Origin of the sequence: Lentzea sp. NPDC102401, from assembly GCF_044765805.1 — a bacterium.
GTDB lineage: Bacteria > Actinomycetota > Actinomycetes > Mycobacteriales > Pseudonocardiaceae > Lentzea > Lentzea sokolovensis.
The window spans coordinates 1,062,108-1,173,980 of the sequence record NZ_JBIWKS010000001.1; the positions used below are offsets into that span (position 1 = coordinate 1,062,108).

Annotated in this window: 111 protein-coding genes (2 of these 111 running past the window's edge); 54 read left to right on the forward strand and 57 right to left on the reverse strand. The window is 69.2% G+C overall.

Going from position 1 to position 111,873, the window contains the following annotated elements; all coding sequences use genetic code 11:
• The 3 genes from metH to ACIRG5_RS04735 form a co-directional block, all read left to right on the forward strand.
• Positions 1-1,769, forward strand: partial view of a methionine synthase gene (gene metH, locus ACIRG5_RS04725; RefSeq protein ID WP_402900127.1) — the 3' end only. The gene continues 1,804 nt to the left of window position 1, outside the view; the window shows 1,769 of its 3,573 coding nt (coding positions 1,805-3,573); the start codon falls outside the window, past its left edge; its stop codon occupies positions 1,767-1,769.
• A gap of 123 nt (positions 1,770-1,892) precedes the next feature.
• Positions 1,893-2,927, forward strand: a complete 1,035-nt coding sequence (locus ACIRG5_RS04730) for a sugar ABC transporter substrate-binding protein (RefSeq protein ID WP_402900129.1) — start codon at positions 1,893-1,895, stop codon at positions 2,925-2,927.
• On the forward strand, positions 2,924-4,846 hold the full coding sequence (locus tag ACIRG5_RS04735) for a putative bifunctional diguanylate cyclase/phosphodiesterase (protein ID WP_402900132.1): 1,923 nt from the start codon (positions 2,924-2,926) through the stop codon (positions 4,844-4,846). The genes ACIRG5_RS04730 and ACIRG5_RS04735 overlap by 4 nt, the downstream gene beginning before the upstream one ends.
• Here ACIRG5_RS04735 and ACIRG5_RS04740 read toward each other — a convergent pair.
• Positions 4,837-5,763 carry a phosphotransferase gene (locus tag ACIRG5_RS04740; protein WP_402900134.1) on the reverse strand — a complete coding sequence of 309 codons (927 nt, stop codon included), beginning with the start codon at positions 5,761-5,763 and terminating at the stop codon, positions 4,837-4,839. The two genes, ACIRG5_RS04735 and ACIRG5_RS04740, sit on opposite strands and share 10 nt — an antisense overlap.
• Positions 5,764-5,817: 54 nt before the next feature.
• Between ACIRG5_RS04740 and ACIRG5_RS04745 the strand changes: the two genes are divergently transcribed.
• Positions 5,818-6,261, forward strand: a complete 444-nt coding sequence (locus ACIRG5_RS04745) for an NUDIX domain-containing protein (RefSeq protein ID WP_402900137.1) — start codon at positions 5,818-5,820, stop codon at positions 6,259-6,261.
• 9 nt (positions 6,262-6,270) lie between these two features.
• Here ACIRG5_RS04745 and ACIRG5_RS04750 read toward each other — a convergent pair whose 3' ends face one another.
• Positions 6,271-6,834 carry a TetR/AcrR family transcriptional regulator gene (locus tag ACIRG5_RS04750; protein ID WP_402900140.1) on the reverse strand — a complete coding sequence of 188 codons (564 nt, stop codon included), beginning with the start codon at positions 6,832-6,834 and terminating at the stop codon, positions 6,271-6,273.
• Between the two features lie 90 nt (positions 6,835-6,924).
• On the opposite strand from ACIRG5_RS04750, the gene ACIRG5_RS04755 reads away from it, so the two are divergent.
• The 5 genes from ACIRG5_RS04755 (at position 6,925) to ACIRG5_RS04775 (ending at position 12,526) form a co-directional block, all read left to right on the forward strand.
• Positions 6,925-7,866 carry a ketopantoate reductase family protein gene (locus ACIRG5_RS04755; RefSeq protein WP_402900143.1) on the forward strand — a complete coding sequence of 314 codons (942 nt, stop codon included), beginning with the start codon at positions 6,925-6,927 and terminating at the stop codon, positions 7,864-7,866.
• 20 nt (positions 7,867-7,886) lie between these two features.
• Positions 7,887-8,780, forward strand: a complete 894-nt coding sequence (locus ACIRG5_RS04760; RefSeq protein WP_402900146.1) for an AraC family transcriptional regulator — start codon at positions 7,887-7,889, stop codon at positions 8,778-8,780.
• Positions 8,781-8,850: 70 nt separating this feature from the next.
• Positions 8,851-10,650 carry an FAD-dependent oxidoreductase gene (locus ACIRG5_RS04765; RefSeq protein ID WP_402900149.1) on the forward strand — a complete coding sequence of 600 codons (1,800 nt, stop codon included), beginning with the start codon at positions 8,851-8,853 and terminating at the stop codon, positions 10,648-10,650.
• Entirely contained in the window at positions 10,647-11,654 is a 1,008-nt protein-coding gene (locus tag ACIRG5_RS04770) for a maleylacetate reductase (protein ID WP_402900152.1), read from the forward strand. The genes ACIRG5_RS04765 and ACIRG5_RS04770 overlap by 4 nt, the downstream gene beginning before the upstream one ends.
• The gene (locus ACIRG5_RS04775; RefSeq protein ID WP_402900154.1) at positions 11,651-12,526 is read left to right on the forward strand and encodes a dioxygenase; all 876 of its coding nucleotides are present in this window, start codon (positions 11,651-11,653) and stop codon (positions 12,524-12,526) included. Before ACIRG5_RS04770 ends, ACIRG5_RS04775 begins: the two co-directional genes overlap by 4 nt.
• Here ACIRG5_RS04775 and ACIRG5_RS04780 read toward each other — a convergent pair.
• Complete coding sequence (locus tag ACIRG5_RS04780; RefSeq protein WP_402900156.1) at positions 12,520-15,531, reverse strand: amidohydrolase family protein; 3,012 nt, start codon at positions 15,529-15,531, stop codon at positions 12,520-12,522. The genes ACIRG5_RS04775 and ACIRG5_RS04780 overlap by 7 nt on opposite strands.
• Positions 15,532-15,674: 143 nt before the next feature.
• Between ACIRG5_RS04780 and ACIRG5_RS04785 the strand changes: the two genes are divergently transcribed.
• Positions 15,675-15,974: a hypothetical protein gene (locus ACIRG5_RS04785; RefSeq protein WP_402900158.1), complete on the forward strand. Its 300-nt coding sequence runs from the start codon at positions 15,675-15,677 to the stop codon at positions 15,972-15,974.
• Between the two features lie 14 nt (positions 15,975-15,988).
• Here the strand turns inward: ACIRG5_RS04785 and ACIRG5_RS04790 are convergent, their stop codons facing one another.
• Positions 15,989-16,378, reverse strand: coding sequence for a hypothetical protein (locus ACIRG5_RS04790; protein ID WP_319981050.1), 390 nt, complete (start codon positions 16,376-16,378; stop codon positions 15,989-15,991).
• Between the two features lie 189 nt (positions 16,379-16,567).
• Between ACIRG5_RS04790 and ACIRG5_RS04795 the strand changes: the two genes are divergently transcribed.
• Positions 16,568-17,722 carry a metallophosphoesterase gene (locus ACIRG5_RS04795; RefSeq protein WP_402900162.1) on the forward strand — a complete coding sequence of 385 codons (1,155 nt, stop codon included), beginning with the start codon at positions 16,568-16,570 and terminating at the stop codon, positions 17,720-17,722.
• Here the strand turns inward: ACIRG5_RS04795 and ACIRG5_RS04800 are convergent.
• Together ACIRG5_RS04800 and ACIRG5_RS04805 are read right to left on the reverse strand one after the other, a co-directional pair.
• Entirely contained in the window at positions 17,709-18,254 is a 546-nt protein-coding gene (locus ACIRG5_RS04800; RefSeq protein WP_402900165.1) for a histidine phosphatase family protein, read from the reverse strand. The two genes, ACIRG5_RS04795 and ACIRG5_RS04800, sit on opposite strands and share 14 nt — an antisense overlap.
• Entirely contained in the window at positions 18,251-19,165 is a 915-nt protein-coding gene (locus ACIRG5_RS04805) for a hypothetical protein (protein ID WP_402900167.1), read from the reverse strand. Before ACIRG5_RS04805 ends, ACIRG5_RS04800 begins: the two co-directional genes overlap by 4 nt.
• Positions 19,166-19,475: 310 nt before the next feature.
• Between ACIRG5_RS04805 and ACIRG5_RS04810 the strand changes: the two genes are divergently transcribed.
• Both ACIRG5_RS04810 and ACIRG5_RS04815 read left to right on the forward strand, forming a co-directional pair.
• Complete coding sequence (locus tag ACIRG5_RS04810) at positions 19,476-19,835, forward strand: hypothetical protein (protein WP_402900170.1); 360 nt, start codon at positions 19,476-19,478, stop codon at positions 19,833-19,835.
• Positions 19,836-19,845: 10 nt separating this feature from the next.
• Positions 19,846-20,958: a hypothetical protein gene (locus ACIRG5_RS04815; protein ID WP_402900172.1), complete on the forward strand. Its 1,113-nt coding sequence runs from the start codon at positions 19,846-19,848 to the stop codon at positions 20,956-20,958.
• On the opposite strand, the gene ACIRG5_RS04820 is transcribed toward ACIRG5_RS04815, so the two are convergent.
• The 3 genes from ACIRG5_RS04820 to ACIRG5_RS04830 all read right to left on the reverse strand — a co-directional run bounded on the left by ACIRG5_RS04820 (position 20,936) and on the right by ACIRG5_RS04830 (position 24,370).
• A complete protein-coding gene (locus ACIRG5_RS04820; RefSeq protein WP_402900175.1) occupies positions 20,936-22,117 on the reverse strand; it encodes an MFS transporter in 1,182 nt (393 codons plus the stop codon). The genes ACIRG5_RS04815 and ACIRG5_RS04820 overlap by 23 nt on opposite strands.
• 64 nt (positions 22,118-22,181) lie before the next feature.
• Positions 22,182-23,534, reverse strand: a complete 1,353-nt coding sequence (locus tag ACIRG5_RS04825) for a gamma-glutamyltransferase (protein WP_402900178.1) — start codon at positions 23,532-23,534, stop codon at positions 22,182-22,184.
• A 71-nt stretch (positions 23,535-23,605) separates the two neighbouring features.
• Entirely contained in the window at positions 23,606-24,370 is a 765-nt protein-coding gene (locus tag ACIRG5_RS04830; protein WP_402900181.1) for a hypothetical protein, read from the reverse strand.
• 154 nt (positions 24,371-24,524) lie between these two features.
• Between ACIRG5_RS04830 and ACIRG5_RS04835 the strand changes: the two genes are divergently transcribed.
• The gene (locus ACIRG5_RS04835; protein ID WP_402900184.1) at positions 24,525-25,118 is read left to right on the forward strand and encodes a DedA family protein; all 594 of its coding nucleotides are present in this window, start codon (positions 24,525-24,527) and stop codon (positions 25,116-25,118) included.
• On the opposite strand, the gene ACIRG5_RS04840 is transcribed toward ACIRG5_RS04835, so the two are convergent.
• The 3 genes from ACIRG5_RS04840 to ACIRG5_RS04850 form a co-directional block, all read right to left on the reverse strand.
• Positions 25,025-26,233, reverse strand: coding sequence for an MFS transporter (locus ACIRG5_RS04840; RefSeq protein ID WP_402900187.1), 1,209 nt, complete (start codon positions 26,231-26,233; stop codon positions 25,025-25,027). The two genes, ACIRG5_RS04835 and ACIRG5_RS04840, sit on opposite strands and share 94 nt — an antisense overlap.
• Before the next feature lie 47 nt (positions 26,234-26,280).
• The gene (locus ACIRG5_RS04845) at positions 26,281-27,492 is read right to left on the reverse strand and encodes an MFS transporter (protein WP_402900190.1); all 1,212 of its coding nucleotides are present in this window, start codon (positions 27,490-27,492) and stop codon (positions 26,281-26,283) included.
• A gap of 91 nt (positions 27,493-27,583) precedes the next feature.
• A complete protein-coding gene (locus tag ACIRG5_RS04850) occupies positions 27,584-28,582 on the reverse strand; it encodes a zinc-binding dehydrogenase (RefSeq protein WP_402900192.1) in 999 nt (332 codons plus the stop codon).
• Between the two features lie 172 nt (positions 28,583-28,754).
• Between ACIRG5_RS04850 and ACIRG5_RS04855 the strand changes: the two genes are divergently transcribed.
• The gene (locus ACIRG5_RS04855) at positions 28,755-29,654 is read left to right on the forward strand and encodes a LysR family transcriptional regulator (RefSeq protein ID WP_402900194.1); all 900 of its coding nucleotides are present in this window, start codon (positions 28,755-28,757) and stop codon (positions 29,652-29,654) included.
• 49 nt (positions 29,655-29,703) lie between these two features.
• On the opposite strand, the gene ACIRG5_RS04860 is transcribed toward ACIRG5_RS04855, so the two are convergent.
• Positions 29,704-30,438: a carbonic anhydrase family protein gene (locus tag ACIRG5_RS04860; protein ID WP_402900197.1), complete on the reverse strand. Its 735-nt coding sequence runs from the start codon at positions 30,436-30,438 to the stop codon at positions 29,704-29,706.
• A 326-nt stretch (positions 30,439-30,764) separates the two neighbouring features.
• On the opposite strand from ACIRG5_RS04860, the gene ACIRG5_RS04865 reads away from it, so the two are divergent.
• A complete protein-coding gene (locus ACIRG5_RS04865) occupies positions 30,765-31,115 on the forward strand; it encodes an MmcQ/YjbR family DNA-binding protein (RefSeq protein ID WP_402900199.1) in 351 nt (116 codons plus the stop codon).
• Here the strand turns inward: ACIRG5_RS04865 and ACIRG5_RS04870 are convergent.
• Both ACIRG5_RS04870 and ACIRG5_RS04875 read right to left on the reverse strand, forming a co-directional pair.
• Positions 31,112-31,405: a hypothetical protein gene (locus ACIRG5_RS04870; RefSeq protein ID WP_402900202.1), complete on the reverse strand. Its 294-nt coding sequence runs from the start codon at positions 31,403-31,405 to the stop codon at positions 31,112-31,114. The genes ACIRG5_RS04865 and ACIRG5_RS04870 overlap by 4 nt on opposite strands.
• Before the next feature lie 10 nt (positions 31,406-31,415).
• A complete protein-coding gene (locus ACIRG5_RS04875) occupies positions 31,416-32,285 on the reverse strand; it encodes an MBL fold metallo-hydrolase (protein ID WP_402900205.1) in 870 nt (289 codons plus the stop codon).
• Positions 32,286-32,367: 82 nt separating this feature from the next.
• Here ACIRG5_RS04875 and ACIRG5_RS04880 point away from each other — a divergent pair, with 82 nt between their 5' ends.
• The gene (locus ACIRG5_RS04880) at positions 32,368-33,189 is read left to right on the forward strand and encodes a LysR family transcriptional regulator (protein WP_402900208.1); all 822 of its coding nucleotides are present in this window, start codon (positions 32,368-32,370) and stop codon (positions 33,187-33,189) included.
• On the opposite strand, the gene ACIRG5_RS04885 is transcribed toward ACIRG5_RS04880, so the two are convergent.
• Together ACIRG5_RS04885 and ACIRG5_RS04890 are read right to left on the reverse strand one after the other, a co-directional pair.
• Positions 33,174-34,871 (reverse strand): hypothetical protein, encoded by a 1,698-nt coding sequence (locus tag ACIRG5_RS04885; protein WP_402900211.1) that lies wholly within the window; start codon positions 34,869-34,871, stop codon positions 33,174-33,176. The two genes, ACIRG5_RS04880 and ACIRG5_RS04885, sit on opposite strands and share 16 nt — an antisense overlap.
• Positions 34,872-34,941: 70 nt before the next feature.
• Entirely contained in the window at positions 34,942-35,472 is a 531-nt protein-coding gene (locus tag ACIRG5_RS04890) for a class I SAM-dependent methyltransferase (protein ID WP_402900214.1), read from the reverse strand.
• Positions 35,473-35,596: 124 nt separating this feature from the next.
• Between ACIRG5_RS04890 and ACIRG5_RS04895 the strand changes: the two genes are divergently transcribed.
• Together ACIRG5_RS04895 and ACIRG5_RS04900 are read left to right on the forward strand one after the other, a co-directional pair.
• Positions 35,597-36,772: an SGNH/GDSL hydrolase family protein gene (locus ACIRG5_RS04895; protein ID WP_402900217.1), complete on the forward strand. Its 1,176-nt coding sequence runs from the start codon at positions 35,597-35,599 to the stop codon at positions 36,770-36,772.
• 81 nt (positions 36,773-36,853) lie between these two features.
• A complete protein-coding gene (locus ACIRG5_RS04900) occupies positions 36,854-37,411 on the forward strand; it encodes a DUF4232 domain-containing protein (protein WP_402900220.1) in 558 nt (185 codons plus the stop codon).
• On the opposite strand, the gene ACIRG5_RS04905 is transcribed toward ACIRG5_RS04900, so the two are convergent.
• From ACIRG5_RS04905 to ACIRG5_RS04955, 11 genes are all read right to left on the reverse strand, one after another.
• The gene (locus ACIRG5_RS04905) at positions 37,408-38,337 is read right to left on the reverse strand and encodes a hypothetical protein (protein ID WP_402900223.1); all 930 of its coding nucleotides are present in this window, start codon (positions 38,335-38,337) and stop codon (positions 37,408-37,410) included. The genes ACIRG5_RS04900 and ACIRG5_RS04905 overlap by 4 nt on opposite strands.
• Positions 38,334-40,370: a PQQ-dependent sugar dehydrogenase gene (locus ACIRG5_RS04910; protein ID WP_402900226.1), complete on the reverse strand. Its 2,037-nt coding sequence runs from the start codon at positions 40,368-40,370 to the stop codon at positions 38,334-38,336. Before ACIRG5_RS04910 ends, ACIRG5_RS04905 begins: the two co-directional genes overlap by 4 nt.
• 125 nt (positions 40,371-40,495) lie before the next feature.
• Entirely contained in the window at positions 40,496-43,402 is a 2,907-nt protein-coding gene (locus tag ACIRG5_RS04915) for a PQQ-dependent sugar dehydrogenase (RefSeq protein ID WP_402900229.1), read from the reverse strand.
• 68 nt (positions 43,403-43,470) lie between these two features.
• Positions 43,471-44,262 (reverse strand): ABC transporter ATP-binding protein, encoded by a 792-nt coding sequence (locus ACIRG5_RS04920; RefSeq protein ID WP_402900231.1) that lies wholly within the window; start codon positions 44,260-44,262, stop codon positions 43,471-43,473.
• The gene (locus tag ACIRG5_RS04925) at positions 44,259-45,266 is read right to left on the reverse strand and encodes an ABC transporter substrate-binding protein (protein WP_402900234.1); all 1,008 of its coding nucleotides are present in this window, start codon (positions 45,264-45,266) and stop codon (positions 44,259-44,261) included. Before ACIRG5_RS04925 ends, ACIRG5_RS04920 begins: the two co-directional genes overlap by 4 nt.
• Positions 45,263-46,084 carry an ABC transporter permease gene (locus ACIRG5_RS04930; protein ID WP_319981079.1) on the reverse strand — a complete coding sequence of 274 codons (822 nt, stop codon included), beginning with the start codon at positions 46,082-46,084 and terminating at the stop codon, positions 45,263-45,265. The genes ACIRG5_RS04925 and ACIRG5_RS04930 overlap by 4 nt, the downstream gene beginning before the upstream one ends.
• Positions 46,085-46,207: 123 nt before the next feature.
• A complete protein-coding gene (locus ACIRG5_RS04935; RefSeq protein ID WP_402900238.1) occupies positions 46,208-46,885 on the reverse strand; it encodes a phytanoyl-CoA dioxygenase family protein in 678 nt (225 codons plus the stop codon).
• Positions 46,886-46,887: 2 nt separating this feature from the next.
• A complete protein-coding gene (locus ACIRG5_RS04940; protein ID WP_402900241.1) occupies positions 46,888-47,871 on the reverse strand; it encodes an ABC transporter ATP-binding protein in 984 nt (327 codons plus the stop codon).
• On the reverse strand, positions 47,871-48,692 hold the full coding sequence (locus tag ACIRG5_RS04945; protein ID WP_402900243.1) for an ABC transporter permease subunit: 822 nt from the start codon (positions 48,690-48,692) through the stop codon (positions 47,871-47,873). The genes ACIRG5_RS04940 and ACIRG5_RS04945 overlap by 1 nt, the downstream gene beginning before the upstream one ends.
• The gene (locus tag ACIRG5_RS04950; protein ID WP_402900246.1) at positions 48,689-49,555 is read right to left on the reverse strand and encodes a carbohydrate ABC transporter permease; all 867 of its coding nucleotides are present in this window, start codon (positions 49,553-49,555) and stop codon (positions 48,689-48,691) included. The genes ACIRG5_RS04945 and ACIRG5_RS04950 overlap by 4 nt, the downstream gene beginning before the upstream one ends.
• Positions 49,548-50,927: an extracellular solute-binding protein gene (locus tag ACIRG5_RS04955; protein WP_402900248.1), complete on the reverse strand. Its 1,380-nt coding sequence runs from the start codon at positions 50,925-50,927 to the stop codon at positions 49,548-49,550. Before ACIRG5_RS04955 ends, ACIRG5_RS04950 begins: the two co-directional genes overlap by 8 nt.
• A gap of 96 nt (positions 50,928-51,023) precedes the next feature.
• On the opposite strand from ACIRG5_RS04955, the gene ACIRG5_RS04960 reads away from it, so the two are divergent.
• From ACIRG5_RS04960 to bla, 5 genes are read left to right on the forward strand one after another with little or no spacing between them, the layout of a single operon-like run.
• Entirely contained in the window at positions 51,024-52,139 is a 1,116-nt protein-coding gene (locus tag ACIRG5_RS04960; protein WP_402900251.1) for an alpha/beta hydrolase family protein, read from the forward strand.
• Between the two features lie 21 nt (positions 52,140-52,160).
• Positions 52,161-55,637, forward strand: a complete 3,477-nt coding sequence (locus tag ACIRG5_RS04965) for a BTAD domain-containing putative transcriptional regulator (RefSeq protein WP_402900254.1) — start codon at positions 52,161-52,163, stop codon at positions 55,635-55,637.
• A gap of 10 nt (positions 55,638-55,647) precedes the next feature.
• Entirely contained in the window at positions 55,648-56,295 is a 648-nt protein-coding gene (locus tag ACIRG5_RS04970; RefSeq protein ID WP_402900257.1) for a GntR family transcriptional regulator, read from the forward strand.
• A 31-nt stretch (positions 56,296-56,326) separates the two neighbouring features.
• Positions 56,327-60,250, forward strand: coding sequence for an amino acid adenylation domain-containing protein (locus ACIRG5_RS04975; protein WP_402900260.1), 3,924 nt, complete (start codon positions 56,327-56,329; stop codon positions 60,248-60,250).
• 4 nt (positions 60,251-60,254) lie between these two features.
• Positions 60,255-61,151, forward strand: a complete 897-nt coding sequence (gene bla, locus ACIRG5_RS04980; protein WP_402900263.1) for a class A beta-lactamase — start codon at positions 60,255-60,257, stop codon at positions 61,149-61,151.
• On the opposite strand, the gene ACIRG5_RS04985 is transcribed toward bla, so the two are convergent.
• A complete protein-coding gene (locus ACIRG5_RS04985) occupies positions 61,144-61,545 on the reverse strand; it encodes an ATP-binding protein (RefSeq protein WP_402900266.1) in 402 nt (133 codons plus the stop codon). The genes bla and ACIRG5_RS04985 overlap by 8 nt on opposite strands.
• Positions 61,546-61,627: 82 nt before the next feature.
• Positions 61,628-62,023 (reverse strand): ATP-binding protein, encoded by a 396-nt coding sequence (locus ACIRG5_RS04990; RefSeq protein ID WP_319981091.1) that lies wholly within the window; start codon positions 62,021-62,023, stop codon positions 61,628-61,630.
• A 121-nt stretch (positions 62,024-62,144) separates the two neighbouring features.
• On the opposite strand from ACIRG5_RS04990, the gene ACIRG5_RS04995 reads away from it, so the two are divergent.
• Both ACIRG5_RS04995 and ACIRG5_RS05000 read left to right on the forward strand, forming a co-directional pair.
• A complete protein-coding gene (locus tag ACIRG5_RS04995) occupies positions 62,145-63,314 on the forward strand; it encodes an MFS transporter (RefSeq protein WP_402900269.1) in 1,170 nt (389 codons plus the stop codon).
• Between the two features lie 31 nt (positions 63,315-63,345).
• A complete protein-coding gene (locus tag ACIRG5_RS05000; RefSeq protein ID WP_402900272.1) occupies positions 63,346-63,912 on the forward strand; it encodes a copper resistance protein CopC in 567 nt (188 codons plus the stop codon).
• Here ACIRG5_RS05000 and ACIRG5_RS05005 read toward each other — a convergent pair.
• The 5 genes from ACIRG5_RS05005 to ACIRG5_RS05025 all read right to left on the reverse strand — a co-directional run bounded on the left by ACIRG5_RS05005 (position 63,847) and on the right by ACIRG5_RS05025 (position 67,242).
• Positions 63,847-65,034, reverse strand: a complete 1,188-nt coding sequence (locus ACIRG5_RS05005; protein ID WP_402900275.1) for an RNA polymerase sigma factor — start codon at positions 65,032-65,034, stop codon at positions 63,847-63,849. The two genes, ACIRG5_RS05000 and ACIRG5_RS05005, sit on opposite strands and share 66 nt — an antisense overlap.
• The gene (locus tag ACIRG5_RS05010) at positions 65,034-65,381 is read right to left on the reverse strand and encodes a YciI family protein (protein ID WP_402900278.1); all 348 of its coding nucleotides are present in this window, start codon (positions 65,379-65,381) and stop codon (positions 65,034-65,036) included. The genes ACIRG5_RS05005 and ACIRG5_RS05010 overlap by 1 nt, the downstream gene beginning before the upstream one ends.
• A 140-nt stretch (positions 65,382-65,521) precedes the next feature.
• On the reverse strand, positions 65,522-65,812 hold the full coding sequence (locus tag ACIRG5_RS05015) for an HPF/RaiA family ribosome-associated protein (protein ID WP_402900281.1): 291 nt from the start codon (positions 65,810-65,812) through the stop codon (positions 65,522-65,524).
• Positions 65,813-65,968: 156 nt separating this feature from the next.
• Positions 65,969-66,442: a redoxin domain-containing protein gene (locus tag ACIRG5_RS05020; RefSeq protein WP_402900283.1), complete on the reverse strand. Its 474-nt coding sequence runs from the start codon at positions 66,440-66,442 to the stop codon at positions 65,969-65,971.
• 8 nt (positions 66,443-66,450) lie between these two features.
• Positions 66,451-67,242, reverse strand: a complete 792-nt coding sequence (locus ACIRG5_RS05025; protein ID WP_402900286.1) for a cytochrome c biogenesis CcdA family protein — start codon at positions 67,240-67,242, stop codon at positions 66,451-66,453.
• A gap of 23 nt (positions 67,243-67,265) precedes the next feature.
• On the opposite strand from ACIRG5_RS05025, the gene ACIRG5_RS05030 reads away from it, so the two are divergent.
• Positions 67,266-67,895, forward strand: coding sequence for a DedA family protein (locus tag ACIRG5_RS05030; RefSeq protein WP_402900289.1), 630 nt, complete (start codon positions 67,266-67,268; stop codon positions 67,893-67,895).
• Here the strand turns inward: ACIRG5_RS05030 and ACIRG5_RS05035 are convergent.
• The 3 genes from ACIRG5_RS05035 to ACIRG5_RS05045 all read right to left on the reverse strand — a co-directional run bounded on the left by ACIRG5_RS05035 (position 67,882) and on the right by ACIRG5_RS05045 (position 72,589).
• Entirely contained in the window at positions 67,882-69,009 is a 1,128-nt protein-coding gene (locus ACIRG5_RS05035; RefSeq protein WP_402900292.1) for a LuxR C-terminal-related transcriptional regulator, read from the reverse strand. The two genes, ACIRG5_RS05030 and ACIRG5_RS05035, sit on opposite strands and share 14 nt — an antisense overlap.
• 3 nt (positions 69,010-69,012) lie before the next feature.
• On the reverse strand, positions 69,013-71,037 hold the full coding sequence (locus ACIRG5_RS05040; RefSeq protein WP_402900295.1) for an ATP-binding protein: 2,025 nt from the start codon (positions 71,035-71,037) through the stop codon (positions 69,013-69,015).
• 316 nt (positions 71,038-71,353) lie between these two features.
• Entirely contained in the window at positions 71,354-72,589 is a 1,236-nt protein-coding gene (locus ACIRG5_RS05045; RefSeq protein ID WP_402900298.1) for an RNA-guided endonuclease InsQ/TnpB family protein, read from the reverse strand.
• A gap of 25 nt (positions 72,590-72,614) precedes the next feature.
• Between ACIRG5_RS05045 and tnpA the strand changes: the two genes are divergently transcribed.
• The 3 genes from tnpA (at position 72,615) to ACIRG5_RS05060 (ending at position 74,873) form a co-directional block, all read left to right on the forward strand.
• Entirely contained in the window at positions 72,615-73,031 is a 417-nt protein-coding gene (gene tnpA, locus ACIRG5_RS05050) for an IS200/IS605 family transposase (RefSeq protein WP_402900300.1), read from the forward strand.
• A 243-nt stretch (positions 73,032-73,274) separates the two neighbouring features.
• On the forward strand, positions 73,275-74,018 hold the full coding sequence (locus ACIRG5_RS05055) for a class I SAM-dependent methyltransferase (RefSeq protein ID WP_402900303.1): 744 nt from the start codon (positions 73,275-73,277) through the stop codon (positions 74,016-74,018).
• 339 nt (positions 74,019-74,357) lie between these two features.
• Complete coding sequence (locus tag ACIRG5_RS05060; RefSeq protein WP_402900306.1) at positions 74,358-74,873, forward strand: lytic polysaccharide monooxygenase auxiliary activity family 9 protein; 516 nt, start codon at positions 74,358-74,360, stop codon at positions 74,871-74,873.
• Here the strand turns inward: ACIRG5_RS05060 and ACIRG5_RS05065 are convergent, their stop codons facing one another.
• From ACIRG5_RS05065 to ACIRG5_RS05085, 5 genes are read right to left on the reverse strand one after another with little or no spacing between them, the layout of a single operon-like run.
• Positions 74,874-75,281 (reverse strand): DUF1992 domain-containing protein, encoded by a 408-nt coding sequence (locus ACIRG5_RS05065; RefSeq protein ID WP_402900309.1) that lies wholly within the window; start codon positions 75,279-75,281, stop codon positions 74,874-74,876.
• On the reverse strand, positions 75,278-76,195 hold the full coding sequence (pip, locus tag ACIRG5_RS05070) for a prolyl aminopeptidase (RefSeq protein ID WP_402900312.1): 918 nt from the start codon (positions 76,193-76,195) through the stop codon (positions 75,278-75,280). Before pip ends, ACIRG5_RS05065 begins: the two co-directional genes overlap by 4 nt.
• A gap of 18 nt (positions 76,196-76,213) precedes the next feature.
• Entirely contained in the window at positions 76,214-77,221 is a 1,008-nt protein-coding gene (locus ACIRG5_RS05075; RefSeq protein WP_402900315.1) for a hypothetical protein, read from the reverse strand.
• A gap of 12 nt (positions 77,222-77,233) precedes the next feature.
• A complete protein-coding gene (locus tag ACIRG5_RS05080) occupies positions 77,234-78,433 on the reverse strand; it encodes an MFS transporter (RefSeq protein WP_402900318.1) in 1,200 nt (399 codons plus the stop codon).
• A gap of 4 nt (positions 78,434-78,437) precedes the next feature.
• A complete protein-coding gene (locus tag ACIRG5_RS05085; protein WP_402900321.1) occupies positions 78,438-79,430 on the reverse strand; it encodes an ABC transporter substrate-binding protein in 993 nt (330 codons plus the stop codon).
• Positions 79,431-79,506: 76 nt separating this feature from the next.
• Between ACIRG5_RS05085 and ACIRG5_RS05090 the strand changes: the two genes are divergently transcribed.
• The 7 genes from ACIRG5_RS05090 to ACIRG5_RS05120 all read left to right on the forward strand — a co-directional run bounded on the left by ACIRG5_RS05090 (position 79,507) and on the right by ACIRG5_RS05120 (position 85,590).
• Entirely contained in the window at positions 79,507-79,851 is a 345-nt protein-coding gene (locus ACIRG5_RS05090; protein ID WP_402900323.1) for a hypothetical protein, read from the forward strand.
• 56 nt (positions 79,852-79,907) lie between these two features.
• Positions 79,908-80,951, forward strand: coding sequence for a PLP-dependent cysteine synthase family protein (locus ACIRG5_RS05095; RefSeq protein ID WP_402900326.1), 1,044 nt, complete (start codon positions 79,908-79,910; stop codon positions 80,949-80,951).
• The gene (locus ACIRG5_RS05100; protein WP_402900328.1) at positions 80,948-82,129 is read left to right on the forward strand and encodes an MFS transporter; all 1,182 of its coding nucleotides are present in this window, start codon (positions 80,948-80,950) and stop codon (positions 82,127-82,129) included. The genes ACIRG5_RS05095 and ACIRG5_RS05100 overlap by 4 nt, the downstream gene beginning before the upstream one ends.
• A 31-nt stretch (positions 82,130-82,160) precedes the next feature.
• The gene (locus tag ACIRG5_RS05105) at positions 82,161-82,478 is read left to right on the forward strand and encodes a hypothetical protein (protein ID WP_402900331.1); all 318 of its coding nucleotides are present in this window, start codon (positions 82,161-82,163) and stop codon (positions 82,476-82,478) included.
• A 238-nt stretch (positions 82,479-82,716) separates the two neighbouring features.
• Entirely contained in the window at positions 82,717-83,646 is a 930-nt protein-coding gene (locus ACIRG5_RS05110; protein WP_402900907.1) for a C40 family peptidase, read from the forward strand.
• A gap of 264 nt (positions 83,647-83,910) precedes the next feature.
• The gene (locus ACIRG5_RS05115; protein WP_402900333.1) at positions 83,911-84,855 is read left to right on the forward strand and encodes an NlpC/P60 family protein; all 945 of its coding nucleotides are present in this window, start codon (positions 83,911-83,913) and stop codon (positions 84,853-84,855) included.
• Positions 84,856-85,023: 168 nt separating this feature from the next.
• Positions 85,024-85,590, forward strand: a complete 567-nt coding sequence (locus ACIRG5_RS05120; protein ID WP_402900336.1) for a LysM peptidoglycan-binding domain-containing protein — start codon at positions 85,024-85,026, stop codon at positions 85,588-85,590.
• A gap of 114 nt (positions 85,591-85,704) precedes the next feature.
• Here ACIRG5_RS05120 and ACIRG5_RS05125 read toward each other — a convergent pair whose 3' ends face one another.
• Both ACIRG5_RS05125 and ACIRG5_RS05130 read right to left on the reverse strand, forming a co-directional pair.
• Positions 85,705-86,256, reverse strand: a complete 552-nt coding sequence (locus ACIRG5_RS05125; protein ID WP_402900339.1) for a hypothetical protein — start codon at positions 86,254-86,256, stop codon at positions 85,705-85,707.
• A 342-nt stretch (positions 86,257-86,598) separates the two neighbouring features.
• The gene (locus ACIRG5_RS05130; protein ID WP_402900341.1) at positions 86,599-87,243 is read right to left on the reverse strand and encodes a hypothetical protein; all 645 of its coding nucleotides are present in this window, start codon (positions 87,241-87,243) and stop codon (positions 86,599-86,601) included.
• A gap of 179 nt (positions 87,244-87,422) precedes the next feature.
• Here ACIRG5_RS05130 and ACIRG5_RS05135 point away from each other — a divergent pair, with 179 nt between their 5' ends.
• From ACIRG5_RS05135 to ACIRG5_RS05150, 4 genes are read left to right on the forward strand one after another with little or no spacing between them, the layout of a single operon-like run.
• Entirely contained in the window at positions 87,423-88,124 is a 702-nt protein-coding gene (locus ACIRG5_RS05135) for a VIT family protein (RefSeq protein ID WP_402900344.1), read from the forward strand.
• Positions 88,125-88,149: 25 nt separating this feature from the next.
• Positions 88,150-88,368: a hypothetical protein gene (locus ACIRG5_RS05140; protein WP_402900346.1), complete on the forward strand. Its 219-nt coding sequence runs from the start codon at positions 88,150-88,152 to the stop codon at positions 88,366-88,368.
• A gap of 7 nt (positions 88,369-88,375) precedes the next feature.
• Positions 88,376-89,053 carry an HAD family hydrolase gene (locus ACIRG5_RS05145; RefSeq protein ID WP_402900348.1) on the forward strand — a complete coding sequence of 226 codons (678 nt, stop codon included), beginning with the start codon at positions 88,376-88,378 and terminating at the stop codon, positions 89,051-89,053.
• A complete protein-coding gene (locus ACIRG5_RS05150; protein WP_402900351.1) occupies positions 89,050-91,365 on the forward strand; it encodes a glycoside hydrolase family 65 protein in 2,316 nt (771 codons plus the stop codon). The genes ACIRG5_RS05145 and ACIRG5_RS05150 overlap by 4 nt, the downstream gene beginning before the upstream one ends.
• On the opposite strand, the gene ACIRG5_RS05155 is transcribed toward ACIRG5_RS05150, so the two are convergent.
• The 4 genes from ACIRG5_RS05155 to ACIRG5_RS05170 form a co-directional block, all read right to left on the reverse strand.
• Entirely contained in the window at positions 91,362-92,018 is a 657-nt protein-coding gene (locus ACIRG5_RS05155) for a hypothetical protein (protein WP_402900354.1), read from the reverse strand. The genes ACIRG5_RS05150 and ACIRG5_RS05155 overlap by 4 nt on opposite strands.
• 65 nt (positions 92,019-92,083) lie before the next feature.
• A complete protein-coding gene (locus ACIRG5_RS05160) occupies positions 92,084-92,419 on the reverse strand; it encodes a hypothetical protein (protein ID WP_402900357.1) in 336 nt (111 codons plus the stop codon).
• A 1-nt stretch (position 92,420) separates the two neighbouring features.
• A complete protein-coding gene (locus ACIRG5_RS05165; protein WP_402900360.1) occupies positions 92,421-93,122 on the reverse strand; it encodes an SDR family NAD(P)-dependent oxidoreductase in 702 nt (233 codons plus the stop codon).
• A gap of 107 nt (positions 93,123-93,229) precedes the next feature.
• A complete protein-coding gene (locus tag ACIRG5_RS05170) occupies positions 93,230-94,156 on the reverse strand; it encodes a LysR family transcriptional regulator (RefSeq protein ID WP_402900363.1) in 927 nt (308 codons plus the stop codon).
• 75 nt (positions 94,157-94,231) lie between these two features.
• On the opposite strand from ACIRG5_RS05170, the gene ACIRG5_RS05175 reads away from it, so the two are divergent.
• Together ACIRG5_RS05175 and ACIRG5_RS05180 are read left to right on the forward strand one after the other, a co-directional pair.
• Positions 94,232-94,522, forward strand: a complete 291-nt coding sequence (locus ACIRG5_RS05175; RefSeq protein WP_402900366.1) for a muconolactone Delta-isomerase family protein — start codon at positions 94,232-94,234, stop codon at positions 94,520-94,522.
• Positions 94,519-95,667, forward strand: a complete 1,149-nt coding sequence (locus tag ACIRG5_RS05180; RefSeq protein WP_402900369.1) for a YbfB/YjiJ family MFS transporter — start codon at positions 94,519-94,521, stop codon at positions 95,665-95,667. Before ACIRG5_RS05175 ends, ACIRG5_RS05180 begins: the two co-directional genes overlap by 4 nt.
• On the opposite strand, the gene ACIRG5_RS05185 is transcribed toward ACIRG5_RS05180, so the two are convergent.
• Complete coding sequence (locus ACIRG5_RS05185; protein ID WP_402900371.1) at positions 95,585-96,556, reverse strand: alcohol dehydrogenase catalytic domain-containing protein; 972 nt, start codon at positions 96,554-96,556, stop codon at positions 95,585-95,587. The genes ACIRG5_RS05180 and ACIRG5_RS05185 overlap by 83 nt on opposite strands.
• 98 nt (positions 96,557-96,654) lie before the next feature.
• Between ACIRG5_RS05185 and ACIRG5_RS05190 the strand changes: the two genes are divergently transcribed.
• The 4 genes from ACIRG5_RS05190 (at position 96,655) to ACIRG5_RS05205 (ending at position 100,989) form a co-directional block, all read left to right on the forward strand.
• Positions 96,655-97,824 (forward strand): beta-1,3-glucanase family protein, encoded by a 1,170-nt coding sequence (locus ACIRG5_RS05190; protein WP_402900374.1) that lies wholly within the window; start codon positions 96,655-96,657, stop codon positions 97,822-97,824.
• Positions 97,825-97,906: 82 nt separating this feature from the next.
• Positions 97,907-98,578 carry a response regulator transcription factor gene (locus ACIRG5_RS05195; RefSeq protein WP_402900377.1) on the forward strand — a complete coding sequence of 224 codons (672 nt, stop codon included), beginning with the start codon at positions 97,907-97,909 and terminating at the stop codon, positions 98,576-98,578.
• Positions 98,575-99,903, forward strand: coding sequence for an ATP-binding protein (locus tag ACIRG5_RS05200; RefSeq protein WP_402900379.1), 1,329 nt, complete (start codon positions 98,575-98,577; stop codon positions 99,901-99,903). The genes ACIRG5_RS05195 and ACIRG5_RS05200 overlap by 4 nt, the downstream gene beginning before the upstream one ends.
• A 45-nt stretch (positions 99,904-99,948) precedes the next feature.
• Positions 99,949-100,989, forward strand: coding sequence for an NAD-dependent epimerase/dehydratase family protein (locus ACIRG5_RS05205; RefSeq protein WP_402900383.1), 1,041 nt, complete (start codon positions 99,949-99,951; stop codon positions 100,987-100,989).
• Here ACIRG5_RS05205 and ACIRG5_RS05210 read toward each other — a convergent pair.
• Entirely contained in the window at positions 100,976-102,229 is a 1,254-nt protein-coding gene (locus tag ACIRG5_RS05210) for a hypothetical protein (protein ID WP_402900386.1), read from the reverse strand. The two genes, ACIRG5_RS05205 and ACIRG5_RS05210, sit on opposite strands and share 14 nt — an antisense overlap.
• A 46-nt stretch (positions 102,230-102,275) precedes the next feature.
• On the opposite strand from ACIRG5_RS05210, the gene ACIRG5_RS05215 reads away from it, so the two are divergent.
• Genes ACIRG5_RS05215 through ACIRG5_RS05230 form a run of 4 tightly spaced genes read left to right on the forward strand, consistent with a single transcriptional unit; the run spans position 102,276 to position 105,194 of the window.
• A complete protein-coding gene (locus ACIRG5_RS05215) occupies positions 102,276-102,914 on the forward strand; it encodes a glycosyltransferase family 2 protein (protein ID WP_319981134.1) in 639 nt (212 codons plus the stop codon).
• Positions 102,911-103,546, forward strand: coding sequence for a DUF2064 domain-containing protein (locus ACIRG5_RS05220; RefSeq protein ID WP_402900390.1), 636 nt, complete (start codon positions 102,911-102,913; stop codon positions 103,544-103,546). Before ACIRG5_RS05215 ends, ACIRG5_RS05220 begins: the two co-directional genes overlap by 4 nt.
• Positions 103,543-104,142, forward strand: a complete 600-nt coding sequence (locus tag ACIRG5_RS05225) for a class I SAM-dependent methyltransferase (RefSeq protein ID WP_319981136.1) — start codon at positions 103,543-103,545, stop codon at positions 104,140-104,142. Before ACIRG5_RS05220 ends, ACIRG5_RS05225 begins: the two co-directional genes overlap by 4 nt.
• The gene (locus ACIRG5_RS05230) at positions 104,139-105,194 is read left to right on the forward strand and encodes a molybdopterin-dependent oxidoreductase (protein WP_402900391.1); all 1,056 of its coding nucleotides are present in this window, start codon (positions 104,139-104,141) and stop codon (positions 105,192-105,194) included. The genes ACIRG5_RS05225 and ACIRG5_RS05230 overlap by 4 nt, the downstream gene beginning before the upstream one ends.
• Here ACIRG5_RS05230 and ACIRG5_RS05235 read toward each other — a convergent pair.
• The 3 genes from ACIRG5_RS05235 to ACIRG5_RS05245 form a co-directional block, all read right to left on the reverse strand.
• Entirely contained in the window at positions 105,169-105,465 is a 297-nt protein-coding gene (locus ACIRG5_RS05235; protein ID WP_402900394.1) for a hypothetical protein, read from the reverse strand. The genes ACIRG5_RS05230 and ACIRG5_RS05235 overlap by 26 nt on opposite strands.
• 73 nt (positions 105,466-105,538) lie before the next feature.
• Positions 105,539-106,354: a hypothetical protein gene (locus tag ACIRG5_RS05240; protein ID WP_402900396.1), complete on the reverse strand. Its 816-nt coding sequence runs from the start codon at positions 106,352-106,354 to the stop codon at positions 105,539-105,541.
• On the reverse strand, positions 106,354-107,214 hold the full coding sequence (locus ACIRG5_RS05245; RefSeq protein ID WP_402900399.1) for an ABC transporter ATP-binding protein: 861 nt from the start codon (positions 107,212-107,214) through the stop codon (positions 106,354-106,356). The genes ACIRG5_RS05240 and ACIRG5_RS05245 overlap by 1 nt, the downstream gene beginning before the upstream one ends.
• Positions 107,215-107,313: 99 nt before the next feature.
• On the opposite strand from ACIRG5_RS05245, the gene ACIRG5_RS05250 reads away from it, so the two are divergent.
• Both ACIRG5_RS05250 and ACIRG5_RS05255 read left to right on the forward strand, forming a co-directional pair.
• Entirely contained in the window at positions 107,314-108,363 is a 1,050-nt protein-coding gene (locus ACIRG5_RS05250) for a sensor histidine kinase (protein WP_402900401.1), read from the forward strand.
• The gene (locus tag ACIRG5_RS05255) at positions 108,360-109,004 is read left to right on the forward strand and encodes a response regulator (protein WP_402900404.1); all 645 of its coding nucleotides are present in this window, start codon (positions 108,360-108,362) and stop codon (positions 109,002-109,004) included. The genes ACIRG5_RS05250 and ACIRG5_RS05255 overlap by 4 nt, the downstream gene beginning before the upstream one ends.
• On the opposite strand, the gene ACIRG5_RS05260 is transcribed toward ACIRG5_RS05255, so the two are convergent.
• The 3 genes from ACIRG5_RS05260 to ACIRG5_RS05270 form a co-directional block, all read right to left on the reverse strand.
• Positions 108,997-109,734, reverse strand: coding sequence for a hypothetical protein (locus ACIRG5_RS05260; protein ID WP_402900406.1), 738 nt, complete (start codon positions 109,732-109,734; stop codon positions 108,997-108,999). The two genes, ACIRG5_RS05255 and ACIRG5_RS05260, sit on opposite strands and share 8 nt — an antisense overlap.
• A gap of 157 nt (positions 109,735-109,891) precedes the next feature.
• Entirely contained in the window at positions 109,892-110,512 is a 621-nt protein-coding gene (locus ACIRG5_RS05265; RefSeq protein WP_402900407.1) for a DJ-1/PfpI family protein, read from the reverse strand.
• Positions 110,512-111,474, reverse strand: a complete 963-nt coding sequence (locus tag ACIRG5_RS05270) for a GlxA family transcriptional regulator (RefSeq protein WP_402900410.1) — start codon at positions 111,472-111,474, stop codon at positions 110,512-110,514. The genes ACIRG5_RS05265 and ACIRG5_RS05270 overlap by 1 nt, the downstream gene beginning before the upstream one ends.
• A gap of 81 nt (positions 111,475-111,555) precedes the next feature.
• Between ACIRG5_RS05270 and ACIRG5_RS05275 the strand changes: the two genes are divergently transcribed.
• A protein-coding gene (locus tag ACIRG5_RS05275) for a GDSL-type esterase/lipase family protein (RefSeq protein WP_402900411.1) crosses the window boundary here: on the forward strand, positions 111,556-111,873 show its beginning. It continues 687 nt past the right edge of the window; only the first 318 of its 1,005 coding nucleotides appear in the window; it begins with the start codon at positions 111,556-111,558; the stop codon falls past the right edge of the window.

Sequence of the window (111,873 nt, forward strand, 5' to 3'; positions counted from 1 at the left end):
TCGAGGACGTCATCTTCAACCGCCGCGAGGACGCGACGGACCGGCTCGTCACGCACGCCGAGACCGTCAAGGGCCCCGGCCAGAAGCGCGTCGTCGACCTGTCGTGGCGCGAGGCCCCGGTCGGCAAGCGGCTCGAGCACGCGATCCTGCACGGCGTCGTCGACTTCATCGAGGAGGACACCGAAGAAGCCCGCGCGTCCCTCCCGCGTCCGCTGGACGTCATCGAGGGCCCGCTGATGGACGGCATGAAGATCGTCGGCGACCTGTTCGGCGCGGGCAAGATGTTCCTGCCGCAGGTCGTGAAGAGCGCCCGCGTGATGAAGCGCGCGGTCGCGTACCTGGAGCCGTTCATGGACGCCGAGCCCAAGGCCACGGCCGGCGGCAACGGCAAGGTCGTGCTCGCCACGGTCAAGGGCGACGTCCACGACATCGGCAAGAACATCGTCGGCGTCGTGCTGGGCTGCAACAACTACGAGGTGATCGACCTCGGCGTGATGGTGCCGGCCGCGAAGATCCTCGACACGGCGATCAAGGAGCACGCCGACGTCATCGGCCTGTCCGGGCTGATCACGCCGTCACTGGACGAGATGGTCTCGGTCGCCGAGGAGATGCAGCGGCGCGGCATGAAGCTGCCGTTGCTGATCGGCGGGGCGACGACCTCGAAGCAGCACAACGCCGTCAAGATCGCGCCGGTCTACGACGAGCCGGTCATCCACGTCCTCGACGCGTCCCGGGTCGTCGGCGTCGTCTCCGACCTGCTGGACGGCAAGCGCGCACATGAGCTGAACCTCACGAACCGCGCGGAGCAGGCCCGGCTGCGCGAACAGCACGAGAACCGCAAGTCCGTGCCGTTGCTCAAGCTCGACGAGGCGCGGGCGAATCGGGAGGAGGTCGATTTCTCCGATCTGCCGACTCCGCAGTTCACCGGCACTCGCCTGATGACGCCCTCACTCGCCGAACTGCGCGAGTTCATCGACTGGACGTTCCTGTTCCTCGCCTGGGAGCTCAAAGGCAAGTTTCCGGCGATCCTCGAACAGCCGGTGGCGCGCGAACTGTACGACGACGCGACCGAGTTGCTCGACGAAATCGTCGCCGGGGAATTGTTCGAGGCAAAGGGCGTGTACGGGTACTGGCCCGCGCATTCCGAAGGCGACGACATCTTGCTCGACAACGGCGTGCGGATCCCGATGCTGCGCCAGCAGACCAAGAAGCCGCTCTCGCGCCCGAACCGCTGCCTGTCCGACTACGTGGCTCCCGAGGGCGACCACATCGGCGGGTTCGCGGTGACGATCCTCGGCGCGGGCAAGCTGGCCGCGAAGTACGAGGCCCAGAACGACGACTACCGCGCCATCATGGTGAAGGCGCTGGCAGACCGGCTCGCCGAGGCGTTCGCCGAGTGGATCCACCTGCGGGCCCGCCGCGACTGGTTCGAGCCGGACGCCCAGCCGGAACTCGCCGACCTGCACGCGGAGAAGTTCCGCGGCATCCGCCCCGCCCTGGGTTACCCGGCCTGCCCCGACCACACCGTGAAACGGGAGCTGTTCGACCTGCTGGGCGCGGAGGAAATCGGGATCTCGCTCACTGAATCGTTCGCGATGAACCCGGCGGCGAGCGTGAGCGGCCTGATCTTCCAGCACCCCGGCGCGAAGTACTTCACCGTCGGACGGCTGGGCCGCGACCAGGTGCAGGACTACGCGACGCGGTACGGCAAGCCGCTCGCCGAAGTCGAGCAGTGGCTGCGCCCGAACCTCGGGTACGAACCCGCCTGACGGTTGCCCAACGTGAAAGCGCTTCCCGGTAGTGGCAGGCGTTATCCCGGTTGGACCCAAGCGATGTAGCATCGGCCGCTCTGGAGATCAATCACCCTAGGTCGAGCGAGCCCGAGGTCATCCATGCGAGCTGCGGCGCTGGTGCTGGGTCTGGTGCTGCTGGCGAGCTGCGGTGCGGCAGCGGAGTCGGAGGCGTTGCCGCACGTCGGCTTCGTGGTCAAGCGCACGGGTGGCTCCTTCGCCCAGGAGATGACCAGCGGTTTTCACGAGGGCGTAGGCCGCATCGGCGGGGTCAGCGCGACGGTCACGGGCCCTCCCGGACAGGACGGGCACAAGGAAGTCGAGTTGTTCCGGGATTTGACGATGGCGGCACGAGGCGGAATCGCCGTGGCGACGTCCGAACCCGCGCTGATGGGGCCGTCCATCGGTGAGGCACTCACGCAGCACGTGGCCGTGGTCGGTGTGGACATGCGGCTCACCGCGAGTTCCGGCGTGAAATTGCACATCGGTAACGACGACTACGAACTCGGCGAAAAGCTGGCTGACGAGTTGATGCGCCGATTGCCTCCGGACGCGACCGGAACAGTGGTGCTGGGAAACACGGCTCCTGGACTCGCCGGGTTCGACGACCGGGCTGAGGGAATCCGGGGCCGATTCGCCGAAAAGCTACCGGGGGTAGTGGTGCTGGGCCCGTTCGACACGCAACGTGACGACGTCGCGAATCGGGACGCGTGGAAACGTCTCGTGGCGGCGAACCCCGACGCACTCGCGTTCGTTGGTACGGGCGACTGCGATGGAGTGAGCCTCGCGGCACTCAAGACGGAGAAGTCGGCGAGGTGGCTGGTGGGCGGTTTCGGGGTCGACCCGAGAACGTTGCAGGCGGTGCGGGACGGCGCGATGGTCGCGACGGTCTCGCCGGAGCACTATCTCAAGGGCGCCGTCGCCGGCTGGCTGCTCGCCAGGCACGCGAAGGACGGCGCGACACTGCCGGAGGGCTGGATCGAGACGCCAGGGCTGACGGTGACCACCGGGAACCTGGACCAGATCCTGCACCGGCAGGAGTCGGAGAAGGCGCGCAGGGACTACTTCCAGCCTCAGATCGACAGCTTCGTCGAGGATCCGGCGAGTTGGGTGCGACCGTTGGAGCAGGCACGGTGAGCTTTTGGGAAGGCCGCGGCACCGCGAGGGTGGCGACGGCAGGGCTGACGGCAGGGCTGCTCGCCCTGGCCGGCCTGTCGCTGTGGAGCAGCGTCAGCGCGCAGGACACGACCGCGTACGTGCGGGAGCTCAACGAGACCAGCGAGCGGTGGAGCCGCGTGCTGGAACACATCGAGGTCGCCGACAACGCGTTGCGCGACCTGCAGCTCGTGCGGACCGAGCAGACCATCGAGCCGTTGGCGAACTCCCTCGGCTCCGCGCGCGGCGACCTGGAGTGGTTGCGCACCAGCGGCACCCCGTCCGACGCCGCCGTGGCGTCCCGGTTGCTGCCGTTCTACGACCAGACCGCGGACATCCTGCGCAAGGTGATCGCGGGCACCGACCCGTCGCAGGCCGACCAGGCCTTGCTCGCGCACTCGTCGTTGCGGCGCCAGATCTCCTCGACGGTCGGGGCCAAGCGCCTCGACACGACCGAGTTCATGCGTTCCGCGGACGAGAAGAACGCCTGGCTGCGGATCGCCCAGATCGTGGCGTTCGTGCTGGACGCGATCCTGGTGGTGCTGTTCGGCGGGGTGCTGCTGGGCTACCGCCGCAAAATACTGCGCCAGGCAGCCAAGAACGAGCACGAGGCGCACCACGACGCCCTGACCGGGCTGGCCAACCGCACGCTGCTCGCGCGCCGGATGGACCTGGCCGTGGAGAAGGCGCGCAAGAAGGACGAGCCGCTGGCGTTGCTGATCGTGGACCTCGACAGGTTCAAGGAGGTCAACGACTCGCTCGGGCACCACACCGGCGACCTGCTGCTGCGCCAGGTGGCGAACCGCCTGTCGTGGGCGGTGCGCGACACGGACCTGGTGGCACGGCTGGGCGGCGACGAGTTCGCCGTGCTGCTGCCCGGTGTCGGCTCGGCGGAGAACGCGGGCATGGTCGCGGAGAAGATCCTGCAGGCACTGGCGATGCCGGTGACGCTGGAGGGCCTGGAACTGGAGATAGCGGGCAGTGTCGGCGTGGCGCTGTGCCCGTCGGACTCGGGTGACGGCCACGAACTGCTGCGGCACGCGGACATCGCGATGTACGCGGCCAAGCGCGAGAAGTCCGGCGTGGCCGTGTACGACGCACGCCTGCACGAACGCGGCGCCGCGCACCTCACCGCCGTGACGGAACTTCGGCACGCGATCGACCGCGGCGAGCTGTTCCTGCACTACCAGCCCAAGGCGCTGGCCGACACGGGCGCGGTGTGCGGCGTCGAGGCCCTGGCCCGCTGGCAGCATCCGACGCGCGGGCTCGTGCGTCCCGACGAGTTCATCCCGATCGCCGAGGAGAACGGGCTCATCGAGCCGTTGACGCGCTACGTGATCGACGCGGCGTTGCGCCAGTGCCGCACGTGGCAGGACGCGGGCTGGGAGGTGCCGGTCTCGGTGAACGTGGGCGCGGCCTGCCTGCACCACACCGAGTTCCCCGGCGACGTGGCCGACCTGATCAAGCGCCACGGCCTGCCGGCGCGCCTGCTGACGCTGGAGATCACCGAGTCCGCGATCATCTCGGACCCGGACCGCGCGGTGGAGGTGTTGCGCGGCCTGACCGAACTGGGCGTGCGGCTGTCCATCGACGACTTCGGCACCGGCTACTCGTCCATTTCGTACCTGCGCAGCATGCGGGTGCACGAGATGAAGCTCGACCGGTCGTTCGTCACGCACATGTGCACCGACGCAGGCGACAGCGCGATCGTGCACGCCCTGGTGGCGCTGGCCCGCAACTTCGGGCTGCAGGCCGTCGCGGAGGGCGTGGAGGACCAGGACACCTGGACGGCGCTGGCCGCGGCCGGGTGCGACGTGGTGCAGGGGTATTTCCTCAGCGAGCCGCTGCCCGCCGAGGAGATCGTTGCCTGGCTGGGAGATCGGGCCGCCGCTCACGCGTAGGACTCGGTGTCCCGCCACTGGTTGATGAACGGCTGCATGAAGTCGACCATGGCGGGCAACTGGTCCGCGACCGACAGGTAGGCGAGCACCCGGATCGCGCCGACCGCGTTGACGAACCTGAGCACCTCCTTGTCGATCGTGCGCAGGCCGTTCCTGGTGGCGCCCCGGTCGTACGCGGCGTGGTGTTCCGGGCCGAGACCGCCCAGGTCCCATTCGATCGGGCCGTACGTGATCAGCTCGAAGTCGGAGAACAGCGGGCCTTCGGTGCTCGCGAAGATGTTCGCGGGCGGTGAGTCGCCGTGGACGGGCTGCAGGTCGATGCCGGGGAACTTCTGGCGGAACGCCGCTTCGGAGCGGACGAGCGGCTCCAGCACCTCCCACTCGGCGCGTGCCCTTCGCAAATCCTCCGCGGTGACGATGTCCAGGCCCTCAAGCCGTTCCAGGCCTTCCCGCACGAACTGCGGTTCCGCCGACGACAGGAAGTCCAGCTCGCCCGGATAGTCCCTGAGGGCCTTGTGCAGGTCGGCGGTGAGCTCGGAGTTCCTGACGTAGTCCGGTTCCCGGGACTTGTCCTCGGCGGTGAACGGCCAGAACGTGATGGAGAAACCGTCGCGCTGCACGGGCTTGCGCTCGACGAGCGGGCTCGGCGGGATGACCGGCGTGCCCTGGTCGTGCAGCCACTGCGCGACGTCCAGCTCCTGTTGCTGGCGCCTGGCCAGGCTTTCGGGCGTCGTGGTGTGCGGCAGGACCGTCGGGATGCGGGCGACGACCGGTGACGGGGCGAGGTGCACGACGACGGAGAACAGTTCGTAGAGGACCTTGCCCTCGGTGATCTCCAGGCCGAGTTCGCGACCGGCGGCTTCGGTGGCAGCGGCGGTGCGGCCGGCGATGTCCTCGGGGGTCGCGAAGGCTGTCATGGCACGATCGTGCCACGACCTCTGCGCCGAACGCAGATCATTTACGGTGGGCGCATGGCCGACCGGCACCTGATCGACGCCCACGTTCTGCTCGTCCGCGACGGCGAGGTGCTGCTCAGCCGGCGGCGTGACCCCGACCCGCGGTTCGACGGACTCTGGCACCTGCCGTCCGGCAAGCTCGACGCGGGCGAGTCCGTGCTCGCCGCGGCCGTGCGCGAGGCTGCCGAGGAGATCGGGGTGCGGATCGATCCCGGCGACCTGCGGCTCGTGCACACGTCGCACGCCAACGGGTTCGGCGTGGAACCGCGGCTCGGCCTGTACTTCGAGGTGCGGCGCTGGAGTGGCGAACCGGAGAACCGCGAGCCGGAGAAGTGTTCGGAGGTGCGGTGGTTCGGGCTCGACGCGCTGCCCGCCGACTTCATCCCCTACCCCGCCGCCGGGATCGCCGGTTACCTGGCCGGGGAGTCGTTCAGCGTGCTCGGCTGGGACCCGCGGTAGACGTCGTTCTCACCTGCGCAGCCCGTCCAGGACGAGGGTGATGACACCGTCGGCCTCCGCCCTCCAGTCAGGCCGGTCGTGGGCCGCGCCGATGCCGTGCAGCGCCATCATGACGGCGCCGGCGCCCACGTCGCCTCGGACGGTGCCCTCCTCGACAGCGGCGGCCACCAGGTCGGTGACGGCCTGTTCCAGCGCCCTGCCGCCTTCGGCGAGCGCCTCGGAGCCGGTGGTCATGAGAGTGGCCAGCGTCCGGGCCAGGCCGTGGTGCTGCTGCAGGTAGTCCACGAAGTCGCGGAGGAAGGTCGCCAACGCCTCCAGCGCGGGTGACGTGGCCTGCAACCGGCGAGCCCGGTCGCACAGTGCGACGACCTCCTCGTGGTAGACCGCCTCGGCCAGCGCCTCCCTCGTGGGGAAGTGGCGGTACAGCGTGCCGGTGCCCACGCCCGCCAGGCGGGCGAAGTCGTCGAAGCGCAGGTCGAAGAACTCCCCGGCGTCGAAGACCTCCCGTGCCTTGGCCAGCAGGGCCTCCCGGTTGCGCAGGGCGTCGGCGCGTAGCGGCTTGGCGGCGTTCATGCGCTCCCTCGTGGTTGACAAACGGAGACCATCTCCATATTTTCGAAAGTGGAGATAGCCTCCGTTTCATCGTAGCCCACGAGGTGCCGTGTGAAGATCCTGATGTTCGGCCGAGGCGTGATCGCCACCGTGTACGGATGGGCTCTGGAACGAGCCGGGCACGACGTCGAGTTCTACGTCCGGCCCGGCCGCGCGGCGGAGTACGGGCCGACGGTCGACCTCGACCTGCTCGACACGCGGCGGCGGATCCGTGGACAGCCTGTCGTGGAGAAGTGGCCGGTGCGCTACCGCGAGGAGCTGGCGGCGGACCACGACTTCGACCTGATCGTGCTGAGTGTGGGCCACCACCGTCTGACGGAGGCGGCGGCCTTCCTGGCACCGCGCATCGGCAAGGCGACGGTGCTGGTCTCCGGCAACATCTGGGCCGAGCCCGCGGACGCGATCGGCGCCCTCCCGCTCGACCAGGTCGCCTGGGGCTTTCCACTGGCAGGCGGCGGTTTCGGTGAGGACGGCGTGCTGCGCGGAATGCTGATGCCGTTGGCCGTCTTCGGCACGATCGGCACGCTGACGGACCGGGAACGGGCCGTGCGCGAGGTGTTTCGCGAGGCCGGGTTCCGGATCAAGGAGGTGCCCCGCCTCCGCGACTGGCTGCTGATCCACTTCGTGTCGGACGCGGGCATCCACTCGCAGGGCCTGAGGCTGGGCTCGCTGGCCGACCTGGCGGGACGCCGGCACGACCTGCGCGAGGCGATTCTGGCCGGCCGCGAGCTTCTGCCGCTCCTGGAGGCACGCGGCGTCGACCTGCGCCGCGGCACGCTGTTCCTCCGCGCGCCGGCCTGGCTGACGGCGTCCGTGTTCGCCTTGATGACCGCTCATTTCCCACCGGCCCGCTTGAGCTTCAAGGCGCACTCCGATCCCCATGCCGTGGAGCCGCAGGTGATCTGCCGGGACGCCCTGGCGGAGGCACGCCGGCTGGGCATCCCCGCACCCCGGCTGGCCGCGGCGGAACCACACTTCGCGGTCCGGGCCTGAACTCGGGTTACCGTGAACGGATGGCACTCGTGCACCCGCCCGGCCTGACCAGGTTCCGGACGCACGACCTGCCCGGCTCGCGCAGGCTGGCCGGGTGGGAGGAGCACAACGCCCGCGCCCTGGTCGGGCTGCGCGTCACGCCTCAGGCCGACCGGCCGTTCGACGGTACCGAGGTGAACCTGACGCTCCCCCGCCTGCACGTCGCACGCGTGACCGGGTCGCCGCACGCCGTCGAACGGGACGTCCGGCAGATCGCCGAGCACCCGGCCGACGGGCTGGTCGTCTACTTCATGCTGGCCGGGGAAAGCCGCTTCGAGCACCGGGGCGGCCGTGAGCTGGTCGTCCCCGGTCAGGCGCTCGTGCTGGACGGGGACCAGCCGTTCCGGCGCGAGTTCTCGGAGGGCCTCACCGAACTCGTGCTGAAGGCACCGCGGCGTGGGCCTGTGCGGCCTCAGGTGTTCAGCTTCCGGGACAACGCGCACGCACAAGCGTTGGTCAGCGCGCTGTCGGGTGCGCTGCGCGGCCCCGCCGACTGGGACGGGCTGGAGCACACCGCCACAGACCTGCTCGACACGCTGCTCGGCGCCCGCACCCCGACCGCAGATCTGGCCGCCGCGCACGCCTTCATCGCCGCTCATCTGCACGAACAGGAGCTGTGCGCGCTCCGGATCGCCGCCGCCATCGGCTACTCCGAACGTCACCTGTCGCGCCTGTTCGCGAAGTCCGGGCAGAGCGTGCCGCAGGCGATCCTGAACGCGCGGCTCGACGCGGCCCGGCTGTTGCTCGTCCAGCCCATCACGCTCGCCGAGGTCGCGGCACGCACCGGTTTCGTGTCGCAGGCGCACTTCTCCCGCACCTACCGGGCACGGTTCGGGGCGACACCCCGGCAGGACCGGGCGGCGCTGCGGTCCTGAGTTTTTGCCTGTTTCCGCCACGTGCGGGCGCACGGCCCTCGTGGCGACACAGGACTGTCACCGTTCCGTCATGGTGACTTTCCACGACGGTCTCACCGACACGTCCCCGCCGGCGAGCACAGTGGTCGAGACCGATGTGCTGATCGTGGGATCGGGTCCGGCCGGAGCCTCCGCAGCGCTGTTCCTGTCCACTCTGGGCGTTCCGAACATCATGATCACGAAGTACCGGTGGACCGCGAACACCCCTCGCGCGCACATCACCAACCAGCGCACGATGGAGATCTTCCGCGACGTCGGCATCGAGGACCAGGTGCTCGCCGACGCCACGCCGCACCACCTGATCGGCGACACGGTGTTCTGCACCTCGATCACCGGCGAGGAGATCGGCCGCATCCTCACCTGGGGAAACCACCCCGCCCGGCACGCCGACCACGTGCTCGCGTCACCGTCGCTCAACTGCGACATCCCGCAGACCTACCTGGAGCCGATCCTCGTCCGCAACGCCACGGCACGCGGCACGCAGACGCAGTTCAGCACCGAGTACCTGGGGCACACGCAGGACTCCGACGGTGTGACCGTGCGGGTGCTCAACCGGCTGACCGGCACCGAGTACACGATCCGTGCCAAGTACCTGATCGGCGCGGACGGCGCGCGGTCCGCCGTGGCCGCCGACCTGGACCTGCCCTACGAGGGCCAGATGGACGTCGCCGGGTCCATGAACATCACCTTCAAGGCCGACCTCTCCGAACTGTGCCGGCACCGGCCTTCGGTGCTGTACTGGGTGATCCAGCCCGGCGCGAACGTCGGCGGGATCGGCGCCGGGCTCGTGCGGATGGTCCGGCCGTGGAACGAGTGGCTGATCGTCTGGGGCTTCGACCTCGCGCAGGGCGTGCCCGAGGTGAGCGACGACGACGCGTTGCAGATCGTGCGCAACCTCGTCGGCGATCCGGCGCTCGACGCGGAGATCACCGGGATCTCCTTGTGGGGCAACAACGAGCAGTACGCCACGCGGTTGCAGCGCGGCCGGGTGTTCTGCGCGGGGGACGCCGTGCACAAGCATCCGCCGAGCAACGGGCTCGGGTCCAACACCTCGATCCAGGACTCCTACAACCTGGCGTGGAAGCTCGCTCTCGTCCTCAACGGACAGGCCGGCTCCTCGTTGCTGGAGACCTATTCCGACGAACGCGCTCCGGTGGCGCGCCAGATCGTGACGCGGGCCAACAAGTCCGCTCGCGAGTTCGGTGCTCTCTTCGAGGCGCTCGGGCTCGACGCCTCTCAGTCGGCCGGCGAGATGGACGCGCGCATCGAGGAGCGCAAGTCCGCCAGCCTCGCGGGCGCCGCCAAGCGCGCCGCCGTGCGGGAAGCCATGGAGTTGAAGAACTACGAGTTCAACGCGCACGGCGTGGAGATGGGCCAGTCGTACGTCTCCAGCGCGGTTGTCGGCAACGGTGAACGGCCTGAGCCGTCGCGCGATCCCGAGCTGTACTACGAGCCGTCGACCTGGCCCGGAGCGCGGCTGCCGCACGCCTGGGTCGGTGACAGCAGGAGCAAGCTCTCCACCCACGACCTGGTGCCGTACGGACAGTTCACGCTGCTGACGGGGATCACCGGCGAGGCGTGGGCAGACGCAGCGCAGAAGGCCGCCGACCGGCTCGGCGTGCCGCTGCGGACCGTGGTCATCGGGCCAGGACGCGCGGTCACCGATCTCTACTTCGACTGGTCGCGACTGTCCGGTGTGGACGAGGACGGCGCGGTGCTGGTGCGGCCGGACAAGCACGTCGCGTGGCGCGGCACGTCGTTGCCCGCCGACCCGGAGGCGGAGCTGATGTCCGTCCTGACCGCGGTCCTGAGCCGGGAGGAGAGCGCATGACCTGGCAGTTCGAGCACGTCACGCTCGGCCAGCGGGTGCGGTTCGGCACCGGCACGGCGGCGGACGACGTGGCCGCGGAGGTCGCCCGCCTCGGTTCCCGGCGGGTGCTGCTGATCTCCTCCAAGCCCGTTCCCGAGGTGACGGCGAAGATCGACGTGGCCGCGCACTGCACGGACGTGGCGCCGCACGTCCCGGTGGAGAACGCCGAACGCGCCCGCGCGCTGGCCGCCGAGTCCGGCGCGGACCTGCTGGTGAGCGTCGGCGGCGGCTCCACGACCGGGCTGGCCAAGGCGGTCGCGCTGACCACCGGGCTGCCGATCGTCGCCGTGCCCACCACGTACGCGGGCTCGGAGGCGACCACCGTGTGGGGCCTGACCGAGGCGTCCCGCAAAACCACCGGCGTCGACGACCGGGTGCTGCCGGTGACCGTGGTCTACGACGCGGCGCTCACGTCGTCGCTGCCACGGGAGTTGTCGATCGCCTCTGGCTGCAACGCGCTGGCGCACTGCGTGGATTCGATGTGGGCGCCGCGCGCCGACCCGATCAACCAGGCGCTGGCCCTGGAGGGTGTTCGCACGTTGAGCCGTGGCCTTCGACTGATCGGCGACGTCGAGGGTCGCGAGTTGATGCTCTACGGCGCCTACCTGGCCGCCGTGGCGTTCGCGTCGGCGGGTTCCGGCCTGCACCACAAGATCTGCCATGTGCTCGGCGGCGCCTACAACCTCCCGCACGCCCAGACGCACACGGCGATCCTGCCGTACGTGCTGGCTTTCAACGCCCCCGCGGTCCCCGAGGCGGCCGCCAGGATCACGGAGGCACTCGGTGGCGGGCTCATCGACCTGTACGACGAAATCGGTGCCTCACACGAGCTTCGTGGCGTGCCCGATGTCCGCGAGGCCGCGCATCTCGTGCTGCCGTCCGTGCCTGCGTCGAACCCTCGCCCCGTCACCGAGGACGACCTGATCTCCCTGCTCACCGCCGCCCAGAAGGGGCTCGACGCATGACCGCCCAGCACCGCATCGAGGAACAGCTCACCGACGAGGTCGTCGCGTCGTTCGCGCGCACCCCGGACCCGCGGCTCAAGGAACTGATGGAGGCGCTCACCCGGCACCTGCACGCGTTCATCCGAGAGACCCGCCTGACCGAGGCCGAGTGGACGCGGGCCATCGAGTTCCTGACCGCCGCCGGGCACATCACCGACGACAAGCGGCAGGAGTTCATCCTGCTGTCGGACGTGCTGGGCGCGTCGATGCAGACCATCGCGGTGAACAACGAGGCCTACGAGAACGCCACGGAGGCAACGGTCTTCGGCCCGTTCTTCGTGGAGGAGTCGCCGTTGGTCGGTGTCGGCGGCGACATCGCCGGCGGTGCCACCGGAACGCCGTGCTGGGTTTCCGGAACTGTCCGCGACACCTCCGGCAACCCGGTGCCGGGCGCGCGGATCGAGGTGTGGGAGGCCGACGAGGACGGTTTCTACGACGTGCAGTACGCCGACTCACGCGTGGCGGGCCGAGGGCACCTGTTCTCCGGCGAGGACGGCGGTTTCGCGTTCTGGTGCACGACGCCGACCCCGTACCCGATCCCGCACGACGGGCCGGTGGGCGCCCTGCTGGACGCCGTGGGCCGCTCCCCCGTCCGCGCCGCCCACCTGCACTTCATGGTGTCAGCGCAGGACTTCCGCACGCTCGTCACGCACGTCTTCGTCGAGGGCGATCCGCAGCTGGAGATCGGCGACTCGGTGTTCGGGGTGAAGGAGTCGCTGATCAAGCGGTTCGAGGAGCAGCCGGCAGGTGCGCCGACGCCGGACGGGAGGGCGCTGGGCGACAAGCCCTGGGCACACTCCCGTTTCGACATCGTGCTCGCCCCGAGTCAGTGATCGCAGCAGACGCGTTCGGCCCACTCCGGTTCGTGCCACCAGTGCTTGTTCTCCGCTGACGGCGCTGCCGGCAGTTCGGCGGTGTGGGCGGTGAGCGTCTGCTGGTTCCGGTACGGCGCGAGCAGCTCTGGAATGTCGTGGAGCTGCCCGCCGACCGCGACCAGCTTGACGTTCGCGGCCGCCTTGATGTCGGTGAGCGGGTCGCCGTCCACGAACGCGATGTCGGCCGGTGCGCCCGGCTTGATCGCACCGAGCGGCAGGCCCAGCCACTTCGCCGGGTTGCGGGTCGCGGTGATGAGCGCTTCCCTCGGGGTGAAGCCGAATTCGACCAGCGCGCGGAGGTTCGTGTGCGTGGCGGTGGCCGGGCTGTCGAGCGGCGCGTCGGTGCCGGTGATGACGAAGCCGCCGCCCCGGTGGACCTTCAGGGCGAACTCGACCCAGCCGCGCAGGACGTCGAGCGACGCCGTGCCGGCCGGGGTGTCCTGGTTGTTGGCGTCCGCGACGAAGCGCTCGTACTCCCACGGCGGGTACAGCACGCGGGTGCGTTCGTCGGTGACGATCGACTTGTCCTTGGCGTACAACGCGCGTGACTGGAAGAGCGTGGGCGTGATCGACATGCCGGACGCCGTGAAGAGCGCGATCACGTCCTGGTAGGCGTGGCCCTGGCGGGTGACGGTGTGGGAGTAGCCGAGGCGGTTGGTGGCGCCGACGTGCTCCATGCCGTCCATGCCGAGGTTGGCGGCCGGGTAGAGGTAGTGGCTGGAGAGCGGGACCCGGGACCGTTGCACGGCGGCGCGCTGCAGCTCGACGGGCAGCCGGACGTAGGTCTTGATCAGGTCGTAGTCGAGCTCGTGGGCTCGGCGCAGTTCGAGGTCGAGCTGGGCCTTGCCGAGCGTCGGGCGCATGAAGTTGTAGTAGACGCGGGATCCGTCCACTGCCTCGCCGGTCGCGTAGAACCGCGGCCCGGTGAGGGTTCCGGCCGCCAGTGCCTCACGGGTCTCGACCATCTGGTAGACCGGGTCGCCGGGCGAGCGGACCGTCGTGATGCCGTAGGCGAGCCACGTCAGGCCTTGCCTCGCACCCCATTGGCGGCCGCGCAGGTGCCAGTGGTTGTGCGCGTCGATCAGGCCGGGGATGGCGGTCAGGGTGCCGGCGTCGACGTCGGCCTTGCCGCGCTGCGGCCGGATCTCCTTGACCTTGCCGTCCTCCAGGACGATGTCGACGTTCCGCTTGAGCGCGTGCGCCTCGCCGTCCCAGTAGGCGCCGACGCGGATCACCTTGCGGTCGGGTGCCTTCGGCCTGCGCCACGTGAGGTCGTGCCGGACCGTCGTGACCCTGCCGTCCAGTGTGGACTTCCGGATGCGGCCGTTGTTCAGGTACACCAGCGAGTCGTTGCCGCTCCAGGCCAGCGAGTCGGTGACCTCGCGGGTGACCTGACGCGGTTCGGCGAGGAATCTGCCCTGGGCGTCGACCGGGACGACCCAGGCGACGCTCTCCACGACGAACGCGATGTTCCTGCCGTCCGGCGACCACACCGGGCCGTCGTCGCCCCGCGTCGCGATCGACCGGAACGGCAGCGGCTCGGTGTAGGTGAGCGCGCCGCCGACGAGGTCGACGAACAGCAACTGGCTGGTGCCTTCGCGGAACCGGCGTGAGAACGGCTTCACGGCGGCCAGTGCGACCGTGTTGCCGTCCTTCGACCAGGTCGGCCTGCCCGGCTGGAACAACGTCGGCGTGACCTGGCGAAGCCCGGCGGGTTCGGCGATCCAGACCTGCCCGTCGTGGTCCAGGTAGGCGACCTTCGTGCCGTCCGGCGAGAACCTGGGAATCGTCTGCGCGTGGGGTGCGGGCGCGAACGCCTTGTCGTCACCGGTCTTCAGGTCGCGGACCCGCAGCTGCGGGATGCCGCCGCGGTCGCTGGTGTAGAGCAGTTTCGTGCCGTCCGGCGAGAAGTCCGGGTCGGAGTCGAAGTACCTGTTGTCGGTCAGCTTCGTCGCTTTCCCGCCGCTCAGCACGTAAAGGGCGTTGAGCGCGCGGAACGCGATCTTCGTGCCGTCCGGCGACACGACAGGGCTCGCGATGCCCTTCACCGCACCGCCGGTGAGGTTCTTCGTGCGGTGCTGCCGCCTGTTCGTGCGCACCGGAACCGTTGCCACGAAAGGAATGTCTTCGACTGCACCGCCGCTGCGCGACCTGAGCTTGCCGTCCGCGGTGTAGAGGACGCTGTCGCCGTTCCAGATCGGCGCGAACCCGAACACGTCCTCCTTCGACGTGATCACCGTCGTGCCGAGGACGAGATCGGCCTGGCCGGGCCGCATCTGCGTGTAACTGGGCTGGTCACCGGGCCCGAACGCGGCACCGAACAGCTGTGTGCCCGTCGGAGCCGTGACGAGCCGCTCGCGCTTGCCGTCCAACGTCACGGTGTCCACGGCCGCGTTGCCGACGGTGAAGATGATCCGCCGGCCGTCCGCGGACCACTGCGGCGCCGCGGCCTCGTCCGGCACACCGGTCAGCTGCGTGATGGCGTTCGTGGCCAGGTCGAGCACGTGCACGCCGTAGCTTCCCGCCCGGTCGCTGACGAACGCGATCTGCTTGCCGTCCGGCGAGAACGCGGGCTCGCGATGGTCGTACTTGCCTCGCGTGAGCTGCTTCAGGCCGTTGCCGTCGAGCCCGATCAGGTAGAGGTGGTAGTTCCCGTCCCGATAGGACTGGAACGCGATCTGGTTGCCCGGCCCGAACGACGGCAGCGTGGCGTCCTGCAGCTCGTCGGTGAGTTTGCGCGCTTCCCCACCAGTGGAGGGCAGAACCCAGATGGCCGTGACGAGGTCGATGGCGAGCCACTTGCCGTCGCGCGACCGCGACACCGAGATGTTGGTGCCCTGCGTCAGTTTCACGCGTTCGCCCGGCTCCGCCCCCGCGGTCCCGATCGTGAGCGTGGACGCGGCGGTGGCGACGGCGGCGGCCTGGCCGGTGCGGGTCAGCAGTTCGCGGCGGGACAGTTCCATGGCGGCACACTCCCCAGTGTCTTCTCCCCTAGGAGATCCACCCTGGCACCGCCAAAGCCTTGCGCCATCGGCCATTCGGCCCAGCATCCACCTGATGGGACGATGCACGCTGACGGTTTCCCGTTCGACCGAAGGACCGAGCCGTGCCCGACCGACCTGAGATCGTCTGCCTCTGCGGCTCTGCCCGGTTCGTGGACGAGATGCGCGCGGCGAACCGTGATCTGACCTTCGCGGGTGTCATCGTCGTCGCGCCGGGCGAAACAGACGAGTTGGTCTCCGACGAGCAGAAGACCGCGCTGGACGCCCTCCACCTGCGCAAGATCGACCTGGCCGACCGGGTCCTGGTCGTCAACCCCGGCGGGTACGTCGGCGAGTCCACGAGCAGGGAGATCGGCTACGCCCGCGCCACCGGCAAGCCGATCTCGTTCACCGATCCCGTCTGAGCAGTGGACACGCCCTAGAGGGCGAGCGCGCCCTCGATGCGAGCGACCATCGCGTCCTCGGCGTCGACGACAACGCCGTCGGCCTCGGCGACCTCGCGGCAGATCGCCAGCACACCGCGCGGGAAGTCGGCGGCGTCCTCGGGCGACTTGGCCGCGAGGGTCTTCATCGAGGAGCGCAGCGCCTCCAGGACGACCGGCTCGATCTCCTCGTCGGTGCCGGCGGGCACGGACGGGCGGGCGGCGCCCAGGACGCCGCGCAGGTCGGGCGACAGGTTCGCGAGCGCGCGCAGGCCGGCGAAGCGCTCCTCCAGCACGGGGCCGGGGTCGGCGTGGGAAACCAGCAGCATCGCGCCGTACACGGCGGTGCGCAGCGTGCGGCTCTCCTCGTCGGTGTAGAAGATCATGTGGCCCACTCTAGGTCGTCGGGTCAGGCGGGTGTTCCGGTCCTGATATGAGGATGCGCCATCGGCCTGGCGGTTGCTCCCGAGCTGCGAAAACGCCTGTGACGGACGTCTATCGGCCGTGAAGCGAACAAACTGAGCGGTCTGCGCGTTGAGATGGTTTGAGAAAGCTCACCCCTGGAGGATTCGCGCATGACGACCACCGCTGCCCGGCCCCGCGTCACGGTTCGGCGGGTGGTGTTCACGCTCGTCCTCTTCACCGTGACGACGCTGCTGTTCTGGGTGCCGTTCGAAGGGCTGTTCGCGGCCAGCGCCGAGTGGCCGGACCCGGTCCGCCCGATCGCCGCCATCGTGTTCGTCGCGGGCGCCATCGCGATGATCGTGCTGTTCACCCAGCGAGGCAGTGACCGTGCGGCGCGGGTCTCCCAGTTCCTGCTCGGCTTCGTGTGGATCGCGTTCGTGTGGACGCTGATCTCCGACGTTGTCAGGCTCGGCATGGCGATGGCCGGCGTCGAGAACCCGTTCCGCTCGCGTTTCATCGCCGTGCTGCTTGCGGTCCTCATCGTCACCGTGACGGTGTACGGCGTGTACGAGGCGATGCGCGTGCCGCGGATCAAGCGGCAAGACGTGACGATTCCCCGGCTCGACCCCGCGTTCGACGGGCTGACGGTCGCGGTCATCACCGACACCCACTACGGCGCCATCAACCGCGCGAAGTGGTCACGGGGCATGGTCGACGCGGTCAACAAGCTCGGCGCCGACGTCGCCGTGCACGTCGGTGACATCGCGGACGGCACCGCCGACCAGCGCCTGGAGCAGGCCTCCCCGCTCGGCGACGTGAACACGCCGCACCGCTTCTACATCACCGGCAACCACGAGTACTACTCGAACGCGCAGGGCTGGATCGACCTCATGACCCGCCTGGGCTGGAAGGCGCTGCGCAACGAGCACGTGGCGCTCGAACGCGGCGACGCCAAGCTGGTGTTCGCGGGCATCGACGACGTCACGGCCGACCACTCCGGCGAGCCCGGCCACGCGGCCGACCTCACGCGCGCCTTGCGCGACGCCGACTCCACCGCGCCGGTCGTGCTGCTCGCGCACCAGCCGTCGGAGATCAAGAAGGCCGTGGACGCGGGCGTGGACCTGCAGCTGTCCGGGCACACGCACGGCGGGCAGATCTGGCCGTTCCACTACCTGGTGCGACTGCAGCAGCCGGTGGTCGCCGGCCTGAGCAGGCACAGCGACCGCACCCAGCTCTACACCAGCCGCGGCGCCGGTTTCTGGGGTCCGCCGATGCGCGTCTTCGCGCCCAGCGAGATCACGCTCCTCACGCTCAAAGCTGTCTGAGGTGCTCCCCAGAAAGATGGCCACTGTCGTTGAACCTGATCAGCCGGGGTGACTCGCCGGTCGTGTAGCGGATGACCGTCAGGGCCGCGTTGTCGTGGTTCAGCGTCAGCCACCGCTCGGGCGGGGCGTCCAGCGCGTCCCGCACGAGCCAGCTGATCAGGAACGAGTGCGTCACGACCAGCACCGGACCGTCGCCGGGCCGGGCGAACCGCGTCTCGGCCTCGTGCGCCAGAGCGGGCCCGCGGGTGCGTTCCGACTCGGGGAACTGGTCGAAGAACTCGTCGTGATCAGGAACGAAGTGCGGCATGTAGTCGCCCGCCGCGGCCTCGACCCTGCAGGGCACGCGCAGCACTTCGGCGATGATCGCCGCGGTCTCGGTGGCCCGAGGGAGCGGACCGTGGTGCACGGCCGCGAAACCCGTGCCCCGCAACCGTTCCGCGAGCGCCTCGGCCTGTTTGCGGCCCCGTGCCGTCAGCCGGGACTCGTCCTTCGTCGCCTCGCCGTGCCGAACCAGATGCAGATCTCGTGTCACGCCGTGCAGTCTGCCTTGATGGCACTGGCGGCGTGATGGGCGTAGGTCGGTCCGGAGCTGGTCCAGTCCTGACCTCGGGTGAGCAGCTGCACGGTCAGGTTTCCGCTGGCCTTGAACTTCCCGGCGCTGACCCACTGGCCGCGCTTCTCGACCTGCTTGATCGCGAACGACGCCAACGGGGTGCCACCGACACTCGCCCGGTCGAAGACGTAGTACACGGTCGGGTTACCCCCGACCTCCTCCAGGCTGCCGTTCGGGACGTGCACCGAGACGTTGCACGTGCCGGTGACGGCGAACGTCCACTGCCCGTAGGCGGAGCTGTCGTCCTTGCGGGCATCGCCGGACATCGGGATCGACACGAACGTCGAGCCGCACTTGCCGTCGCCGTGGTCGACCCAGCCCTTGCGGCCGTCGCGGTACGAGCCGACGTTGCTGTAGCCGCCGCAACCGGGGCCTGTCGTGAACGACTTGGCACCACCGGGAGCCTTACCCGGGTCCCCCGCGGGCGGCGGGGCGACGTTCTGCGTGGTCGTCGGCGTCAAGCCGAGCGCCGACGAGGCCAGCGACGGGTCCATGCCGTTCGACGTCGACTCCGCCGGCAGTTCCTCGGGCGGGGTGATCAGGCCGGGGATGTAGCTGTGCGAGGGCTGCGCGATGTCCGTGACGCCGTTTCCGGAACTACCGTTGAACGTGACGATCGCGATCCCGCCGAGCACGAGGAGCGCGGCGATGGCGGCGATCGCGGCGGCGCGCGGCTTCAGCGGACCGCTCGGCGGCTTCTGCTCCTGCTCCTGGGAGTCACCGGCCGCCGCCCACCGGGCGGCTCCCCTGGCGCGCGCGGCCTCCATCAACGCGGGGTCGGGCGCCAGATGACGCTCGGTCGGTGGTTCGTCGGGGAACTGGGTCGGCACGGAGCGCAGTGTGCCAGGGACACAGGGCTACCCGAACGTGTGGTTCATTCACGAACGGGTTGTTTGAACTCAATGGACCGCACGCTGTGTCGACCGTTAGCCCGTTTCGTCTACACACCGTCACGAACGCTGGCCCGACCGGCCGCCCATTCCTGACTCGTGAGTCAGGCTAAGCACCGTGCCACACCTGCGCACAACCCCCGCGCCGCTCCCGAAAAACCGGATCTTGTCCCGGTTTTCGTGTCACAGAACGGAAACACCTGAAGAACGCCTTGATCTCGTCGTGTCTCCGGGCAACAGAACCGGTCAAGTGCAGTCATGTTCAAGACAGGGCGCCGCGAAGCCGACCGAAGTGCTGGGCCAGGTCGAGCAGGGAACCGTCCGTCGTGCGAGATCGCCGACGTGGCCGGAGGCCGAGGCGACGCCCTGTCCGTGGAACGAGCTCGGCAACTGGGGCTGTGGCTGGGACTACCGGCGGCGCACGGCGTCCATCGAGCCCGAGGACGGCGCCTGCGAGGTGTCGATCCTGCACAAGGCCGTTCAGGAAGAGCGGTTCGAGGTCGTGGTCGTAATCCTGGCCGACGAGAACGCAAAGGACTCCGCCGCGTTGTGCCTGGGAGCGATCTTCCTGGCGAAAGCGGTAGTAGCCAAGCTTCCGCAGCGCGTTTAGGGTGCCCGCCATGCCCTCAGGTAGACAGGCCGTCGTGCTGCTTGCCGCCCTCGTGGCGGGTTGCGGCACGGCGATCCCCGGTTCCCCCGTCGCGGGACCCCAGTTACCTCTGACATCGACGTCCCAGACCGTCACCGTCGTGACGCCGACGCCCTCTTCGAGCAGTAGCAGTGCCGTTCCCCCGCCTGCTCCCCCGCCGCCGCCTCCTCCCGTCGCGAAGTTCGGCAACCCGGCCGGCACCGCCGCCGTGCCGGCTGAAGCCGCCGCCGAGGACACCTCCAAGCCCACCCGCGTGATCGGCACCGGCACGCCCGCGTCCTGCACGTCGCAGGCCGTGGTCGACGCGGTCGCCGCCGGCGGGGTCGTCACCTTCGACTGCGGCGCGCAGCCGCACGTCATCCCGATGGCCGCGACCGCGAAGGTCCGGACGAAGACCGTGCTCGACGGCGGCGGCCGGATCACGTTGAGCGGTCAGGGACAGCGCCGGGTTCTCGACCAGAACGGGCCGAGGCTGGTGGTCCAGAACATCACCCTCGCCGACGGCAACTCGACCGGTGACAGGACCGAGGGCGGTGGCGGCGGCGCGATCATGGTGCTCGGCGGTCAGCTCAAGGTCGTGAACTCCCGCTTCGCGAACAACAGGTGCGATGCCAACGGCCCTGACCTCGGCGGCGCCGCGATCCGCGTGACCGACTGGGCCCAGAAGGCGCCGATCTACGTCGTGAACAGCACCTTCGAGGGCGGCGTGTGCTCCAACGGCGGAGCGCTGAGCAGCATCGGTGCGTCGTTCGTGGTGCTCAACAGCCTCATGAAGAACAACAAGGCCATCGGCCGCGGCGCCAACCCCGCGCGCGGTGGCACGCCGGGTGGCGGCAGCGGTGGCGCGATCTACAACGACGGCAACACGTTCACACTGCGTCTCGCCGGCACGCTGATCGAGGACAACCAGGCCAACGAGGGTGGCGGCGCGGTGTTCTTCGTCAGCAACGACAAGTCGGGCTCGATGTCGGTCGACGGCTCCACGCTGCGCCGCAACCCGAGCCTCGGTTTCGAGACCATCAAGGGGATCTTCTACCTCGGCGTCGGGGAGAAGCCGAAGCTCACCGCCTCGACGGTGCAGTGAGCCTGCCCGCGACCAGCAGCAGCGCGAGACCCAGCACGGACATCGCGAGGCTGAAGCCGTAGACCCAGCGGAACCCCAGTTGCTGGGACACGCCGAGCAACGCGCCCGCGACCATGCCGCCGACGATCTGGGTGTTGCTGAACATCGTCGTGGCGTGGCCGGGACGGCCGGGGTCGAGGCTCTGGAAGTACGTGATGCCGACGCCCATGATCAACGAGATGACGGTGGCGTGCAGCAGCTGCGCGGCCATCACCTGCCAGATCGAGCCGGTGAACACCATCAGGCCGTGATAACTCAACGCGATCACCGCGCCGATGAGCACGAGCCTGTGCTGCGACATCCGGTTCGCGAGCGACCCGAACCACAGCATCATCGGGATCTCCAGCGCCGCGCACAGCCCCATCGCGAGTCCGGCGTCACCGGCCGTTCCCCCGAGTTCGGTCGTGACGAACAACGGCAGACCGCTCACCGCGAGCGCCACGGCCCCCTGCAGGAACAGGAAAGCAGCGGACACGACCATCATGTTGCCGCGCGCCGGTCCTGCCGCTTCTTCTTCCTCTGCCTGCTCCTCGGCCTGAGCGGGCGGCACCGGAAGCGTGAGCGCGAGCACCGCGACACCGAGTTGCAGCACGGCGGTGGAGGCGAAGAGACCGATCCACCCGGTCTTCGCGACGAGCAGCGCGGCCACGGGCGGTCCGGCGACCCAGGCGACCGAGAGCAACGTGCGCAGCACGCTGACGACCATCGACGGTCCTCGGGAGACCTGACGGCCGTACGCGAAGAGCTGCGGCAGCAACGACGACGTGATCGCGATGAACACCACGGAAGTGCCGAGCAGGAACCAGTAGTCGCGCAGCACGGCGAACAGCCCGTAGCCGACCGCGCCGGCGACACCGCCCACGGCGAGCATGTACCGGCGCTGCACGCGACCGTCGGACAGCCTGCCCATGATCGTGCTGGCGAGCACCGACGCGAGCGGGCTCACGATCAGGAAGAAGCCGAGCTGGAACGGCGAGACCTTGATCTCGCTCGTGAGGAACAGCGAGCCGAACGGCAGCGCGAACGCCATCGACACGCCCGACACGACGCTGATGACGGAGAGTTGGAGGAACGTACGGGACAGGAGCGGCGAGGATGTTCTCTCGCGTAGTGCCGTCACCCCGTAATCGTGCTCTTTGACCGGCTAATCAGGAAACTTGATATCCCATGATGCGGTCAATCTCTCACACCACGATGACCGCACCGTCGCGACGGTGATCTGCACCACCCCTGAGCAGGCCTGATCCGGTCATTTCGACCACCTGGCAGCCGCCGAAGAACATGTTCGGAGCACGGAATCGGGTGACCGGGAGCTCACTTTCCGGTCGAATTCCCGGCTCGACGTGGAGGTGGTCTCCGCTCAGGTGCATGCGGGGCGCGTCGACGGCGTCCTGGGCGGGCATGCCGCGGTCCAGGACGTTCACGAGCACCTGCAGGATCGCGCCGGAGATCCGGCTCGACCCGGCGCTGCCGAGCACGAGTTCGGCCTGGCCGTGGCTGGTGACCACGGTCGGCGCCATCATCGACGGCAGCCGGTCGCCTGGCGCGTGGCTGAAGAACCCGTCCGGTGACAGGTCCTCCTCCCCCATCATGTTGTTCAGGTGCACGCCGGCGATCGAGATCCCGGAGCCCGCGCCGTTCGTCGTCGTGACCGAGCAGGCGGTGCCGTCCGCGTCGAGCACGGAGATGTGCGTGGTGGAGCCGAGGCGGTTCAGGTGCGTCTTCGGGGTGGCCAGCGCGCGGATGAGGTCCTGCTGCGACGGGTTGTCCGGCAACGCTTCCAGCATCTGCGTGAGCAACGCGCCGCCCGCCGCGGGTGGCGGGTTCGTGTGAATGTCACGGCCGCGGTGCCTCACGTGCAACGGCTCGCGTTGCACGGCTTCGTACGCCTGGAGATCCGTCTTGCCGAGGTCGCCGCCGTGCGAGGTGATCCAGTCGGCGACCGCGCCCGCGATGTCGCCGGTGTAGAACGGCGCCGCGCCGTCGCTGCCCAACCGGTCGAGCGCCTCGGCGAGTTCGGGCTGGACGAGCAGTTCGCCCTCCTCGAAGGCGTTGAGGCCCGCGCTGTGGGCGAGCGGCAGCAGCAACGACGTCACGTAGGCCTGGTACCGGTTGACCCGATGGCCTTCACGGGCGTGCATCGCCGCCGTGGCCACGAGTTCGTGCAACGGCGCCCGGCCGTAGGTGGCGGCCTTCGCGGCGCCGGCGGGCATCCCGTACGCGGCCACCGAGGACGGTCCCACGTGGAATTCCTGCTGCGCGTCACCGAAGTGGACGGTGATGGGGGTGAGCGGCGCGCGTTCGCCGGTCTGCCCGCGTCCGGGCGCCACGGCCGAGAAGTCCAGCAGCACAGGGGTTTCCCCCGCCGGGGCGATCATCATGTACCCGGCGGAACCCAGCCCGGTCAGCAACGGCTCGGTGACGCACGACGTCAGCATCGCCGCGACGGCCGCGTCCACGGCGTTCCCCCCGGCACGCAGCAGCGCCGCGCCCGCCTGTGCGGTGAGCGGGTGACCCGCCGCGATCGCGCCTCGCACCGTCGACCTCCAGAAGTGAAGGCAGTCAACGGTAGACCTGTGCGCGAGCGGCGGGCCACCCGGACTACGTCCTACTTCTTCGTGGCCGAGTAGTTGCGGAAGTTGATGTAGGTGTCGAGGATGTCCGACGACGCGCTCTCGACCGAGCGGTAGATGCCCCACTTGGGCCGCACGTAGTCGCCCTCGTCCGGGATCTTCACGCCGGAACGCTTGCCCTGCACCGCGATCGGCGCGTTCGCCCCCGTTCCGTTGCGCAGCACGAAACCGACGGTGCCACTGGAACCGGGCGTGATCGTCCACTCGACGGTGACCCACTTGTCACGCAGCGGGGCCAGGTTCGTGGCGGCGATGTCCGGGGCGCCGGACGTGCTGAACGCGCGCGCCCGGATCGTCTCCGTGCTGCCGCTGCGACTCAGGGACAGCGTCGTCCACGGGCCGCCGTTGGTGCTGGGCGTCTTGGTTTGGAAGATGTGCGTGAACTTGCTCGTGCCGTGCAGCGATGCCGGCATGTACATCTCGTACGAGATGACCCAGGTCTCGCCGTTCTTCATCTTGAGCGCGTTGCCGCCCGACACCATGCCCTTGGACTCGGTGCGTTGACGGTCGCCGCCACCGGTGGTGTCGCGGTCGTTCTTCCAGATGTTGAACCGGTAGGCGTCGCCCTGGACGACGATGTACTTGCCCTTGCGTTCGGGGAACTTGTTGCCCCGGTCGACCTCGATGCCCTCGAACGCCTTGAGGCCGTCGGTCGCGGGGTTCGGGCTCCACGCGGGTGCGGCGTGGGCGGGAGAGACGGTGACCAGCATCAGCGCGGCGGCCGTCAGTGCGATTTTCATCGAGCTTCCTTCCTGGCGGCAGCACCGAAGGTAGGAGGTCTCGACCTGCGTTGTCAACGAAAATGACCAGAGTTGCCTGCCGATGACAAGATTCATCGGAGCTTGGAGGCCGACCGGGGTTGAGAGCCGGGGCAAAACGGGTAATTCGACGACCATGGAGTGGATCACCCGGTTGATGGAGGCGCTGGGCTCGCCCGGCGCGGGCATCGCGGTCGCGCTGGAGAACGTCTTCCCGCCCGTGCCGAGCGAGGTGATCCTGCCGCTGGCGGGGTTCACCGCCGGTCAGGGCAGGATCTCGCTGATCGCCGCGATCCTGTGGACGACGGCGGGATCGGTCGTCGGCGCTCTCGTGCTGTACGGCCTGGGCGCGTGGCTCGGGCTGGAACGGCTGCGCAAGGTCGCGGACAGGATCCCGTTCGTCACCGCGTCCGATGTGGACAAGGCAGACGCGTGGTTCGACGAGCACGGCAACAAGGCCGTGTTCTTCGGCCGGATGGTGCCGGTCGTGCGGAGCCTGATCTCCATCCCCGCCGGGGTGTCCGGGATGCCGATCGTGAAGTTCACGCTCTACACCGCGGCGGGCAGCCTCGTGTGGAACACCGCGCTGATCCTCGCCGGGTACGCGCTCGGCGACAACTACGAACTCGTCGACCGCTACCTGGGCTGGGTTTCGACGGTGGTGCTGGCCGCGCTGGCCATCGCCATCGTCTGGTTCGTGGTCTCGCGCCGGAAGGCACGCCGTTCGTAGAGCACCGATGCCACCGCGATCGCCAGGCCCGCCACCGACAGCGCCACGCCGACCCACGCCGTCGAGGTGTAGCCCCAGCCCGCCGCGATGGCGAGGCCGCCGAGCCACGCGCCCGCGCCGTTCGCGACGTTGAGCGAGGAGTGGTTGGACGAGGCCGCGAGCGACGGCGCGTCCGGCGAGGCGTCCATCAGCCTGACCTGCAGGGCGGCCGCGAGGATCTGGATGGTGAAGCCCAGCAGGAACAGGAGGGCGAACAGGAACACCGGGATGCTCGCGGTGAGCCCGAACAGCACCAGGATCACGGTGACCGCGATCAGGCCGCCGAACACCGAGCGCGTCACGGACCTGTCCACGAACCGGCCGCCGAACGTCGCGCCGAGCGTCATGCCGAGCCCGAACACCGCGAGGATCCACGGAACGGCTCCGCCCGGCAGCCCGGCGACCTCGGTCGTCAACGGGGCGACGTAGGAGTAGACGGCGAACATGCCGCCGAAGCCGATCATGCCGGTGAAGATCGCGAACCACACCGTCGGACGGCCGAACGCGCGGACCTCGCCCTTCATCGACGCGCCCTCGACCTTGGGCACCAGCGGTACCCACGCCGCGATCGCCGCGGCCGTGATGAGCGCGATCACCGAGACCGCCAGGTAGGCCGTGCGCCAGCCGATCTGCTGCCCCGCGGCCGTTGCGAGCGGCACGCCCACAAGGTTCGCCACGGTCAGACCGACCATCACGCGCGCTACGGCCGTGCCGCGCCGTTCGGGAGCAACGAGCGTGGCGGCGACAACGGCCGCGATGCCGAAGAACGCGCCGTGCGGCAGTCCGGCGACGAACCGTGCGATGAGCAACAGCGACTTGTCCTGGGCGGCGGCCGACAGCCCGTTGCCCAGGGCGACCGCGAGCATCAGGCCGATCAGCATGCCCTTGCGCGGGAGCTTGGCGCCGAGCACCGCGATCAGCGGCGCGCCGACGACGACTCCGGCGGCGTAGAGGCTGATCGCGTGGCCGGCCTCGTAGTCGGGGATGCCGAACGTCTCCGCGATCTGCGGCAGCAGGCCCATGGTCGCGAACTCGGTCGTACCGATGCCGAACCCGCCGAGCGCGAGAGCGGTCATGGCGCGGGTGGTGTTCAAGGCTTCCCCATGGCTCGTGAGCAGCGGACTTAGTTAGCTACCGCATCGATTTTACGGGTCTTCTGAAGCGCTTCAAAAGACTCCGGACCGGTGCCGCTCCTCACACGCCGATCGAGGAACACCGACACGATCGCGACCGCGAGACCGCCGACCGCGAGCAGGGCTCCGATCCAGTTCGGCGCGGTGTAGCCGAGGCCGCGTTCGATCGCGAGACCGCCGAGCCACGCGCCACCGGCGTTGCCGAGGTTGAACGCCGCGATGTTCGCCGCGCTGGCGAGGGCCGGCGCGCCTTCCGCGGTCTGCATGACCCGCATCTGCAACGGCGGCACCGTGGCGAACCCGGCCGCGCCGAACAGCACGATGGTGATCGCGGCGAGGACGGGCGAGTGCGCGGTGAACACGAACGCGGTGAGGATCGCGGCCAGCGCGATCAGGATGACGACGGTGCTCTTCATGACCGACCGGTCGGCCGCCTTGCCGCCCAGCAGGTTGCCCGCGAACAGGCCGACGCCGAACAGCACCAGCAGCCACGTCACGGCGCCCGACGAGAAACCCGCGACCTCGGTCATCATCGGCGCGATGTAGGTGAACGACGCGAAGACGCCCGCGAAGCCGAACGTGGTCATCAGCAGTGCGAGCCACACCTGCGGGTTGCGGAACACGGCGAGTTCACTGCGGAGGTTGCCGCCCTGAGCCTGTTGCCGCGGCACGAGGAACACGATGCCGAGCAGCCCGATCACGCCGAGCACCGTCACGGCCCAGAACGTCGAACGCCAGCCCAGCGCCTGACCGAGCGCCGTACCCATCGGCACGCCCAGAACGTTCGCCACGGTCAGACCGGTGAACATCAACGCGATGGCGCTCGCCCTGCGTTGCGGCGCCACGAGGTCAGCGGCGACGACCGAACCGACGCCGAAGAACGCGCCGTGCGCCAGTGCCGCGATCACGCGCCCGCTCATCAGCACGCCGTAGGTGTCGGCCATCGCCGAGACCAGGTTGCCCGCGATGAACAGCACCATCAGCCCGAGCAGCATCCTCTTGCGCGGCAGGCGTCCGCCGAGAACGGTCAGCAACGGCGCGCCGATCACGACACCGAGCGCGTAACCGGAGATCAGCAGGCCCGCGCTCGGAATCGAGACGCCCAGATCAGCCGCCACGTCAGGCAGCAGGCCCATGATCACGAACTCGGTCGTGCCGATGGCGAAGGCGCTGATCGCGAGGGCGAGCAGAGCGACAGGCATGTCACACAGTCCTTGAAGTCGTAGGTTGTCCGCGCGAGCAATAGTTGCATACGCGGGCAATTGCATGCGACTCCTGTATCGGTGAAGCGCGTCACGCCGCCGGCGTGAGGATGGTGCGGTCGAAGGGGCCACCGTGTGCGGCCGCGTGGGTGACCGCGTCGTTGACCTGGTCGAGGCCGAACCTGGCGTTGCGTTCGGGGACGAGGTCCAGGGCACCCGACGCGATGAGCCGGATCATGCCGACGTTCGCCGTGCGCGGGTACATCCACTGGCCGCGCACGGTCACCGAGTTGCGCATGATCCAGGGGTAGGGCAGGGCGAGATCCGCGCCGCCGAGCATGCCGACGCCGCCCATCAGCACGACCCGCCCGTGCTCGCGCACGGTCATGGCGGCCGCACGCGCCGCCGAACTCGGTGCCTGGGGCGGCAGGAGATCGAGCACCAGGTCGACGGGACCGTCGGTGGCCGCGGCCATGGCAGAGCGATCGGTGTCCTCGTCTCCACTGAGCTCGACCGGGCTCACCCGCGAGCCGAACCGGTCAGCGAGCAGGTCGAGCGCGGCTCGGTTGCGCCCCGGTGCCACCACGTGCCCGGCACCCATCGCGAGTGCGACCGCGACAGCGCTGCTGCCGAGGTTTCCGGTGGCACCGCTGATCAGCACCGTCTCTCCGGCCGCGAGTCCGCCGGCCAGCAGTCCACCGAAGGGAATGGTGTGCACGCCCAGCGCGGACCAGCGTGCGGGATCGGCACTCACGGGCAGGACGTACACGTTCTCGGTGGGAACCCGCATGAGCTCGGCGAACGGTCCGTCGTGCAGGTACCGGGCCAGCCTGGCGCCACCTTCGCCACGGGAACTCCAGCCCTGCAGCGTGATGTCGGGCGTCAGGGCGTCGTCGCGGGCACGGACCGTCGAGTCGCACCAGACCAGGTCGCCCGCCTTCACCCTGGTCGCGTCCGGGCCCACCCGGACCACTCGGCCGACGCCTCCGACACCCGGCACCACCGGTGGTTCCAGTGGATAGCGCCGTTCACCGCCGAACACCTCGGCCGCGTACGGCGGCACACAGGTCGCCAGGACCTCGACCAGCACCTCGCCGCCGCGGCCACCGGGTCGGGCACGTCGTGCACCACGAGGGGGGAACCGAACGCCGTCAACGTCGCTGCGCGCATGGGAAATCCTTCCTGTCTGGTCCTCGTCACGCTAGGAGCGTCAGGGGCATGCGGGAAGCGAAGATCGGGCATCTCTGCTATGCGTAGTCAGCATGGACGTGTCGAGTGCGAGCCTCCGGGTGCTGTGTCAGATCGCCGAGTCGGGCAGCTTCACCGCGGCCGCCGCACAGCTGGGCTACACGCAGTCCGCGGTCTCGCGCCAGGCGATCGCCCTCGAACGCGGCGTCGGCGCCACCCTGTTCGAGCGACGGACCGACGGGGTCCGGCTCACCCGGCCCGGACTGACGCTGCTGCGCCACGCGCGGACGATCCTGGAGTCGGTCGACGCGGCCCAGCGCGACCTGACCGACGAGGCTCCCCGCACAGAACTGGTGCGGCTCGGGCTGGTCCTCAGCGCCGGACCGGTGATCCTGCCCTCCGCGCTCCCCCTGATCGCCAGGACGGCGCCCTGGGTCCGGGTCTCCACCCGCGAGGGCACCACACCCGGTTTGGCGCGGGCGTTGCGCACGGGTTCGATCGACGTCGCCGTGCTCACCTCCCGCCCGCCGCACCGGCCGCCAGACGGCGAGTCACCACGCCTGCACGTCACGGCCGTTCAGGACACCGAGCTTCTCGTGGCGGCGTCGGCCACCGGCACGTTCGCGGGCCGCACGTCGGTACACGTCGACGAACTGGTCGACGCACCCTGGATCGCCAGCCCCTCGTCGAACGCGGAGCCGCTGCTCGGTGTCTGGCCCGGCCTGCCGGGGCGGGCGCACGTCGTCCACAGTGGACGGGACCGGCTGACGAAGCTGCACCTGGTCGCCGGTGGCGCCGGAGTCACCACGATTCCGGAGGGCCTGTCGCCGGTCCTCCCGCCCGGAGTGATCGTCCTGCGGGTCCGGGGCGCACCACCCGAGATCCGCAGGGTCTTCGTGGCGCGGCTCCCCGGCACCGCGACGCCGGCGGTCACCGCCGTCACCGAGGCGATCATCTCGACGACACGCCTGTAGACGACGAAGGCCGGCCCCAGCGGGACCGGCCTTCGGGTTCGGAACCGACTCAGATGCGCGGGGCCTCCACGAACGTCCGGCCGTTGAGCGGCTGCGTCGCACGGGCGTTGCCCGCGGTGAACAGACCCTTGAAGCGCGCGATGGTCGCGGCCGACACGTGCTGCTCGCCGGTCAGGTACCACTCGACGCCCTCGGTGAACGGTGCCGTGGTGAGCGAGCCGGTGTAGTGCAGCGTGTGGTGACCCGAGGGCAGCAACCGGTTGAGGTCGACGGGCTCGATGTCGACCGGCGCACCGCACTCGGGCGAGAGCCTGGCCAGCACGTCGTCCACGACGGAGTGCGAGCCGACGACCAGCGGCACGCCGACCACCAGCAGCCTGCCCTCGGCGCTGCGGTGCACGAGGTGCATCTCCAGCGGGGTGTTGCGGCCGCCGAACTGGTGCTCGGACGGCGTGTGGAAGTGGAACTGCACCAGGTCGTATCTGATGCCGGCGACGGTGACGTGGCCCGCCCCTGGCTCGACCTCCGCCTCCTCCGTCTCCTCGTGGTTGCGGGTCGTGCAGCCGTTCGGGTCGGCCGCGTCCTTGCGGATGTACTTCAGCTCCAGCGCGGAGTGCCCGTAGGTCACGTCGAGCTTGGCCGCGTGCGGGTCGAACCGGATCGCGTGGGGCGTGACGTTCACCGGGCTCTGCTTCGGTGTCGCCGACTCGGCCGCGCCACTCGCGAAGAACGTCGCGGTGAGCACGAGCGGAAGAAGAGCCGGAAGGGACCGCTTGATGTTCATAACGCCACTTTTCACCCGATCGAGTGAAATGGGGAAGCGGAGTGTGTTCGCGCTCTCATCGGCCGGGAATGTTCCTACTACCCCAATCAGGGCAGCACTGAAGTGCTTCAGCTTCCGGAAGTGGGTCGATGCAGGTCAGGGCATCTGCAAGTGCTGTGCAACAAGGGCTTTCGAGGTGGGTTCGTTGTGCGTGCAAATTCGAATTGAGACAGCCGCGAGAATTGAAGAACGAGGTCGTTCTCGATCACCATTGTCCGATTGGCGGCGGTTTGCCGAATTTGCCTGAAGTGACTCCGTTCACCGAGCATGTCCGGCAGAATGGGCCGATGGTCACCGTCGCCGACATTCGCGCCGTGGCACTGACGCTGCCGCGCACCACCGAACACCTCATCCGCGACCGCGTGAAGTTCCGCGTGGGCCAGATCGTCTACGCCGCCCTCTCGCGCGACGAGACGGTGCTGGGCTTCGGCTACCCGCGCGAGGAACGGGAGGCGCTCGTCGCGAGCGACCCCGTGAAGTTCGCGTTCCCGAGCGAGTCCGACATGCGCTTCCAGTGGGTGCACGCCTCGATGGCCGAGCTGGACGTCGAGGAGATGACGGAGCTCGTCATCGGCGCTTGGACGATGTGCGTGCCGAAGAAGGTCATCCGCGCGCACCTCGGCGAGGACTTCATTTAGTCAACACTGAAGCTATCGAGCACACTGTCGCTGAAGGAGACGAACGTGCCGTCGCGGTGCGCGGTGGGCAGGAACCCCGGCACCAGGCAGATTCGAGCGCCGCGGTCGGGGTCCCAGACCTCCAGCCCGTCCACGCCGGAGACGTACAGCAGTCCTTTGTGGCCCCACATCGGCCCGGCCGGTCCCGCGAACGCACCCACGCGCCGTCCGCCCGGCATCGCGTGGAGGCCGACGCCGTCGATCATCAACTCGCCGTCCTCGCCGAGCCGCTGGACGGCCACGACGTCCACAAGATCGAGACTACTCAGCGCAGAGGCAGCCCACCCCGCGTTCGATCCATTCCTGCCCGGCCCAGTCCGGGTGCCGCTCGATCAGCACCGCCCGCACCTCGGCCACGATCTCGTCGGGCTCCATCGCGGAGTCGCGGCGCCGCCACGTCTCGTCCCGCAACTCCCCCAGGTAGTCCCGGACCCCTTGCAGCACCTGGATGTCACTGACTGACCCGTGGCCCGGTACGACGACCCGCGGCTCGCCGGCGATCAGCCCGTCCATCACGTCGATCCACGCGAGGCCGGAGACGTCGGTGTCGTGCGGCGGGAACCACGGGAAGATCGCGAACTGCCCGGTCTCGGCGAGGTCGCCGGTGAACAGCACGCCCGCGTCCGGCACCTCGATCACCTGGTCCCCCAGCGTGTGGCCGCGTCCGGTCGGCCTGAGCAGCACCGTCCGGCCGCCGAGGTCGAGCGCGCGGACCCCGTCGAACACCTCGTCCGGCACCGGCACCTCGACGCCGGCCAGCCGTTCGGCGATCGTCCCGCCGAACCCGCGGAACATCTCCAGGTAGCCGGATCCCTTGCGCCGCAGGTCATCCGCCTGCGCCCGGTTGACCAGGTAGGAGCTCCCGAACACGGACGCGCCGAACGCGTGCTCCGGATGGAAGTGGGTCGTCGTCAGGTGGATCCGCCGCCCGTTCGCGATCTCGTCCGCGAACGTGAGCACCTCGGTGGCGTTGGCGAGGCCGAGTCCGGTGTCCACGACGAGGATCGCCTCGGTGCCGCCGATGATCCCGATGTTGGGCACCAGGCTGACGTGCTCGTTGGGGATCACCAGCACGTCGGCGGCCACCTCGACGGCACCGGAGACGTGGACGGCGGGGTCAGGAAGGTTCATGCCTCCACTCCACCCGCGGAGTGCGGCGCGCGTCCAAGACCGTCTGCGCATATCCGATACCGTGCGAGTATCGTGCCTGATCATGGAGCTGCGGACCCTGCGGTACTTCGTCGCGGTCGCCGAGGAGTTGCACTTCGGCCGCGCCGCGCAGCGCCTCCACCTGAGCCAGCCGCCGCTGAGCCGGGCGATCAAGCACCTGGAGCACGACCTCGGCGTCACCCTGCTGGACCGCTCCCCCGCCGGCGTCACGCTGACCGACGCCGGCCACGTCCTGCTGGCCGAGGCGAGAGTCCTGCTCGACCACGCCGACCGCATCCGCGCCAAGCTCGCGCGGACCACGATCACCGTCGGCATGCTCGGCGACCACGGAACCCGCATGGCCGAGGCGTTCCGGCGCAAGCACCCGCACGTCGAGATCCGCGTCCGCGAGACCGACCTGACCGATCCGACCTGCGGTCTGCGCACCGGCCAGGTCGACGTCGCCCTGACGCGCGGCCCGTTCGACGAGAGCGGCCTGAAAACCCTTGTCCTGCGCGAGGATCCGGTCGGCGCGGTGCTGCGTGCCGATGATCCGCTCGCCGCTCGCGACCGCATCACCACCGCGGATCTGGCCGAGCGCGACTGGTTCCAGTTCCCGGACGGCACCGACGAGATCTGGCGGAACTACTGGAACGGCGGCGAACCGCGCGGCGGCCCGACGGTCCGCGCCGTCCAGGAGTGCGTGCAATCCGTGCTGTGGAACGGTTCCGTGGGTCTGGCGCCGCTCGGTCACGACCTGGGTGAGCTCGTCGTGGTGCCGCTGACCGACATGCCGCCCAGTCCCGTCGTGATCGCGTGGATCAAGGACGACCCGCTCACGCTCGACTTCGTCGAGGCGGCATCTCAGGCCTACCCCCGGCTGTAGCCCCACTTCGTGCGCGTCGCCGCGTCCTCGACGCCGGTGAAGCCCTCGTTCGGCACGAACACGTCCTCGCCGAAGTCGATGTCCGTGTCGTCGGCGTTGCCACCGACGCCGTCGGCGCCGACGGCGAACATCGCCTTCGGGTTGCCGCCCTGGTCCATGAGGGTGTCGTGCTCGTTGAACTGGTGCTGGTGCCACGAACCGGAGAGGTGGCCCAGCTCGTGCGCCGCGATGTTGCCCAGCGCGCGGCCGACGAACAGGACCTTGTCGCTCTGCGGCGTGATGTAGGTGTTGAGCGAGACGGGCGGGCCCGCGGGAGCGCTCAGCAGGTCGAGCTGGACCATCGCGGTCTCCTCGTGCCCGAAGTTGCCGGGGTCGATGGACTGCGCGATCGCCACCGTCTCCACCCCGGACTCGGCGATCGTGCCACCGATGACGAGCCTGCTGACGTTCTTCCGGCCCCACGGGTCGGCGTGGTCGCGGCTGTTGAGCAGCTTCACGCCGAAGTTGCCGTGCAGCGCCAGGTTCTCGCGGATGGTGTCGACCGCGACGGTCACGACGCGCTTCTCGTCGGCCGCGGTCAGGCCCCAGTTCGCGAGGAACTTCGACAGCGGCGACAGCTGCTTCTCCCCCGGCGGGCCCCACACCGTCGTGTCGACGAGGGCACCGTCGAAGTCCACGAACACGGTTTGCTGCCCGGCCTTCTCGCTGCCGGGACGGAACGCCTTGACGGTCAGCTGGTACCCGCCGGTGCCGTCTTCGACGCCGACGTAGTAGCGGCCGTCGCGCGGGGCGAGGAAGTCGGCGGCCGCGTTGCCGCCACCGGGCAACGGGTTCTCCTTCGGGTAGACGCCGGAGAAGTCCTGCCGGGAACCCATCACCTCGCGGCCCCTGCCGTCGTGCAGTGCGACCTTGCGCGCGGCACCCGTGACGGACGCGCCGATCACGTCACCCGCTTTGAGGTCGACGGCGAAGAAGTCCTTGTCCCCCTTGCCTTCACCCGCCGCGATCGTCAGTTCGTAGGAGCCGGAGGTGTTCAGGGTGCCGGTGACGCGGACGAAGAAGTCCTCGCCCGCGGCCAGATCGGCCTCCAGGCGGGCATCGGTGCTGACGCCGACGGTGTCGTTGGCCGCGATCTCTTTGCCCGCCGCGTCGAACACCGTCAGCACGGTGTCGAGGTCGCTGCCCTCGGTGCGGGTGTCGAAGGTCGTGTGACCGTTGCCGCGCAACCGGTAGAAGTCCTGGTCCGCGCCGGTGATCTTGCCGCTCGTCCTGATCGCGCGGTAGGTCGTGCCGACGCCGGAGTCGCTCGCGGACTGCTGACTGTCGTTGGGTTCGGCGAACTCGGCGACGACCGGCATGGTCGGGTCCGCGGCCAGCGAGCCCGTGAACAGCGCGGCGCGGTGCCGGCGGAAGTCCGTGGACTCGGCGGTCCACGGACTGTCGTTGCGTCCGCGCGCCGATGCCGGCTCACGTTCGGCGTAGGTATAGCCCGGCGCCGCCGCTGTGAGGATCCGTGCCCTGGTCCTCGCCTCACGCGTCTTGGCGGCCTTGGCCAGGTCGACCGCACCCGGATCCGCCAGGAAGGCCAGCAACGGGTCGGGCTGCACCACCGCCGGCGCGGCCACCGCCGTCTGCCCGCTCAGCACCAGCGCGGTCACGGTGATCGCTCCCAGTAAACGCATGCATCCCCCTGGTAGTAGATCACCCAGACCTACACCGTGAGACGGACGCAAGAGAAGAGTTCTGGCCCAATCAAGACATGTGCACCGATACCGCGTAGTCGCCGCCGCGGAACTCCTCCCGGTCCCAGGTGGCGAACCGCTCGACCAGCCTCAGCCCGGCCTGGGCGCAGTGCTCGTCGTACTGCGCGACCGTGTACCCGCGGTTGAGGCTGAAGCCGGCGACCAAGAACCGGCCCACGTGCCGCGCCACACCGGCGACGAGCGCGTCCTGGGTGCCGGGCGCGGTGAACAGCGGCACGTTGCCCGCCATGACGACCACGTCGAACGTGCGTCCCAGGTCGAGTTCGGCCAGGTCGGACCGCACCCACGTGATGTCCGGCGCCAGTTCCCGCGCGTGGGCCAGCATCGACTCGTCGACGTCCGCCCCGGCCACCTCGACGCCGTGCCGGGCGAGCTCGATCGCGACCCGTCCGGTGCCGCATCCGGCGTCCAGCACGGAGGCCGGTCCGAACGCGCGCACGAAGGTCGCCTCGCCGTGCACGTCCATCCCCGACTCGGCCAGTGCGTCGAATCTCTGCTGGTACTCCGCCCCGTTCCACACGAGACGCAGCCTAGGCGGCGCATGACCGTTTCGTTCGATGAGAGTCACGAGAACGGTCAGGTGCCGCTCAGACCCGCAGATCGGCGGATACCGGATGCGTGGGAGCGCTGCCAAGGTCGAGGACATGACGCGCTTTCTGCTGGCAGTGGCGTTGCTCGTGGCCGTGGCCTCTCCCGCACAGGCCGCTCCGCTCAGATGGGTCGGCACGTGGGCGACCGCGCCGTCCTCCGCGGTCCCCGGCACCGAGAACGGCTATCCGAACTTCTCGTTGCGCAACATCGTGCACGTCAGTGCCGGAGGCAAGGAGATCCGCGTCCGGCTCTCCAACGCCTACGGCCGCACCCCGGCCGTCTTCGGCCAGGTCACGGTCGCCCGCGCGGCCGGTCCGGACACACCGCTGGCGCTGGCCGGAACCATGCGCACGCTGACGTTCGGCGGCTCCCAGTCGATCACGGCCCCGCCCGGTGCCGACGTGATCAGCGACGGCGTGGCGCTCAACGTCCCCGCCGACTCGGACCTGCTGGTGAGCGTCTACACGCCCGAGCCCGGCGGCCCGGTCACGCACCACCAGCTCACGATGCAGAACTCGTACTTCACCCGCGACGGCACCCACACGGCCGACGAGTCCGCCGCCGCCTACCGCGAACGCACCACGAACTGGCACTACGTCTCCGGCGTCGACGTGCGCACCTCCACGGTGCAGGGCAGCGTCGTGGCACTCGGCGACTCGATCACCGACGGCGCGAACTCGACCTGGGGTGCGAACCTGCGCTGGCCGGACCAGCTCGCCGACCGCGTGAACACCCGCCTGGGCGTGCTGAACGCGGGCATCAGCGGCAACCGCCTGCTGCTCGACGGCGGTTCGGCCGGCCCCAACGCCCTGGCCAGGCTCAACCGCGACGTGCTCACCCAGTCCGGCGTGCGCTCGGTGATCGTGTTCGAGGGCATCAACGACATCCAGCAGACCCCGCACGAGACCGATCCGGCCAAGATCATCGCCGCGCTGAAGCAGATCGCACAGCGTTCGCACGACCGCGGGCTGCGGGTCATCGGCGCGACGATCACGCCGTTCAAGGGCTGGAACAGCTACACCGAGGAGTTGGAGCAGGTCCGCCAGAGCGTGAACGCGTTCATCCGCACCAGTTCCGACTTCGACGCGGTGGTGGACTTCGACCGCGTGATCCGCGATCCTGCCGACCCGCAGCGGATCAAGCCGGACTACGACCAGGGCGACCACCTGCACCCCGGTGACAAGGGGTTCGAGGCGATGGCGAAGGCGGTGAAGATCGCCACACTCTGACACGATCGGGCGGTTCGGGTTTGCTGGACCCCGTGCTCCGGCTATTCGATGGAGATCAACACACCGGTAAGGGGTTCACGCATGCGTCTCACGATCCTCGCCGCCGTGCTCGCGGTCGGCGCCACGGCCTGCGGGTCGCCGACCCCGGCGTCCCAGGGTCAGGCTCCCTCCACGACCTCGAACGCGCCCACGTCCGCCTCGTCGAGTGACAAGCAGAAGCCCTCGGTGAAGGCCGAGTTGACCATGCAGGGCAAGCCCGGCCTGGGCCTTCTGACGGCGACGAACCAGGGCACCGGGCCGATCACGTTCCAGGGCTGGCCGAAGCTCGCCTTCACCAATCCCGCGAACCAGCCGGCGGCGGTCCCGGTGGAGCAGAAGCTGGTGCCCGGCGAGGGGCCGTCGATCACCCTGCAGCCCGGGCAGACCGCGTTCGCCGGTGTCCTGCTCGACGTGGACGACGACGCCAACTCGTTCGCCATCAACGAGATGACCGCCGAACTGCCGGGCATGGTGCCGGCGAAGGTGACGTTCATCGGGACGGACGGCCAGCCGATCGCCGACCTGACCAAGCTGAAGGTCAGCGAGGCCAAGGTCGGGACGATGCAGCCGGCCGCCCAGGGCGTCACGGTCTTCGACTAACCCTTCATCCAGCGGTACTGCAGGTACACCTCCCACGGATGGGCAGCGCGGTCGAGGAACATCAGGCTGTCCATCCGGCAGTTGCAGGCGTTGCCCTCGCGGGTGTTCTGCGGGTAGCTGCCGCCGATCTTGTACCCGCGCGGGTCCGTGGCCGACGCGAGGTCGGGTTCCGGTTCGCCTTCGAGCTTCCACGGGTCACCGGCGGTGACGTACCTGCCCGCCAGCGGATTTCCGTTGCGGTACAACGCCATCGTGCCGGTGTCGAAGTCGAACGTGGCCGCGAGGAACACCCATTCGTTCTGCGGCAACAGCTTCTGCCACGGCTCGGCGGCAGCGAACGTCTGTGACTCGCCGCCGTCGATCCTGCGGGCCAGGGCGACCAGTTTCAGTTCGCCGTCGACCTGGATCAGTTCCAGCAGCGCGCGCACCGCGTGGCCGTTGGAGTCGCCGGTCAGGACGCCCGCCAGGCCGGTCGCGCCGTAGAGGTCGTCCGGGTTGGCGGAGTTCGAGTTCGGGGCCGGGTTCTGGCCCGTCATCTTCACCCAGCCCATGATCGACGCCTGGCGCGCGCCGTTGAACGACCTCAGAGTCGGAACGCCGGTTTCGCTGTACAGGCCTGCCTTCCAGTCGTCGTTTCCGGCCACCGTCGGGTTGATCTGCTTGAGCTGCAGCGAGTTGCGGCTGTGCCGGAACGCTCCGTCGCGCACGCGCATGTCGGCGCCACCGTTGATCAGCTGCAACGACGTGCCTGAACGGCCGCTGTCCTGTTCCAGGGCCTTGTTGCCGCGCGCCGGGTGTTCGAAGTCGTAGTACGACACCAGGTTGCGTGACAACGTGGGCAGCACCGTGCCGAACGTGGCCTGGGCCGGCGCGGCCAGGCCCACGCCGAACACCGCGACCAGGCCAAGAACCAGAAGGCGCTTCATCGGACTCCCCTGCCCTGTACGCGCAGGTCGCGGAGCCTGCCGATGTTGTCGAACGAGCCGAAGCCGACTCGGCCCGAAGCGAACGTCTTGTCCACGGCGGTCATCAGCGGATACGGCGAACCATCCATGTACACAGCGATCTCCCCTGAGTCGGCGCAGTGCCTGACCCGTACGCGATGCCACGCCGTGTCGGTGACGGCCGGAGGTGCGCCGACGGAACGTACGGCGTCCCATTGGTGGTCGAGGCGCAGGCGGTCGGCGTTGTTCACGACGAAGATGCCGTTGTGCGGGTAGATCTTGTTGTCCGACGAGAGGTGCGCGTAGTAGAACTCGGTGTCCGAGCGGTAGCCGAACACGATGATCACGTCCCGGTTGGACTCGGCGACCGGTGTGTCCAGTCGCACCGAGGCGTCGACCTGCACCGAACCGAACGCGGGTCCCTTCTGCAGCACCGCGTACTCGAACGGGCGGCGCGGACCCGGCCGGGCCACACCGGGTTCGGCCAGCACGACCTCACGGCCGGGGAACTGCCACAGGTCGGGCGTCACCGGCTGCCACGAACGCGCCGAGGTGGCACCGGCGACGAAGTCGTGGCCTGAGCGACAGGAGGCGAAGGTGCGCGCACCCGTCACCTTCCAGATCTTGCCGTTCGCCTTGGCCAGCACGTAGAGCTCACCGGCCGCGTCCTGGCCGAAGCGCAGGTCGACCCGGTTCGGGTCGTTGACCAGCGCCTTCATCGTCGTCAGAGCGCCGTTGACGTAGACCATCAACTCGCGAGAGACGGCCATCGGCTTGCCGGCGCGCATCTCGCGTTCGTCGGCGTAGTAGAGCAGGCCCTTCACGCCTTCGCCGTAGATGTACTTGCCGCGCAACGAGGGGATCTTCGAACCGCGGTAGACGAAGCCGCCCATCAACGCGTTGCCGCTGTCGGCACAAGGACGTTGGGTGGAGAGACGGTTGTGGTCGAACGCCGTGACCGGGTAGGTGTAGCCGTACTTGGCGTCGTCGGCGGGCAGCGGGAACACGCCGCACGACGGGTCGCCGCGCCGGTACTCCCAGATGCCCTCGCGTTCGCTCCAGCCCAGGTTGGCGCCCTTGCGGACCTCGTAGACCGCGTCGACGGCCTTCTCGCCGATGTGGCCCATGTACATCCGGTGCGTGGCGGGGTCCCAGCTGAAGCGGTACGGGTCGCGCATGCCGTACGCGTAGATCTCGCCCAGCGCGCCCGCCTTGCGCACGAACGGGTTCGCGCGCGGGATGCCGTACTGACCGTTGACTCCGTTGTGCCCGGCCGGGTCGATGCGCAGGATCTTGCCCTGCGGCAGCGCCAGGTCCTGCGGCACGGTCGTCGAGACGCCGATGCCACCGTCACCGGAGGCGACGTAGAGCAGCTTGTAGTCCTCGTCCCACCAGCGCGCCGTCGGGTTGAACCCGATCTCCTGGAAGCCGTGGATGAACGAGGCGAAGCCGACCCGCAGCAGTTCGCGGTGCGTGCCGGAGAAGACGTCCGCGCCCGGGTCGGAGGCGGTCCACTCGGTGATCACGCCGTGCACCTGGGTGTCCGCGGGCGACGGCAGATCAGGCTTCTTGGTGGTGAGCGCGGAACCGGTTTCGGTGTGCACGGTGTAGAACTTGCCGTTGCGCCTGAAGTCCGGGTGGAACGCGGCGAACCCGAAGCCGCTGCCCAGCCCTCGGTGGGTGTGGAAGTCGGGGCCGACCGCCACACCCAGGTCGAGGAACGCGTGCTGGACGCCCTTGTCCAGCAGGTAGAGCTTGCCGTTCATGTCGGGCACGAACATCCGACCGGAGCCGTCGGGCACCTCGCCCAGGTAGTTGATCCTGTTGTAGCGCACCAGTCTGGTGTCGGTCGGCGGTGGCACCGGCTGCGACTTCGGCAGCTGCGCGACCTCCGTCAGCTCCAGGCCGACACCGGACGCACCCGGTGTCGGCAACGGGTCGGCGATCGGCGCGTCCGACTGCGCCGACGCGATGGGCACGAACAACGCCGAGAGCACGAATGTTGCGACAGCCAAACGGGACAAGCGTCTGTACATCCCCCACCACCCTGTGGGCCAGGCCGTGCCAGCACGGCAGCGGAAAGCGCTTTCCAATGCAGCGGCACCCGGAATCTACCTAGCTAATAAGGTGGTTACAACCCTCACCGCCTGCCTGCCGTCACCCACTCGTACTGTCCGCGCACCTCGTCCGCGCTCACCGCGCGGTCCAGGAACATGAGCCCGTCGAGACGGCAGTTGCAGGCGTTCGCCTCGCGGTTGTTCTGCGGATGGCTGCCGCCGATCTTGATGCCACGCGGGTTCGTGGCCGAGGTGACGTCCGGTTCAGGCGCTCCGATGATCTTCCAGGGATCACCCTTGACCGCATAGCTCCCCTCCACGGCCTTGCCGTCGACGTAGAGGCCGATCGTGCCGTTGTCGAAGTCGAACGTCCCGGCGAGGAACACCCACTTGTTCAACGGCAGCAGGGTCTTCCAGTCCGCCTTGGCCACGAAGAACTGCTTGTCACCGCCGTCGGCACGACGTCCCAGAGCGATCAGCCGCATCGCGCCGTCGTGGTTCTCCGTCTCCAGCAACGCCCGCGCGGCATGGCCGTCGGAGTCACCCGACAGCACGCCCGCGATGCCGATGGCACCGTAGAGGTCCGAATTTCCGGAGGAGTTGGAGTTCCGGGCGGGCGCCTCACCGGTGATCTTCACCCAGGTCATGATCGACATGCCGCGGGCCTTGCTGAACGCCTTCATCGACGCGACGCCGGACGAGCCGTAGACGCCCGCTTTCCAGTCGTCGTTGGTCTTGTCGTTCGGCCGCACCTGTTTGAGCTGCAGCGACGTCCTGGAGGCCGGGAACGCGCCGTCCTGGACCCGCATGGCAGCGCCACCGTTGACCAGCGAGATCGGCGTCCGCGAGTCGGCACGCCCGAGATCGTCCTCCTTCCTGGGGTCAGTGGCGGGATGCTCGAAGTCGTAGTGGTGCACGACCGCGGACGCGATGCCCGGTGACACCTCGGGAGACGCCTCCGCCCGCACGGACGCGGCTTTGCCGGTGATCCGCAGGTCCGCGACACGGCCGACGTTGTCGAACGACCCGAACCCGACCCTGCCGGACTTCAGCACGGTGTTCGTCGCCGTCATCAACGGCTGCGACGAGCCGTCCACGTACACCGCGATCGCTCCCGTGTCCGCGCAGTGCGTGATGCGGACGCGGTGCCACTTCATGTCCGTCACGGCAGGTGGGGCGCCTACCGAGCCGTTCCACTGATCGTCGATGCGCACGCGGTCCGCGTTGTCCACCAGGAAGATCCCGTTGTGCGGATAGATCTTGTTGTCCGACGACAGGTGCGCGTAGTAGAAGCGGGTGTCGGACTGATAGCCGAACACGATCACGACGTCGCGATCCTTCTGCGAAACCGGTGTGTCCAGTCGCACCTGCGCGTCCACTGTCACGTTGCCGAACGTCGATCCCTTGGTGACGACCGCGTACTCGTTGGGACGCTTCGGGCCAGGCCGGACCGCGCCCGCCTTGGACAGCACCACCTCGTTGCCGGGGAACCGCCAGCGCGACGGCGAGACGGGCTTCCAGTCGCCCGCACCCGTGACGTCGCTGACCACGTCGCCGCCGGAGTCGCAGGCCTGCTGGGTCTGGACGGTGCCGGTGACCTTCCAGACCCTGCCGTTCGCCTTGGCCAGTACGTAGAGCTCACCGGCCGCGTCCGTGCCGAACCTCAGGTCGACGCGGCTCTTGCCGGCCAGCGACTGCATGGTCGTGCGCTTGCCCGCCGAGTCGTACACCGCGAGCTCGAACGTCTTCGCGATCGGCGCGCCGGCCCGCATGTCCTTCTCTTCGGCGTAGTACAGCAGGCCCTTCACGCCCTCGCCGTAGACGTACTTGCCCTGCAGCGACGGAATCGCCGTGCCGCGGTAGACGAAACCGCCGATCAACGCGTTGCCGCTGTCCCCGCACCCACCGCCCGGCCGGTTGTGGTCGAAACCCGCGACCGGATAGGTGTAGCCGAACTTCGCGTCGTCGGCGGGCAACGGGTAGAGCTGGCACTTGGGGTCGTCGCGGCGGTAGGTCAGATGGCCTTCCCGTTGCCCCCAGCCGAGATTGGCGCCGGGCTTGACCTCGTAGACCGACTCCACGACCTTCTCGCCGATGTGGCCGAGGAGCATCTTGCGCGTGCCACCGGAGTCCCAGCTGAACCGGTACGGGTCGCGCATGCCGATCGCGTACAGCTCGGCCAGCGCGCCCGGAGTGCCCAGGAACGGGTTCGAAGGCGGGATGCCGTACTTCTTGTTGCCGCTGTTGTTCCCCGCGGGGTCGATGCGCAGGATCTTCCCCTGCGGCACCTTCACGTCCTGCGGTACGTCGGAGCGGTAGCCGATGCCACCGTCGCCCACGGCCAGGTACAGCAGGTTGTCCGGACCGAAACCGATCTCCTGGAAACCGTGCAGGTACATGGCGAACCCGATGCGCAGCAACTCTCGGCGCGTGCCCGAGAACGTCGCGGCTTTCGGATTGGACGCCGTCCACTCGGTGATCACGCCGTGCACCACCGAGTTCGGTGAGGGCAGGTCGGGCTTGCGGTTCTTCAGCGCGTCCTTGGCCTCGGTGTGCGCGGTGTAGAACTTGCCGTTCGTCGCGAACTGCGGGTGGAACGCGACGAACCCGAACCCGCTGCCGAGTCCCTGGTGGTTGTGGAAGTTCGCGCCGATGGCCGAGCGGACGTCCAGGTACGTCCGCTGTCCGCTGCCGTCGCGGTTCAGCGTGTACATCTTGCCGTTCATGTCCGGCACGAAGAACCTGCCGGAGCCGTCCGGAATTTCGCCGAGGTAGTTGACCCGGTTGTACTGCTTGAGCCTGCTGTCCCCGGCGGCGGGCGTGGTCGACGACTGCGGCAGTCTCGCGATCTCCTGCAGTCGCACGCCCACGCCCGACGGCGCCGGTGCGGGGAGCGGGTCCGCGACCGGACCTGCCTGGGCGGCCGCCTGTGGCACCAGGGTGGCCGCCGCGACAGCCAGCGCGGCAACGATTGAGAGCGATCTGAACATCGCGCACCACCTCGTGGGTCGGCTTGGGAAAGCGCTTACCACGCGGCGGCGAGCCAGACTCTACGCGCTCAGTCGTGCCCTGTCACGGCTCCCAGCAGGTCGCGGATGTGCGCGGTCGCCGACGCGAACTCCGGACGGGCCATCGTCGCGGAGTAGTCCCTGTCGGTCGGCAGGTCGACCTCGATGATCTCGTTGACCACCGCGGGGCGTCGCGTCAGCACGATCACCCGGTTCGCCAGGTACACCGACTCCGCGATCGAGTGCGTCACCAGCAGCACCGTCGTGCCGGTCTCCCGCCACACCCGGTGCAGCTCGACGTTCATCTGCTCGCGGGTCAACGCGTCCAGGGCGCCGAACGGCTCGTCCATCAGCAACACGCGCGGCTGGTGCAACAACGCACGGCACAGCGCAACACGCTGCTGCATGCCACCGGACAGCTCGTGCGGCAGCGCGTTCTCGAACCCGGACAACCCGGTCATCTCGATGAGCTCGTCCGCCCGCTTGCCCGCCTCGGCCGAGTTCATCCCTCGCATCTCGGCCTGGAGCAGGATGTTCCTGCGCGCCGACCGCCACTCCAGCAACGCGGCCCGCTGGAACACGAACCCGATGTCGTGCCGAGGCCCGCGCACCTGCTTGCCGAGCAACGTCACCGTGCCCGACGAAGGCGCCAGCAAGCCGGACACCAGCTTCAGCAACGTCGACTTGCCGCAGCCGGAGGGCCCGACGATGGACACGAACTCACCCGGCGCGACGTCGAGCGAGACCTGCTGGATCGCGGTCACCTCCGAGCGCTTCGACTGGAAGCGCACGGAGACGTCGTTGATCGACACGGACGAGGCGGTTTCCAAAGTTGTGCTCATCCCTTGGGAGCCACGCTTTCTTCCCAGTACGCCGAAGGCTCGGACGCCTCCTTGATGATGCCGGTCTTCTGGAAGGTCTCGATCGTCTTCTTCCAGTCGTCCACGGTGTTGACGCCCGGCGCCTTGCCCTTCGTGGCATCAGTGTGCAGCAACGTCAGCGTCGTCTTGAACTGCTCCAGCACCACCGTCGGCGACGGCAGCTGCTCGGCGGCGCCCTTCATCGACTCGGCCGCGGCCTCCGGCGCCTTCTCCGACGCCGCCCACGCCTCCTGCGTCGCCGCGACCATCTTCTTCACCAGCTCAGGATCCTTCTGCAGCATGGTCTTCGACGTCAGCAACCCGTTGCTGAAGTAGTTCAGCCCGAACTCGGAGAACCGCAGGTAGCCGACGTCCTTGCCGGACTTCTCCTTGATCGTCGGCCCCTGGTCGGACGCGAACCCGAGCAGCACGTCGGTGCGGTTGGAGATGACCGCGGCCATCTTGCCCGCCGGGTCGATGTTCTGGATCGAGACGTCGGACTCCTGCATGCCGTTCTGCTTCAGGAAAGCCGGGAACGTCTTCGTCAGCGCGTCGCCCGCGGTGGTGGCGACGGACTTGCCCTTCAGGTCCTCGGGCTTCTTGATGTTCTTGTCGGTGAAGAACTGCACCGACGCCGGCGTGGTCTGCAGGAACACCCCGATGCTCTTGGCCGGCACGCCCTGCTCGACGGCCGTGGCGAGCGCGGACGTGTCGGCCCAGCCGAAGTCCGTCTGACCCGCGCCGGTCGCCGTGACGGTCTTGCCGGAACCCTGACCGGCCTGGATCTTCAGCTTGATGCCGTGCTTTTCGTAGATGCCCTGCTTGACGCCGTAGTAGAACGGCGCGTGCTCGCCGTACGGGTACCAGTTGAGGGTCAGCGTGACCTCCTTGGCCTCGCCGCCGGACTCGGACGTCGTACCACCGCCACCGCCGCAGGCGGCAACCACCAGCAACGCGGGGAGAAGACCTGCGAGCAGCTTCTTCATGACCCACCTTTCGCGAGAAGGGTTGTGACGGCGGCGCCGCGCCGGCTGGCGTGCCAAGGCAGCATCAGCTTTTCGGCGAGGTCGAGCAGGAGGAAGAGCAGGACGCCGACCAGCGAGATGACGATCAGGCCCGCGAACAGCATCGGGGTGTCCATGTTGCCGTTGGCCTGCAGGATCACGTACCCGAGGCCTTCGTTGGAGCCGACGAACTCGCCGACCACGGCACCGGTCACGGCGAGCGTGACCGCGACCTTCAGACCCGCGAACAGGTGCGGCAGCGCGGCGGGGAAGCGGATCTTCACGAACGTCTTGACCGGGCCGCCGCCCATCGTCGCCGCGAGTTCGAGCATCTCGGTGTCGACCGATTTGAGGCCGGTGACCGTGGAGATGACCACGGGGAAGAACGCCATCAGCACGGCCACGATCACCTTGGGTTCGAAGCCGAACCCGAGCCACACCACGAACAGCGGCGCGATGGCGATCTTCGGGATGACCTGCGCGAACAGCAGGATCGGGTAGGCGGTGCTCTCGACGGTCCTGGAGTAGACCATCGCGACGGCCATGAGCACGCCGAGGACGCCCGCGATGACGAAGCCGAGGATCGTCTCGTAGGTGGTCACCCAGGTGTGGCCCCAGAGGTAGGACCACTTGTCGACGAGCAGGCCGAAGGTCTTGGCCGGCGATGGCACGAGGTAGGCCTCGACCAGGCCGGTGACGGTGACGAGGTGCCAGATCGCGAGGCAGGCGGCGAGCAACGCGACCGGACGCCAGGTCCGCTCCACGACGCCGCGCCAGCGGTCCGCCTGAACCGTGTTCACAAAGCTCCCTCGGGTCGGAAAGCGCTTTCCCGTACGCTATGTCCGACCCACTGAACGGTCAAGAAGCAGCACGGACGAAGCCGCCGGTCTGACGACTGAATCGATTTTCCCGGGTATTGGCAATTAGCTGTAGGTGTTGCCCGCGTGGTCACGACCCCGCGCGAGGTAGATCTTGTGGCTGTCCGGCTTCAGGAACCGGACGGTCGTCGGCATGTATCTCATGGTGTAGCCGCAACGGCGCAACGTGCTGCGGTTCGGCGGGCTGCCGTGCACCAGCATGGCCGAGTGCACGCTGCACGCCCCGCGTTCCAGTTCCACGTCGACGGCGCGTGACTCGTCCACCGCCGTTTCCTGGTTGAAGAACGAGTCGGCGGTGCCGGTGTGCTCGGCGGCGGCGAGATGACTGCCCGGAATGACGCGCAGGCAGCCGTTCTCGACGGTCGACGGGTCGATCGCCAGCCACACGGTGACGGCGTCGCCCGCAGGTGAGATGCTGTCGCGCCAGAAGTGCGCGTCCTGGTGCCACGGAACGGGTTTGCCGTCGCCGGCGGGCTTGCAGATGAAGTGCGACGAGAACAACGCGATGTCCGGGCCGATCAGCGACTCGACGAGGTCCAGCACGTCCGGGTCGAGCAGCCACTCGAACAGCGCCGGATCGGTCAGGTGCGGCACGTCCATGTGCTCGGGACGCTGCCCCTGCGGCAGGGCCGCCAGCCTGGCCTCGAAGTGCGCGGCCAGGGCCTCGAACTTCGCCGGCGCCAGCACGCTCGCGTGCGTCTCGTAACCATCCTTCTCGAACATCGTCACCTCACGAGTAGGCCGGTCTCCTTGTCATAGCGCAGAACGCGTGCGGGCGGGGCGTCCACGGTCACGGTCGTGCCGATGACGGGCTCGTCGTCCTCGGGCACGATGTAGCCGATCTGCTCATCGCCGCAGTCCAGTGTCACCAGCGACGTCACGCCGAGGTTCTCCACAATGGACACCTCACCGCTGAACAGGCCGCCGGCCGCGGGCGACAGGTATTCGGGACGCACGCCGATGATCTCCGAGCCGCGCGGCACGAGGTTCATGGGTGTCGAGCCGATGAAGTTGGCCACGAACGTGTCCGCGGGCCGCTGGAACACCTCGCGCGGTGTGCCGAGCTGCCGGATCCGGCCCGCGTCCATCACCGCGATCCGGTCGGCGAGCGCCAGCGCCTCGGCCTGGTCGTGTGTGACGAACACCGTCGTCAGCGCCAGCTCTCGTTGCAGCTTCTTGAGGAACGTCCGCGCTTCGAGCCGCAGCCGGGCGTCTAGATTGGACAGAGGTTCGTCCAGCAGCAGCACCTCGGCCGACGCGGCGACCGCGCGGGCGAGCGCCGCCCGTTGCTGCTGACCGCCCGAGAGCTGGCCGGGCCGCCGGTCCAGCAACTCCCCCAGGCTCAGGCCCTGAGCGGTCCGCGCGGCCGTCTCCTGCTGAACGGACTTCGCGACGCCCCGGACCCGCAGCGGGTAGGCGATGTTCTCCGCCACCGTCATGTGCGGGAACAGCGCGTAGTCCTGGAACACCATCGCCACCCGGCGGTCGCCGGGCTGCAGCCTCGTGACATCCCTCGAGCCGATCGCCACGGCCCCGTCGGTGGCGCCTTCCAGTCCCGCGATCGTGCGCAGCAACGTGGTCTTGCCGCACCCGGACGGGCCGAGCAGGGCGAACAGCTCGCCGTCGGCGATCTCGAGGTCCAGATCGTCCACCGCTCGCACCCCGTTGGGGTACACGGTGGACAGACCCTCGACAGTGATACCCGCCATCAGCTCTTGATGCCTCCGTGGAATCGGAACCCGTACCGCTTGTTCACGAACAGGTACAGCACGACCACCGGGATCGAGTACAGCAGCGAGAACACCGGGATCACCGTCAGGTTGGCGCTGCCGCCCTCGTCGTAGAGGGTGCGCAGCAGCACCGCCGCCGGCTGCCGGCCGACGTCGCGCAGCAGCAGGAACGGCAGCAGGAAGTTGCCCCAGGCGTTGACGAACGCCCAGACGAAGATCGTCGCTACGCCAGGCCGTGCGATCGGCAGCACGACGTGACCGAGAACCTGCCGGGGAGAGGCCCCGAACACCCGCGCCGACTCCTCGTACGAGCGCGGCACGGCGTCCATGAAGTCCTTGAGGATGAAGATGGCCGCGGGCAGCATGCCGCCCGCGATCACCAGCGCCGTGCCGAACTGCGAGTTGATCAGGCCGAGCTGCAGCATCATCACGAAGATCGGCACCATCGCGGCCGTGCCCGTGACCACGCTCGACAACAACAGCAGCAGGTACAGCAACAGATCCCGCCCGGGAATCCGCACCCGCGACAACGCGTAGGCCGCCAGCGCCGCGAGCACTGTCGTCACCACGGTCGCGACCACGCACAGCACCAACGAGTTCAGCAACGACGTCAGCGCGTACGGGTGCTCGAAGGTCGCCACGACGTTGCGCAGCGTCCAGTCGGGCCACCGCAACCCCAGCCCTGGCTTCGCGTCGAACGGCGCGGACGCCAGCCACAGCATCGGCACCGCGAAGAACGCCAGCACCAGCGTGACCAGCACGTAGAACCCGATCCGCCGCACGATCCACAAAGGACTCACGCCCGCCTCCGCAACAAGCGCAGATAGACCAGGGCCACAACCAGATTGCCGACCAGCAGCAGCATCGACATCGCGGACGCGTACCCGAGCCGGCCACCCTCCAGCGCCTGCCGGTAGATCAGCACCGGCAGCACCTCGGACTGGTGGTTCGGCCCGCCCGCGGTCAGCAGGAACGGCGTGAAGTCGTTGGCCGTCCACAGGCTGATCAGCAGGGTGTTCGTCAGCACGTGCCCGCGGATGTGCGGGAACACCACGTCCCGCACGGTCTGCCAGCCGGACGCGCCCATCAGCCGCGCGGTCTCCAGCTGTGACGGCGGTACCGCGGCCAGCGCCGAGGTGTAGAGCAGCATCGAGAACGCCGTGCCGCGCCAGATGTTGAAGATGATCAGGCTCGTCATCGGGTACTGCACCAGCCACGCCGTCTGCGGCGAGCCGAGCAGCAGGCCCAGCGTGCCGGTGTCGCGGCTGAGCACCGCGAACCACAGGTACGCCACCACCGTGCTCGGCAGGATCCACGAGAGCAGCACCAGCCCCTCGACGGTCCGCCGCAGACCTGGCCGCACCGTCCGCAGCAGCCACGCCAGCCCGAACCCGAGCACGTTCTGCCCGATCACCGCCGACCCGAGCACGAACAACGCCGTGAGCCACAGCGAGTTCGTGAACAACGGGTCCCGCACGGCCTCGATGACGTTGTCCAGCCCGACGATCTGCGGGTTGGCGGCCGCGGCCCCGGTGAGCTGGTAGTTCGTGATCCCGATGTAGAGCGTCCACAGAGCCGGGAAGACCAGGAAGGCCCCGATCAGCACCAGCGCGGGCGTGACGAACCCCAGAGCGCGCCGGACGCCCAGCCCGGAGCTATCCAACGTTCGCCTCTCCGACGGCCTTCACGAGTGCCGCGCGGTAGGCCGTCGCCACCTCGTCCGGACTCCTGCCCGCCACCACGTCCGCCGTCGCCTGCTGCAGCGCCGCCGACACCTTGGGGTAGTCGGCGAGCCCTGGCCGGTACCGGGTGATCGGCAGGACCTTCTCCGCGATGAACGTCAGCATCGGGTCGCCCTTGAGCACCTCGTCGTTGACGTCCTGCCGCTGGGTGAGCTGCGCCGTGCCCGCGAGCGACTCCTTCACGGCCTCCGCGGAGTTGAGGAACTGCATGAACTCCCAGGCCTGCCTGGGGTACCGGGTGTTCGGGTTGATCACCCGCACACCACCGCCCGACATGCTGACGAAGTCCTGCCCGCCCACACCTGCTTTCGCCTGCTTGGCGGGTACCAGCGCCCAGCCGACGGCGGTGTCGCGGTCGGCCATCTTCGCCACGCCGTTCCTGGGCTCCACCACCGAACGCCAGAAGTAGTCGCTCTCCAGCAGGATGCCGATCTTGTTCTCGCCGAACAGCTGGAACGACCGATCGCGGCCCTTGGCCTCCTGCTGCAGCACGGGATCGCCGAGCCCGCCGCCGTAGACCTTCTGGTACAGCCCCAGAACGTCCTTCAGCTCGGCCGAATCCCCTTGCCACTTCCCGTTCTCGTAGATGGGCTTGCCGGTGCCGGCCAACGCGGGCAGCACACCCTGCATGGTCGTGGCCTCGCCCATCGCGCTGCCGGCGTTGAGCTGGATCGGCGTCACGCCGGGCAGCGCCTTGAGCTTGGCCCCCGCGTCGAGCACGTCCTGCCACGACTTCGGCTGCCAGTCCGCGGGCAACCCGGCCTGCGCGAAGAGGTTCTTGTTGAAGAACAGCACGCGCCCGTCCGTGCCCATCGGCACGCCGTACCGCTTGCCGTCGAACTCGCCGAGCCCCTGCACGGCCTGGGGAATCTGGTCCCAGCCGTCCCAGTCGGTGTTGCCGACGACGTCGCCGAGAGGCTTGATCTGCCCGGCCTGCGCGAACTCGCCGAGCCAGATGCCGTCGATCTCGATGATGTCGCCGCCACCGCCGGTCTTCAGGTCCAGCGCGACCTTGGTCTTGAAGTCCTCGTCGCCCGCGCCGTTCTGCTCGAACCTGATCGTCGCGGTGACGCCCTTGGCCTTCTGCAGCTCGGTGAACTTCGGGATCACCCAGTTCTGGAGCCAGTTCGCCCCGCGCGCGTTCTTTCCGCCGGCCGCCGAGTTGGCGACGATCGTCAGCGTGATCTCCTTGGCGTCGGCGTTGCGCGCCTGATCACCGCTCTGCGTCTGTCCCAGGCAGCCCGCCAGCAGCCCGCACACCGCCACCAGCCCGAACATCCTCGTTCGCCCCATCGGTCCAACATGGCACTCGATCACGACGGCCACAAGCTCTCAGCACCCTCTCAGTACGTGGCTGCGAGGCTGGCGCGCGAAGGGGGTAGATCATCTATGCAGCTACTGCTGGCGGCCGTCCTGGCCGCGTCGACACTGGTGACGCCGCAGCTCAGCGGCCCGTTCGCGGTGGGCACGTTCGACGCCCACCTCACCGATTCCACCCGCGCGGACCCGTGGCAGCCGACGAGGAACCGAGAGCTGATGGTGACCATCAGCTACCCGGCCAGGCGCACCGGCCAACAGGCTCCGTGGCTCGGCGCGACCCTCGCGACGGCGCTGGACCCGATCATTTCCAGCCCTGCCTACCTGGACATCCCTGCCGGAACCGTCGACTGGGCCGGTACCAGGCGGCAGGCGCGAGACGCCCCGCCGCTACCGGGCAGGTGGCCGGTCGTGCTGTTCTCGCCGGGCCTGCAGTCGCCACGCGAGTTCTACGCCGGCGCCGCGGACGACCTGGCCAGCCGCGGATACGTCGTGGTCACGGTGTCGCACACGCACGAGACGGTCGCCGTGGAGTTCCCCGGTGATCGCATCGAGTGGGGCCTGATGCAGGACGCCTCGCAAGCGACAATGAAGAAGGCCATCGACGCGCGAGTCGCCGACATGCGGTTCGTGCTGAACGAGCTTCCGAAGCTCCACAACGGCGCGGACACCAGCAGAGTCGGCATCGCCGGGCACTCGTACGGCGGCTACACGGCGGCCGAGACGATGGCGAACGACCGCAGGTTCGACGTGGGCATCAACATCGACGGCGCCATGGAGCACACCGGCGACGACGGCCCCTACGCACCGGGCAAAGCGGTCACCGAAGGGCTCGACCGGCCGTTCCTGCTGTTCGGCGGGGACCTGGGCGAGCGCGAGCTGAGCCACGTCGACACGAGCCTGACCAGGACGTGGGCCGACTTCTGGCCGAACCAGCGCGGGTGGAAGCGGGACGTGCACCTGGACGACGGCGCGCACCTCGGGTTCAGCGACATCCAGTGGTCGGTGCCACAGATCGCCGCTGTGCCAACGGAACGCCGCGAGAGTCTCATTGGGACGATCGATCCCGCGGCCGCGCTGAAGGCCCAGCACGACTACGTGGCGGCATTCTTCGATCTCCACCTGAAGCACCGGGGCACCAGGCTGTTCGAACGGGCGCGCCACGAAGGGATCCGCCTGGTGCCCTGATCGGCGGTATGGTCCCGGGCGATGTCTGTCGAGTTCGCCGTTCTCGGTCCCCTGCAGGTCCGCGTGGACGGCAGGGAACACCGGGTCGGCGGGTTCACCCGCCGGGCGACGCTGGGTTTCCTGCTGCTCAACGCGGGCCGGGTGGTGTCGATCAGCGAGCTCACCGAGGCGTTGTGGCCGGACGAGCACCCGCCGACGGCGCGCGGGATCCTCCTCAACGTCGTGTCGGCGCTGCGCAAGGCCGGACTCGACATCGTCACCCGCAAGCCCGGCTACCTGCTGCGCGTGGAACCGGACCGCGTCGACCTGCACCGGTTCCGCGCCGCGCTCACCAGGGCTTCCACCGCGCCGAGCCCCGAACAGGCGGCGCACGTCCTGCGGGACGCGCTGGCGTTGTGGCGCGGGCCGGTGCTGGCGGACCTGGTGGCGGACGGCGTCACGTGGCCGGCGCTGGTGGAGATCACGCATCTGCGCGACGGGGCGGTGGAGGACAGGTTCGACGCCGAACTGGCGTGCGGACGCCATCGCGAGGTGATCGCGGAGATCGAGGCGCTGGCGAGCGATCACCCGTTGCGCGAACGGGTGCAGGGACAGCTGATGCTCGCGCTCTACCGGTCCGGCAGGCAGGCCGACGCGCTCGCGGTCTTCCGCACGGCACGCGCGCGGTTCGCCGCCGAACTCGGCATCGATCCGGGGCCCGATCTGGTCCGGCTGGAACAGGCGATCCTCACCCAGGACCCGGCGCTCGCGACGAGCCCCGCGCAGGCGCCGACCATGCTGGAACGCAAGAAGGTCAGCGTGCTCGTCGTCCGGCTGGAGCTGGCGGGCGTGGACGAGGCCGCCGACGAGCAGCTCGAAACCTCGGTCGCGAAGGTGCTCCGGCACGTCGAGGACTTGGGGGGCGTCACGGTCTCGACGCTCGGTTCGACGGTCTGCGCGGCCTTCGGCGCCCCGGTCAACCGCGAGGACGACGCCGCACGGGCGGTGCGCGCAGCGTTCGAGATCACCGGTGATCATCCGGCGGCCGCCGCGGTGTCCACCGGGCCCGCGCTCGTCACGTCCGGCGATCACGTCGAGGTCAGCGGCACGGTGCTCGACGCCGGCCTGCGGTTGCTCGCCCAGGCCTCACCAGGCGAGGTCAGAACGTGCCCGGTGACCGACAGGACGCTCACGCCGGCCGAGGACGACGCGCCGTTCGTGGGGCGCTCGGCCGAGATGGCCCTGCTCGTCGAGACCTACGAGCAGGTCAGAACCACGAACCGGCCGAGGGTGATCACGATCGCCGGCGAGCCCGGCGCGGGCAAGAGCAGGCTCGTCAGGGAGTTCGCCAGGGGCCGCCGGACGCTCACCGGCCGCACTCCCCCGTTCGCGCGCGACGACGCCTTCGCCCCGCTGGCCGAGATCGTGCGGAGTCACGCGGGCATCTTCGACACCGACGACGCCGCCGCGGTCACCACCAAGATCCAGGCGATCAGCGACGACCCGTGGCTCGTCACGCAACTCTCCGCGCTCGTGGGAGTCAGCCCGCAGGGCAGCGACGTGCTGATGGCCTGGCGCAGGCTGATCGAACACCTCGCCCAGGAGCCGCTGGTGGTGATCGTCGAGGACGTGCACTGGGCCGACGACCTGCTGCTCGGCTTCCTGCACGGCCTCGCCGACACCGCCGACGACGTGCCGTTGCTGGTGCTCCTCACCACACGGCAGGAGCCAAGGGGTGAGTCGATCACGCTCGGCGCACTGTCCGAAGAGGACACCAAGCTGCTGCTCGAAGCGCTGATGGCCCGTCACGACGTGACCGCCGACCTGCCCGCGCTGCTGCACCGCTCGGCCGGCAACCCGCTCTTCGCCGGCGAGTACGTCCGCATGCTCCGCGACGGCGCCCCGGACGCCCTCCCCGAGACGGTGCGGAACGTCATCGGCGCGAGGCTCGATTCGTTGCCGCAGAACGAGAGATCGGTGCTGCAGGACGCGGCGGTCATCGGCCCGACGGTCTGGCCAGGCGCGGTCGCGGTGGTCGCGGAACGGGATGTCGCCGAGGTCGCACGCTGCCTGGAGGTGCTGCGGCAGCGGGACTTCCTGAAGCGCCAGAGCACCAGCAACGTCGTGGGCGAGATCGAGTACGCCTTCAGCCACGTGCTGGTCCGCGACGCCGCCTACGACCGGGTTCCGCGCGGCACCAAGGCGATGAAGCACTACCACGCGGCCGAGTGGGTGCAGGCACTGCCGCTGGAGCACGTTCCCCTGCTGGCGTACCACTTCCAGGAAGCGGTGTGGATCGCGGAGGCCTCCGGAAGGCCGTGCGACATCATGGGCCGCAAGGCGAGGGCGGCCCTCACCGACGCGGGCCGCAGAGCGACCGCCCTGGCCGCCAGGGACACCGCGATCCGTTGCTACCGCGCCGCTCTGGCGGTCTGCCCGCCTGGCCACCCCGACCGGGCCGAACTGCTGACGTTGCTGGGTTCGAGCCTGGCCCAGAGCGGCGCGGGACTCGAGGAACTGGCCGAGGCGGCCGAACTCCACCGCGCCGCCGGGAACTTCGCGGGTGCGGCGGCGGCCACCAGAGCCTCCTGGCGCGCCGCCTGGCACCAGGGCGACCACGTGGCGGCCGGACGACATCTCGACCGCACGATCGAGTTCCTCGCGCTGACCGAGCACGCGTACGGCGTGCGGGCGTACCTCGCGCACTCCCTGACGCTCGCGGACAGGCTGACCGAGGCGAGCAGCGCAGCGAAGACGGCGTTGGAAGGCGCCACCGGCGTCGAACGGGCCGTGGCGCTGGAAGCCCTGGGCCTCGCACGGGTCAAGCAGGGCGACCCCGACGGCATCGGTGACATGCGCCAGGCCGTGACCGAACGGACGGCTGCCGGGATCTCGCCCGGACTGTGCCTGGTCAACCTGAGCACCGCCTACACCGTGCTCGGCGACGCGAAGGCACGTCTCGCGGTGCGCGCGGAAGCACGAGCGGCCGCCCGGCGGCACGGCGACCACGACACGATCGCGTGGCTCGACGCGTCCAGGTACCTGGAGTTGTTCTGGGACGGCAGGTACGCCGAGGCGCTGGCCGCCCTGGACGAGCCGGGCCAGGCTCACGTCCTCGCTCTGCGCGGCCGCATTCTCCTGCTGACCGGTGATCTGGCCGGTGCCACCGAATGCGCGGACCGGGCACTCGAACTCGCCAGGAGCAAAGGCGATCGCGGCGGCCTGCAGCACCCGCTGGTCCTCAAGGCCCACCTCGCACTGCTGAGCGGCGAACCGGCGGAGGTCGGCGACCTGCTTCCCTGCCACCAGATCACCGGCACGATCGGCGTCAGCCTGCCGATCGTCCTCGCCGCCACCGGCCACGGCCCCGAGTGCCTGGCCGAGGCGCCCTGGTCCCGGTGGAAGGACGCCGCCGTCGCCTTCCTCGGCGGCGACCGGCAGGAGGCCCGCCGGATCTACCAGGAGATCGGGTCGAGGCCGGACGCCGACGATGAGTCGCTGGTTATCGGACGGCGCTAGCGTCCGGGCGGTGCCCGCGATCCCCCGCTACTACCAGGCCAAGGCCCGGCTGCTCGACCTGCTGGGCGACCTGCCGGGCAACACCCCGTTCCCACCGGAACGCGAACTCTCGGACGTGCTCGGCATGTCCCGCACCACGATCCGCAAGGCGATGAACGAACTCGTGCTGGAGGGCAGGCTCATCCGCGGAACGGGCCGCCAGGGCACGACCGTCGCACCACCCAAACAGCTCCACCGCCTGAGCCTCGACGCGTTGGTGCAGGACCTCGCCACCCGCGAGCAGGCGGCCGTGCGGATCACCAGGGACGTGCTCACCGTCGAGTCGGTCCTCGTCCGCGGCGACGAACCGATCGGCGTGCGCTCGACCTGCCTGTGCGCCTCGCGGTTCCCCGGCTTCGCCGAGCGCTACGACGACACCCCGCTGCGGAGGTTCCTCTCGACCACCTACCGGGTCCGGTTCGGGGACCTGCGTGCCTGGTGCACCACCACTCTCGCCACACCGCGCCTCGCCAGGCTCCTCGACGTCCGCCCCGCCACCCCGGTGCTGTCGATCTCGTGGCTGGACCTGGTCGAACGGTCGTGGGTCGTGCTGAGAGGCGATCGCGCGCACCTCACGATGGCCCAAGTCCAGGGATCCGCCCAGTTCCACGCGAGTTAGCGTCGAAGCCCGACTCGCAGCGGGAGGCACCGTGACCGACCACACCCGGCGCCGCATGTGGTTCCTCGACCAGCTCGACCCCGGCAACCCCAGCCACCACGTCACGCTGATCACCACCCCCGCTGCCGTCCACGTGCCGGACACCCTCCTGGTCCGGTTCGACGACGACGGGCGGCCCGTTCCCGGCGGGCCACCCGTCGTCGTGAGGTCGGCGCAGGTCCCCGATGTGCGGGCGGCGGTGCGCGCGGAACTCACGCAGCCGTTCGACCTGCGCGAAGGCCCGCTGGTGCGCGCCCTGGAGCTCAACTCGTCGCTGCTCGTCCTGACGATGCATGGGATTCTCGGCGACATCCGCGTGCTGGAGACCGTGCTCGGCGGACCGACTCCCCCGGCCGCCCAGGGCTCTCCCGGCTTCTGGCTCGATCAGCTGCGCGACCTGCCGGTGCTGGAACTGCCGACCGACCGCCCGCGGCCGCCGTTGCACCGGCCGGAAGCCGGTGTGGTGCCGTGGTCGGCCGACGTCGACTCCGACGCGTTGCTCGCGGCGCTGCAGGTGGTGCTCGGCCGCTACACGCGGTCTGCCGACGTGCCGATCGGTGTCGTCGTCGCGGACGAACTCGTCGTGCTGCGCGGAGATCTGTCCGGCGACCCGACGTTCGGCGAGCTGTGCGGGTTGACGGCCGAGCAGCTGACCACGGCCGCGGCGCAGCTCGTCGGGTTCGACCAGGTCGTGGATCTGCTGGCGCCGGAACGGGATCTGTCGCGGCATCCGCTCGTGCAGGTGCAGGTCGACCTGCGGCCGCGACGGGACCTCTACGACCCCGAGGTCGCGTTCACCAGCTTCGACGTCGAGATCCAGAACGGCCGCGTGCTCTACAACCGGGCGCTGTTCGACCGGCCGCGGATCACCCGGCTGCTGGCCCACCTCGTGAAGGTGCTGCGGGCGCCGACCGACGAGCGCCTCTCGCGGATCTCGATGATCGACCAGGACGAGGCCGCGCTGCTGGAGAAGTGGAACTCCACCACCGAGTACCTGCCGGACGTGAGCATCCCCGAACTGTTCGCGGAGCAGGTGCTGACCACGCCGGACGCCGTGGCCGTCGAGCACGGGTCCGAGTCGCTCACGTACACCGAGCTGGACCGCCGATCCAACCGGATGGCGAACCTGGTGCGGTCCAGGGGAATCGGGACCGGTGACCTGGTCGGGCTGTGCCTGGACCGGGGCGCCGACCTGATCGTCACGATCCTGGGCGTGCTCAAGGCCGGCGCGGCGTACGTGCCGATCGACCCGGAACACCCGTTGGACCGCATCCAGTTCATGGTCGACGACGCGCGGCTGTCCGTGGTGGTGAGCCGGAACCGGGTGCTGTTCCACCGCCCGCTTTCCCCCTCCGAAATGGACTCCCACCCGGATTCCGCACCACCGAGGACCACCCAGGACGCCCCGGCCTACATGATCTACACGTCCGGCTCGACCGGACGGCCCAAGGGCGTGCTGATGCCCGGCCGCTGCGTGGTGAACCTCGTGCGCTGGCAGGAGAAGGCGCTCGAACGGGAAGAAGAGAGCCGCACCGCGCAGTTCACCACCGCCACCTTCGACGTGTCGGTGCAGGAGATCTTCTCCGCACTGCTGTTCGGTGGCACGCTCGTCATCCCGTCGGACGAGGTCCGCCGCGACCCCGCCGCGTTCACCGCCTGGCTGGACGCCGAACGGATCACGCGGCTGTTCGTGCCGGACTCGGTGCTGCGGGCGTTGCTGGACGAGGACCCGTCGTTCGCCTCGATGCGGCACGTCTCGCAGGCCGGCGAACCGTTGACGCTCGACGTGAAGCTGCGCAACTTCTGCGCTTTGAGGCCGTGGCTGCGCGTGCACAACCACTACGGCCCGGCCGAGTCGCACGTGATCACGTCGTACTCACTGCCCGCCGACGTGGTGGACTGGCCCGCGATCGCCCCGATCGGCGGGCCGATCGACAACACCCGGATCCACCTGCTCGACGCCACCCTGCTGCCGGTCGGCGTCGGCGTCGCGGGCCAGTTGTGCGTGTCGGGCGCCGGACTCGCCTCGGGCTATCACGGTCGTCCCGAGCTGAGCGAACGGAAGTTCGTCACGAAAGACGGCGAGCTGATGTATCTGACGGGCGATCTCGCGTCGTGGAACGACGACGGCCAGCTGGAGTTCCACGGCCGCGTCGACGACCAGGTGAAGATCCGCGGCGTGCGGGTCGAACCGGGCGAGATCGAAGCCGTGCTCAACGCCCATCCGAAGGTGACGCGGGCCGTCGTCGTGTTGCGGGACAAGCAGCTCATCGCCTACTACACCGGCGAGGCCGACGACCTGCTGGAGCACTGCGCCGCGCTGCTACCGGTCCAGCTGGTGCCGTCCCTCTTCCTTCCGGTGACCACGTTCCCGCTGCTGGCGAACGGCAAGATCGACCGCCGCGCGCTGCCCGTGCCGTCCCCGCGCTCACCGCACGTCCGGCCGCGCACCACCGAGGAGGCCGCGCTGTGCCAGGTGTTCGCGGACGTGCTCGGCATCGAGGACGTCGGCGCGACCGACGACTTCTTCGCGCTGGGCGGGCATTCCCTGCTCGCCACCCGCGTGATCACCCGTGTCCGGGCGGAACTGGGCGCCGAACTCCCGTTGCCCGCGCTGTTCCACCACCGCACACCCCAACGGCTGGCGCGGATCCTGTCCGGCGAACGGTCGTGGATCAAGCCGGTCACGCCACGCGCGCACGGTCCGGTGCCGTTGTCGATCGCGCAGAACCAGGGCAACCGGTGGTTCGGCTCGGTGCTGGCCGCGGGCTTCTGGACCGTGCCGCTGGCGTTGCGCCTGCACGGGCCGCTCGACCTCGACCACCTCCAGTCCGGACTGGACCGCGTGGTCCGCAGGCACGAGGCGTTGCGCACGGCGTTCTTTGAACGCGATGGCGTTGTGCTGCAAGAAGTCCGGCCCGCTCAAGCCGTTCCGCTGAAGGTCGTCGACGTGTCCTCTGCGGAGGAGGCGGCGTTCATCGCCGGCGACGAGATGACCGTGCCGTTCGACCTGGCGAGCGGAATGTTGCTGCGGGCACGGGTCTTGAGGCTCGCGGACGAGGACCACGTGCTGCTGCTGACCATGCATCACCTCGTCAGCGACGGGTGGTCGCAGGCTCTGCTGATCGAGGAACTGAACGGCACCGCGGCGGCGCCGGTCGTGCAGTACGCCGACTTCACGTTGTGGGAGCAGGACACGCTGTCCCCCGAGCACGCGAAGTACTGGCAGCAACACCTGGACGGCATGCGCCCGATCGAGCTGCCGACGAGGGCCGACCGGGACGTCAACCCGCTCGGCCCCGGCGAGCTGCTGCCGTGGTCGCCGTCGAAGGACCTGCTCTCCCAGGTCTCCACACTGGCCGGTCAGGAGCGGGCCACGCCGTACGAGGTGCTGCTGGCCGCGTTCACAGTCCTGCTGTCCCAGACCACCAGGGCCACCGACGTCGTGGTCGGCACGCCGATGGCGAACCGCGTCCGGCCGGAACTGGAGCAGGTGATCGGCCTGTTCGCGAAGGTCGTGGCGCTGCGCACGGATCTGTCCGGCGACCCGGACTTCCGCGAGGTGCTGCGGCGGGTCAAGGAGACCACAACGGCCGCCCACGAGCACCAGGAGGTGCCGTTTCACGAGGTGGTGGAAGGAGTTCCGCTGCGACTGACGTTCGCACTCGTGCCTCCGGTGCCCGAACTGCGACTGCCAGGGGTGACTGCCACCGCGTTCGAGGCACGGCAACGCGGCCCGGTCATCGTGAAGTCCGAGGTGACGTTCCACCTGCACGACTCCGGCGGGCACGTCGTCTACAACTCGCTGCTGTTCACCCGGCAGCAGGCGGTGGAACTCCTCGCCCGGTTCGCGGACGTCCTGCGGGCCGTCACGGCGGACCCGTCGCTGCGCCTCTCGGAGATCGAAATAGTGTGACCGGGTGATCGATCGACGCGCCGCCCTCAAATCCCTCGTCCTGCTCCCGCTCGCCGGCTGCGCCGCCACCCCTGCGGCTCAGACCACCACAACGCCACCGACGACGACCACGAGTGCGACGCCCGTGCGGCACGACGCGTTGTTCGAACTGGAGAAGAAGTTCGACGCACGGCTGGGCGTCTACGCGATGAGCGACAACGGCAGCACGATCGAGCATCGGGCGGACGAACGGTTCGCGTTCTGCTCGACGTTCAAGGGTCTTGCCACGGCGGCGATCCTGCACCACAACCCGATGTCGCATCTGGACACCGTCGTCACTTACACCGAAGCCGACCTGATGAAGAGCTCGACCATCACGAAGCAACACGTCCAAACGGGAATGAAGCTGCGCGACCTGTGCGACGCCGCGGTCCGCCACAGCGACGGCACGGCGGGCAACCTGCTGCTGCGCGACGTCGGCGGCCCCGCGGAACTCACGAAGTACCTGCGCGAACTCGGCGACACCGAGACCAGAATGGACCGGATCGAGCCCGACCTCACCTCGGCCACGCCCGGCGACCCGCGCGACACCGCCACCCCGCGCTCGCTCGGCACGGACTACCAGCGGATCGTGCTGGGCAACGCCCTCGAACCGGAGAAGCGCGACTTCCTGAAGGACCTGCTGGAACGGTCGGCCACCGGCGCCAAGCGCGTCCGGGCGGGCGTTCCGGAGGGCAGCAGGGTCGCGAACAAGACCGGCGCCGGCGAGTACGGCACCGTCAACGACATCGCCGTCGTGTGGCCGCCGAACCGGGAGCCGATCCTGATCGCGATCATGTCCAGCAAGTCCGCGGCGGACGCCGAGTACGACGAGGCTCTCGTCGCCGAAGCCGCCGCCTACGTCGTGAAGACCCTCACCTGACGGTGGTCACGTCCGCCCACACGGTCTTGGAGTCAGGGAACCGGTTGTGCCCCCACACCTGAGCCAAGCCGTTGACCAGCAACAAACCTCGCTGCCGACGCCCGATGAACCCCATCCGCCCGAGCTGCGGGAAGCGGCCGGGCGTTCCGTCGTCGACCTCGACCCGCACCACCTCTCGCTCCGGCAGGCGAAGAATGCGGGCACGCCGCCCTGGGGCGGCGTGGTGGTAAGCGTTGCTCACGAGTTCGGTGGCCACGACCATCACGTCGACCACGACGTTCTCGTGCATTCCCTTCAGGAGGCGACGCACCTCCGCCCGCACGTCCGCGAGCGGCAGAACACCTTCCGGTAGGACGAGGTCCAGTCGTTCGCCGGACCGTCCTGCGATAGCCATCAGCATCTCCCCGCGCCCTGTTCGTTCAAGGCAGGGGGTTCCATACCCCAGAGCGCGTACATCGAAACCCATCGAACTTCACTCATGACGTCCTCGGCAGATCGGCCCAGACCACGGTGCCGCCGAGAGCTCTGTCCACACCCCAGCGATCGGACAGCCGGGCCACCAGGACCAGGCCGTACCCCCGCTGCGGACGGGACACCTTGCGCAACGGCGGATGGGCGTTGGCGTTGTGCTCGATCTCGATGCGGATCCTCTGCTTCTCCACGACGACGCGCAGGAACGACGGCTCGGACGTGTACCGGTACGCGTTGCTGACCAGTTCGTTCACCACCAGCAGCACATCGGCGACCGCGTCGGTGTCCTCGCCCATCAGTTCCAGCCGCACCCAGCGCCGGACGGCCGCGAGTGACGGCCGTTGCCTGCCCAACGGCAGATTGGCCGCCTCGCCCGTCCTCGCTGCCTGGTCGCGCGCCAAACCGCTCCTCGGTCAGTTGATCAGTTGGAACGCGGGTTACCCAGGTACATCGACAGCCAAACCAACCGTTCATGTGGTTGAACTACTCTCACGGCGCCGCCGCAACTCCAGGGGGAACCGCGTGCCCAGATCCTTGCCGCCCTTGCTGGCCGCAGTGCTGGTCATCTACTCGCTGCACCAACTGCTGACCTCGGTCGTCGCTCCGCTGGCCCGCGAACTCTCGCTGACCACGACCCAGCTGAGCCTGGTGTTCACGGCCGCGTCCGTGGCCACGACGCTGGCGAGCCCGATCTGGGGTCTGCTGCTCGACGCCGCCGGAGTGCGTCCCGTGCTGGGCGCCGGGCTCGCCCTGTGCGTGGCCGGGCCCGCCGGTTTCGCCGCCGCGGTGGCGTTCGGCCTCGACGAGACGCTCACGCCCGACCTCGCGTTCACGATGGTGCTGGTGTTCCGCGGTCTGCTGTTCGGTGCGGGGCTCGCCTCCGTGCTCGTCGCCGCACTCGCCGTCGCGGGCCTCTCGACCCACGGCGTCGTCGAACGCACCCGAGCCATCAGCTTCGTCGGTGCCGCACAGGGATTGGGCATCGTGCTCGGCCCGGTCGCCGCCGGCGTGCTCGCGGTGACGTCCCTGTGGTTGCCGCTGTACGTGGCGCCCGTGGTCGCGCTGCTGGTCGCGGTTCTGGTGCTGGTGACCGTCAGGCCGGTCGAACGCTCACCGCAGCCGGTCGAGGTCCGGCCGCGGGAACTGGTGCCGGCCTTCGGTGCCGGGTTCCTGCTGTACCTGTCGCTCGCGATCCTGCAGACCGTCGTCGTGTACCTCGCCGCGGACCGGGTGCGGGGCACCTCGGCCGCGCTCGAAGGCCTGCTGTTCGCGTCCGGCATCGGGCTCCTGCTGGCGCAGGGCCTGCTCGTGCCGTTGCTGAAGTGGTCCCCCGCCAGGCTGGTGCGGATCGGATCACCGGTCGCGGTGGCCGGGTGCGCGCTGCTCGCGGTCTCGCCGTCGTCCGCGCTGATGTCGCTCGCGTTCCTGGTGGTGTCGCTGGGAATCGGGCTCGCGATCACCGGGTTCGGCGCGGTGGCCTCGCTCGGCGTCGGCTCCGGCCGGCAGGGTCTGATGGCCGGACTGGTCACCGCGACGGGCGGGCTGACGTTCATCATCGGGCCGATGCTGAGCGCGCTGCTGTACGAGGTGGCGCCGATCGCGCCGGTGATCGCCGCCGGGCTGGCCGCGCTGCTCGCGACCGGACTGTCGCTGGTGCCGGCCGCGCGGCACGTCCCGCATTCGGTGGGGTGAGACTGATCGACAGAGCCATTACGCTGCGCACGTGACGCGTTACTTCAGCGCCCTCGTGCTGGCACTGCTCGCCGCGACGGCCATGGTCGTCCCCGCACAGGCCCATGCCGAACTCAAGAGCAGCACCCCTGCGTCCGGCGCGGCCCTCGACGCCCCGCCGAAACAGGTCGAGCTGGTGTTCAGCGAGGCCGTCGGCCTGCCGGACGGCGACGCGGTCACCGTGACGGGACCGGACGGCGCCAAGGTGCCGGTCACCGAGGTGCACGCCGTCGACAAGACCATCACGGCGAAGATCGACACGTCCGCGGCCAAGGCCGGCGCGCACACGATCGCCTGGTCGGCCAAGTCCGACGACGGCGACACCGTGTCCGGCACGGTCGCCTTCACGATGACGGTCGCGGCGCAGCCCTCCTCGTCCGTCGTCCCGCCCTCGTCGGTGACGGCGAGCGCGACGGTGTCGAACGCTCCCCCGTCGACCTCGACCACGGCGGACTCCGGTGGCGTGCCGATCTGGGTGTGGCTCCTGATCGGGCTAGTGGTCGTCGTCGGCGCGATCCTGCTGGTCCGCCGCCGCAAGGAGCAGCCGCCTGCGGAGTAGGTCGCGTTCAGCCGGGTGTTCGGCCCGGTCCAGCGCGGCCTGCAGCGCCGCGGTCGGGTCTTGGCCGAGCCGTTGCAGCAGATCCGCGCGCACGGCGTGGAACAGGTGGTAGCGGTCGAGATCCAGCACCTCCACTTCCAGCAACGCCGCCGCGGGGCCGTGCGTTTCGGCGACCGCCACGGCGCGATGCAGTGCCACGACAGGGCTCGGCGTGATCGCCATCAGCTGGTCGTAGAGCGCGACGACCTGGTGCCAGTCGGTCGGCGGGTCACTGTGCACGGCGTTGATCGCGGCCTGGATCTGGTACGGGCCTGGCCGGTTCCAGCGCAGGCAGCGGCGCACGACGTCCTGGCCCTCCGCCACGAGATCCGCGTTCCACAACGCCCTGTCCTGGTCTTCGAGCAGGACGATCTCGCCGGCGCGCAGCCGTGCCTCCCGGCGTGACGCGACGAGCAGCATCAACGCGAGCAGCCCCCACACCTCGGGTTCGTCCGGCATCAACTGAGCGAGCACGCGGCCCAGCCGGATCGCCTCGTCCGCCAGTTCGGCCTTGTCGAGCCAGCCCTCGTTGAAGATGAGGTAGACGACGGCGAGCACGGCGGCGAGTCGCTCGGGTAGATCGGCGTCGCGCGGCACCCGGTACGGGATGCGGGCCGCGCGGATCTTGCCCTTCGCGCGCACGATCCGTTGCGCCATCGTGGGTTCGGGCACCAGGAACGCCCTGGCGATCTCCGCCGTCGTCAGCCCGCCGAGCAGTTTCAGCGTCAGCGCGACCTGGGCCTGCGGCGCCAGCGACGGGTGGCAGCAGGTGAAGATCAGCCGCAACCGGTCGTCCGCCACGTCCCCCGCCTCCTGGGTTTCCGGGTCGTGCTGAAGCCGTGCCGCCTCCGCGTACTTCTCCGAGCCCTTGGCCTCACGCCGCAACCGGTCGATGGCGCGGTTGCGGGCCGTCGTGATGATCCAGCCCGCGGGAGCCGGTGGAACGCCGTCCACCGGCCACCGCAGCACGGCCGTGGCGAAGGCGTCCTGCACCGCCTCCTCGGCGAGGTCGATGTCACCGAGGACGCGGGTCAGGACGGACACCGCACGGCCGTACTCGGCCCGGAAGACCTCCTCGATCATCAGAACGCGATCGGCCTGACCTCGATCGACAACGGGCTGAGCACGCCGGCGAGCCGCCGGCCCCAGTCGAGCGCCTCGTCGAGGTCGGCGGCCTGGATGACCGTGAAGCCGCCGATGTGCTCCTTGCCCTCGGTGAACGGCCCGTCCGTCATGAGCACGTCGTCGTCCTTCGCCCTGAGCACGGTCGCGGTCGACGGCGGGTGCAGGCCGACGGCGAACACCCACGCGCCCTTCGCCCGCATCTCCTCGTTCAGCGCGTTCAGGTTCGCCATGATCGGTTCGAGCACCTCGGGTGGAGGGGTCTCACCGTCGGGCTGATAGATGCTGAGCAGGTACTTCTGCGTCATGGTGGTCTCCTTTCACCCCTTGTACGAACGAGGGCGACCCGTTTCGACAACCACGACGACATGATTCCGTCGATTCGTGCGCAAGGCGCGGCGAACCCACCACCCGTCCGCCGCCGAGTGGTGGGTTCAGTTCGGTGAGGTCAGTTGTGCGCGGGCACGCCGTGCATCGAGACGAGCTGACGACGCATGCGTTCCCGCACCAGGTCGATCACCTCGGTGACCGTGCCCGCCTCCGCGTACGCCTGCACCTCTACCCACTGCAGGTCGAGCCGGGCGTGCGCGTGGATCACGGACTTGTCCGAGGTCAGGTTGACCCACGCGAAGTCGATCCTGGTCGGCGCGTACTGGTCCAGCGAGCCGATTCGCGCGGACGCGTAGTCCCTGGCCTGCTCGGGAATGGCCTCCGCGAGCGAGACCTGGATGTAGTCCATCGACACCTGCCTCCTCAAGGCCGCGCGGCACCGCCACGAGGCCAGTTCGACGATACGAATCCGATCGCAACGCCGAACCGGGCGTTGGTCCCGACAGCGCAGGGTCTTTCTGCTGAGAGAATGGTGCGGCCGCCGGACCTAGTGATGTCACTGGGATCAAGTCTTTGGTACCAAAGCAGAAACGCGCTGGTCCAGCTGCTCCTCGGTGGGCGATCCGGTGAGCAGTTCCACTGAGCCGTCGGTGCCCACGAACGCGAACGTCGGCTGCGCGGTGACGCCGAACCGCTTCCACACCGCGCCGTCCAGATCGGCCAGGTGCGGGAAGCTGGTCATCCGGTGGTCGCCCACGAACTTCTTCATCGCGTCGAGCTGGTCCTCGGCCGCGACGCCGACGAACTGGACCTTGTCGTGCCGCTTGGCCATCGCCTCGACCGTCTCCGCCTCGGCGTTGCAGGACGGGCACCACGGCGTCCAGAACCACAGCACGGCGGGCTGTCCGACGAGCTTGTCGCCGCGGAACTCCGCGCCGTCCAGCGTCTGGGCGGTGAACTGGAACTTCTCCGGCGGCGGTGTCTTCTCCGCGCAGCCGGTGAGCAGCAGGATCCCTAGCAGCAGTCCGAGGATGCGCATTCGGCTCCTCACCTCCTGCCTGGGCGTACGGCCCCGCGCCTCCTCCGGTTCAGCCACCAGGCACCGATGATCGCCAGCACGACCACGAACGGCCAAGGCCCGAGCGCTGCCACGATCTGCACGAGCGTGTTCTGGAACCGCCCCGCGCCCCGCACGACCGGGTCGATCGCGCTGCCGCCGGCCAGGAACAACCGCAGTTCGTAGACGCCGTAGTAGGTCACGTACGCACCGACCGCCACCAGCACCACACCGCCGATGCGACCGACGTGCGGCAGCAGCTTCCTGATGTGCGGTGCAAGCGCCGAACCCGCGACCGCCAGCACGGTGACGATGAGACCCATGCCGAGCGCGTAGGCGAAGAACGCCGTGATGCCCGTCTGCAGCGATGCGCCCACCAAAGCGAGGAACGGGCCGATCGCGCACGAGAGAGAGGCGATGGCGAACGCGATGCCGTAGCCGTACATGGACCAGAGGCTCTTGGGCGCCGCCTGGAGTTTCGGCAGCCGGACGTAGAGATCCTTGCCGAGCAGCAGAAGCACGCCGACGACGACCATCACGAGCCCGATCACGACCGTCACGAACGGCAGGTAGCGCTTGAGGGTCGCGGCCACCGGACTGACCAGAACACCGAAGGCGCCGAAGAACGTGACAAATCCGGCTGTCATCACCAAACCGGACATAAAGGCTCGCGCTGGGCTGTCCCGCGCCACCAACGCCAAATAGGCGGGCAGCATCGCGAATCCGCACGGGTTGACCGTGGCCACCATTCCCGCGACGACCGCTAACGCAAGCTCGTTCACCGGGCTGAGGCTAGAGTCATGGAGTGCCGATCGAACAGTGGCTCGAAGCCATCCCACCTCTGCTCGTGTACGTGATCGTCGGCCTGGTGATCGGCTTCGAATCGCTCGGCATCCCGCTGCCAGGCGAGATCGTGCTGGTCACGGCCTCGTTGATGGCGTCGCAGCACGACCACCTGAGCCCGTTGTGGATCGGCGTGTGGGCGAGCGCGGGCGCCATCATCGGCGACAACTTCGGCTACCTCATCGGGCGGCGCGGCGGGCCGCGGTTGTTCGCGTGGATGGGCCGGAAATTCCCCAAGCACTTCGGGGAAAAGCAGCTCGAACACGCTCGCAGGGTGTTCCAGAAACGTGGCGCGTGGGCTGTGTTCTTCGGCCGGTTCGTGGCACTGCTGCGCATTCTCGCCGGGCCGCTGGCCGGTTCGATGCACATGAACTACGGCAAGTTCCTGGTGGCGAACGCCTTGGGCGGCGTCGTGTGGGCGGGCGGCACGGCGGCGGCCGTCTACTACCTCGGCGTGGTGGCCGAGAAGTGGTTGAAGGGCTTCTCCTACGCGGGTCTGGCGATCGCCCTGGTGTTCGGCATCGCCGGTGTCTTCATCGTGAAGCGCAAGCTCGCGAAAGCGGCCGAGGAAGAAGAAGTCACGCCTGTGTAGTCCAGGCGGCGATCTGGGCGCGCGATCGCACGCCCAGCACGGACTTGAGGTCGCGCACGTCCGCCTCCACGGTCCGCAGCGACACGTGCAGCCCGTCGGCGATCTGCTTGTTCGTCAATCCTTCCGCGACCATCGCCGCGACGCGCAGCAGCCGTTCGTCGCGCCACGACGGCGCGGCCTGCTCCGGTTCGGCCCGCGGGCGTGGCGTGGTGATCCGCACTCCCGGCAGGGCGAACTGCCGCACCGACTCGAGCATGGTGAAGTCGGCTTCGAGCAGTGACCGCGCCTGAAGTCGTTGCGCCATACCGGGTTCGACGGTGCCGGGGCTCAGCGCGAACGTGTGCAGCGCGATCTTCTCGTCCGAGGTCAGCAACTCGTAGCTGCGGTCGATCGCCGCGTGCAACGAGCGGTGGTGCGCCGGGGCGTCGCGCGGTCCGGTGGTGAGGACGGCGAACCGGTCGTCCAGCCGTGCCACGATCTCCTCCAGCGTCAGCACGCGCACCAGCCGTGCCGCGAGTTCGAGCGCCAGCGGCAACCGGTCCAGCCGCTCGCACGCGGTTTCCAGCAGTGCGGCGTTCTCGTCGAACTCGCTGTCGAACGCCGTCGCCCGATCACTGAACAGCCGCTTCGCGTCGTGCTGACCGAGGGGCCCCAGCCGGTACTCCTGCTCGCCCGGCACGGTCAGAGGTTCGCGGCTCGTGGCGAGGACGCGGATCGCGGGGTGCCTGGCGATGAGGTTCGCGCAGTCGGCCAGCACGGCCTCGCAGCCGTCCAGCACGAGGAGACCGGGTTCGGGGCCGTTCGCGAGCAGGTCCGGGACTCTGGTGACGTCCGCGAGCTCGATCACCAGGACGTGCCGCCGGTGCGCGACCGCCTCGTGCACCAGGCGGGACTTGCCGACGCCGGGCGGACCGGTGACGGTGACGATCCTGTTGCGTGCCAAGAGTTTGGTGAGCTCGGTCAGTTCCGCGGCGCGGCCGACGAAGGTGTCCAGGCGCGGCGAGGCCGGGACGACGTCGCGGGCGGCGCGGCGGCGGTACGCGCGCTGACGGCAGGCGCTGGAGCAGTACTTGGCGGAGGTGGTGAGCGCGGCTCCGCAGACCTCACACGTCACGGGTCACCGTGCCCGCGCCGTCCGCGCCGCCAGTTGGGTGCGCGAGCTCAAACCCAGTCGCGACAACATCTGCGTCACGTGCGACCGCACGGTCCCGGTCGAGATCCCCAGCCGCACCGCGATCTCCGGGTTGGTCAGCCCCTCCACCACGAGGTCGGCGATCTGCTGCTGCCGCGCGGTCAGCGGTTCGTCCCGCTGACCTGAGTTGACGTACGCCGTCAGCCCCGCCTGGTCGAGCCGCTCCCCCAGCCGCCACGCCTGCGACGCCCGCCGGGGCCCCGCCGACGACAGGGCGAGTTCGCGGGCGTCCGACACCATGTGGTTCCAGGGCTCCTCCTGCCGGGAACCACCGGACCTGCGGGTGGCGGCAGCGGCGGCCATCAGCACCACGGCACGGTCGGCGTCTCCCCTGCGGGCCGCCACCACGCCCAGTCCTTCCAGGACACCGGCCTGCGCCAGTGATTCGGGAGCGCCCACCCGCAGGGCGATCGCGAAGTGGTGCTCGGCCTGGTCGACGTCGTCGACCGCCAGAGCGATCACCCCGGCGGTGTGCCGGGAGGCCATCAGGCGGAAGCCGTCCAGGACTCCCAGCGAGAGCGACTCCAGAGCGGCCGCGAGCGCACCGGGCAGATCGCCCAGTCGCATCAGGAGCCAGGCGTGGTTGTTGAGGAACGTCATCAGCAGGCTCGGATCACCGAGGCTCCGCGCCACCGCCACCGACCGTTCGTTGGCCGCGCGCGCACCCGCGAGATCGGAGTTGGCCCCGCGCGCGTACCCCAGCGTGTTCCAGCCCCGCGCCTCCCACACCGGCCGGCTCATGGCGGGGTGCGCCACCAGGGCCTCCGCGAACCGCAGCGCGGCCACCTCGTCGCCGGTGAAGCCCGCCAGCCACGCCGCGCGGAAGAGCAACATCTCCGAGTGCGACGTCAACGGGCCGTGCGCCAGGGCGGCGCGGGCCATCCGCATCGCCTCGCTGTACGAGCCGCGCAGGTACCAGACGTGCACGACACCCGCGACGAGCCACGTGTGGCGCGGGTCCGTGCGCGGAACGCGTTCCACCGCGTGCAGCAACTGGTGTTCCTGGCTCGCCAGCCACGTGGTCGTGTTGTTCTCGATCATCGGTGCCGCCGCGATCTCGCCGATCGCCCGGACCAGGTGCTCGACCAGCCGCTCGAACGTCACCGCGGCCTCGCCGTTCTCCTCCAGCCGCGCCAGGCCGAACAGGCGGATCGACTCGAGCATCCGGAACCGCGCGCCCGAGGACGACGGCGTGCGCACCACCAACGACTTGGCGCGCAACGAGGCCATCAGCTGCACGACGTGCTCCGGGTCGCCGCACACCGCGGCGGCCAGGTCGAGGTCGAAGTCGCCGATCAGCGAGGAGAGCCCGCGCAACGCCGACTGCTCGGCCGGTGCCAGCAGGTCGTAGCTCCACCTGATCACGGCATCGAGCGTGCGGTGACGCGCGGGCACGTCGGTGCGGGCGGCGGCCAGTTCGATCGCCAGCGGCAGGTGGTCGTGCACCGCGCCGGCGAGTTCCGGGGCGCCGCCGCACTCCACGAACATCTGCCGGGCGTCCGCGGGAGACAGTGGACCGACCTCGACGCACATCTCGCCGGCCAGGTCGAGGGGTTCGCGGCTCGTCACCAGCACGCGCAGGCGCGGGCACCGGGCCAGCAGCTCGGCCACCGCCGAGGCGGCCTCGCGGATCAGGTGCTCGCAGTTGTCCAGCACCAGCAACCGATGCCCGGCCAGCGCGCGGACGACAGTCGCGTGCAGTGGCGAACCCGGCTCCTCCCACACGTTCAGTGAGAACGCGATCACGTGCCACAGCAGGTCGGGCCGGTACACGGACTCCAGTTCGACGACGGGGCCGGACGGGCACAGTTCGGCCGCCAGCCGCGACTTTCCCGCCCCACCGGGCCCGGCGAGCGTCACCAGCCGATGCCGTCGCAGCAGCCGCCGCACGGTGGTCAGCTCGCGTTCCCGTCCCACCAGACGAGTTCGCGAGTTCACCGACCACCACATGCGCGCGATTCTAAGTGCGAATGCAATCCGAAGAAATGACGGCCGACAATTGCAGTTCAGCTCACAAAGCTGCCGTGAACTGCGAGAACACCCGTCAGCACCTGCACGGACCCCGCCGCGTGCTGAGACGGCGACTTCACGTTCTGTCGAGCCGGTACCGAGATTCCTGCCCTCGTCCCGGTCCACGCCGCGCGAGCCGGGAGCCCGCACAAGCCCACGACCACACGCGCGAAGCAGCCCCGGTGTCTCGTCCAGCTGAAGTTTGCGGTGGTGCAGATCTGTGAGCTGCGGTCCGCAAGTTGACATCCTCTCCGTCCTAAAGGGCGGAGATTCTCTCCACGCTGCGCGTGGATCGCGCGGCGTCTGAGTGGGTTACCGCTTCGCGGCGCGGTGCCGGCACGGATGCTGGTCTTACCTGCGCTCCACGGTCGTTTGAGTTGTCCGCCTGCCCGGCGGCCAACACGTTCCTGGCGGCGTTGATGTCCCGGTCGTGGACGGCACCGCACGGGCATGTCCACGACCGCACGGACAGCGGTTTCGGCCCGTCGATCCGCCCGCACTCCGAGCAGGTCCGCGAGGTCGGCAGCCACCGGTCGATCCGGGCGAACCCACGCCCGTACCGGGCCGCCTTGTACTCCAGCATGCCGGAGAAAGCCGCCCATCCGGCGTCGTGCACGGACTTGGCGAGCCTGGTACGGCACAGACCGGTCACGCACAGGTCCTCGACGTACACCGCTTGGTTGTCGCGGATGATCGCCGTGGACAGCTTGTGCTGCCAGTCCCGCCGCGTGTCGGCCACCTTCGCGTGCGCGCGGGCGACCTTCACGACGGCCTTCTTGCGATTGTTCGAACCCTTGACCTTGCGGCTCAGCGACTTCTGCAACCGCGCCAGCCTGCGCGCCGCCTGGCGCAGGAACCTCGGCGCGGCCACCTTCGTGCCGTCCGAGAGCACCGCGAAATGCGTCAGGCCCAGGTCGATACCGACCTCGGACTCGACGGCCGGCAGTGCCTCGTCCTGCTTCGTCGTAACGACGAACGAGGCGAAGTACCGCCCGGCCGCGTCCTTCACGATCGTCACCGACGACGGTTCGGCGGGCAGCTCACGCGACCAGCGCACGTCCAGGTCACCGATCTTCGGCAACCGCAACCGACCGTTGCCCAGCACCGCGAACCGCGCGTTGCGAGTGAACCGGATGGCCTGTCGATTGTCCTTGCGGGACCGGAACCGGGGCGCCGCTATCTTGCGGCCCTTGCGTGTGCCCGTGACCGAGGCGAAGAAGTTGCGGTGGGCGGCGTTCAGATCCGCCAGCGCCTGCTGCAACACCACCGCCGACACCTCGCCCAGCCACGCCCGCTCCGGCGCCGCCTTGGCTACGGTGATGACCTGCTTGGACAGCTCGCCGTCCGACAGATACGGCTCGCCGTTCTCGTGGGCTGTCCGGCGTGCGTGCAGCCCGTCGTTGAACACCACCCGCGCACACCCGAACGCCCGCGCCAACGCGTCCCGCTGACCTGGCGTCGGGTAGACACGGAAGTTGTACCGCAACTGCACAGCGTCATTATATTCTTTTGGTTCCATGCAGAATCTGGCCGGTGTTGGTCCTGGCCGGCACGGTGTTCTCGCGTCTCACGCGCATGTGGTCTTCGTGACGAAGTACCGGCGCAAGGTGTTCAGCAACCGGCACCTGACCCGGCTGGAAGAGATCATGCGGGCGGTCTGCGCCGACTTCGAGACCGAACTGGTCGAGTTCAACGGCGAAAACAATCACGTGCACCTGCTGGTGAGCTTTCCGCCCAAGGTCGAGATCTCGAAGCTGGTCAACAGCCTCAAGGGCGTCTCCTCCCGCAGGATGCGACAGGAATTCCCCGAACTGACCCGCCACTACTGGCGGGCACAACGACTCTCGTCCGGGTCGTATTTCGCCGGTTCGGTCGCAGGCGCGCCGATCAGCGTCCTGCGGCAGTACATCGAGCAGCAGAACCGGCCGGTCTAGGACACGCTCGGCCGTGACCGGCCGCCCGCGCGGGCCTTCACCACCGGGCTGAAACCCGGCGCACTAGCCCGCATTACCGGTAGCGCGGACGGATGCGGACGGCTGTTGTCCAGGGCTGGTTTGCGGATGCCTGGCCCTGGGTCGTCGATGTCGGCCAAGGGCCAGGGCGGGAACGAACCGTCTGTCGTGGTCGGCGAGATGATCTCCTGACACCCTGATTGATCACTGGGCAGTATGGGAAACATGCCTGCCATTCCCGAGAGCTCCGCCGTCATCGCCGATGTGGCCGTGGAGAACGACTACGACGGCTTCGCCGAGGCGTACACGGCCGAGAACGAGACCAGCCTCCTCAACGCCTACTACGTCCGGCCCGCGATCGTGGACCTGGCCGGCGACGTGGCCGGTCGACGAATTCTCGACGCCGGCTGCGGTGCTGGTCCTGTGTCCGTGGCGCTACGTGATCGGGGAGCCGTCGTGAGCGGCTTCGACCGCAGCGCCAAGATGGTGGAGCTGGCCCGGCAGCGGCTCGGCGACGACGTGGACCTGCGGGTCGCCGACATAGCGGGCCCGCTGCCGTACCCCGACGGCGCGTTCGACGACGCCGTCGCCGCTTTGGTGCTGCACTACCTGGAGGACTGGACCGCACCTCTGGCTGAGCTGCGGCGGGTGCTGAAGCCCGGTGGCCGGCTGATCGTGGTCGTCAACCACCCCATCCTCCTCAAGATGGTGCATCGCGAGACTGACTACTTCGCGACCACCAAGTGGTCCGACGAGTACGACTTCAACGGCCAGAAGGCCGTGCTCACCTACTGGCACCGGCCGCTGCACGCGATGACCGATGCCTTCACCGCGGCAGGCTTCCGCACCGCCGTCATCAGCGAGCCGCCTCCGGCGCCGGAAGCCCACGAACTCTTTCCCGACGAGATGGCGAGGTTCCCCTCCGGGGCCTTCCTGAGCTTCATCTTCTTCGTCCTGGAGGCCGCCTGACTACGGCGTGGCACATAGATGGCCTCAAGGTCGCGGCATGCTTGCCCTGACCTTGAGGCTGCGTACAGGCGCTACAGGCCGTTGGCAAGGAACCAACGCGGTTGTTGAGAATGCGCCAACTTCAGGCAGAGCGTGTGGCGGCCCGCGAACTGACTCGGAGGCCGTAGCAAGCACCGCAAACTTGCCCTGGACACCGCAATGTTCGGCTGGACAGGACACGGACCGACTGATCTGTCAGACACACCTTGTGGCACCGCGATTACGCGCGGTATGGTCTAGACCTTCAATCGCCGCCGCGATGTAACGGGAGTACGCACACATCAAGGCAAAGGAAGACACATGAAGATTGGACGCAAGGTTACGGCCGCCATGGCCGGCGTTCTCGCTGCACCGTTGATCGTCGTGGCACTCCCCTCCGGCACGGCGTTCGCACATGGCTACATCAACTCGCCGCCCAGCCGTCAGGCGCAGTGCGCCGCCCGCACGATCAGCTGTGGCGCCATCACGTACGAACCGCAGTCGGTCGAGGGCCCCAAGGGCCTGCAGAGCTGCCACGCCAACCTGTCGCAGTTCTCCGAACTGAGCAACGACAACAAGGGCTGGAAGGTCACCAACACCGGCCGTTCGGTGACGTTCAACTGGACGTTCACCGCCCGCCACCGCACGCGTGACTACGACTACTTCGTCGACGGCCGCAAGGTCGCGAACTTCAGCGGCAACAACCAGCAGCCGCCGGCCACCGTGTCGCACACCGTCAACGTCGGCTCGGCTGGCCGCCACAAGGTCCTGGCCGTGTGGAACATCGGCGACACCGCGATGGCGTTCTACTCCTGCATCGACATCAACGCGAGCTGATCACTGACCGCGTGAGGTCCCCTTCCTCTCACGCAGCAGTGCGTCGACGTCGAACGGCATCAGGTTCAACGGCGGACCGGACAACGGTTTCCGCAGCGCGTCGAGGATCTCCGCGTTCATCTGCTCGATGATCGAGCGCGCTTCCTCGTCGGTCGTGGCCGCCAGAGCGCGGGCCCTGGCGGTCTCGGCCTGCTTGCGCAGCACGAGGGAAGGGGGCAACCCTGCAGTGCCCTCTTCCTCCCGGACCTTCCTCTTGATCCACCAGTCCTCGTCGAGCGCCTCTCCCGCGCCGGGCAACGGTTTGCCGGCACTCGGCAGGTCGTCGAACTCACCGCGTTCCTGGGCTTCGCGGATCTGCCTGTCGATCCACGACTCGAAGCCCATGCCTGGCGGCTTCCGTTGTGTCATGGGGAGAACCTCCTGACCGCGGCCCCGATCGCCTCTCGGAAGGCGGGGCTGCCCTTGTGGCCACTGTCGTCCACGAGGGTCAGTTCGGCGTCCGGCCACGCCCGCGCCAGCGCGTAGGCCGTGTCCGCCGGGCAACTCATGTCACGCCGTCCGTGGATCAACGCGGCCGGGATGCCGGCGAGCTTGCCCGCGTTGCCCAGCAGGTCGTCGACGAACCCGTGGTTCGCGTAATAGTGCGCGCAGATCCGCACGAACGCGATCATGTCGTCGGATGCCTTGTCCATGAACAGGTTCGGAGTGCCGTAGCTTTCGAACGAGAGCACGGTGTCCTCCCACTCCGACCACGCGATCGCCGCCTTCTCTCGCACCTCGCGGTCGGGGCTCTCCATCAGGCCGGCATACGCCCGCACGACGTCCTCCGGATCGCCGGCGTACGCGCTGTACCGGGCCCACGCCTCGGGGAAGAACCGCGAAACGCCCTTGTACAGCCAATCCAGCTCACGTTCGGACGACATCGTCACCGCGATCAGGATCATCTCGGAGACGCGCTCAGGATGCCGTTGCGCGTAGGCGACGGCGAGAGTCGTGCCCCAGGAACCGCCGTACACCAGCCACTTCTCGATGCCGAGGTGCTCGCGGAGCCTCTCCATGTCCGCGATCAGATGGTCGGTCGTGTTGACGCCCATGTCCGCGGCCGGGCTACCGGCGTGCGGCGTGCTCTGGCCGCAGCCGCGCTGGTGGAAGATCACGATGCGGAACTTCTCGGGATCCATGGACTTCCTGGCGCCCTTCGACGGAGCGCCGGGGCCGCCGTGGAGGAACACGGCAGGCTTGCCGACGGGATTGCCGACGGTCTCCCAGTAGACCTGATTGCCGTCACCGACGTCGAGCATGCCGTGTTCGTAAGGCTCCATGATCCCGAGCGTACCGAGCTACACCGACAGTGCTTTCCAGGTCGAGCCGGCGTCGTCCGACCGGTAGACCTCCGCGAACTCCTGGCCGGGCCCACCGCGCACCAGTGTGGCGTGCCGCGAGTCCGAGAACGCCAGGTCCTCGAACGGCGGCCCTCCGAGCGTGAGCGGCGTATCCCACTTCGCGCCAGGACCGCGGTGCACGAACGACCAGTCGCGCCCGGTCGCGGCCACCAGCGCCGCCTCCGGCGACACCGCGAAACCCGTCGTGATGCCCTCCCGCGGTGGCACGCTGACCGTCTTGAACGGCCCACCGGCCGCGGCCTGGCGCAGTTCCTTCGTCATGTTCCCGAAGCCGGGATCGAAGCTGCACAACGCATAGCGGTCGGTGCCGACCGTGCCGAGCCGCGTGGCCGAGAACTCGGTGCAGGGCGCCGGTTCCTCCAGCCAGCCTGCGGGAGACCGGGTCCAGTACCGGTTCTCCACGCCGATCGTCGACAGCGAGACCTGACCGGCGGCGATCTCCCCGCGCGACTGGCCCTTGACCTCGACGCCCGGCACCGGCTTCCACGAGTCGAGCCACAGCTCGCGGTGGAACAGCCGCGACGACGTGCCGTCGTAGATCACCGCGAGGAACCCGGAGCTGTCGAAGCCCAGCGCGCCAACGGTTCCCTTGATGCCGGACGGTTCCCAGCGCGTGCCGCCGTTGCTGGTGACGAAGAGCTGCTCACCGTCGGTGACCATGCCCGTCGCGTCGTTCGCGAAGAGCACCCGCAGGCGGCCGGTCTCCGGCACGGACAGCGCCGGGGTCTTCACCCGCGTCCACGACGCCCCGCCGTCGACCGTGCGGACGAGCTGCGGGCAGTTCGCGGTCTGGCACAGGGTGTCGAGGCCCAGCACCCAGCCGCGGTCAGCGGCGGGCCAGGACGTCGACGCGGGCACGACACCGGTGCCGGCCTGCGCGACGGAAGCGGTCAATCCGTTCAGCAGCAACGAAACAGCAAGAACAGCAATGCGTTTCCCCCACATCGCCTTCTCCCCTCAAGAGGCTGATTCCCACTCAACACCGCTTGCCCGTGAAGCGGCAACCACCCACAACGTCACCAAAACCCCGGCCCCGCCCGCCAGCACGAGAATCAGCTGGGGACCAAGGGTGTCGATGAGCAGACCACCGACGATGTACGAAATCGCCGCGGCCACACCGATCCCGCCGTAGAAGTTGCCGAACACCCTGCCCGTTCGATCACCGGGCACCAGCCGCTGGATCAAGGTGCTGTGCGCGACGTCCATCGCCGCGATGCCCAGTCCCCGCACGGCTTGCAGCGCGAACGCCGACGCGACACCCCACGCCAGACCGGTGAACAGGTTGCCGGCGCTGCTGATCAGGAACCCGGTGACGAGCAGTGCCACCATGCTCCACCGCGCCGATCCCCTGGCCAGCAACGCATAGCCGAGCAGCAGACCAATGCCGACCGCACCGAGGACGACACCGGCCACGCTCTCCGACTCGCCGAACACCCCCATCGTCAGCTGCAGCACCGCGACGTCGTCGATGGCGGTGCACGCGACGACACCGCAGAAGCCCAGGAAGACGATCCGCAACGCCCGGTTGCGCCAGATCTCGCTCACGCCGGCTTTCACATCGGTGAACACCGTCTCCCCCGGCTCGGACGGCACGACGAGTTTCGGCAGGCGCAGCAACAACAACGCCGACAGGCCGAAGGAGACCGCGTCCACGAGCAGCACGCCGCGGGTGTCCATGAACTGCAGCAGCACGGCCGCGAGGAACGGCCCGATGACGTCGGCGCTGTTGGATCCCAGGCCCAGCGCGGTGTTCGCCTGCGCGAGGTCCTTCTCCGCGACCAGGCTCGGCACCGCCGCCCGCGACGCCGGGATGAAGATCTGCCCGATCACCGCACGCACGCCGACCAGGGCGAGCAGGACCGGCAACGGCGGCAGCGTGAACGCGACGACCGCCAGCAGCACACCCTGCGCGACCTCGCAGACGATCATGACAGTGCGCCGGTCGAACCTGTCGCTGATGACCCCGGTCAACGGACTGAGCAACGACGGCGCGAAGTCGCCCACGAGCAGCAGCGCCGCCACCGCGATCGCTTTGCCCAGCACGGACTGCACGTGCACCATCAGCGTGACGAGACTGAGCGCGTCCCCCACAACAGAAACGACCCGTGCGGTGCTGAGCACGCGCAACGGGCCGTTTTCCTTTAGAAGCGTCAGCACATGGTTACTTTGCCAACACCTGGTCGAGTTGGTCAGCCAATTTGTTCATGATCCCGGCGTAGGAGGAGTAGCTCAGCGGGGCGACCGCGTTCCACTCGACGAACCGGCCGGCCTGCACGGCGGGCAGGCCCTGGAAGACCGGGTGGCCCTCCTTCATCTGCTCCGGGCTGAGCACGTGCTGGCGGGTGTCCCACATGATCACGTGCTCTTTGTACGTGCCGGAGTTCTCCCACGACAGCGACTGGAAGTAGCCGCCGCCCTCGGCGTCGGGCTTGTCCGGCGTGAGCAGCGGCAGGCCCAGTTCCTCGACGTACCAGTCGAGGTCCGGGTTGCGGGCGGGCACGGCGACGTAGAAGAGCTTCGGGTCCGCGCCGATGACCTGGATCTTCTGGTTCGCGGCCGTCATCTTCGCGCCGATGGCCTTGAGCCGGTCGGCGGCCTTGGTGAACGCCTCCTCGTCGGCCTTCACCTTCGCCGAGTCGACGTCGGCGCCGAGCGACTCGGCGAGCTCCTTGAAGCGCTTCACGCCGTCGGGCAGCTGGATCTTCGACTGGCCGATGCCGACGGTCGGGGCGATCTTGGAGACCTTCTCCTCGAACTCGGCGGTGAGGTGCCAGAGCCCGGAGACCTCGGGGTAGTAGCCGGCGACGACCAGGTCGGCGTTCAGCGCGGCGAACTTCTCGAAGTCGATCTCGCCGTAGCCGGGGCCGGTGATGTCGGTGACCTGGCTCGGGTCGATGCTGCCCGCCTCCGGGTCGGTCGTGCCGTCCGCGCGCTTGAGCGGGCCGAACGTGCCGACGACGTTGATGCCGTAGTCCTTGAGGGCGCCCGCGGCGGACACCTGCGCGACGACGCGTTCCGGACGCTTGGGCGCGGTGACCTCCTTACCGCGATCGTCCTTGAAGGACCACTGGCCACTCCCCTGCTCCGTGGGAGCGTTTCCACCGCACCCGGCCACCAGGCCGAGCAGCAGAACCGCGGCGACTGTCCTGCGCACCTGTCCACCCCTAATTAGGTTTGCCTAACCTATCAAGAGAGTCCGGCAACCGGGAACTTGCGGTAGGTTGGTCACCGTGCGGAATCAACTGACGACAGGGCGTCGTTTCGCCGTCGTCGTCGCACTGATGTTGATCGCGGTGTTCGTGCTCCATCCGGCCTGTCCGCCGGAGCCGACCCATCACGGCGCGTTCACCCCCGGCATCTCCGGCGAGTTCTGCCACCACGGCCAGACCCACCACGCGTCACCCGCGGCGCCCGCGCAGGCCGCCGTCCAGATCAGCCCGCTGTCCTTCACCGTGCCGGACGCGGACGGCGAGCACGTCGTGCGGCCCGCCCGCGGAGCGCGGCCGCCGTCTCTCGCCGAGCACGTGACCGCGGGCCGCACACTGCTCCTCGACCTCGGAATCTCGCGGACATAGGCCGGCCCCGCCCCTTTTCACCGGCCTGTCACCACGTTCTTCCGAGGGAACCCCCCATGTCTGTACCCGTGCTGGACACGAGCACGCCCGTGCTCTGGATCGACGAACTCTCGCGCACCTCCGCCTCCGGCTTCTGGGCGAAGCTGGAGAGCGCCAACCCCGGCGGCGGCATGAAGGACCGCGCCGCCCTGCACATGATCGGCCGCGCCCTGGAGCGAGGTGATCTCCGCCAGGACGGCCACGTCGTGGAGTCCACCAGCGGCACGCTCGGCCTCGGCCTGGCGCTCGCCGGCATCACGCACGGAATCCCGGTCACCCTCGTGACCGACCCCGGCCTGGAACCGATCATCCAGCGGATGCTGCGCGCGTACGGCGCGACCGTGGACGTCGTCGACCGTCCACATCCGACCGGCGGCTGGCAGGAGGCCCGCCGGCAGCGGGTCGCCGAACTGATGACGTCGCTGCCCGGCGCCTACTGCCCCGACCAGTACGGCAACCCCGACAACGTCGCCGCCTACGCTCCGCTGGCCCACGAACTGGCCGCACAACTGGGACACGTGGACGTGCTCGTGTGCGCCGTTGGCACCGGTGGGCACAGCGCGGGCGTGTCCTCGGTGCTGCGTCAGCACTTCCCGGCGTTACGCCTGGCCGGAGTCGACACGATCGGCTCGACGATCTTCGGCCAGCCCGCGCGGACCCGGCTGATGCGCGGACTCGGATCGAGCATCTTCCCGCGCAACGTCGACTACGCCGCGTTCGACCAGGTGCACTGGGTGAACCCCGGCGAAGCCGTGTGGGCGTGCCGGGCACTGGCCTCGCGGCACTACGCGAGCGGCGGCTGGAGCGTCGGCGCGGTCGCCCTCGTGGCCTCCTGGCTGGCGCGGACCTCCCCGCCCGGCACGCGGATCGCCGCCGTGTTCCCGGACGGGCCGCAGCGCTACTTCGACACCGTCTTCAGCGACGAGTACTGCGCCGCTCACGGACTGCTCGGCGTGGTTCCCGCCGTGGATCCCGCCGAGATCTCCTCACTGGGAGAACGCGAAGTGCTGTCGTGGACCATGTGCCGGTCCGTTGTGGACCCGCTGGCGGTGACGGCGTGATCGCGCAGTTCCGCTCGTTCGACCGCAGCGTGCAGTTGTTGCTGCTCAACCAGTTCAGCATCAACGTGGGCTTCTACATGTTGATGCCGTACCTCGCCTCGCACCTGTCGGTGACGCTGGCGCTGGCCGGGTGGGCCGTCGGACTCGTCCTGGGGGTGCGGAACTTCGCGCAGCAGGGCATGTTCCTGATCGGCGGGACGCTGGCGGATCGCCTGGGCTACAAGCCTTTGATCGTGGCGGGTTGCGCGTTGCGGACCGGCGGGTTCGCGTTGCTCGGGCTCGTGGACGGGGTGCCGGCGCTGATGATCGCCTCGGCGGCCACCGGGTTCGCCGGGGCGTTGTTCAACCCTGCCGTGCGGGCGTACGTGGCCGCTGATGCCGGGCCACGGCGCGTGGAGGCGTTCGCGCTGTTCAACGTCTTCTACCAGACCGGAATCCTGGTGGGGCCGTTGGTCGGTCTGGCGTTGACGGCCGTGGACTTCCGGCTGACGTGTCTGGTCGCGGCCTTCGTGTTCCTCGTGCTGACGGTGTTGCAGTGGCGGTCGCTGCCCGCGCGGGCCGGTTCGCCGTCCGGGGACTCGGTGCTCGCGGATTGGCGGCTGGTCTTCTCGAACCGGCGGTTCGTGCTGTTCGCGCTGGCGATGACCGGCTCGTACGTGCTGTCGTTCCAGGTCTACCTGGCGCTGCCGCTGGCTTCGGGGTCGGCGGTGCTGACCGCCGTGTTGTTCGCGGTGTCGGGCGTGCTGGCGGTGGCAGGTCAGCTGCGGGTGACGGCGTGGGCGCGCGCTCGTCTCGGACCTGACCGGTCGCTCGCCGCCGGGATGGCGGTGCTGGGCCTGGCGTTCCTGCCCGCGATCCACGGCGGCCCCTGGCTGGTCCTGTGCGCGGCTCTGCTCGCACTGGGGACGATGGTGGTGTTCCCGTTCGAGATGGACAAGATCGTCTCGCTGTCGGGCGACCGGCTCGTGGCGACGCACTACGGCCTCTACAACACGGTCGTGGGCGTCGGGATCCTGCTCGGCAACCTGCTCACCGGCGTCGGGTTCGACGCTGCCGGGCGTGCTGGTGTGCCGTGGGTGCCATGGCTCGTGCTGACGGCTCTGGGACTCGGGTGCGCGTGGGCGTTGAAGAAGCTGGCGGCACGTGTCGATTCCGAGGTCGCCGGTTCGACGTCCTAGCAGGAGGAAGGTTCCGGATCGGAGGGTCGCCATGATCGCCATGCTCATCGCCACACTGGTCGAGGAAGACCACGCGGAGGACGACGGCGTCCTGGCGCCCGACGACCGCCTGACCTGCCACGTGCACGGCCGCTGGATCCACCAGTGCGTCTCGTCGCCAGTGCACGTCAACCCGGTCACGCGGCACCGCTGGTGCCGCGGCTGCGACTCGCCGCTGGGCGTCGTGGTCGACGAGCTCGCCGGTGCCGTCGCGATGCGCTGCCCCCGCTGTGGGCACGGGGGCAGCGCCGCCACCGCCCGTCTGCTCGCCGCGTGCCGTGCCTCGATCGAGGCACACCGGGCCGCCTGATCGGGTGACGTAGACCGAATCGCCCCTTTAGTCCAATATGTTGCTCTTCGTGTCTGTTTCTTCACGCATCGCAACCGTTCTGGCCGCCACGCGTCCGGTGCTCGTGGTCTACGGACCGCTCGTCGACCTCGACTGAACCCCTGCGCCCGTTCGGCCGTACGCCTCCTCAGTAGCCGATTCCGACTCCTGAGGAGGCCGCGTGCCCGGCCGTGCTGCAAGGACTACCGCTTTGGCCGCCGTGATCGCCGCGACGGTGGTGTCGATGCCTTCGGCGCACGCGCAACCCGCCGACGACGCGCTCAAGGTCTACAACGACCTGACGCGAGAGGCCGAGAAGCTCAGCCAGGACCACCTCAAGGCGCAGAGCGACCTGTCGAGGGCGAACGGGATCGTGGTCGCCGCCACCGATGCCGAGAAGAAGGCGCTGGCCGAGTCGGAGCAGTTCCGCGGCCAGGTCGACACGCTGACCGAGGCGACGTTCGAGGGCGCCCGGCTCAACGACCTGTCGGCGTTCCTGACCTCGACGTCCCAGCAGGACTTCCTGGAACGCATGCAGGCGATGAACATCATCGCCGCCGACCAGAACGAGGCGGTGGCACGCATGAGCGCCACGCTGGCCGCGGCCACGAAGGCGCGCACCGACGCCGCCACCGCCGCGTCGGCCGCGGAGAAGTTCGCCGCCGACGTCTCCACGCGCAAGGTCGCCATGGAGCAGCAGGTGTCCACCGCGCGGACGAAGTACCAGTCGTTGTCCGCGCCGCAGAAGCAGACACTGGCCAGCACCGGCCCCAAGGTCACCGTGAACGCGCCCGCGGGTGCGGCCGGCGTCGCGCTCACCTTCGCGCTGGGAGAGCAGGGCAAGCCGTACGTGTTCGGTTCGAACGGACCCAACTCGTGGGACTGCTCGTCGCTGATGCAGGCCGCCTACCGCGCCGCGGGAGTGTCCATTCCGCGCGTCACCTACGACCAGGCGAAGGTCGGCCGGGGCGTGGGTCGCGGCGAGGTCGCGCCCGGCGACCTCATCATCTACTACGCAGGTCAGTCGCATGTGGCCATGGCCGTGGACGGCACCCGCGCGGTGCACGCGTCCACTGAGGGCGTGCCGGTGAAGATCGCGAACATCGACTCGATCGGCCCTATTTCGGTGATTCGCCGGGTTGTCGGGTGACGCTTCTCTCCCACCCCGCGATAAACCCACGTGGACCACTGTGAGAGCGTGCCTCCAGGTGAACTGCTGAGGTTCTGGTGCTGGACGAAGGCAAGGTCATTCCGTAACCTGTCCGAGACCTTCGGCCCAGCAGTTAACCCACTCGGGGCACACGCCAAGGTTGTCGCCTGACGCGGAGTAGTTGTCGCGGGGCGACCGCCAGGAAAAAGGAGGACCCGCGACGTGGTGTCGCAACCCTCACGCCGCATCGTGCGTGGAGCACTCGTGGCGACGGCAGCAGTCGTCGCGGCAGCACTCCCCACGGCACCGGCCACCGCACAGCCCAACGCCGCGGACGCGCTCAAGAAGTACAACGAGCTGTCCGAGCAGGCGTCCAAGCTCAACCAGGACCACCTCAAGGCCCAGGACGACCTGAAGGCCAAGCAGGGTGAGCTGGACAAGGCCAAGGGCGACCTGGCCGAGGCTCAGAAGGCCGAGGAAGCACTCCGCGGTCAGGTGGACCTCCTCACCGAGGCCACCAACTCGGGCGCGAACTTCAGCCAGATCTCCGCGCTGCTGGTGAGCGACTCGCAGCAGGACTTCCTCAACCGCATGTCGGCCATCAACATCCTCGCGGCCGACAACGCGGACGCGCTGGGGAAGCTGACCGACGCCGTCAACAAGGCGGACGCCGCGACGAAGTCGGCCAACGAGGCGACTGAGACGTCGAAGAAGCTCCTCGCCGAGATGGACCAGAAGAAGGCCGATCTCGACAAGCAGCTCGCCGAGGCGCAGACCCAGTACCGGTCGCTCAGCTCCTCGGTGAAGAACCAGCTGGCCGCGTCCGGCGACATGTCGAACATCAACGTGCCGGCGGGCACGGCGGGCCGGGCGCTGCAGTTCGCGCTCGACCAGCGCGGCGAGCCCTACGTCTACGGCTCCAACGGCCCGGACTCGTGGGACTGCTCGTCGCTGATCCAGAAGGCGTACGCCTCGGCGGGTGTGTCCATCGGTCGCACCAGCTACGCGCAGGCGGCCGCCGGTCGCTCGGTCAGCCGTAGCGAGGTCAAGGCCGGCGACATCATCGTCTACTACTCGAGCCAGTCCCACGTGGCGATGGCGGTGGACGGCATTCGCGCCGTGCACGCGTCGACCGAGGGAGTGCCGGTGAAGATCGCCGACATCGACTCGATCGGCCCGATCTCGGTCATCCGCCGCATCGAGGGCTGACCTCCAGTTCTTGTCGAACGCCCCTTGCCTCTCCGGGCAGGGGGCGTTTTTCACTCCCTCGGGTGCACGTGCCCCGGTGACCCTGCGGGACGGGTGCGCCTTGACTAGGTTCCGCTTCGGGCGCCGCCGTTTCGGGCGGCCGCCGTCGTCCGAAGTGGAGCGTTGATAGTGGACACCTTGCAAGCCGGGCAGGAAATCACCCGCGGCCAGCAGCTGACGAGCGTCAACGGGTACATGCTGACCCTGCAGTCCGACGGGAACCTCGTGCTCTCGGAGAACACCGGCACGGTGTGGGCCAGCGGCACCGACGGCAAGGGCGCGGTGCGGGCCACCCTGCAGGACGACGGCAACTTCGTGCTCTACACGAGCGACGAGAACGCCGTGTGGTCCACCGGCACCCAGGGCAACGAGGGCTCGCGCCTGGTCCTGCAAAACGACAGGAACCTGGTCGTGTTCGCCGCCGACGGCAGCGCGAAGTGGGCCACCAACACCAACACCGACTCGCCGCAGCCCACCCCCGAGGCGGCCGCTCCGGCTCCGGCCCCGGTCGAGGAGGCCCCGGCCGCACCCGCCGCTCCGGCCGTGCAGACCTACACCGTCGAGGGTGGCGACTCGCTGTGGGCGATCGCCGAGCGCTTCTACGGTGACGGCAACCGCTACGGCGACATTGCGTCCGCCAACGGGATCTCGAACCCGGACCTCATCCACCCCGGTCAGGTGCTGACCATTCCCTGATCCCGGGGGTGTCACGAGACGGGCCGGATCTCCTCACGTTCTGAGGGGATCCGGCCCGTTTCGCACGTCAGGCGTGATCAACGCTGATCCCACCTGACCAAGAATGGCGCGCTCTCAGCCAGTCTGGTCCTGGCGCGCGATCGCGAAAGCCGGGTTGCCCTCGTCGTCCTGGCGCACGTCGAGGACCTTGTCCTCCAGGTACTCGGCGGCGGCCGGCTCCAGGATGACCTTGGCCCCCGCGGGTGCCGCCACCACCTCGTCCCCGTCGACGGGCTGGCTCAGCGACAGTTCCAGGGCGGCCTGGCTGTTCTGTTCGGTGGCCAGGGCGAAGCGCAGGCCGGTGTCGTCGGTGGTGCCATCGGACTGTGAGGTCAGCTCGTTGATGACCTCGGCAGCCATCGGCGTCACTTCGAGCATGTCGGCCCCTAACATCGGAAACAAGAAACTCGTTCCGTGTTCCCGGCCTGAGCCGTTCTCAATCACCGCACGCCGAAGTCCCAGGTAGAAGGCGTGTTCGGACGGGACTTGGCCCGTCTGCGGGCTCGGTGTCGCCGCCTGCCGGCGGGACCGCGTCAGTCCGGCGCTCGCGGCGAACTGGGACGGCGCCGCCACCCAGGGCACCCGGCCGGCGACGCCGCCGACACCCGCGCCGCTCCTGACGCCCAAGCCGACACCTGACGCAGGACTTCTCCCCCCAGGTCACCTGGACACCGTGCCAGGCGACGCGATGCGCCTGCCGGTGACCACCGGCACCCGGCCCAGGACTTCTCTCCAGTGACCGGACGCGTCACGCGACGCGATGCGCCTGCCGACATCACCAACGTCTGGCCCAGGGCTTCTATCCGATGACCGGACTCGTCGCGCCACGCGGTACGCCTACCGCAACATCACTAACGCCCGGCCCAGCACCTCTCCCCGGTAGCCGGACCCTCATCACGCCCCGCGATGCGCCTACCGCGACACCACCGACGCCCGTCGCAGAACCTCTTCCCGGTAGCCGGACCCTCATCACGCCACGCGATGCGCCTGCCGCGACACCTCGTTCCGCACGTGCCCGCAGGCCGAGCACACCCGCGGCACCGGCACCAGTTCGGCGACCAGCTTCCACGAGTCGGCGAACGACGGCACCTCCTGCCCCGGCGTGAGCAGGCTGTCGAGCACCTCCTGGCGGCGCCGCCCCTTCTCGCGGCTGCGTTCCACCGGGTCGCGGCGGTGGGCGAGGGCGCGTGACTCCGCCCGTGCGCGCTCGCCGTCCGAGGTGAGGCCGGTCGCGCGCCGTGGGGCGTGCAGAGCGGTGTTGCGGCGGTTCACCCGGTACCACTCGCCGAGCGAGACGCCGGACAGCGGCGGCTTGGCGAGGCCCGCGCCGTCCGCCGTCCAGGTGCGCAGGCGGGCGCGCAGGAACTCGTGCGCCACCTGGGCACGCGAACGAGGACGGCCCTGACGGGTGCCGTCCGGCTTCTTGTCGATGGCCACGAGCAGGGCGTCGACGCACCAGCCCGCCGTGAACCACGGTTCGAGCAGGCGCCGGACCCAGCGGCGGTCGGCGTCCGGCCACGAGGCGCGCACGCACAGGGACTCGACGGCGACGTCCACGTCGGCGTCGGTGGACGGCACCACTCGGCCTGGCCAGCGACGGGGTTCGATCTGCATCGGGAACTGACCTCCTCTAGCACGCCTGACGAACACCTGTTCGACAGGATGCCACGGGGGTCTGACAAAAAATGAACCCACAGTCTCTGACCAGGGGAAACTCACCCGTTCAGCAGAGTCCGACCGGGGTCGCGGCGTGGTCGCGGCGCACTCGGGGACCCCAGCGCTAACCTGCGGAAATGACCCACCACGAGCCGCACGACGAGGTCACCGGCGACCGGATGAACTGGCTGCGCGCGGGAGTCCTCGGCGCGAACGACGGCATCGTCTCGACCGCCAGCCTCGTGGTGGGCGTCGCCGGGGCCACCACGGACCGCGCCCAGATCCTCGTCGCGGGCCTCGCCGGCCTCTTCGCGGGCGCGATGTCCATGGCCAGCGGCGAGTACGTGTCCGTCAGCAGCCAGCGCGACGCCGAACGCGCCCTCCTCGCCCAGGAGCGCAGAGAGCTCCGGGACATGCCGGAGCAGGAACTCGAAGAGCTCAAGGAGATCTACGAGGGCAAGGGCCTCGACGCGGACACCGCCGCGGAGGTCGCCCGACAGCTCACCGAGCACGACGCCCTGGCCGCCCACGCCGAGGCCGAGCTGCACATCGACCCGGACGAGCTGACGAACCCGTGGGGCGCCGCCATCGCGAGCTTCATCGCGTTCACCGTCGGTGCCCTGCTCCCCCTCGCCGCGATCGCGTTCACGAGCACCACCCTGCGCGTGCCGGTCACCGTCGTCGCCGCGATCCTCGCCCTGGCCCTCACCGGCTTCGTCAGCGCCAGGCTCAGCGGCGCGGACAGGCGGCGCGCCGTCGTCCGCAACGTCGTGGGCGGCCTGATCGCCATGGGCGTCACCTATGCGATCGGTTCGCTCGTCGGCCAAAGCATTGGATGACGCCGAACTGGGTATTGCGGTGGACATGAGCGAAGAACGCGGCGCGTACGTCCAGGAGAACACCGAGGACTTCGAGGGTCTCGACGAGGACAACCTGGGTCATGACCCGGTGGAGACCGACCCGGAGGAAGGCTGGGCCGAGTCCAACAGGTACGGGATGACCGAGTACGAGCAGGCGCACCCGCGGCCGCTTGACGAACGCCTCAAAGAAGAACGCAGCGATGTCGGCGAGACGGGTGCATGATCGAACCATGAGCCTCGGCCTCCCGGACAAGATCACAGCACTGCTGTTCGACCTCGACGGCGTGCTCACCAGCACCGCCGTGCTGCACCGGCAGGCCTGGCGGCAGACGTTCGAAGCCATGGGCCAGTCGTTCGGCGAGCAGGACTACCTCGCGTACGTGGACGGAAAGCCGCGCTACGACGGTGTCCGCAGCTTCCTGACCTCCCGCGGCCTCACGCCGTCGGAGGACGAGATCCGCCGCATCGGCGACCAGAAGAACGACCTGGTCAACGAGATCATCGACAAGGAGGGCATCACGCCCTACCCCGCGTCGGTCAGCTATCTCAAGGCCGCGCGCGAAGCCGGCCTGCCGATCGGCGTCGTCACCTCCTCTGCCAACGCCATGCGCGTGCTGCGGTCCGGCAACCTGCTGGACTACGTCGACGCGCTGGTGGACGGCAACGTGATCACCGCGTCGAACCTGCGGGGCAAACCGGCGCCGGACTCGTTCGTCGAGGGCGCCAGAAGACTGAAGACGGCACCGGAGAACGCCGTGGTCTTCGAGGACGCGCTCGCGGGCGTGCAGGCGGGGCGCGACGGCGGCTTCGGGTTCGTCGTGGGCGTCGACCGCGGCCACCAGCGTGACGCGCTGAAGTCCCACGGCGCCGACGTGGTCGTCGACGAGCTCGACGAGCTGCTCTCATGAGCTACGCCGTCGAACCGTGGCAGCTGCGCTGGCAGGGCCTGTCCGTGGACGACCTGCACCAGACCGAGTCGACGTTCGCGCTGGCCAACGGCCACATTGGACTGCGCGGCACGCTCGACGAGGGCGAGCCGCGCGGTCTGCCCGGCACGTACCTCAACGGCTTCTACGAAGAGCACCAGCTGCCGTACGGCGAGGGCGGCTACGGCTACCCGGAGGCGGGCCAGACCGTCGTCAACGTCACCGACGGCAAGATCATCCGGTTGCTGGTCGAGGACGAGCCGCTGGACATGCGCTACGGCAACGCCATCGAGCACGAACGCACGCTCGACTTCCGCTCCGGCACGTTGCGCCGCCGCACGGTCTGGGAATCGCCTACGGGCAGGCGTGTGACCGTGCGCAGCGAACGGCTCGTGTCGTTCACGCAGCGCGCGGTCGTCGCCATCCGCTACGAGGTCGAGCCGATGGACGACCTGCAGCTCGTCGTGCAGTCCGACCTGCTGGCCAACGAGCCGACCGTGAGCCGCAGCAACGATCCCCGCGTCGCCGCCGCGCTGGACGCCCCGCTGGTCAACGACTTCAAGATGGCCGAGAAGACGCGGGCCGTGCTGTGCCATCGCACCAAGGTGTCCGGTCTGCGGATGGCCGCCGCGATGGACCACGAGTTCGAGGTCGACGGCGTGGACGTCCGCACCGAGATCCGTGCCGAGGACGACCTGGCCAGGTTCACCGCGGCCGTCGACGTGCCGGCGGGCGGGTGCCTGAAGCTGACCAAGTACCTGGCCTACGGCTGGTCGGGACAACGGTCGACACCGGCGCTGCGGGCGCAGGTCGAGGCGGCTCTGGCCGGTGCGTGCCAGACCGGCTGGGAAGGGCTCGTCGGGGAGCAGAAGGAGTTCCTGGACGACTTCTGGGAGGTCGCCGACATCGAGATCGACGGCGACGACCAGCTGCAGCAGGCGATCAGGTTCGCGCTGTTCCACATCCTGCAGGCCGGGGCGCGCGGTGAATCCCGTGCCATCCCTGGAAAAGGTCTCACCGGACCTGGCTACGACGGCCACGCGTTCTGGGACACCGAGATGTTCGTGCTCCCAGTGCTCACCTACACGCTGCCCGACGCCGCCCGCGACGCGCTGCGGTGGCGTCATGCCACTTTGGACAAGGCCCGCGACCGCGCGAAGGTGCTGGGGCTCAAGGGAGCCGCGTTCCCGTGGCGTTCGATCAACGGCGCCGAGTGCAGTGCGTACTGGCCGGCGGGCACGGCCGCGTTCCACGTCTCCGGCGACGTCGCCTACGCCGTCCAGCAGTACCTGAACGCCACTGATGACAAGGACTTCGATCGCGACGAAGCCACCGAGATCCTCGTGGAGACCGCACGGCTGTGGTCCTCGCTGGGCCATCACGACCGGCACGACGGGTTCCGCATCGACGGCGTGACGGGCCCGGACGAGTACTCGGCGATCGTCGACAACAACGTCTACACGAACCTGATCGCGCAGCAGAACCTGCGGGCCGCCGCCGACGCCGCCGAGCGGAACCCCTGTGACGCGACGGAAGAGGAGATCGCGGCCTGGCGCAGGGCAGCGGACGCGATGGCGATCCCGTACGACGAGATGTTGCAGGTGCATCCGCAGGCGGACAACTTCACCAAGCACGCCGAGTGGGACTTCGAGAACACCCCGGAGGAGAAGTACCCGCTGCTGCTGCACTTCCCCTACTTCGACCTGTACCGCCGTCAGGTGGTGAAGCAGGCGGACCTGGTGCTCGCGATGCACGTGCGCGGCGACGCGTTCACCGAGGACGAGAAGGCCCGCAACTTCGCCTACTACGAGGCCCGCACGGTGCGCGACTCGTCGTTGTCGGCGGGCACGCAGGCGGTGCTGGCGGCGGAGGTCGGGCACCTCGGGCTGGCGTTCGACTACCTCGTCGAGGCCGCGTTCACCGATCTGCACGACCTGCACGGCAACGTCACGAACGGCCTGCACATGGCGTCACTGGCGGGTGCGTGGACGGCGCTGGTGGCCGGGTTCGGCGGCATGCGCGACCACGGCGGCGAGCTGACGTTCGCACCGCGGATGCCGGACGAGCTGACCCGCTTCTCGTTCCGGATGTCGTTCCAGGGCACGAGAATCGCTGTGGACGTGTGCCAGGGCGAGGCCACCTACCGGATCGTGGACGGCACGTCGCTGACCACGAAGCACCACGGCGAGACGATCACGATCACGGCGGACGCCCCGGTGACCATGCCGATCCCGAAGGCTCCCGACCTCGAGCGACCTCCGTCGCCGTTCGGCCGGGAGCCTCGCAGGCACTAGTGGTGATCGGCCCGGGCGACTGCCGGATCTGACCAGCCCCGCGAGAGGGGGAGCCGACCCGAGCGGAGCGCGTCGCGCTGCCGGGTCACCCATTGCTCGACCTGATCCGCGGATTCCGCGACGGGCCGGTCCGTGGTGTCGACCAGGTGGGTGGACCACCGCTGATCGCCGGCGGTCCACCCGGTCCACCGGTGCCAGGCCATCCGGGGCCAGCTGCCGTCGATGACGGCCTCGGGCAGGTGCCGGGGATTCCTGGCGTGCTCGCGGTGCCAGGCGGCCCAGCCGAGGAAGGCGTCGACCGCCGGCGCGTCCCACCGGCCCGCGTCGCGCGTGGTGAGTCTGCTCCGCCTGACCTCGTCGGACACGTCGACCAGGCACACCGCGATCCCGTCCAGCAGCGGGGCGCTGGGAGCGGCCAGCACCTCTCCCAGCGGGGATTGTCCGGTGAGCAGGAGGTCGATCCCGCGGTCCTGGTACTCCAGCGCGCGACGCACCCACATCTCGGTCTCGCGGTGGCGCCAGTGGCGATCGGCGCTGTCGGGTACGCCGACCTCGTCGAAGTCGTGCACGGCGAGCCGCCCCAGCCGGGCGCCCGCGGAGAAGGCGAGCGTGGTCTTGCCGGAACAGCTGGAGCCGGTCAGCTTGAGCAGCATCGCACCAGGGTGGCAGGCCGGGGTGGTGTCCTCGAAAGGTTTTCCCGGCCTGCGGAACGGCGCCCCTAGCCCAGCCGGGAGACCTGGTAATGCGCGATCAGATCTCCCTTCACCAGCACGCTCAGGTTGACGGTGATGGTCGGCCGGTCGACGAACGAGAAATCGACGGTCGAATAGCCGAGAACCAGATCATCGGCCAGCCGGCGCGTTTCCAGAATCTTGTACTCGGCCTTCAGTCCGATGGGCTGGGAATCGTAGTAGGCAGCGACAGCCTGCCGACCGACTCCGTACGGGTGCAATCCCTGGAAAATGGCGTCCTCGGTGAAGTTCGACGCCACGCGCTCGGGATCGTGCGCGTCCACGGCGTCCTTCCAACGGTCCATGACGTCTTCGAGGACCATGTCAGTGCCCCGCGCTCTGGCCGCCGTCGACGTGCAGGATCTCGCCCGTCACGAAGCCGGCCTGTTCGAGGAACGTGATCGCGTCGACGACGTCGGAGATCTCGCCGATCCGGCCGACGGGGTGCAGCCCGGCGAGCGCCTCGTGCGTCTCCGGGGCGTGCATCGGCGTCTTGATGATGCCGAGCGCGACGGTGTTGAAGCGGATGTTCCTGGTCGCGTACTCGACGGCGAGGGACTTGGTGACGGCGTTCAGACCGCCCTTGGTCAGCGACGCGAGCGCGGAGGGCACCGCGGACAGCGCGTGGTCGACCAGAGCCGTGGACACGCTCACGACGTGGCCGCCGTTGTCGTCCATGGCCGCGACCGCGCTGCGCGTGATGTCGAAGAACCCGACGAGGTTGGTGCCGGTGACGACGGCGAAGTCCTCGTCGGTGTACTCGGTGAACGGCTTGGCGACGAAGATGCCGGCGTTGTTCACGAGCGAGTCGACGCGGCCGAACCGCGCCAGCGTCTCCTGAACCACCCGCGCGCCCTCCCCCGGCTTGCTGAGGTCGGCGCGAATCGCGAGCACCTCGGGGTCGCCGGAAGCGTCGATGGAACGCGAGACCGCGACAACCGAATAGCCGAGCTTGCGATAGGCGGGAACGAGTGCCGCGCCAATTCCCTGCGACGCTCCCGTGACGATTGCCACCTTGCTGGTCATTTTCCTGCTCGCTTTCGAAGGAGGAGTAGCGGATCTGACAGCCACAACGGCCCGCGAACCGGGTTCATTTCGTGGAATTGCGACCCGTTTCCTCCCTCGTGAGAGGTTCAGCCTCTCAACGCGCGGTAGGGGTCGTCCGAGGGCAGCCACGCGCGGTCCAGACCGAGGTCGCCGACGTCCCGCACGATCGCCTCGGCGGCGGCGATGACGTCCGCGCGTTCCTCGTCCGCGCGGCGCACCAGCGACCAGGTCCACACGACCTCGGGATCGACGACGGGCCGTTGCACCAGATCCGGCGGCAACGGCGTGGTCTGCCCCTTCGGCGAGTTGAGCACCGGCGTCGTGCACACCCGCACGTGGTCGAAGAACGCCGGCCCGGTGATGGCGCCGTTGTGGATGCGCCGGACGGCACAGCCGGTGTCCCGCGCGAACTCCTCGGCGTAGTCGTTCCAGGACTGCCACGACGTCACGTCGTCGTCCACCAGCACCGCGATGTCCTTGGCCCGGACGGGACTCGTGTCCGTGCCCACGGCGACCGCGTACAGCCGATCCGCGCCGAGCAGTCGCGCGGTCAGGCCGAGTTGCGCCGCCTCGGACCTGCGGATCCAGCACACGGCCAGGTCGAGGCTGCCGTCCGCGACCCGTGCCGCCTGCTGGTGTGACGGCACGACCCAGGCGTCCACGTAGAGCTGCGCGACCCCGGCCGTGCGGGCGGTCAGGTCCGGCGGCAGCCAGTTCACGTACCCGATCCGCACCGGCCGCGACCCGGACAGCTGCCGCGCGTGCCGTTGCAGTTCGTCGGCCCGTTCGAGCAGCGCCCGCACCTCGGGGACCAGCGCGGCACCGGCGGACGTCAGCGCGACGGTGCGGCGGTCGCGGGCGAACAGCGGCACGCCGAGGTCCCGTTCGAGCGCCTTGATCTGCTGCGACAACGACGGCCCGGCGATCAGCAGGCGCGCCGCCGCCCGGCCGAAGTGCAGCTCTTCGGCGACCGCCAGGAAGTACCGGAGTTGACGCAGTTCCACATCGGGCATCCTAGGAGGCTCAGGCTCCCACGCAGGAGAAAGCCGGTCGTGGCGTCCGTCGCCGCGGGGTCGCACGATGAGGCCATGAGAGAGTTCATCGTCGAGATCACCACCACGATCCCGGACGGCACACCCCAGTCCGAAGTGGACTCACGCCGCGCGGCCGAAGCGGTGCGGGCCAGGGAACTCACCACGAGCGGCAACCTCGTCAGGCTGTGGCGGCCGATCGGTGAGCTGCGCAGCATCGGCCTGTGGCGAGCCGACGACGAGGCCGACCTCCAGGAGAACGTCCTCGGCACGCTGCCGTTGAGCCCGTGGATGGCGTTCACCGTCACGGCCGTGCAGCCTCATCCGAACGACCCCGGCCGGCTGTGAGCGCCCGCCAGGCCGCCGCGGCACTGGCGGCGGCCATGGGCATCGGACGGTTCGTCTACACGCCGATCCTGCCGCTGATGACCGCGCAGGCAGGCTTGTCGGCCACTTCGGCCGCGTCGCTGGCCACCGCCAACTACCTGGGCTACTTCGTCGGGGCGCTCGCCACGATCGTCCGGGCGCCGTCGCGGACCACGAACCGTGTCGCGCTCGTGCTGCTCGTGGCCACCCTCGCCGGGATGCCGCTGGTGCACGGCATGGCCGCGTGGTTCGTGCTGCGGCTGGTGGCCGGGGTGGCGAGCGCGGTGGTGTTCGTGGCGGCGGTGAACGCGCGGCCTGGGTGGGGCATGAGCGGGATCGGGATGGGAATCGCGCTGTCCGGGCTGCTGGGCTGGAGCGGCTGGGAGACGGCCTGGTGGCTGGCGGCCGGCATGGCGGCGGTGCTGACGGCCGTGGCGTGGGGGCTGAAGCCCGACGCACCGAAATTGTCAGACCTGCCTGAGACGATGGGAGTGGGGGCTCGCCGCCCCCTGGGGGCCGGTGAGTCGGGATCGATCCAGGGGCCGCACAAGCCACGCGTGAGCCGGTCCACCCGGCGCGCGTTCGCCACCCTCTTCGCCGCCTACACCCTCGAAGGCGTCGGCTACATCATCGCCGGAACGTTCCTGGTCGCCGCCATCAGCGGCCCTCTCGGCAGCACCTCGTGGATCCTGGTCGGAGTCTCCGCAGCCCTCTCCCCCGTGCTGATGGCCCGGCTCGGCAACGGCCGCCCGGTGCTGGTCGCCGCCCTCGCCGTCCAGGCCGTGGGCATCGCACTCCCCGCACTCGTCAGCACCACCGCGGCCGCCCTGATCGCGGTCGTCCTGTTCGGCGGCACGTTCATCGGCATCGCCGCCACGGCCCTCAAGCTCGGCGCCGGCCTCGGCTTCCCGAGAGCCGCGGCCACCCTCACGGCCGGCTACTCGGCGGGCCAGATCATCGGCCCGCTCATCGCCACCCCGTTGCTGCACAACGGCTACCACCAGGCGTTGCTGCTGGCCGCCGCGATCGTCGCGCTGGCCGCCATCACAGCTCCAGCACCACTTTCACGTCACCGGGACGCGACTCGAACGCCTCCGCGAAGGATTCCAGCGGCACCCGCCGAGTGATCATCGCCGACAGCCAGGCGTCGTCCGCGCGGTCCAGCACGGCGGAGGCCTCCCGGTAGTGCCGCACGTTCGCGTTGACCGTCCCGAACACGATCCCGTTGCGCAGCACCATGTCCCGGTTGATCTGCCCGACGTCGGCCGGGATCACCTCGGTCGACGGCACCCCGGTCAGGCACACCAGGTTCCGCCCGAGCAGCCGCGCGACCAGCGACGGCGCCCCGGTCGCCTCGATCACGACCGGGCAGTCGGGCAGCGTCCGGTGGTAGGTGGCGCCGAGCGACTCGACGAGCGCGGGCTTCGGGCCGTCGACGGCCAGGTCGAACACGTGCACGTCCAGCCCTCGCTGCACCCCGATCAACGCCGCCAGCAGCCCGATCGGCCCGGCCCCCGTCACCAGCACGCTCTCGAACGGGAAGGGCGCCAGCCGGTCCAGCCGCTCCCACGCCTTCACGACCACCGACGCCGGCTCGACCAGAACACCTGTCGAAGAACCGACACCGACGGCATAAGCGGCGGGCACTGTCCACAAAGTCGAGCCGTAGCCGTCGAGGCCCGTGATCCCGCGCTCGGTGTACTGCCCGTTCCGGCACATGTCGAACTCCCCGCGCGCACACGCCACGCACGGCACCGGATCGGGTCTGCGGACCACCCCGGCGACCAGCGACCCCGGTTCGAACCCCGGTCCGCTGATCACCCGTCCGAGCGACTCGTGCCCGATCACGAGAGTTCCGCCGACGCCGAACTCGCCGCGCACGATCTCGCGGTCCGTCCCGCAGATGCCGATCGCCACGCCCTCGACCAGCAGGTCCTCCGGTCCCGGCTCCGGATCGGACAGTTCGGTCAGGGACAGGGACCCTGCCCGTGCAAGATCAACCGTCAGTGCGCGCATGAAGACCATTCTTGACATATCAACAGCGACGCGCTGGTATGAGAGCGCTCTCACCGCCGCTGAAATGGTCACTGCCTGTCTCAGTGAGGAGATAGTCGATGCGCAAGCTCCTGCTGCTCGCGACATCGGCCCTACTAGGGCTGACAACGATGTCCGCACCTGCTGTTCAAGCCGCTCCCCCCAACCTGCTCCCGCTCACCGTCACGAACAACTCGGGCCGCGGCGACGCGACCCACCTGTACGTGTTCGGCGAGATGGGCGGCCGGCTCGGCTACGTGAACGCGAACGGCCAGTTCACGGCCTGGTCCGGAGGCGGAATCCCGCCGACCCCGGCGCCGGACGTCTCGATCCCCGGCCCCGGGAACGGCGCCAGCCGCACCCTGCAGATCCCGCTCAACCTGGCCGGCGGCCGGCTCTACATGTCCTTCCGGGACAAGCTGAAGTTCTCCCTGGTCCCGAACGGCCTGGTGCAGCCCGCGCCGTGGGCCGCGGGCGACCCGAACCGCGACATCCTGTTCGACTGGAGCGAGTTCACCTACAACGGCGGCGGGTTGTGGTTGAACAGCTCGCAGGTGGACATGTTCTCGGTGCCGCACGCGGTCGAGGCGACCTCGCAGAGCGGCGTCACCAAGAAGACCGGTCAGCTGGTCTCCAACGGGCGCAACCGCATCTTCGACCAGCACCAGCAGCTCGGCGGCGACTGGGCGCGACTGGTCTACACCCGCTCGGACGGCACACGGCTGCGCGTGCTGAACCCGAGCAAGGGCCTCGACGCGGGCGTGTTCTCCGGCTCGTACTTCGCGAACTACGTCAGCAGCGCCTGGTCGACGTACCAGAACACGCCGCTGACCGTCGTGCCGTACCAGAACGAGCCGAACCGCAAGTTCACCGGCCGCGTCAGCGGCGGGAACCTCAACTTCACCAACACGGCAGGCCAGCAGGTCGCGTCGTTCCAGCAGCCGTCCACCCGTGACGTCTTCAACTGCGACGGCCGGCTCGCGGCGCCGAACAACGACGTCGGCGCGATCTCGCGTTCGCTGTGCGCCGGGCTCAACCGCTCGACGTTCGGCTTCATCCACACCCAGCCGACCTACAACGCGGCCGACTTCTACACCCGCGCGACCACGAACCACTTCTCGAAGATCGTGCACCAGAACATGGCCGACGGGAAGGCTTACGGGTTCGCGTTCGACGACGTCGGCGCGTTCGAGTCACTTGTTCACGAACCGAACCCGCGTTCGGCGAAAGTCACGCTGACCGGATTTTAAACCGAAGCAATCTTGCTTTTGATCGACTTTCACTCCACTGTGTGAGACGCCGTCGCCGCGGCTCTCACACAGTGGAGTCGTTGTGTGCGTACGGGTCCTGCTGGTCGAAGACGACGAGCGAATCCGGCAGGCGTTGAGCCTTGCCTTGTCCGATGAGGGTTTCACCGTTGACGAGGCAGGTTCGGGCGAAGAGGCGTTACAACGTTTGGAGACGGAATCCTTCGACGTGGTGCTGGTCGACCTCACATTGCCCGGCATGGACGGCCTGGAGGTCGTGCGGGCCCTCCGATCACGCGGTGACCTGCCGATAATCGTGGTGACGGCGCGAACGGACGCCCGCGACGTGATCGCCGGACTGGAGGCGGGAGCGGACGACTACGTCACGAAACCGTTGATGGCCGGAGTTCTCGCCGCCCGCATCCGCGCGTTGTTGCGCAGACGCGGGCCGGGCCGCGAAGCCGTTCGGATCGGGGAACTGGAAATCCGTCCGCAGGAAGGGATCGTGCACCGTGCGGGGGAACGCGTTCATCTCACCAGGACGGAATTCCGGCTGTTGCTGGAACTCGCTGGTGCGAGCGGGCGAATCGTCACCAGGGAACAGTTGCTGCAAAAGGTTTGGGGATATGACTACTTCGGTGACACCCGGCTGCTCGACGTGCACATAAGGAGACTTCGCCGCAAGATCGAGGCCAACCCGGACGATCCCGAGCTGGTGCTCACCGTGCGCGGCACCGGCTATCGGATCCGCTCGTGAGACTCACGCTGCGCAGCCGGGTCACCCTCTCGTTCGGTTTCGGCCTGCTGGTCGTCACGAGCGTGCTGGCGTTCGGGACCTGGAACCTCGCCTCCGGCTACATGCTGCGGCAGCGGGAGGCGAGTGCGACCAGACAGGCCGAGGTCAACGTGCGGCTGGTCGAGCGGTCGCTGGCCTCGCCGGGCTTCGACGAGCTGCTGACCGGGCTCACCACCGGGCCCGACTCGTCGATCCTGGTGATGAGCCCGGAGGGGCTGGTGACGGCGGGTCGCAAGGTCGAGCCGTCGCAGCTGCCGTCCGGGCTGGTGGAGCACCCGCCGGGCAAGGAACGGATCACCGTGGACGGTCTGCCGATGCTCGCCGTCGCACGGCCGGTGGCGGGCAACGCCGTCTACGTCGAACTGTTCGGGCTGCAGCAGCTCAACCGGACGTTCGCGTTCCTGAGCGCGGTGCTGATCGCCGGCACGATCGGCTCGGCGCTGCTCGGGGCGGCGCTGGGGTCGTGGGCGTCGAAGCGGGCGCTGAAACCGTTGACGGAGCTGAACTGCGCGGCGGGCAGGATCGCCGGCGGTGATCTGCACGCCCGGCTGCCCGACCAGGACGACCCGGATCTCGCGGCGCTGGCGGCGAAGTTCAACTCGACGGCCCAGGCGCTGGAGCAGAGAGCCCTGCGGGACGCCCGGTTCGCGTCGGACGTCTCGCACGAGCTGCGGTCGCCGTTGACGACGATGGTGAACGCGGGCGCGGTGCTGCGCCGGCGTCGCGAGCACCTGCCCGGCACGGCGGGAACGGCGCTGGAACTGCTGACCTCGGAGGTCGACAGGTTCGCGCGGATGGTCGTGGACCTGCTGGAGATCTCCCGGGCGGACCAGACCGACGATCCCGCGCCGGAGGAGATCGCGCTGGACGCGTTGGTGCGCAATGTGATCGCGACTCGCGCGCCCGTGCCGGTGGACCTGGAGCCGGCCGTGGTGCTGGGCGACCGGCGCAGGCTCGACCGGGTGCTGACCAACCTGCTGGACAACGCCGAGCGGCACGCCGGTGGCGCGGTGCTGGTGTCCGTGCGGACCGCCGGTTCTTTCGCGCGGCTGGCGGTGGAGGACGCCGGGCCCGGTGTGCCCGAGGGGTTGCGGGAGGAGATCTTCGAACGGTTCGCGCGCGGGGTGATGGCGGGCAGCCGGGGTGACGACACGGGCAGCGGGCTGGGGCTGGCGCTGGTCCGCGACCACGTGCACCGGCTGGGCGGCCGGGTCTGGGTGGAGGACCGTTCACCGTGCGGCTCCCGGTTCGTCGTCGAAATGGTCTTACGGAGTTCTGACGGCTAGTCGCTTGGGCACGCCGGGGCGTCACGGGAGTCCTACGGTCGGTGCATGCGAGTACTGATCACCGGCGGGGCCGGGTTCATCGGGTCGCACGTCGCGGACGAGCTGACCTCCCAGGGCCACGAATGCGTGGTGCTCGACGCGTTGCTGCCCGAGGCGCACAGCGCTGTTCCTTTGCTGGACCACGAACTTGTCATCGGCGACGTGACCTCGCCCGACGTGCTGCGGCCACTGTTGTCCACTGTGGACGCGGTGTGCCACCAGGCGGCGATGGTCGGGCACGGCGTGGATCCGTTCGACGCGCCTTCCTACGCGCGCCACAACGACCTGGGCACGGCGGTGTTGCTGGCCGAGATGTACCGGGCCAAGGTGTCGCGGCTGGTGCTGGCGTCGTCGATGGTCGTCTACGGCGAGGGGCGCTATCGGTGTCTTTCGCACGGGATCGTGCGGGCTGAACGGACTGCCGCCGATCTCGCCGCGGGCATGTACGAGCCGCGGTGCTTCTGCGGCGACTTCGTGGTCTCCGAACTGGTGCCGGAGGACGCTCCGCTGGAGCCCCGCAGCACCTACGCGGCCACGAAGCTGGCGCAGGAGCACCTCGCGGTGGCGTGGGCCCGGCAGACCGGCGGGAGCGTGTGGGCGTTGCGGTACCACAACGTCTACGGCCCGCGGATGCCGCGCGACACCCCGTACGCCGGTGTCGCGTCGATCTTCCGGTCCGCGCTGCAGAACGGCGTCGCGCCGCGGGTGATGGAGGACGGGCGGCAGCGGCGTGACTTCGTGCACGTCACGGATGTGGCCCGGGCCAACGTCCTCGCTCTGTCGTCACCGCGTCCTGGCTTCGAGGCCGTGAACGTCTGCTCCGGCACCCCGCACACCATCGGCGACCTGGCGTTCGCGCTGGCCGACGCGTGCGACGGGCCGACGCCCGAGATCGTGGGCGGTGCGCGGCCGGGCGACGTCCGGCACGTCGTCGCCTCGCCCGCGAAAGCCTTGGACGTGCTGGGTTTCGAGGCTCAGGTCGGGTTCGAGGACGGCGTGCGGGAGTTCGCCTTCGCCTCGCAGCGGGAGTCCGTCACCAGTTCGTGAGCACGAGGTGGTTCACCGCCAGGGCCGTGATCGCCTGGGCGGTGAGCCACCTCTTCCGGTGGTCCAGCTTCGCGGTGCCGACCATGAGCCAGACCGCGAAGGGCAGCCAGATCCGTTCGGTCTCGGCCTTGCTCAGCCCGGACAGGTCGGCGGCCAGGATCGCGACGCCTGCCGCGACGACCCACTTGTCCCTGCGCAGTCCCTTGATCCCCGCCGGGCCGATGACCAGCGCGAGTGCCGCGAGGTTCGCCCACACCCAGTACCAGTACGGCCTGGTGGCTCCGATGCCCTGGTAGTAGCGGAGTTTCACGAGCTCGTAGCCGTCGAGCCACCAGAACCCGCTCAATGCGAACGCTCCCACGACCGCGAGCGCGCCCGCGACGGCCCAGCCGATCTTCCAACCGGCCTTCCAGCCGACCGCGACGATCGCGAGCGGTGCCAGCAACACCAGTCCGTAGGACAGGAACAGGCACCAGCCCAGCACGACGCCGCCCAGCACCGGCCACCGGGTGAGCAGGTAGAGGCCGACGGCCGCGACCCCCATGAACATGCCGTCCGCCGACGCGCCTACCCACACCGCCCCGGGGAACAGCACCAGGAACGGCAGCACGGCGTTGTTGTCGATGGCCTTGGGAATCGCGATGACCGCGAGCGACCCGACCAAGACGCAGAAGATCGACGCCGCCGCCCCACCCCCGAGCCCGACGCGGTCGAGCGCGACGAACGTGAGCAACGCGCCCGGCGGATGCCCGGAGACGTGCGTGGTCCACGAGTCGGGCTGGAAGTCGGGGATGCGCGCGGCGAACCCGCGCAGCATCGCCGGGACGTCGGTGATGCCGGGGACCTCGTGCAGGTACTCGTCCTCGGTCGTCAGCCTGGTGACGAACCGGCCCCAGCCGTCGATCATCGCGAGCGAGAAGGTGAACGCCACCGAGGCCGCGTAGGCGATCGGCAGCGCGAACCTGTGCTCGATGAGCTCGGGGCCTTTGGCGACGACGAGGAACGCGATCAGGACCGCGAGCGGCGTGCCGGGGCCGACGTGCGGGTCCCAGTTGCCGAAGATCGGTGCCGCCGAGGCGTAGAGGAGGTCCGGGTCGTGGGCGTTGACGACGATCCCGACGATGATGGCGGCAACGACGAGCAGTCCTGCGGTGACTAGACGCACCGCGCCCAACCTAGAGGGTGCCGCGGGGTCTCGCGGACCTCGCAAGACAATCGTAAGAACTCTTTCGTGCGTCATAATTCCGTAAGCACCACAACACTTTCCCATGGTCCAGGGTGGACACATGGATGTCGTGTTGCCCTGCCTGGACGAGGCCGCCGCACTGCCCGCGGTCCTCGCCTCCCTTCCTACCGGATACCGCGCGATCATCGTCGACAACGGCTCTACCGACGGCTCTCCTTCGGTCGCCGCTGCTCACGGCGCGCTGGTCGTGCACGAGCCCAAACGCGGCTACGGCGCCGCCGTGCACACCGGCCTGCTCGCGGCCACCTCGGATCTGGTGGCGTTCGCCGACGCGGACGGTTCGCTGGACCTGGCCGAACTGCCCGCGATGGCCGCCCTGCTGGCCGACGCCGACCTCGTCGTCGGACGGCGCAGGCCCGTGCAGCCGGGTGTCTGGCCGTGGCACGCACGGGCCGGCAACGCCGTGATCTCGTCCCTGTTGCGGCGCAGGGGTTTGGACGTCCACGACATCGCGCCTCTGCGGGTGTGCCGGCGCGAGGCGTTGCTGGCGCTGGACCTCCAGGACCGCGCCTTCGGCTACCCGCTGGAACTCCTGGTGCGCGCGGCCGAGGCGGGCTGGCGGGTGCGCGAGGTCGACGTGTCCTACGGCCCGCGGGCGGCCGGCACGCGGTCGAAGGTGTCGGGTTCGGTGCGCGGCACGATGCGCGCCGCGCGGGACATGGCGGGGGTGCTGCGATGAGGTTCTGCCTGCTGATCATGGCCAAGTCGCCGGTCCCCGGCCAGGTGAAGACCCGCCTGTGCCCGCCGCTGACCCCCGAGGAGGCCGCCGACGTCGCGGCAGCCGCGTTGCTCGACACGGTGGAGGCCGCGCTGAGCACTCCCGGCGCCGTGCCGGTGGTGGCGCTGGCCGGGGTGGTGCGGCGCGAGGACGTGCGGGACGCGCTGGCGGAGTGCGTGGTGATCCCGCAGCGCGGCCAGACCTTCGCCGACCGCCTGGTGCACGCCCACGCCGACGTGGCGCGGTTCGGGATGCCGGTGCTGCAGATCGGGATGGACACGCCCCAGGTGACGCCGTCGCTGTTGGAGTCGTGCGCGCAGTTCGACGAGGCCGCGCTCGGGTTCGCGCTGGACGGCGGGTGGTGGGCGCTCGGGCTGCGGGATCCGTTGCGGGCCGAGGTGCTGCGGGACGTGCCGATGTCCCGCGCGGACACCGGCGCGCGGACGCTGGAGGCGTTGCACGGGTTGAAGGTGCGGAACCTGCCGATCCTGTCCGATGTGGACACGATGGCTGACGCGCGGGCGGTCGCCGCACAGGTGCCGGACGGCCGGTTCGCGAACACGCTGACCGAACTGGCGGCGGTGGCGCGATGATGTTCGACCAGGCCCTCCAGGGCCGTCCCAGCTGGCTCGACCTGACCGGCACCGCCCCTCGCGAACTGAGCGTCGCCCGCTGGCAGGCGGACGCGGACGGCGGCGACTCCGTCCTCCTCGACGCCTGCACCGGCCCCACCCTCGACGTCGGCTGCGGACCGGGCCGTCTCGTGGCGGCTCTTCTGGCCCGGCACGTCCAGGCGCTCGGCGTCGACGTGTCACCGGAGGCGATCCGGCGCACCACCGAACGCGGCGGCATCGCGATCCGCCGCGACGTGTTCGACCTGTTGCCCGGCGAGGGGCGCTGGCAGCACGTGCTGCTGGCCGACGGCAACATCGGCATCGGTGGCGACCCGGCCGCGTTGCTCCGGCGCGTGCACCAGTTGCTCAAGCCCAGCGGGACCGTCGTGGTGGAGGTCGAGCAACCGGGTTCCGGGCTGACCATCGGCCAGGCGCGGGTGCGGACCGAAGGCACCAGGGGCGAGTGGTTCCCGTGGGCCTGGAGCGACGCGGAGTCCCTGACCGCCGACGGGTTCTTCCTGCTGTGGCAGGTCGAACGCGCCGGGCGCTGGTTCGCGTGCTGGGAGCGGCTGTGAAGATCCCGAAGACCCCCACCTTCAAATCTCCCGCACACCACACCGGTGTCACCAGCCGGGTCGGCACGTGGCTCGGCATCGCGTTCGGGCTGTGCTTCGTCACCGGGCTGCTCAGCCACGGCGTGCAGCACGACTGGGTGTGGCCGACCCGGCCGGTCGACCTCTACCGCGTCACCCAGGGGGTGCACGTGATCTCCGGCGTGGCGTCGGTTCCGTTGCTGCTGGCCAAGTTGTGGAGCGTCTACCCGAAGCTGTTCGAACGGCCGCTGGTCAAGAACGTGCCGCACGCCCTGGAACGCGGCTCGATCTTCGTGCTGATCGCGGCGTCGTTCTTCGAGCTGGTCACCGGGCTGTTCAACGCGGCGCAGAACTACCCGTGGTCGTTCTACTTCCCCACCGCCCACTACGCGGTGGCGTGGATCGTGATCGGCGCGCTGCTCGTGCACATCGCGGTGAAGATCCCCGTCATCCGGCGCACCCTCGAACCCAAGTCCGAAGAGCGGACCATCCTGTCCCGCAGGGCTTTCCTGCGCACGACCGCGCTGACCACAGGTGTCGCGGTCGTCGCGACGGCGGGCGTCACGGTGCCGTGGCTGCGCAAGATCTCCGTGCTGGCCTGGCGATCGGACGGCGACCTGCCGATCAACCGGACCGCGCAGGCCGCGAAAGTCGTGGTGCCGCAGGACTGGCGGCTCAAGGCAGGCGCGAAGAGCTACTCGCTGAAGGAACTGCAGGCGCTGCCGCAGACCACCGTCGACCTGCCGATCGCGTGCGTCGAGGGCTGGAGCCAGGACGCGACCTGGACCGGCGTCCGCGTCTCCGAGCTCATCAGCGGAGGCGACGTGCGGGTCGAGTCGCTGGAGAAGGACGGGCTGTACCGGGCGACCACGCTGCCCGAGGCGTTCGCCCAGGACCCGCTGACGTTGCTGGCACTCCAGCTCAACGGCGAGGAACTCAGTCCGGACCACGGCTATCCGTGCCGGCTCATCGCCCCGAACCGGCCGGGAGTGCTGCAGACGAAGTGGGTCACGTCGCTGGAGGTCGAGAAGTGAGCACCACGACCGGCATGAGGTTCGCGCTCGGCGCGGCCGGAGTGGGGCTGGGAGCCTGGGGCGCCTGGCTGCTCCTGCCCCAGATCACCATCGAACTGCTGCTCTGGCTGGGCGGCGGCGTAGTGCTGCACGACTTCCTGATCGCCCCGCTCGTCGGCGCCTCCGGGCTCGTGATCAAGCGGCCGTCCATCGGCATCGGCCTGACCGTCTCCGGTGTCATCACCCTGATCGCGATCCCGTTGCTGTGGCGGGAGCACAGCGGTCCGGTCAACCCAGGCCTGCACGACCGCGACTACCCCACCGGAGTCGCGGTCGCACTGGGCGTGACCTGGGCCGCCGTGGCCCTATACGAGGTCGCGGCGCACCTTCAGAAGCGTCGCCGCGCCGATGAAGAACACGACGTACCCGACGAGGAACAGCGCCGCGGTGGTGCCGCTGATCTCGGTCAGCACACCGGGAGCACCCGATCCGCCGACCGCACCGGCGAGGTTGCCGGCCGATCCGCCGGGCAGGACCTCGGTCAGCGACTCGACCGGTCCGAGCAGGGAACCCACGCCCCGCAACAGGTTCTCCGTGACGATCGCCCACATCAGCCCGAGTCCGACTGCCAGCGCGGGCCCCTTGGTGACGACGCCGAGGAACACCCCGAATCCCGTCCACATGGCGGCGATCAGCAGTGACGCGCCCAAGGCCTTGAAGACGCCGAGACCCGGCAGGCTCCAGTCCCAGCCTTCCAGCGACGCCACCGTGATGGACGCGCCGAGGTTCACGACGAACGTCAGCGCCACCAGCAGCACCACGATGATCCCCAGCGCCCCCAGCGTGCCGGCCATCGCCGAGACCCGGCGCGGGCCGGCGGTCAGCGTCGTCTTCCAGGTGCCCCAGCCGTATCCGCTGCCGACCGCGAGCGCCGCCAGCACCAGGATGATCGCCCCGCCGAACATGGGCAGGCCGCGCACCACGGCCGCGCCCACGTTCTCCGGTTGCATCGCGCTGATCAGCTGCTGCTGCGAGAGGTCACGCGTGTTGGTGCCACCGTTCAGAGCGAGGTAGTTGAACACGTAGCCGAACGTCAGCGTCATCACCAGCCAGACACCGATCAGCACCCAGGTCGCCGGCCACTTCCACAGCCTCAGCAGCTCCGCCTTCACGCTGCCCATCACGCCGCTCCCGTCATCTCGAAGAAGACCTCTTCCAGGGTCCGGCGCAGTGGCCGGACCTCCTGCACGTCCACGTCGGCGTGCACCAACGTGCGCACCAACGCCCCCGCGTCCGTCTCGCGCACGTGCAACACGTCGCCGTGCAACGAGCTGCCCTCGATCAGCACGTGCGCCTTCTCGATCGGGTCGGCGCGGATCAGCAGCACGGTGTCGCCGCGCAACTGGTCGACCGTGCTCTCCGCGACGAGCCTGCCGTTGGAGATCACCCCGACCCGGTCGCAGATCTCCTCGACCTCGCCGAGCAGGTGGCTCGACAGCAGCACCGTCTGGCCCTGTGCCGCCAAAGCCCGCACCAGGTCGCGCATGTCGGCCATGCCCGCCGGGTCGAGGCCGTTGGTGGGCTCGTCGAGGATCAGCAGTTCGGGTCGGCCGAGCAGGGCCGCGGCGACGCCGAGCCGTTGTTTCATGCCGAGCGAGTACCGGCGGAACTTCTCGCCGGCGGCACCCACCAGGTCGACCTGCTCCAGCGCCGCTTCCACGTGCGTCCTGCCGACGCCCCGGCGAGCGGCGTGGACGCGCAGGTTGTCGCGGCCGGACAGGTAGGGGTAGAAACCGGGCCCCTCGATCAGCGACCCGACCTTGAGCAACGCCTTGGGGGTGCCGGGCGCCTCGCCCAGCACCGACGCGGTACCGCTCGTGGGCCTCACGAGCCCCAGCAGCATGCGGATCGTGGTCGTCTTGCCCGCGCCGTTCGGACCGAGGAACCCGTAGACCTCGCCCCGCCGCACGGACAGACTGACCTCGTCCACCACGGCGCGGTCGCCGTAGCGCTTCGTCAGCTTCTCCGTCGTCACGATCATGCCGACAATCGTGTTCCCGCGAGAGCCCCTGGTCGTCCGCTCCGGAGCGTCATGAAGATACGCACATCTGCGTACGTCCCCGGTCGTATGGTCAGCGGCATGCGCTTCAAATGGCAGGACATCGCGCTGACCGCGGCGCTGCTGTTCTTCGGGCTCGCCGGGACGCGGTTCGCCGCACGTCTGCAAGGCGCGGAGTCACTCGACGTCCTCGCCTACGTGCTCATCGCCGTCGCGGCCGCCGGCCTGCTGTTCCGCTCGGTCCGTCCGCTGTGGACGGTCGGAATCACGACCGCCACCATCGCCGTCTACCTGGCGCAGGGCTATCCGTTCGGCCCGATCCTGATGAGCGGCGTCGCGGCGATGTACGCGGTGGCGGTGTACGCGCGCATCGAACTGGCCGCCGCCTGCGCGCTGGTCTACGCGCTGGTGGTCCTGCCGTGGTGGAACGACTCGATCACCTCGTGGATCACCTGGTCGGCGGGCTGGATCCTGCTGCCGGTCGCGGCCGGCGTTCTGATGAAGCTGCGCAGGAAGTCCGCTGTGGACGTTCGCGAACGTGCCGTGATCTCCGAACGGCTGCGGCTCGCCCAGGAGGTCCACGACGTCGTCGGCCACGGCCTGAGCGTGATCGCGATGCAGGCGGGCGTCGCGCTCTACGTGCTGGACAAGGACCCGGCGAAGGCGCGCGCCTCGCTGGAGGCCATCCGTGACACGTCGAAGGAGGCACTGGACGGCCTTCGGTCCGAACTGGACACTCTGCGCGGCTCGGCCCCGCTGACACCGACGATCACCCTCGCCGACATCCCGGCACTGGCCGCACGGATGCGCGAGGCAGGACTCGAGGTGTCGGTCGAGGTCGCGGAAGTCGAACTGCCGGACACCTGCCAACTCGCCGTGTACCGGATCGTGCAGGAGTCGCTGACCAACGTCCTGCGCCACTCCTCCCCCGGCGTCACCGCCTCCGTACGCGTCTACGTCGTGCGCGGCGAACTCGTCGTGCACGTGACCGACACCGGCACGCCCAGCACGTTCACGGAAGGCCACGGCATCACCGGCATGCGTTCACGGGCCGAAGCACTGGGTGGCGCGCTTGAGGTCGACGGATCGCACGGCTTCGCGGTGATCGCCCGGATACCGTTGCCCTCATGATTCGCGTGGTGGTGGCCGACGACCAGCCGCTGGTCCGGATGGGACTGCGGACGTTGATCGAGACCGAGGACGGCGTCCAGTTGGCCGGAGAGGCCGCCGACGGCCGCGAGGCGTTGTCGCTGATCCAGTCCACCAAACCGGACGTGGTGTTCCTCGACATCCGCATGCCGGTGATGGACGGCCTGGAGGTGCTGCGCCGCGTCTCGGCCAACCCCGGACTGGCTGACGTGCGGATCGTCGTGCTCACGACGTTCGACCTGGACGAGTACGTGTTCGAGGCGCTGCGGACCGGTGCGTCCGGATTCCTGGTGAAGGACTCCGACCCGACCGACCTGCTGCGCGCGGTGCACGTGGTGGCCGACGGCGGTTCGCTGCTCTCGCCGTCCGTCACGCGCCGGGTGATCGACCGGTTCGCGTCCGGCGCGTCGGCGAGGCCCGTGCCACACCTGGACAAGCTGACCGAACGCGAGCGGGAGATCATGCGGCACGTGGCGTCCGGCGCGTCCAACGACGAGATCGCCGCAGTGCTGGTGATCTCGCCCGCGACGGTGCGCACGCACGTGTCGCGGGCGATGGTGAAGCTGGGCGCACGCGATCGCGCCCAGCTCGTCGTGTTCGCCGTTCAGTCAGGCCTCACCTGACCTGCAGATCGACCCCTGAGGTCTCCTGGCCCTCCTGGACGTGGACGAGGTCCGGGTGGATCTGGATCTCGTCCTCGAAGTTGCCGTGGAACTGCAGCTGCACGTCCTGGGTGGCGTAGCCCTTCATCCAGTACTCGTACCTGCTGTTGCGCGACGCCGACGGCCCGGCGTAGTCACCGGTCACGGGGTTCACCGCGAGCACCGTCGTGTACTCGAACGGCCTGGTGGCGTTCACGAGCTTCCCGCTGATCCTGCCGGGCTTCTTCAGCCGTGCGTCGACCGTGGCGGTGCCGCCGGGTGTGACCTGGACCGGCGTCGCGCCGTAGCGGTCCACCGCCCCACCCGACCACTGCCAGGCGTGATCGCCGTATGCCGACGGGAACTGCACCCTCCACGCGTACGGACCGAGACCGCTGATCTCGTAGCGGCCCTCGGTGTAGGTGCACTTCACGTTGCGACCCTGGGAGACGTAGTAGTGAGACGGCGTCACCGACGGACACAGGCCCGACACCGCGGCACCCGACTCGTCGTCGGCGACGGAGCCGCTGATGGTGCCCGCGCCGTCGAACTTCACCTGCACGGACGTCGTCTCGCCACTGACGAACTCGAACCACTTGGCCTGATCGACGTCACCGGTGCCGCCGTTCTCCCCCACCCACTGGCTGCTGTGCGAGGCAGAGGCGCGCGGGTAGACGAAGAACCGCTCCCGGCCGGGCCAGTAGCCGTTCACCCGGAGCTTGCCGGTGCCCCGTCGGGCTGGCCGAGGCCGGTGTGCCTGAAACGAGCAGGCTGAAGACGGCCGCCAGCGCGGCCACTGTTCTGAACATCGTTCCCCCTAGAACGGACGGCTCCCCCTGAGCCGTTCGCTCGACCATAGGGCTTCGAAGTCAGACCTGGATAGCGTCGAAGGCCTGTTTCAGGCCCTGCGCGATCTCCGGCGGGATCGAGTCGTAAGGGCGCGGCGGCTGCGGGTCGTACTCGATGCCGACCTGCACGGCCTGCGCGACCATCTCGCCGAACTCGGCCTCGACCAGCCGCAACGCCATGTCGATGCCCGCGGAGACGCCCGCGCCGCTGACGACCTTGCCGTCGAACACCACCCGGTCCGTCGAGACCTCGACGCCGCGCACCTCCAGGTCCTCGCGCGCGGCCCAGTGCGTCGTGGCCTTCGAGACCAGCCCGGCCTCGGCGAGCAATGTCGAGCCCGTGCACACCGACGTCGTCCACTTCGTCGTCGGATGGACCTCCTGAAGCCACTCGACGACGCCGCCAGAGTCCCTGAGCAGTTCCCTCCAGTGCCCGGAACCCGGCACCACCACGATGTCCGTCGACTTCAGCGAGTCGAACGTGTCGGTCGGCACGACGCTCAGCCCGTTGTCGGACTTCACCGGGTCGAGCGTGGCGGCGACGAACCGCGCCGTGATGACCGGCACGCTGCCGAGCACCTCGAACGGGCCGACGAAGTCGAGCGCGGTCATGTTCGGGTAGAGCACGAACGTGGCTTCCATCAGGCAACCCCAGTGGTCCGGAAACGGGCGCGGTAGCTGCCCGGCGACACGCCGAGCACGCGCAGGAAGGCCCTTCGCAGGGTCTCGGCGGAGCCGAACCCCGACTGGCGGGCGACGAGGTCGAGCGAGTCGCCGGTGCTGGCCAGCCGGTCGGCGGCGGCCTCGACGCGGGCTCGTTCGACGTACTGCGCGGGCGAGACGCCCACGTTGCGGGAGAAGACGCGCGCGAAGTGCCGCACGCTCATCATGGCCTTGCGGGCCATGACCGGCACCGTCCACTCCCGCGTCGGATCGGCGTGGATGTCGTCGAGCAACGCGCGCAGCGAGCCGTCCCGCACCGGCTTCGCGCGGGTGTGCACGCTGAACTGCGACTGGCCGCCGGAGCGCTGCAGGAAGACGACCAGGTACTGCGCGATCCTGCGGGCCAGCGCGGGCCCGTGGTCCTGCTCGACCATGGCCAGGGCCAGGTCGATGCCCGCCGTCACGCCCGCGGACGTGGACACCTCGCCGTCGCACACGAAGATCGCGTCCGGCTCCACCTCGACACCGCGGTTCTCGAGCTCACCGGTGAACGCCCAGTGCGTCGTCGCCTTCTTGCCCTTCAGCAGTCCCGCGCTCGCCAGCACCACGGATCCGGTGCAGACACCGGCGACCCGGCGCGACTTCAGCGCGAGCCGCCGCAGGTTGGTCATGAGCACCGCGTCGGACGCCGCCTCGTCGTAACCCCAGCCGCCGACCACGATCAACGTGTCGATCGGACGGTCGAGCTCGCGCAGATCGGCGCCCGCCTCGATGCGCACCCCTGCGGTCGCGGTGAACGGTCCTCCCCCGAGCGTGGCGAGCGTGACCTCGTAGCGCGGCTCGCCGTAGTTGGCTGCCTGGAACACCTCTATTGGTCCCGCCAGGTCCAGCAGCGCGGTGCGGTCGTAGCCGACCACTACTATCTCCCTCAGATTCCCCACACCTCCACTTTCCTCACCCCCGCCTGAGGCGGCAACGCCATATCCCCCTCGCATTCGGCCACCCCCGTAAACTGGTGCGCGATGCGCAAAGTGCTCTTCTTCGCGGCGATCGGCCTGCTCACGATCCTGCTGGTCGTGAGCGACCACGTGTTCCCGCCGCCCTCCGAGCCCGATCGCGAGACCAGGACCGCGGTCGTGGCGCTCGGCGACAGCACGATGTCCGGCGAGGGCGCCGGCGACTACGAGCCCGGCACCGACGGCGAGGACGGTGGCAACTGGTGCCACCGCTCGCGCGTGGCCGAGATCGTGAAGACCGAGTTCCAGGCCGACCAGAAGATCAACCTGGCGTGCTCGGGCGCGAACTCGGACAAGCTGCGCAACGAGCAGTTGCCTCGGTTG

Bases quoted from the DNA above. Each gene is read 5' to 3' on its own strand.
- ACIRG5_RS04730 (WP_402900129.1), top strand. From the start codon at position 1,893: ATGCGAGCTGCGGCGCTGGTGCTGGGTCTGGTGCTGCTGGCGAGCTGC.
- ACIRG5_RS04740 (WP_402900134.1), bottom strand. From the start codon at position 5,763: ATGACAGCCTTCGCGACCCCCGAGGACATCGCCGGCCGCACCGCCGCT.
- ACIRG5_RS04745 (WP_402900137.1), top strand. From the start codon at position 5,818: ATGGCCGACCGGCACCTGATCGACGCCCACGTTCTGCTCGTCCGCGAC.
- ACIRG5_RS04750 (WP_402900140.1), bottom strand. From the start codon at position 6,834: ATGAACGCCGCCAAGCCGCTACGCGCCGACGCCCTGCGCAACCGGGAG.
- ACIRG5_RS04760 (WP_402900146.1), top strand. From the start codon at position 7,887: ATGGCACTCGTGCACCCGCCCGGCCTGACCAGGTTCCGGACGCACGAC.
- ACIRG5_RS04765 (WP_402900149.1), top strand. From the start codon at position 8,851: ATGGTGACTTTCCACGACGGTCTCACCGACACGTCCCCGCCGGCGAGC.
- ACIRG5_RS04770 (WP_402900152.1), top strand. From the start codon at position 10,647: ATGACCTGGCAGTTCGAGCACGTCACGCTCGGCCAGCGGGTGCGGTTC.
- ACIRG5_RS04775 (WP_402900154.1), top strand. From the start codon at position 11,651: ATGACCGCCCAGCACCGCATCGAGGAACAGCTCACCGACGAGGTCGTC.
- ACIRG5_RS04780 (WP_402900156.1), bottom strand. From the start codon at position 15,531: ATGGAACTGTCCCGCCGCGAACTGCTGACCCGCACCGGCCAGGCCGCC.
- ACIRG5_RS04790 (WP_319981050.1), bottom strand. From the start codon at position 16,378: ATGATCTTCTACACCGACGAGGAGAGCCGCACGCTGCGCACCGCCGTG.
- ACIRG5_RS04795 (WP_402900162.1), top strand. From the start codon at position 16,568: ATGACGACCACCGCTGCCCGGCCCCGCGTCACGGTTCGGCGGGTGGTG.
- ACIRG5_RS04815 (WP_402900172.1), top strand. From the start codon at position 19,846: ATGCCCTCAGGTAGACAGGCCGTCGTGCTGCTTGCCGCCCTCGTGGCG.
- ACIRG5_RS04830 (WP_402900181.1), bottom strand. From the start codon at position 24,370: ATGAAAATCGCACTGACGGCCGCCGCGCTGATGCTGGTCACCGTCTCT.
- ACIRG5_RS04835 (WP_402900184.1), top strand. From the start codon at position 24,525: ATGGAGTGGATCACCCGGTTGATGGAGGCGCTGGGCTCGCCCGGCGCG.
- ACIRG5_RS04840 (WP_402900187.1), bottom strand. From the start codon at position 26,233: ATGACCGCTCTCGCGCTCGGCGGGTTCGGCATCGGTACGACCGAGTTC.
- ACIRG5_RS04845 (WP_402900190.1), bottom strand. From the start codon at position 27,492: ATGCCTGTCGCTCTGCTCGCCCTCGCGATCAGCGCCTTCGCCATCGGC.
- ACIRG5_RS04855 (WP_402900194.1), top strand. From the start codon at position 28,755: ATGGACGTGTCGAGTGCGAGCCTCCGGGTGCTGTGTCAGATCGCCGAG.
- ACIRG5_RS04860 (WP_402900197.1), bottom strand. From the start codon at position 30,438: ATGAACATCAAGCGGTCCCTTCCGGCTCTTCTTCCGCTCGTGCTCACC.
- ACIRG5_RS04865 (WP_402900199.1), top strand. From the start codon at position 30,765: ATGGTCACCGTCGCCGACATTCGCGCCGTGGCACTGACGCTGCCGCGC.
- ACIRG5_RS04875 (WP_402900205.1), bottom strand. From the start codon at position 32,285: ATGAACCTTCCTGACCCCGCCGTCCACGTCTCCGGTGCCGTCGAGGTG.
- ACIRG5_RS04880 (WP_402900208.1), top strand. From the start codon at position 32,368: ATGGAGCTGCGGACCCTGCGGTACTTCGTCGCGGTCGCCGAGGAGTTG.
- ACIRG5_RS04885 (WP_402900211.1), bottom strand. From the start codon at position 34,871: ATGCGTTTACTGGGAGCGATCACCGTGACCGCGCTGGTGCTGAGCGGG.
- ACIRG5_RS04895 (WP_402900217.1), top strand. From the start codon at position 35,597: ATGACGCGCTTTCTGCTGGCAGTGGCGTTGCTCGTGGCCGTGGCCTCT.
- ACIRG5_RS04900 (WP_402900220.1), top strand. From the start codon at position 36,854: ATGCGTCTCACGATCCTCGCCGCCGTGCTCGCGGTCGGCGCCACGGCC.
- ACIRG5_RS04905 (WP_402900223.1), bottom strand. From the start codon at position 38,337: ATGAAGCGCCTTCTGGTTCTTGGCCTGGTCGCGGTGTTCGGCGTGGGC.
- ACIRG5_RS04915 (WP_402900229.1), bottom strand. From the start codon at position 43,402: ATGTTCAGATCGCTCTCAATCGTTGCCGCGCTGGCTGTCGCGGCGGCC.
- ACIRG5_RS04920 (WP_402900231.1), bottom strand. From the start codon at position 44,262: ATGAGCACAACTTTGGAAACCGCCTCGTCCGTGTCGATCAACGACGTC.
- ACIRG5_RS04925 (WP_402900234.1), bottom strand. From the start codon at position 45,266: ATGAAGAAGCTGCTCGCAGGTCTTCTCCCCGCGTTGCTGGTGGTTGCC.
- ACIRG5_RS04935 (WP_402900238.1), bottom strand. From the start codon at position 46,885: ATGTTCGAGAAGGATGGTTACGAGACGCACGCGAGCGTGCTGGCGCCG.
- ACIRG5_RS04940 (WP_402900241.1), bottom strand. From the start codon at position 47,871: ATGGCGGGTATCACTGTCGAGGGTCTGTCCACCGTGTACCCCAACGGG.
- ACIRG5_RS04955 (WP_402900248.1), bottom strand. From the start codon at position 50,927: ATGGGGCGAACGAGGATGTTCGGGCTGGTGGCGGTGTGCGGGCTGCTG.
- ACIRG5_RS04960 (WP_402900251.1), top strand. From the start codon at position 51,024: ATGCAGCTACTGCTGGCGGCCGTCCTGGCCGCGTCGACACTGGTGACG.
- ACIRG5_RS04965 (WP_402900254.1), top strand. From the start codon at position 52,161: ATGTCTGTCGAGTTCGCCGTTCTCGGTCCCCTGCAGGTCCGCGTGGAC.
- ACIRG5_RS04985 (WP_402900266.1), bottom strand. From the start codon at position 61,545: ATGGCTATCGCAGGACGGTCCGGCGAACGACTGGACCTCGTCCTACCG.
- ACIRG5_RS05005 (WP_402900275.1), bottom strand. From the start codon at position 65,034: ATGATCGAGGAGGTCTTCCGGGCCGAGTACGGCCGTGCGGTGTCCGTC.
- ACIRG5_RS05010 (WP_402900278.1), bottom strand. From the start codon at position 65,381: ATGACGCAGAAGTACCTGCTCAGCATCTATCAGCCCGACGGTGAGACC.
- ACIRG5_RS05015 (WP_402900281.1), bottom strand. From the start codon at position 65,812: ATGGACTACATCCAGGTCTCGCTCGCGGAGGCCATTCCCGAGCAGGCC.
- ACIRG5_RS05020 (WP_402900283.1), bottom strand. From the start codon at position 66,442: ATGCGCATCCTCGGACTGCTGCTAGGGATCCTGCTGCTCACCGGCTGC.
- ACIRG5_RS05040 (WP_402900295.1), bottom strand. From the start codon at position 71,037: ATGTGGTGGTCGGTGAACTCGCGAACTCGTCTGGTGGGACGGGAACGC.
- tnpA (WP_402900300.1), top strand. From the start codon at position 72,615: ATGCAGAATCTGGCCGGTGTTGGTCCTGGCCGGCACGGTGTTCTCGCG.
- ACIRG5_RS05055 (WP_402900303.1), top strand. From the start codon at position 73,275: ATGCCTGCCATTCCCGAGAGCTCCGCCGTCATCGCCGATGTGGCCGTG.
- ACIRG5_RS05060 (WP_402900306.1), top strand. From the start codon at position 74,358: ATGAAGATTGGACGCAAGGTTACGGCCGCCATGGCCGGCGTTCTCGCT.
- ACIRG5_RS05065 (WP_402900309.1), bottom strand. From the start codon at position 75,281: ATGACACAACGGAAGCCGCCAGGCATGGGCTTCGAGTCGTGGATCGAC.
- pip (WP_402900312.1), bottom strand. From the start codon at position 76,195: ATGGAGCCTTACGAACACGGCATGCTCGACGTCGGTGACGGCAATCAG.
- ACIRG5_RS05075 (WP_402900315.1), bottom strand. From the start codon at position 77,221: ATGTGGGGGAAACGCATTGCTGTTCTTGCTGTTTCGTTGCTGCTGAAC.
- ACIRG5_RS05095 (WP_402900326.1), top strand. From the start codon at position 79,908: ATGTCTGTACCCGTGCTGGACACGAGCACGCCCGTGCTCTGGATCGAC.
- ACIRG5_RS05105 (WP_402900331.1), top strand. From the start codon at position 82,161: ATGATCGCCATGCTCATCGCCACACTGGTCGAGGAAGACCACGCGGAG.
- ACIRG5_RS05130 (WP_402900341.1), bottom strand. From the start codon at position 87,243: ATGCAGATCGAACCCCGTCGCTGGCCAGGCCGAGTGGTGCCGTCCACC.
- ACIRG5_RS05135 (WP_402900344.1), top strand. From the start codon at position 87,423: ATGACCCACCACGAGCCGCACGACGAGGTCACCGGCGACCGGATGAAC.
- ACIRG5_RS05140 (WP_402900346.1), top strand. From the start codon at position 88,150: ATGAGCGAAGAACGCGGCGCGTACGTCCAGGAGAACACCGAGGACTTC.
- ACIRG5_RS05145 (WP_402900348.1), top strand. From the start codon at position 88,376: ATGAGCCTCGGCCTCCCGGACAAGATCACAGCACTGCTGTTCGACCTC.
- ACIRG5_RS05150 (WP_402900351.1), top strand. From the start codon at position 89,050: ATGAGCTACGCCGTCGAACCGTGGCAGCTGCGCTGGCAGGGCCTGTCC.
- ACIRG5_RS05155 (WP_402900354.1), bottom strand. From the start codon at position 92,018: ATGCTGCTCAAGCTGACCGGCTCCAGCTGTTCCGGCAAGACCACGCTC.
- ACIRG5_RS05160 (WP_402900357.1), bottom strand. From the start codon at position 92,419: ATGGTCCTCGAAGACGTCATGGACCGTTGGAAGGACGCCGTGGACGCG.
- ACIRG5_RS05165 (WP_402900360.1), bottom strand. From the start codon at position 93,122: ATGACCAGCAAGGTGGCAATCGTCACGGGAGCGTCGCAGGGAATTGGC.
- ACIRG5_RS05170 (WP_402900363.1), bottom strand. From the start codon at position 94,156: ATGCCCGATGTGGAACTGCGTCAACTCCGGTACTTCCTGGCGGTCGCC.
- ACIRG5_RS05175 (WP_402900366.1), top strand. From the start codon at position 94,232: ATGAGAGAGTTCATCGTCGAGATCACCACCACGATCCCGGACGGCACA.
- ACIRG5_RS05185 (WP_402900371.1), bottom strand. From the start codon at position 96,556: ATGCGCGCACTGACGGTTGATCTTGCACGGGCAGGGTCCCTGTCCCTG.
- ACIRG5_RS05190 (WP_402900374.1), top strand. From the start codon at position 96,655: ATGCGCAAGCTCCTGCTGCTCGCGACATCGGCCCTACTAGGGCTGACA.
- ACIRG5_RS05205 (WP_402900383.1), top strand. From the start codon at position 99,949: ATGCGAGTACTGATCACCGGCGGGGCCGGGTTCATCGGGTCGCACGTC.
- ACIRG5_RS05210 (WP_402900386.1), bottom strand. From the start codon at position 102,229: ATGACGCACGAAAGAGTTCTTACGATTGTCTTGCGAGGTCCGCGAGAC.
- ACIRG5_RS05215 (WP_319981134.1), top strand. From the start codon at position 102,276: ATGGATGTCGTGTTGCCCTGCCTGGACGAGGCCGCCGCACTGCCCGCG.
- ACIRG5_RS05220 (WP_402900390.1), top strand. From the start codon at position 102,911: ATGAGGTTCTGCCTGCTGATCATGGCCAAGTCGCCGGTCCCCGGCCAG.
- ACIRG5_RS05225 (WP_319981136.1), top strand. From the start codon at position 103,543: ATGATGTTCGACCAGGCCCTCCAGGGCCGTCCCAGCTGGCTCGACCTG.
- ACIRG5_RS05240 (WP_402900396.1), bottom strand. From the start codon at position 106,354: ATGGGCAGCGTGAAGGCGGAGCTGCTGAGGCTGTGGAAGTGGCCGGCG.
- ACIRG5_RS05245 (WP_402900399.1), bottom strand. From the start codon at position 107,214: ATGATCGTGACGACGGAGAAGCTGACGAAGCGCTACGGCGACCGCGCC.
- ACIRG5_RS05250 (WP_402900401.1), top strand. From the start codon at position 107,314: ATGCGCTTCAAATGGCAGGACATCGCGCTGACCGCGGCGCTGCTGTTC.
- ACIRG5_RS05255 (WP_402900404.1), top strand. From the start codon at position 108,360: ATGATTCGCGTGGTGGTGGCCGACGACCAGCCGCTGGTCCGGATGGGA.
- ACIRG5_RS05265 (WP_402900407.1), bottom strand. From the start codon at position 110,512: ATGGAAGCCACGTTCGTGCTCTACCCGAACATGACCGCGCTCGACTTC.